Here is a 110,200-nt window from a genome sequence, read left to right as displayed (position 1 = left end):
GCGACCCGCATCTCAAGAACCGTTTCGTGATGGCGCCGGCAGCCCACTTCCGAGCGCATGTCCGATATCGCGGTCGAAAGCTGTGCCCAGTCGATCGGGTAGAAGAAGCGGTGCTCGGGCCGGATCGACCTGGTGGCGCACTGTGCCACCTGCTGTGAAGAACGCGTAGCGGTAGCTGCTCCCTTTCGCGATCTGGGACCTACGCCTGCCTATCGGCCACTGGGATACTGAGCGTTCAGATACCTGCGTACCAAGCGTAGCCCTGGTCCTCCCAGTACCCGCCCTTGCCCTGGCCGATATGCGCAAAGCTCTCGACCACCTCGATGCGCATCACGTACTTGGCCTGCTTGTAGCCGAGGTTGCGTTCCAGCCGCAGCCGCAGCGGTGCGCCGTTGGCGACCGGCAGTGCCTGCCCGTTCAACTCGTAGGCCAGGATCGTCTGCGGGTGAAAGGCGTCCACGAGGTCGATGGTCTCGTAGAAACGCACTGGCTCGGATGCGCCGGCCGCGCTGTCGTCGTCAGCTTGTTGGCCGCCCGCGTCCCGCTTGCTCTCGCCACCGCCCGACTGCTTCGTCATGGCCGGATTGGCATTACCGGCAGGTGCATCGCCCTGCTCGGTGTCGTCTCCTGCGTCTGCGTCATCCTCGCCCTGATCCATGGTGTCGGCGCAGTGAAACACGACGTAGCGCGCCTGCGGCTTCAGCATCGCGCGATCGAGGAGTTCGGAGAGCGGGACCCCGGTCCACTTTCCGATGGCGCTCCAGCCCTCGACGCAATCGTGCCGGGTGATCTGCGTGCGGGACGGCAGCTTGCGCAGCTCCGCCAGGGACAACTTGAACGGCTTCTCGACGAGCCCGCCGACCTCCAGCCGGTAGTCCACGAACTGCCGCTTCTCCAGCGCCTTGTAGGCCTTATCCGGTGGATCCTCGGTGCCGTTCGGCTTGAACCAAGGCGAGATGTCGGCCTCGGCGTACTCGGGCGCAAGCGTCCGCTCGGTTAGGAGCAGCCGCTGCACGAACAGGTTCGCGTCCTCGCCGGTCTTGAGCGTTCGCCGGAACCACTCGGCCTCGCCGAGCCTGTCGCAGCCGCCGAGCATCGCGGTGCCGGCCGCGGCGGTGGCGCCGAGCAGAAGGAAACGTCGGCTGGGCTGCCGGATCATGCGGCACCTCCCGTCCCGTCCGCGGTCTGCGCGGGCTCGACCTTACGCTCGATCACGAACCATCCGGTGAGCATGCCGCGCATGTTGTTCCAGAAGCCCGACAGTACGACGAGGGCGACATGGACGACGACGAACAGAACCAAGAGGGCCGCCACGACGAAGTGGATCGTCCGGGCCGACTGCCGCCCGTCGAACAGCGTCAGCAGGAACGGGAAGGCCGCGTCCATCGCTGGCGACATCGCGAGGCCGGCCAGCACCTGCACGGGCAGCAGCACGAACAGCACCAGGGCGTAGGTGAGCTTCTGGATGATGTTGTAGCGCTTAGCCTCATCGCCTTGCGGGAAGCGGAGCGTCAGGTGCTCCCACACGGAGGCGCCGAAATGCCGGACTTGGTCGCGCTGGGGCAGAACCCGGAACCGAAGCTGCCCGCTGAGCAGGCCATACAGCAGGTAGAGGGCGCCGTTCAGGACGAAGGCCCAGGCAAAGAAGAAGTGCCAGCTGCGGCCGCCCGTGAGGTCCTGGTCGCCCGGCAGCGTGAGCCATGAGGGGAAGCCGCGATCTGCCGGCTCGCCGTCAGCTCCGGCCGAGGAGCCGAGCCAGCCGGTCGTGTCGAGGCTGTGGCCTAGCACGGTCGTGATGCCCCTTGGCGGATCATCTTCGGTTGAATTCATCGACAGCAGCGGCGCGTCGAAGGTCGAGGCCTTGCCCCAGTAGAGGGCGGGATGGGCGTTGAAGATCTGCAGGCCGCTCATCAGCAGGACGAGCAGCGCTGCGGCGTTGATCCAATGGGTCGCTCGGATAATGAGGGGATGCCGGAACATCCAGCGCCGATGCTCGACCTCGCCCGTGTCGGGGGCAGAACGCGTTAGGTAGGTGCGGGGCACGATGGCGGTGTATCCTGGGCAACGGGGGGCGCGGCGACCGACCCGTGGGTCGAGCCGCCGCGTTCGGGATGGCCGCTTACATGCGGTTCATCATACGGCGGCGCATCATCCGCTTCCGCATCATGCGCTTCTTCATCATCATACGGTCGCCGTGCATCATGCGAACCGGGGTGACGCCAGATTGGCTAGCCTGAAGGCCGCTGACGGACATCGGGGCAGCTGACACCGAACCAGCACCGAGAGCGAAGCCGCCGAGCAGGGCGGCAGCGGCAAGCGCGAACGTCGTCTTCTTCATGCGAGATCTCCTTCTGGGTACGGACGGTCGCCCGCATGGCTCATGAAATCCCACAACTCTCGACTAAGTTCCTGCATAAGAACGTGCTTTGCGGTAATCCATCAAATGATAGATAGGCAAAACGTGCTGTTACCGCTGTACGAACGAGAGAGTTTCACACGCCGACCGATTTTTCACATCACGTTGCAAACTCGGAACTTGGGGCGATTTCTAAATTAATTTATAACTTATGTTATTGGCCAGCTTGACTGGAGCATTGCAGCCTCTCGTCGGCGCCACGATGTCGCCGAAATTGGGAGATGCTCGTGATCCGCTCAGCTCAACCAGAATGCGCTATCGAGCAGGAGGCTACTGCGCGATCACGCCGCGGGCTCCTCAAGGCGGCCAGTGTCTTTGTCGCCTCGACAGCCTTCCTGGAACTGAACCTCGCCGAAGCCTTCGCTCAGCGTGGCGCCACGCTCGCTGGCGGCACAGTCGATCTCGGCCAAGGTGACTTTGCCGTCCTGAACTACGCCTACGCCCTGGAGCAGCTGGAGGCTGCGTTCTACACCCAGGTGCTGCAGCAGCCCTATCGCGGCTTCAACGCTGCCGACGAGCAGAGCCTCACTGGGATCCAGAGCCACGAGGTCGCCCACCGCGAGTTCTTCCGCTCCGCGCTCGGCGGCAACGCAATCCCCGACCTGCAGGTCGACTTCGGCCAGGTCAACTTCGCCAGCCGCCAGAGCGTGCTCGGCACCGCTCGCACCTTCGAGGACCTCGGCGTCGCCGCCTACAACGGCGCCGGTCAGCTCCTGCGCAACCCGGACTTCCTGGCCAAGGCTGGCTCGATCGTCTCGGTCGAGGCGCGCCATGCCGCCACGATCCACGACATGCTCAACCCCTACAGCGCGGCGTTCGCCGGCAGCGACATCGTCGATGGCAACGGCCTCGATCGTGCGCTCGTGCCCTCGCAGGTGTTGCCTAAGGTGGTGCCGTTCGTCCTCACCCCGGTCAGCGCGAGCCAGCTGCCGTGATCGCCCAGCCGATGCTCGCCCCTGCCACAGAGGACGCCGCCATGACCGCATCCATGCCTGCCTCTCCCACGCTGATCGAGACCCTCGACCCCGATCTCACCGCCCGTATGACCTCGCGCCGAGGCTTGTTTACCCGCGCCGCCGGTACGCTCGGGGCGCTCGCCAGCACACCGACCGTGTTGGCGGTAGCCTCCACCGAGGTGTTCGCGCAGGGGCTGCCGGGACAGGTGGTGGACGTGCTCCGGTTCGCCCTGACCCTGGAGTACCTGGAGGCAGAGTTCTACCGCACGGCGCTGGCCACGCCCCGCCTGATCCCGGCGCGCTATCGGGCCGTGTTCACGCAGCTCGCCCGCCATGAGGCCGAGCACGTGCGCCTGCTGCAGGGCGCACTCGGCGGTGCCGTGATCCCGCCGCCGGCCTTCGATTTCACGGGCAAGGGTAAGTACCCCGACGTGTTTGCGAACTTCGACACGTTCACCACGCTGTCGAGCACGTTCGAGGATCTCGGGGTGGCGGCGTACAAGGGGCAGGCCGGCAACCTGCAGGGCACGCCGGTGCTGACGACGGCTTTGCAGATCCACTCCGTAGAGGCGCGGCACGCCGCTGAGGTGCGGCGGGTGCGTGGCTTCGTCGGCTGGGACGGCGCCTTCGATGCGCCCCTGACCAAGGCGGCGGTGTTGGCTGCAGCCACGCCCTTCCTAGCCGGCGGTGCCTGAGCGGTATGAGAGTTACGAAATGAGGGTACGGCGGGGCGCCCGGTGCCCCGCCGCTCCTTCAGTGCGTGTGGTGTGATACCTCTGCAGCTGCCGTGCGCCCTTCCGTATCGCTACTGTCGACTGCCGCATGCTGCCGCGGATCTACTGTGAGCGTGCTGACGGCGTCAGCCAGCGCGAGCATCAGGACCTCTTTGCTCGGTCCGCTTCCTCGGCTGCCACTGGACTTGCTCCGCAAAAGCGGAGCAAGTCCAAAGCCGTTTTGTCGGCAAATCTGACGGCCTCCTACCGACCCGATTCTACCGCCAGGACCGTTGACAGCCCCCCGTAAAGCGGCCGTACGTTTGCCATTCGGCAAATTTGGTTCGGGGTGGAAACCGCACCCTGCTATTTCGCCCTAAAGCGAGCGCGGAGTGCAGCGTCCCAATAAGGCAAGCAAGGTGGAACGGCGCAGCTGGAACGCAGCCGTGTTGATCGCATACGCAGAACGTAGGGACCAGCCGCGACCATCAATTGCTCCGGAGGTTCGATAGGTATTCCTCTGAGGCAGCGGTACCGGCAAGGCGGCGCACGCGTGCGATTACTCGGCAGGACGCCTCCGGTGCGCCTTTTCGTTCCGCAGCCATTTCCAGTTCGAGCAGGCGGTTGAACAGGAGCGCGTCCTGCCTGCTCGATGGCGTAGGCACGTCCTCCGATAGGACGATGATCAGCCGCCGCTTAAACGGACATGACAGCGAGGGCGACCAACTCGGCATCCGAGTGCGTCCGATGCGTGCGACTAGTTCGGGGCGTTCGTCGTCAGGCGCATGGTGGCGATCATCACGTGCCGACCCTCTTCGTCGTAGGCGATCGCTCGGAATTCATCATGGCTGCCATGGCTGCCCTCATCGTGCATGACGGTCGCAAGGGACTGGCGCAGGACCATCGCAAGCTCTTCCGGGCCGGACAGGACCAAACCCTGCTCGTCGTGCGCCTTGAAACCGTTCGAAGTGTCGATGAAGTAGCGCGGCATGCCATCCTCCGTCCTGCCGTGCGGGATCCTGCCTCAGTCGCCATCAGCGGAGCGTCTGCGAGGCGGATCGAGCCTGTTCCGCAGCGGCGTTCTCGCTTTTGCCGACAACTGTCGCACCCACGACGACTGTTAGGGAAAGCAGCGCCACTGCGAGCACCGGCGTCAGATCTGGAGCATACTCACGCCACGTGTGGATAGCGGCGCAGCCGAAGGTGAACGAGCCCGCCAGCAGGATTGCGAACGCATGCCCTGTCACGTCGCACGCCCCGTCAGGCCCAAAGCAAGGTGCTAAGCAGGAGTGTGACCTGCAACGCGAGCATGACACCGATCAAGAGCTTTGCTTCGCGCTCGGCGAGCATTCGATCCTGCCGCTCACCCTCCGTCATCGCCGGCCCATACTTGATCGACCCGCGCTCTCGCTGGTCCGGTGTAGGCCAGAACGAGCAGGCCTGCGGGGTCGAACACGGTAGCGAGGCGTTGTCGACCGGATCGATGTGCGTCCACCTCGTAGGTGGCGATCGTCACAGCCTCGATCTCGCTGTTCGCCTCGTACAGAGCGACTTTCCCACACGGCGAACCTGCCTCGCCAATCTTCTCCACCCTGACGCTGTAAGCCATCGCATCCCTCTCGAAAGAAATGCGTTCGACCCGCAACCCGAATACCGGATGATACTTCGTCGAACCGAGGGTACCTGCGCCGACCGATCGGAGGGAGTAGGGTCGGCGCAGGTCGCGTCAACACCGACGGTAATCGGGGAAGACACATCACAGTTGCACGGAAGGGGGGAGGCAACTTTCACATAGGTTTGAATGATGTCAAGGTTTTGAACTACACAGCGTCGCCACCTATGCCTCAAGGTCGAAAACTGATCTATATGAGTTTTTTGCAATAATGTTTCGATTACAGCATAGCCATCCTTGATGGAGCAGCCGATGCCGAACCTGCTCGCGCGTAAGCTTCAGCGCTATGTCCGTCTCTCGGACGGCGATCAGATCTGGTTGAGCGAGATCGTCGGATCCGTCCGTCAGATCGCGGCGCGGACCGACCTCATCCACGAGGGCGACGACCCACGCACCATCAACGTCATCCTGGAGGGTTGGGCCTGCCGCTACCGCCAGCTCGTGGATGGCCGTCGCCAGATCGTCGGGCTCCTCCTGCCGGGCGATCCGTGTGATCCGCACGTCTTCCTTCTGGATCGGATGGACCACACGCTCGGCGCGATCACCCCCGTCTCGCTCGGGCAGATCTCCGGCGCGGCGCTCCAAGCGATCACCGCCCGAAGCCCGGGTCTGGATATCGCCTTCCACCGCGAGGCGCTGGCCACCGCGGCGGTCCAGCGCGAATGGACGGTCAGCCTCGGCTGCCGCACCGGCATCGAGCGGCTCGCCCACCTGTTCTGCGAGCTGCACGCCCGGCTGGCGGCGATCGGTCTCACGGACGGCAACACCTGCCCGATGCCGATCACCCAGAGCGATCTCGGCGACGCCATGGGCCAGACCAGCGTGCACATCAACCGCACGCTTCAGGAGATGCGCTCCATGGGCTTGATCACCCTGCGCAGCCGGCGCCTGACCATCCACGATCCGGAGGCTCTCGCCCGGCTCGGGCAGTTCGACCCCGCCTACCTGCACCTCACGGTGGACGATGATCGTCCCGTCCTAGGTCGCCCGTGAACCGCGTACCCCCGGCGCCACTTGGCCATGATACCCGACATCTGTGGAGGATCGGCATGACGGATCCCGGTGACATGGCCGAGCAGCTCGCCGCCGTGCGCGCCGACAACGCGCGCCTGCGCCGGCTGCTCAACGAGGCCGGCATGCCCGACAGTCTGCGCCACGGCGTTCGCAACACGACGGCGATGCTGCGCACGATCGTGCGTCGCTCGGCCGAACACGCCGGGGATGTCGAGGCCTACGCCGCCCACCTCGACGGCCGTCTGAACACCCTGATGCGCGTGCAAGCCACGACGGACGCGTTCGGCGAGGCGGATCTGCACACGCTGATCTCGGACGAGCTGATGGCTCACCTCGTGCGCGAGGGCGAGCGGGCCACGATCACCGGTCCGCGGGTGCGGCTCAGGCCCAAGGCCGCGATGGTCCTGGCGCTGGCGCTGCACGAGCTGACCAGCAACGGGATCGAGCACGGCTCTCTCGCGCTCGCGCCCGGCCGCGTGACGGTGTCGTGGCAGATCGAACAGAGCGATCCCGAGCCGGTGCTCGCGCTGATCTGGAAGGAAGCGGGCGGTAGCGAGGTGACAAAGCCTACCCACCGCGGTTTCGGCACGGCCCTGCTGGAGGATATGCTCGCCTACGAGCTCGAAGCACAGTCGGACCTCACCCACGAGCCGGACGGACTGCGATGCGCCCTGTCCATCCCGTTGGCGGCGCGGATCGGACGCTCGGTCGACGGGGAGGCGATACAAGCCGCGGACGATGATCGCGAATAGCGGCGCCCTGGAAAGCCCCATCCTCTCGATCCCGCCATCGAGGCAGGTGCGACGCGCGCAAACCCACGGAAGGCAATCATGATGAACCGGGATATCATCGTCATCGGTGGCTCCTCGGGCGCGACCGCACCGCTCAAGGTGATCCTCGCCGCCTTGCCGGCAAATCTGCCGGCGGCCGTCTTCATCGTCGTGCACATCCCGGCCCGCAGCCTCGGCCTGCTCGCCACCATCACGGCCGCGGCCGCATCGTTGCCGGTCCACGCCGCCCGGGATGGCATGGCGATCGCGCCCGGCAACATCTACCTCGGGGTGCCCGATCACCATCTGATCATACGCGACGGACAGATGCGGCTCGGCCGCGGTCCCCGTGAGAACATGGCCCGCCCGTCGATCGACCCGCTGTTCCGCTCCGCCGCAGCGGCCTACGGCTCCCGGGTCGTCGGCGTGTTGCTCAGCGGCCTGCTCAACGACGGCGCCGCCGGGCTGGAGGCGATCAAGCGCTGCGGCGGCGTCGCGATCGTGCAGGACCCGGCGGACGCGATCGCCGACGAGATGCCGCTGAGCGGGATGGCGGCGGTCACCGTCGACCTCGCCGTGCCGAGCGCGCGGCTCGGCGACATCCTGTCCGATCTCGTGCGCGAGCCGGCCGGACCGCGCCTACCGGTACCGCCCGAGATCCGCCTGGAGATCGACATCGCCGCCGGCGAGCGCATTGACAGCGAGGTGCTGCGCCGGATCGCCGATCCGGCGCCACTGACCTGCCCGCACTGCAGCGGCGTCCTGTCCACGATGCGCGATGCCAAGCCGCTGCGCTACCGCTGCCAGGTCGGCCACGCCTTCACGGCCGAGGTCGTCGCCAAGCAGCAGGAGAACGCCGTCGACGAGGCGCTGCGCGTGGCGTTGCGCATCATCGAGGAGCGTGCCGAGCTCGTCGCCCGCATGGCGCGGGACGGGCGAAGCTCCGGACGTCCGGCGGTGGCGGAGATGTACGACGAGCGCGCGGCCGAGTACCGGGAGTACGCCGAGACGATCCGACGGGCGGTCCTGCTCACTCTGCCCGAGCCCGAACCGTCCGGGAGCGAAGGGGCACAGGAGGAGTAGGACGCTGTGTACCCGCCACGCCGCAACCGAGCCGTGGTACGAGCGCCCGAGACTTCCTGCACGGGGTGCGTGGGGCGGCATCGCCGTCGCCGCGGCGCCTCGCATCATGGCGACCCAGCATGCCTCCAGTCGATGTGAGTTCGTCGAGGACGAGCGCCTTCGTAGCCCTGAGTGCGTCGGCCGCGAGCACCGCGTCGCTGCAGCACGTCCTCACCCGCCTGCCGCGCCTGGACGGCGTGGCGGTGATCGTCGCCTTGCAGCACAGGGACGCCCTCGACGAGAAGGGGTTTCGACATGCCTTGATGGCGATCGGCCTTGAGCTGGCGGATGTCCGGGACGACGCCCTGATCGAGGGCGGGCGCACCTACCTGATCGCCGCCGACCTCGTCGTCGGCGTCGAGAACGGACGCTTCCGCACCCGGCTCGCGGATGAAGTCGGGGGTAAAGGTCTGATCGACAGTTTCCTGGTGTCGCTCGCCCGCGACGAGGACGGGCGCAGCATCGCGGTCGCGCTGGCGGGCACGGACGGGGACGGCACGCTCGGCTTCAAGGCGATCAAGGAGGCCGGCGGCCTCACGCTCGCCGAGGAGACACCCGAGGCCGCGGCCGGCGAGCTCGCTTTCAGCGAGACCCCGGCGGCGCTCGCCGACGCCGTCCTCTCCCTCGACGAGCTGGTGGAACGCGTGGCCGCCGCCGCCCGTCAACTCGACGCTCAGGGCGTCGCCGCTCCCGCCGCATCCAAGGCCGCGCTTACGGCGATCGCAGGGGTGCTGCGCAACAGGACCGGCCACGACTTCCACGGCTACAAGTCCGGAACCTTCCTGCGCCGAGTCCAGCGCCGGATGCAGGTCCTCTCGCTGGCGAACATCGACGACTATATCGAGGTCCTGCGCACCCAGCCGGGGGAGGCGCAGGAGCTGTTCAACGATCTCCTGATCGGCGTCACGCAGTTCTTCCGCGACCCGAAGGAGTTCGAGATCCTCGAACGCGAGGTGATCCCGAGGCTGTTCGCCGACAAAGGGCGGGACGACCACATCCGGGTCTGGGTGATCGGCTGCTCGACCGGCGAGGAGGCCTACTCGCTGGCGATCCTGCTGCGCGAGCACATGGCCATGCTCGACCACGTACCCCAAGTCCAGATCTTCGCGACCGACCTCGACGGCCGGGCACTGGCTTCGGCGCGGGCCGCGCGCTTCGCCAGCACGATCAGCGAGACCATGTCGCCCGAGCGGTTGGCGCGCTGGTTCGTGAAGGAGGGCAACACCTACTGCCTCGCGAAGGAGCTGCGCGAGATGTGCATCTTCTCGCAGCACTCGATCATCAAGGACCCGCCGTTCTCGCGGCTCGACCTGATCTCGTGCCGCAACCTGCTGATCTACCTCGACGCCGATCTGCAGGGCCGGGTCATCCCGCTGTTCCACTTCGCGCTCAAGCCGGACGGGACCCTGTTCCTCGGCAACTCGGAGAACGTCTCGCGCCACACCGACCTGTTCGCGGCGATCGACAGCCGCTCACGCATCTTCCGGCGCCGGGAGACCGGCACGCGCGTCCTGCCGGACTTCCCGTTCTCGACGCCGGACCGTCGGATCGGAGCGCCGGTCGCCGTCGAGGAGCGAACTCGACCGATCGCCGCGACGCTGACCCGGCGTGCCGAGCGGTTGGCGGAGCGCTACGCGCCCGCCTACGTCATCACCGACGCCTCGTACACCGTCCTGCACTTCTCCGGTCGGACCGGGCGCTACATCGACCCGGCTGGCGGCGTCGCCAGCCTGAACCTGTTGCAGCTCGCCCATCCCGACCTGCGGCTCGACCTGCGGGCGGCACTGACCAAGGCCGACGAGACCGGCGAGACAGTGCAGGTCGACGGCCTGCAGATCGGCCAGAACGGCGGGCGCCACGCGGTCGACCTCGTGGTCGAGCCCATGCGGGACGATCCGGACGCGCGAAGCTACTTCGTGTTGTTCAAGGACGGTGGTCCGGCGATGGCTACCGATGGCGACGCCGCCATCGATGCCACGGGCGAGCTCGAGCGCACCCGCCGCCTCGAGGCCGAGCTCGGGATCACGCGCGAGCGCCTACAGGCCACCATCGAGGAACTCGAGAGCACCAACGAGGAGCTGAAATCCTCGAACGAGGAGTATCAGTCGCTCAACGAGGAGCTGCAATCGACCAACGAGGAGCTGCAGACCTCGAAGGAGGAGCAGCAATCCATCAATGAGGAGCTGACCACGGTCAACGGCGAGCTCGGCCACAGGGTACAGGAGTTGGGCCGGCTCAACAGCGACCTGAAGAACTTCCTGGAGAGCACACAGATCGCGACGGTCTTCCTCGACAACGAGCTACGGATCACCAACCACACGCCCGCCGTCACCGAGATCTTCCACCTGATCGAGACCGACGCGGGCCGGCCGATCGGCCACATCAAGTCGCGCATCGCGTACGACGAGCTGCAGGACGATGCGCGGCGCGTGCTACGCACCCTGAGCGTGGTCGAACGCGAGATCACCAACTCGACGACGGGGGCACAATACCTCGTCCGGGTCCTGCCCTATCGCAGCGTCGACAACTTCATCGCCGGGGTCGTGCTCACGTTCGTCGACATCACCGAGCGCAAGCGCGCCGAGGAGCGTCAGGTTGCGAGCGAACGCCGGCTGCTCGCCCTGGTCGAGGGCATCCCGCAACTGGTCTGGCGGGCGGCCGAGGACGGGCAGTGGACCTGGGTGAGCCCGCAATGGTCCGCCTATACCGGCCAGACCGAGGCGCAGAGCCGGAACCATGGCTGGCTCGATGCCATGCATCCGGATGACCGGGCGGCGGCCGTTGAGGCTTGGCGCACGGCCACGCGGACCGGCCTCCTGCAGATGGAAGGACGCCTGCGCGGTGCCGCCAGTGGCGGCTATCGCTGGTTCCAAATGCGCGCGATGCCGGTGCGCGGCGAGCGCGGGGAGGTGGTCGAGTGGCTCGGCACCTCGACCGACATCGACGATCTGCGCCGGATGCAGGAGCAGCAACGTGTCCTGGTCGCCGAGCTGCAGCACCGCACGCGCAACCTGCTCGGCGTGGTCCACTCGATCGCGCAGCAGACCGTGGCGGCGAGCGACACACTGGAGGCGTTCAGGTCGGCGTTCAACGAGCGGTTGGGCGCCCTCTCGCGCGTGCAGGGCCTGCTATCGCGCGCGGAGGAGGAGCCGATCACGCTGGGAACGCTGATCCGAAGCGAGCTCGACGCGCTCGCCGCCGCGGATCTACAGGAGCGCGTCGTGCTGACCGGCCCCGACGTCCGCATCCGCAAGGCGACGGTGCAGACGTTCGCGCTGGCCCTGCACGAGCTGGCCACCAACGCCCGCAAGTACGGTGCGCTGTCGAATTCGCACGGCCAGCTCAACGTGACTTGGTGGACGCACGAGCCCGACGGGCAGGGTCCTCGGCTCACGCTGGAATGGGTCGAGACCGGCATCGACCGGCAGCACGGATCGGCCGGCGCGGCCCTGAGGAACGGCTACGGTCGCGAGCTGATCGAGAACGCGCTGCCGTACGCGCTCGACGCCACGACGCACTACGAACTCGGCGAGGCCGAGGTGCGTTGTCTGATCGAGCTGCCGTTGGCCTAAGGCTTCATCCAGGAGGACGGTCGGGGATGAGTACATCGAGCCGTGGACCGGACGCGCTGCCGGGGCGAAAGGTGCTCCTGGTCGAGGACGACTACTTCATCGCCGATGAGATGCGACGGACGTTGGTGAGAAGCGGCGTCGAAGTCCTCGGTCCCGTGGCGAGCGTCGCCAGAGCCCTGACGTTAATCGAAGCCAACGCGGAGATCGACGCGGCGGTGCTCGACGTCAATTTGCGTGACGTGATGGTGTTTCCGGTGGCGGATGCTTTGGCGACGCGCGACGTGCCGTTTATCTTCGCCACTGGCTACGAGGGCACGGTGATCCCCCCGCGCTACGGACACATCCAGCGCTGCGAAAAGCCGGTGGAGATGGACACGCTCACACGGGCACTGGCGATGGAAATCAGCCGCCACTGAGCAACATCAAATAGATATGACCGAGCGAGCTCGCAACGTAAGATGGCTCTCGCGACGCGCCCGGATCGCCTGCGAATTTATAAGACAGATCAGGCGTAGCTTCAGAAGCTCGTGAGGCGCACCGTGGGACGAGTTCGTCTCAACATAACCTGTTGAATTTAACGGACACACTTTGACATAGCCGCTTCTGGACCCAGAGGGGCTTTCGAACCATCCGGAGCAAGAGGCGGACGCTGCCAAGCATTACTTTCTATCTTTATCATCCAAAAGGTCCCGCAGACGTTCTGCCTCGGCGGATAGGACTGCGACAGAGCGCCGATGCTCCTCAGGGTTACGGACCGCGCCGAATGCGCTCAGGAGCGCTGCGACAGCCTTCTGCATCGCCTCGTTGTCGGAGGGTGATGATCCTGCCTGATCGTAAAAGCAGGCGACGGGTACGCCGAGTTCAGCGGCGATCAGCTGGACGATGCGGATGGCGGATGTCTCGCGTTCCATTACATACCTCTGCCGTCGCCGCACCGTGCTGGCCCTAATTCATGATGACGCCCGCAGCTTTGGGGCCGACCTGCGTGGCGAGATGTCGGCCAATCATCATGAGAGCGTTGGCGAACAACGTCCTTTTGTCATCGTCGCCCAAGGCGCTTGCAGTTCTGAAGGCCGTGATCAAGTCGTCGATCGTCTCTTCGAGATCGCTTTCGCAGCGCCCAAGTACATCCAACGCCTTGATCAAAGCGTCAACTGGCTCGCCTTCGCAGCCGTTCTGTTCGGCCGATCCTGTGCGCAGCGAGGCGAGGTGTTGATGCACGGCCCTGAGCGTCGCTTGCGTATGATTGAATACTTCCTTCATCTCTCGGCATGTCACTGCAAGGTGTTGCTGTATCGCGAAACTGGCTGCCCGTAACTCGCGGGCACGGGCCGTGGTCGCTTCGACCGACGCTTGGAGCTGAGTGAAACTGGTTTCCGTCTTGATCATAGCACAACCCTCGCATGCTTACATGCAACCCGAGGGATGGATCGTCAAACCAGATCATCGTGCCCCGACCCTCTCCGAGGCAAATGGCCAATGTCTGGCTATCACTCATGACCCCGTTGCGCACGCATACGGGTCAAGGGCTTGTCTCCATGCGTTCGGCGCAATGGCATCATCGGTCCAATAGGCCCTGCTCTAGCAGAACGATCCAAGCCACGAATGACGATTGTCCCAAAGAATGGTCTCTCGATTTTGGAACGCAAAATCGCGAACGTCCGAGATCCTTCTGGAACTTGGCGGGACGGCCGCGGGGCAGACACGGTGAAGGACTGTCCGGCCATGGCAGCGGCCGCTTACGTACCATTAGCTCGTCCCCTAAGAGCCCGTCCGGTAAGGGTCTGAGGCGGGGTTGAGTGGCCGGGATGGCGATGATTCCAGGAGGGTGCTGAAGCCTGACCTGGAAGCGCCATGTGGACCCCGACCACCCGGCGGCAGCATAGCCGCGTGGGCCTTCGCTATGAAACCGACCTTACCGACGCCGAGTGGGCGGTGATCGAGCCACTGATGCCGAGGCCAGCGCCCTGTGGCCGGCCTCCGCTCTGGACGACACGGGAGGTCCTGAACGCCATCTTCTACGTTCTGAGGGGTGGGATCTCCTGGCGGTTGATACCCAAGGATCTACCGCCGCGCTCGACCACGTTCGGCTACTTCAGCCGCTGGCGCGACACAGGGCTGTTTGGCCGGATCAACCACCACCTGGTCATGGCCGATCGCGAGCGAGTCGGACGGGAAGCCTCACCGTCTGCCGCGGTCCTCGACAGCCAAAGCATCAAGACGACGGAGAGCGGCGGCCCGCGCGGCTACGATGCCGGCAAGAGGGTCAAGGGGCGCAAGCGCCAAGCGCTGGTCGACATGGACGGGCGCGCGCTCGTCCTCGATCCTCAGCCTGCCGACGTACAGGACCGCGACGGAGCCGTGCCGGTGCTGCGCCTGTCGCGTCGGACCTTCCCGTTCATCGCCAAAGCCTTCGCCGATGCAGGCTATGCCGGCAACAGACCGGCGACCGCCACGATCATCACGGTCGAGATCGTGCGCAAGCCGCCCCATCAAGTCGGCTTTGCCGTGCATCCACGCCGCTGGGTGGTCGAACGCTTCTTCGCCTGGATCAGCCGCAATCGCCGCCTCTGGAAGGACCCAGAGGCGACTATCGCCTCGGCCAGAGCATTCCTCTACGCGGCAGCCGTCATGATCCTCGTCAGGCGACTGGCCCGCTCAGCCTGACTTCTCGGACGGACTCTAAGACGCCCTCCGAACGTAGATGGTAGCGTCCGCTTGCGGAAAATCTTAACAGACCACTGAATGGCCGGGTTGGGCGCAGAGCCGAACGGCGGCTTTTGCGCTCATCGACAATCCAGCGTGGCGTAGTCTGGCCGAAAGCTGCCGGTCCGCTTCGGAGACGGCCGGCTGGAAAAGCGGAAGGCCTTGTACCGACCCTACCCAGACATTCGGACCGCCGTCGGCGCTTCTCCAAAGCGGTCGTTCATAGGCCCTGAGGCAATCCAGTTCGGGTTGGCTAACAGATCCGGACTTTCAACCCGAAAGCGAGCGCTCCACCTCGGGCCCCTGTGAATGCTGAGGCAGCAAGCAAGCCTGATTTGGCGAGCGTCTGCGCATGATGCATCGTGGCCGCTCCTGTCGCCATTGGTCACGACGCATATGACGGACAAGGTTCGTATCGCTCTCGACGCCATGGGCGGCGATCATGGCGTCAGCGTTATCATTCCGGGTGCGGCGCTTGCGCTCGCGCGAAATCCCAACCTCTCGTTCTTACTCGTCGGCGACGAGGCACGCATTCGACCACTGTTGGAGGATCACCCACGCCTTTCTGCTGCCTCCGAGATCCTCCACACCGATGTGGCGATCAATATGGGAGACAAGCCCAGCACTGCATTGCGCCGGGGGCGGGGGAAATCCTCAATGTGGCTTGCCCTCGATGCCGCGAAGTCACGTAGAGCCGATGCCGCTGTCTCAGCCGGTAACACAGGCGCGCTGATGGCGATGTCGCGTTTTTGCGTCCGCATGATGGATGGCGTGGACCGACCAGCACTCGCGGTGCTCTGGCCGACGCTGCGTGGCACGAGCATTGTGCTCGACGCTGGTGCAACGATCGGCGCTGACGCACGCCAGCTCGTTGGTTTCGCTGTCATGGGGGCTGCAATGGCCCGTATCGTGTTCAACGTCGACCGCCCGAGGGTCGGACTGCTCTACACTGATGCCGAAGAAGTAGATGCTGCCGCGATCGCGGAGGACGCTGCTCGGTTGTTGCGAAAATCTGATCTCCCTGATCTCGATTTTCGCGGGTTCATCGCAGGCAATGAACTCGGCGGTGGCCAAGTGGATGTCATTGTGACGGAGGGGTTCACCGGGAACGTTGCCCTTAAGACAGCCGAAGGGACAGCCCGCCAGATCGCCCAGACCCTAAGATCTGCCATGAGACAGGATCTGCGGTCGAAGATCGGTTACGTTCTAGCGCGGCGTGCTTTCGGATCGATGCGGGAGAAGATGGACCCCAACAGGGCAAATGGGGCCGTCTTCCTTGGCCTTGATGGCATTGTGATCAAGAGCCACGGTGACACCAACGCGGAGGGGTTTGCTTCGGCAGTGAAGCTCGGTCACGACATGGCTCGAAGTGATGTCATGGCGAGGATCCAAGAGGGCTTTACGCACGTCAGTGCGCCACTGGCTGAGTAACTTACGTCAGCTTTGATGCCTCGGTAACCGGAAGCGGACCGGCGAAAACCCACCCCGAGCCGCCGTTCGGCTCCCGACCCAACTCAGCCGCCTAGACAGCCGTCCGCGCTTCTCAGAAGCGGTCATAGACCGGACACTAATCATCCTGTGATTTGATGCGCTTCCGCATCTCCACATTCTCAACAATGCTTCCGCACTCCATGCCGGGATATGTGCGCACCTCTTTCCAACCGTAACGTGCGTAGAAACCGCGTGCTCGGGTATTGAATCCACGCACCTCCAAACGCACGACTGGATGAGCGCGCGCGACCTGCTGTTCGGCCGCGATGAGCAGCTTCGAGCCAGCACCTACATTCCAATAGGCGGGATCGACGTGCAGGTCGGTGATCTGATCGTCTCCGACTTGCATCATCCCAACTGAAGTAGCCCCCAAAATGACCGGACAGGGGCTCACGCTTATGGAAGTGTGTGCCTATGACCGACCGTATGGTGAGTTCTAACGACCCGCCCCGCGCCGAACGCGTCGAGGTGATCACCTCCGTCCAGCGGCGTCGGCATTGGACCACGCAGGAGAAGGTGCGCCTCGTCGAGGAGACCTATCTGCCCGGTCAATCCGTCTCGCTCGTCGCCCGCCGCCACGGGCTGAACGCCAACCAGCTGTTCACGTGGCGTCGGCTGATGGAGCGCGGCGCGTTCACGGCCGCCGGTGCCGGTGAAGAGGTGGTGCCAGCCTCCGAGCTGCGGGCTGCGCGAGCCACAGATCCGCGAACTGCAGCGGCTCCTGGGCAAGAAGACGCTCGAGACCGAGATCCTGCGCGAGGCGATGGAGCGGGTCGCCGCCCCCAAAAAGTTGCCCTCGCGCGTGACCTCGTGGCCGGGGGACGGCCGGTGAGCGCTGTGGCCGCAGCTTTGAGCGTGTCGCGCCCGCACCTCGCCTCGTCCAGGCAGGCCTCCCCCGCCTGGAAGCCCAGGGGCCGACGCGGCCGTCCGCCTGCACCCGACGCCGCGTTACTCGGCGCGATCCAGGCGCTCATCGCCGATCTGCCGACCTACGGCTATCGGCGCGTCCATGCCCTTCTGCGCCGGCAGGCCGAGCGGGATGGGCGGCCTGCGCCGAACGCCAAGCGGGTCTACCGGGTCATGAAGGTGCACGGCCTCCTGCTGCAGCGACATGTGGGCGGAGCCGAGACGCGCCGTCACGAGGGCAAGGTGGCGGTGGCCACGCGCAATACACGCTGGTGCTCGGACGGGCTGGAGATCGCGGCAGAGAACGGTGAGCGTGTGCGGGTCGCCTTCGCGCTCGACTGCTGCGATCGGGAAGCGATGAGCTACGTGGCGACCACGGCGGGCATCACGGGCGAGGACGTCCGCGACCTGATGGTGGCGGCCGTCGAGCATCGCTTCGGGGCGGTCAACCAGCTACCGAGCCTGATCGAGTGGCTGACTGACAACGGCAGTTGCTACGTCGCCCGCGACACGCGCCGCTTCGCCCGCGAACTCGGCTTGATACCGAAGACGACGCCGCTGGAGAGCCCGCAGAGCAACGGCATGGCCGAGGCGTTCGTGCGAACCTTGAAACGCGACTACGTGCGTGTCTCGGTGCTACCGGATGCCGAGAGCGTGCTGCGCCAGCTCCCCGTTTGGCTGGCGCACTATAACGACCTTCATCCTCATCGCGCGCTCGGCTACCGCTCGCCGCGCGAGTTCATCACCCGATCAACCCAGGAGACCCTGTCCGGTCTTTAGGGGGCAACAACACCAACCAGCACGTCACCACGGACGGCAACGGTGAAGCTTCGCCACTCATTCTCGGCCTGCAACCGCGCTGGGTCGACAGCGGCGAAGGCTTGCACCGCCTCGAATGGAAGCTCGGGGGCCCAGGTGACAAGCCACGAGCGCCGCAGAAGACGAACGAGCGCAGGCACGTCCCTCTCTTCCGCCGGACGAAGAGTGATGGTCTCAGTCACCACTTGCGGTCCCTGAAGCAGCTTGCAGTGCGCATAGCCTCACCCGAGCACGGCGATCATTCAAGCTCACCGCCAAAGGCCTGAAAGGGTCACGAACGGGAAAGGAAGAGATGTCCGCTTCAGCTTATTGCCGCTCGGAAGCGGACCGTCTCAAACCCACCCATCTGAGACGTTCGCCGGGGTGCTCGCCGACGGCCGACGATGGCCGAAAGCCGCTGTTCTGCTTTCGATTGCGCGATGCAGGAAACCGGATGTCACAGCATACTCGCCCCTAGCGTCGGAAAGCCACGTTTTGCCGACGTTTGAATAGCCGACGCGGTTTTCTGACGGGCTTGCAGCCATTTTGGCGGCCCAACATGCGTGCCCAGCGATCGTCGGAAAAACGATCGTTTTGCCGACATTCAAGCTGATAGGACAGACGTCACATTCGATATAGCAAAGCCGCCATTTGAATTCGGTGTCCGACACGAGCCGCCGCCAGCTCTACGAAGGTGCTCAGCACTCGTATGGATTTACCCCACACGCAAGTGACACTTCGCTTGTTACCGATGGACCGAGCATAAAAATAACTAATCCCGATCTATAGACTACAAATAGGCGGATGCAAAAGTCACGCGGGAGAAAATCACACGCGCCCGACTGTTATCACAGTACATCGTGCGATGACGTCGTATGCTGCAGTCCTTGCACTGGGCGTTTCCTCCCTAGACTCGGTCCGCTCTTCGGGGCGGCTGCTATTTCTATGCTGCTTTACCAACTCTCGAAAATTTAGGCTGGTTGCTCGGCTAACCCATGCATCGGCTTGTGAACCTTCTATGAGCGCGGCTGTTGATGATAGGACTGAGCGTGGATGGCTTCACCGCTTGTGTCGGGCTCGACGGTGGGGGGCTTCCTGGCGCGCACCGTCGAGTTCTCGGATTTTGGGCACTCTGCCTCAATCTAAAGGGAAGTTTTGAGCGGGGCGGGGCAGTCTTCTTCGGGGACGACCTTAAGCAGGTGCTCACGCACTACCTCCGCGCTGAACGGCTTGGGGATGAATGTTGCCCCCTCCGGTAGATCTCCAGGTTGCGGATGCATCTCGCCGGAAGCGACCACGATCGCGATATGCGGCCAGCAAACAGCAACCTCACGTGCCAAGGCGAACCCGTCGCGCCGACCGCCGGGCATCTGCACGTCGGTGAAAAGCACCTGGACATTGGGGTGATGCTGCTTGAGCATGCTCAGAGCATGGTCGCCATGGTATGCCTCGATCGGTGTGTAGCCTGCATCCTCTAGGATGTCGGCCGCGTTCAGACGGATCATGGCATTGTCATCGGCGACGACGGCAAGCGGGCGGGGGGATCGGGTTTCGGTTGTCATGGCCCCACCCAATGCATCGCACGGTGGTACAGTTTCATGGCCACGGCCTATTGCCCTATCACGCCAGCGTGACTGTGAAGGAAGCAGCATGCACGACGATGCCTTGGAACTCAGACGCCTCTTGTTGAACGAGGCCGTCGGGCGCGAGGTGCACGCTGACGAACTGGCAGAACTTGCGTTCCAAGTCCCCGAGATGGTCCATCCTCCGACCTTGCGTGTGATGGCACATAGCCAACGCATTCGCGCTCTGGAGCTACGCAGTCAGGCTGCGGCTCTCGCAGAGCGATACGGTCTCACCCGCCACACAGGTGCGTGATCCCCACCCCTGCGACAGACAGGTCGCTTGTCGCACAAGTTGGCACACGTCATGAGCAAGCATGGCCGTGCGCAAGTCCGTCTCGATCTCCCTCAGCCCGGAGCTGCACGCGGTCGCGGAGCGGATGCTCGCCTCTGGCCGCTACGGCAACTTCAGCGAAGTGGTCCGCGCCGCGCTCCGTCTGCTCGATGAACGTGAGCGAGCGTTCCAGACCCACAACGACATCCACCACGTCGGTTCATCGGCGCCGGCCGGACTAGAAGGCTGAGCCCCGCGTGTCGCCGTTTGCCAATTTCGATTGGAGCACAACCCCGCTGGGACCGCGCGATGCGTGGTCGCCTGCGCTCAGCACCATCTACGACATGATGATGTCGGCGCACGTCGCCATGTGTGCTACCTGGGGTCCGGAAGGCACGTTCCTCTATAATGCCGCTTACGCGCCATTCCTGGGCGGACGGCATCCGGCCCTCGGGCGGCCGATGCGCGAAGCTTGGCCAGAGATCTGGAACGAGCTTGAGCCGCTAATCGCGCGCGCCATGGCGGGCGAGCGGGTCCAGTTCTCCAACTATCACTTGGTGATGACCCGTAACGGGCAGCCAGAGGATACTTGGTGGGACTCTCGTACAGTGCATTGCGCGAGGGCAGTGAGGTAAAGGGCTTTCTCAACGTTGCCACCGAGGCCACGCACCACGTCCTAGGCGATCAGCGTCGGGACATGGATGAGGTCGCCCTGCGTGCCGAAAACACTGTGCTGGCCCGGACCGTCACCAACCGCACCGAGGAGCGCGATGTAGCGCGCGCGGGCGAGATAAGTGCGCTGGCGGATGCCGAGCGGATCCAGCTCGCTCTGGCGGCCGGAGCGATCCTGGGCACTTGGACCTGGGACATACCCACCGACTGTTTTACTGTAGACGAGGCATTCGCAGCCAACTTCGGTCTCGACCCGGCACTCGGACGGCAGGGCATCCCGCTCGCTCAGATCGTCGCCACTGTGCACACTGACGATCAGCCCGCGCTCGCGAACGCGATAGACGAGGCGGTAGCCCGCGGGGGGCGCTACGCCCACGAGTACCGGGTTCGCCGCCAGGACGGACTGTACCACTGGGTAGAGGCCAACGGCCACGTCGAGCACGGCCCGGACGGGACACCCTTGCGTTTCCCTGGCGTGCTCATCGACGTGGAGGAGCGTCGGGCCCTGACCGAAGAGCGGGATCGAGCGGTGACCGAGCTGCGCCTGATCGCCGACGCCTTGCCGCTCCTGGTTGCGTTCGTCGATCGAACTCTGACCTACCAGTTCGCCAACGCCGCTTACCAAGAGTGGTTTGGCCTGTCGCCGCGGGAGGTGGTCGGTCGGACCATCCCGGAGATCGCCGGGGAGGCTGGCTACGCTGTGCGCCGTACCGCAATCGAGCGAGCGCTGACGGGCGAGCCGGTGCGGATGGATCTGGACTGGCCCTGGCAGGACGGACGACGCCGGATCGCCGACATTCGCTACCTGCCCCGACATGACGCTCGCGGCGCTGTGGATGGCTTCTACATCTTCGTCCAGGACGTGACGGTGCTGCGCGACGCCGCCGCCGTGCTCAGCACCCGCAACGCGACGCTCGAAGGCGAGGCGATCGAACGGATGGCCGAGCTGCGGCTCTACCGCGACATCGTGCTCTCCGACGCCGCGCCGATCCTGGCCTTCGACCGGGACCACCGCCTGATAGGCTTCAACCAGGCGCACGCCGACGAGTTCTCGCGCCTGATGGGCCATCGCCAGATGATCGGCGAGGTCCTGCCCGACCTGTTTCCGCCGGCTCAGGCGGAGCTGTTGCGCGGGCTGATGGACCGCGCACTGACGGGCGAGCGGTTCGTGGTGACCGAGGAGTTCGGCGACCCTGAGCGGGGTGTGCCGACCTGGGAGATCACCTACACGCCCCTGCGCGATGCGACCGGCACGATCGTCGGCGCCTTCCATCACGCCCGCGATATCTCCGAGCGGACACGGATCGAGCGGGAGCGCGATCGCCTGGAGGAGCAGTTGCGCCAGTCGCAGAAGATGGAGGCGGTCGGCCAGCTTACTGGCGGCCTCGCGCACGACTTCAACAACCTGTTGGCCGGCATCTCCGGCTCGCTGGAGCTGATGAACACCCGGATCAATCAGGGTCGGCTCAAGGACGTCGAGAAGTACATGATCGCCGCGCAAGGAGCCGCCAAACGCGCCGCCGCGCTGACCCATCGCCTGCTCGCGTTCTCGCGTCGGCAGACGCTTCAGCCCAGAGCCACCAACGTCAACACCCTGGTCAGCGGCATGCTCGACCTGATCCAACGCACGGTCGGGCCGAGCGTGCAGGTCGAAACCGTGGCGATGGCCGGGTTGTGGCCGGCTCTGGTCGATGCGTCCCAGCTGGAGAACGCCCTGCTGAACCTGTGCATCAACGCCCGCGATGCCATGCCGGGCGGCGGCAAAATTACGATCGAGACCGGCAACCGCTGGATCGACCGGCATGGAGCCAAACAGCACGACATGCCGGAGGGGCAGTATCTCTCACTGTGCGTTTCCGACACCGGCACTGGCATGCCGCCGGAGGTGATCGCCAAGGCGTTCGATCCGTTCTTCACGACCAAGCCGATCGGCGAGGGCACGGGACTCGGGTTGAGCATGATCTACGGCTTCGCCAAGCAGTCCGGCGGTCAGGCACGCATCTACTCCGAGGTCGGTGAGGGCACGATGGTCTGCCTTTATCTGCCGCGTCACAGGGGCGAGGCGGAGCACGACGAGGTGCTACCGGAAGCGGCGTTGCTGCCGGTCGCGGAAGCCGGGGAAACCGTGCTGATCGTAGACGATGAGCCGACGGTGCGCATGTTGGTAGCCGACGTGCTGGGCGATCTCGGCTACACGGCGATCGAGGCGGCGGACGGGGTCGGCGGCCTCAAGGTGCTGCAATCCAATGCGCGGATCGACCTGCTCGTCAGTGATGTCGGCCTGCCCGGCGGCATGAACGGCCGACAGATGGCTGACGCGGCGCGCGTCGGCCGGCCGGATCTGAAAGTGCTGTTCATCACCGGCTTTGCCGAGAACGCGCTGCTCAACAATGGCCAGCTTGAACCCGGCATGTCGGTGCTGACGAAGCCGTTCGCCGTGGACACGCTGGCGGCACGGATCCGCGAGCTGATCACCAAATAGCTCTCGTTCTAGGAAAGAACTGATGCCACGCGCGTCCTGCCGAAGCCCTGATCGCTGCCGTGCCGCTGGCCGGGGCGGTCCCTGCCGTGTGTGCGACGCCGAAGCTATTGCCCAACGGGCGGTGGCGTTGCGCGAGCGCATGGCGGCCAATGGATCTGAGGGACGTCCACTATATGCTCGGCGTTCGCCCCTCCCAGGAGACGCCCGTCATGAGTAGCGCCCCGAATGGTTCGGTCATCCAGAGACAATCGCCTCGTCCTGATCTGCTCGCCTTCGAGATCAAGGATAAAGTAACGAAGGACGACATCGAGTGGATGTCCGCCATCACCGACGAGGCGATGAAGACCCACAACAAGATCGACATGCTCATCATCATGTCGAACTATGAAGGGACGGAATTAGCCGCTAGCTTCGATAGCTACGCCAACAGCGTGAAGGCGCGCTCAGTCGCTCACATCAACCGCTACGTAGTAGTCGGCGCCCCATGCTGGCCAAGGCGATGATCAACTTATCCGGACTCGCGCTACCAGTGGAAACTAAGACGTTCGACCTAGAGGAGGAGGATGCTGCATGGAATTACCTGGCGCAAAAGCCCTCCGCGGCCATTTAGCCTGCGCATTGTACTCAATTTCTCATAAGGATTTTAGCGGCGTGCCAGGGACAGATAGATATTATCGCCGTCCGCCGCGTCCTACTACCGGCCACCGTTGCGACGCTGCTTCATTAGATTCACGCCGTACGGCCGCAGCGGGTTTGCCAGCAGCCTTATACAGCGTCTATCTGCAGTTCATAAGATGAAGTGTGAACTGTTAGCTAAGCAATCTAGAAATGCGCTTCAAGCCGCAACTGAATAAAATGGGCCGCCTCTTCTTTCAAAAAGGTGGCCCACTCAGATTTCTATCCAGCGCACGTCACCGCATGCGACCTCTTAATTTACGTAGAGAGGTCCGGTTGCGTGCGGGCTAACTTCAGACGCTCAGTCGATGACCTCCACGATGCGGTGTCCGCCATCCACCAGCACCGGGCGGTCGTTCACCACGGTGTAGCGGTAGCCGGGCTGCACGCGGTACTCGCTCGGCACGTCGTAGTAGGTGACCCCCGACGCCGGCAGGGCGGTGCCGACGGCGACCCGGCCGTCGTAGTCGTACGACCGGACATTGCGCTCGCGGACGTAGCTGCGGAAGCGCGGCGCCATATCGACGCCGAGGATGCCGCCCACCGTGCCGGTGGCCGCGCCGACCGCGCCGCCAACGATCCCACCGATCGGGCCGGCCGCCGCGTTGCCCGCGGCCGCGCCGCGCTCAGCACCCGGGATCGTGCCCTGGGCCTGAGCCGTCAGGGGCAGCGACAGGGCGAGCACGGAAGCGGCGATGAAGGCCTTCATGGTCATGCGATGCGTCTCCAAATCCGGACAGCTCGCCGCCCATTCTGCGGTCAAGCTTCAGCCGATAACGCGTCGAAGGCTCGAAGGATGCGCCGGCGATGCCAGCAGGCACGATCAGCCTGGGTCTTGGGTTCGTCAGCCGGCCGTCACCTGAGCTGACGCGGCCTTATGTCGGAACAGACCTCGGATCGCACGGACGGGCAGCAGGAGCAGGTTGATCAAGCCGCCGACCGCGACGACGAGCAGGGCGATCAGGACGGCTGCGGCGCACTTGAACACGAGAGGATACTCCCGGCGGCAGGATACTCGGCGGCCGTCCTCACCACTGCGCTTCAGCTGGCGCGCCGATCGCGGCAGGACTGTGGTGGGGATACTCGAGTTGTATGCGACCGTCTCGATGACGGGCATGCTCCCTGCCCGTAAGCCGGCACCATGCCGAAGCCCGCCAAACGCCGCGCCTTCCTCGTGTCCGAGCTCTCAAAACGCGACGTGGTGCGCGTGTACGCTGTACTGGCGGTCACGGCGGACGAGGCGTTAGAGGCTGTCGCGCTGCAGGCCGCACCCGATGCGGAGGTCGAGATCGTCGGCGGCCTATCACGCGACTTGGTGAAGCGGTTACGGCTCGAGCCGGGTGAGGTGCGGCAGGTGTAGCCCGCCGGATGCTTTCGATCCGGCGCGGCGGAAACCGCCAGCTCTGGCGCCACGCCAAAGGTATTGGACCTGAGCTTCGCGAGCTTCTACGAGCGAGACGCCATGTCTCAGCACCTCGTCAGACGCGCCAACGTCCTGATCCTCGCCGTCCTGCTTGCCATCCTGGTGCTGGTCGCGGGCGTGACCTGGGAGCGTCTCAACGCCGCCCGCGAGGCCCGCGAGTGGACGCAACACAGCTTCCAGGTGCTCGGCACCTTGAAGGACCTCGCCATCGCCTTGCGTGACGCCGAGACCGGCCAGCGCGGCTACCTACTCACCGGCAAGCCCGATTATCTCGCCCCCTATGACGCCGCCCGCGACCGGGTCGGGCTGCTGCAGTCGGAGCTGCTCAAGCTCACCGCCGACAACCCGGCCCAGCAGGAGCGGCTGCGCGGCCTCGCCCCAGTCGTCCAGCACAAGCTCGAGGAACTAGCCCAGACGGTCGAGCTGCGCCGCACCGTCGGGTTCGAGGCCGCGGTGCGGATCGTCAACACCGACATCGGTCGCGCCTATATGAAGGAAGCCGAGGCGGTCCTCGTGGCGATGCTCGCCGAGGAACACGGGCTGCTCGACGCCCGGGTCGCGGCCAACGACGCCCGCGCCGCCTGGGTGCGCTGGATGGCCGTCGGCGGCTCCGCGCTGGCCGTGCTGATCCTGCTCCTAGCCGCCCGGCTGCTGAACCAGGCGTGGTCGCGCTCCCACCGGGTCGAGGCCGAGCAGCGCACCTTGGCGCTGCGGCTGCGCGCCTCGCTCGACAGCCTCAGCCAGGGCGTGGCGGTGTTCGGCGCCGACCGGACGCTGACCAATTGGAACCACTGCTTCCAGGTGCTGCTCGACCTGCCCAAGGCGCTGCTACGGCCCAGCACGGCTTACGCCGCCTTGGCCGAGCATACAGCGGAGCCGGGTCGTCCCGCGCTGGAGAGCGCGGATCAGGTCCGTCACGGGCGCAGCGCGCACGGCGAGCCGGTCGTGTACGAGCGTCGGCGTGACGACGGCCACCATCTGGAGCTGCGGCGTACGCCGATGCCGGACGGCGGCTTCGTCGTGACCGTGACCGATATGACCAAACGGGCCCAGGCTGAGGGTGTCCTGCGCGAGGCGCAGAAGATGCAGGCGATCGGCCAGCTCACCGGCGGCATCGCCCACGACTTCAACAACCTGCTCCAGGTGGTGCTCGGGAACCTGGAGTTCGTACGGGCGAAGCTCGGCGGCGCAGATGCCAAGCTGCACACCCGGATCGAGCGCGCCGCCTGGGCGGCGCAGCGCGGAGCGACGCTAACGAGCCAGCTCCTGGCGTTCGCGCGCAAGCAGCCGTTGGCGCCCGCCGCCATCGATCTCGCCGCCGCGATGCCGGATCTGATCCCGCTGCTCCGGCGCACGCTCGGCGAGCATATCGAAGTACGCTACGTAGAGAGCGCCGGGTTGTGGCCGGCCATGGCCGATCCGGCGCAGCTGGAGAGCGCGGTGCTCAATCTCGCCCTCAACGCCCGCGACGCCATGCCGGGCGGCGGCCGGCTGACGATCGAGCTCGGCAACAAGGTCCTCGACGAGGCGTATGCCCGTGAACACGCCGAGGTGACGGCCGGCGATTACGCGATGGTGGCGGTCTCCGACACCGGCCACGGCATGACCCCGGAGGTGGTGGCGCGGGTGTTCGAACCGTTCTTCACAACCAAGCCGGATGGCAAGGGCACCGGGCTCGGCCTCGCGATGGTGTTCGGGTTCGTCAAGCAATCGGGCGGGCACGTGAAGATCTACTCCGAGCCCGGCGAGGGATCGACGGTGAAGATCTACCTGCCGCGCGCAGCTCTCGCTGCGGTCGCCCCCGGTCAGCGCGCGAGTGTGCCGGTGGAGCTACCGCGCGGGGACGCGACGGTGCTGGTGGTCGAGGACGAGGCGGCGGTGCGCGAGATCGCCTGTGCGATCCTGTCCGACCTCGGCTATCGGGTTCTGGAGGCCGCCGACGGCGCGGAGGGGCTGCGGGTGTTCGGCGATCACGCCGCCGGGATCGACCTGCTACTCACCGACGTGGTGCTGCCGGGTGAGATCCGCGGCCGCGAGCTCGCCGAGCGCATCCGTGCGATCCGCCCGGAGGTGGGGGTGGTGTTCATGTCGGGCTACACCGAGAACAGCATCGTCCACCACGGCCGGCTCGATGAGGGCGTGCGCCTGATCGGCAAGCCGTTCCGGCGCGAGCAGCTCGCCGTCAAGGTCGCTGAGGCGCTGCGCGATGGCCGGAGCTCGGACACGCCACCGGACGGCAACGTCGTGGCGCTGAAGCCGCACCGCGAGGTGTGACCATCCGGACGACGCTGACGTCGAGGGATCTCGGCCGGCGCAGATGGTTCCAACCCCGAGGGGTCAGTACCGCCGCGGCGGCGGCCCATCTTCCTCGAACTCGCGACGCCGCCGCTCACGGCGGATGTCGTCGCGGATCGCGTCGCGGCGCTCCTCGCGCAGCTCTTCCCGGCGCTCCTCGCGGCGGATCGCGTCGATCTCGCGCTCGCGCGGTGTGCGTGGGTCGAGCCGCACGCCGCCCGGGCCGATGTCGATCGACTGCGCCAGCACCGCGGGTGTGGCGGCGAGCAGGCTGACGGCGACGAGGCCGCCGGTGATCAGCGTCTTCATGATGTTCTTCCCTCTCGTGTCGATCGATGGCGTCGCGGCGACCGAAGCGTCAGCCCTCGCGGCCGCGGCCGAGGCCCAAGCCGTGCAGCAACTCGCCGATCGGGTCGGACGGCTTCGCCGCCGCGCGGCGTGCCGCGTCATCCAGGAGGATCGGAGTGGCGGCCTCGCGCGCTAGTGCGACCTGACGCACCCGTACGCTGCGGTGCGCCAACTTGCGCCGGCGTCCGCCTTCCGCCTGCCGGGAAGTAGGCGGTGCGACGAGCTCGCGCCGCAACGGTGCCACCATGATCGCCTCCGGCGGCGGAGTGACCGTCACGCGCGGCGCGAGCAGCGCCGCGGTATCGATGACTGGCGCGGCTTCAGCGCTGCGCTGCATCGGGGTCGGCGGATCAACCCAGGCGACCGTAGTAGCTGTCATCTCGGTCGTCACGGTGGCCGCTCGAGACCGCCGCGGCTGCTCCTCGAAGTTGCCCGGGTGCAGGACGTGCGCGGCGACGATCAAGCCGAGGACGGCGGCGCCGGTGGTCGCGAGGGTGGAAGGGTAGCGTTCCATGATCGCCGAACGGAGCTGCCGGGCACGTCGTTCCAGCTGATCGAACGATCTCGGCGCGGTGTGTTCCCGGGAACACAGTGGTGATCGACGATGCCAGACCGAAGTGAGCGTTGATCAACACGCGGTTACTCAAATCCGGCGGCCTGCGGCTTCAGAAGAATTGCAGGGCTTTTAGGGCTCGACGGACGAGCGTCTCAGCGCACGGTTTGGCGATGAACTGGGCGCAGGATGGCAGCCGCGCCACCTCGTCGGGGAGACAGGCAGAGCAGACGATGATCCGCGTCCGGGGCCAGCGCGCGGCGCAGGTATGTGCGAGGGCGCAGCCGTCCATCCGGCCCGGCATATGGATGTCGGTGTAGAGCAGCGCTGCCCCCGCATGCGCCTCCAGATACTGCAGCGCCGCCGCGGCATGACCGGCTTCCAGCACCTCGAAGCCGAGCGCCTCGAGCAGGTCGGCGGCCTCCATGCGGATGAGGATCTCATCTTCGGCGAGGACGGCAAGCGGGCGCGGCATCATGGATATATAAGCGCGCCGCTTAACACAGGTTGCCCAACGCCCGGTTGTATCTTGCGGGTTTACGTCAGGCGGTCAGCATCCGGATCCCGCCGTTCGTCGCTCGTTTTGATGGAGGGTGTGATTACCGGGGGGTGCCGGGAACGAACGAGCGAGCTCAGCGCTTTCAGGCCGCCCACCTCGGGCTGAAGGATCTTCTCGATGCGCCGTCTCGTCCTGGCTGCCCTCACCGCCACCGTTCTCGCCAGCCCCGTTCTGGCCGAGGATGCCAAGCCCGCGGCTCCGCCCGCGCAGGTCAAGTTCGCGGCCCTGCCCGACGACACCGTGCTCAGCTACAACCTGAAGAACCTCACGCTGGTCGATGGCCAGAACAGCACTGTCGCCGAGATCAAGGACCTCGCCCTCTCGAACGGTCGGCTCGTCGGCTACATCGTCTCGGTCGGCGGCTTCCTCGGCATGGGCGAGCGCTACGTCGCGATCGACCCGGCCTCGGTGGCGCTGACCTACGACACCGATGCGAAGAAGTGGAAGGCCTCAGTCAACGCCAACAAGGACCAGCTCAAGGCGGCACCCGAGTTCAAGTACGAGGGCAAGTACAAGAACTGAGCCGCAGGTCGGGGGAGCGCGCGGCTCCCCCGATGCGCTCACATGATCGTGCCCGGCCCGACCGGATCACCGGGCACGACATCCGGTCCGGCCGGATCGCCCGGTACCGGGTCGGGCGTCGGCTCGGGACCCGGCATCGGCGGCACATCGCCGGGCATGGGCTCGGCCGGCGGTTCGCCGGGCGTGGGCAGGTCGGGTCCACCGGGTGTCGGCATGCCGGGATCGGCCATGGGCGTGTCCTCCGCGCGAGATGATCGTATCGCTCTCAGCAACGCGCGCGCTCCTCGCCGAGGTTCCTCAACAGTGCCGTTGGTGTGTGACAGATCCGGGCAACCGGAGTTGCGGGATGACAGTTGATCGAGCTGAAGCCCGCGCATCGCCGCCCCCGGATCCAGCACCATGCCGACCCAGCTGCACGAGCAGACCCACATCGACATCTTCGACCGCGATGCCCGCCAGGCGTGGGCGCTACGCTTCGGCGTCACCGAGGAGCGCCTGCGCAAGGCCGTGCGCATGGTCGGCTCGCGCATCACCAGTATCGCCGCCTACCTCGACCAGCCCCTCCGCTGAGCGGCACGTGAGCACGCAGATGCTCTGAGCCGATCATGCCGGACCCGGAGCGCACGACCGTGCTGATCGCCGAGGATGAGCCGCTCGCCCGGATGGCGGCGGTGCAGGCCCTCTCGGCGGCCGGGCTCGACGTCGTGCAGGCCTGCGACGCCACCGAGGCGCTCGCCATCCTCGCTGAGCATTCGGGCGTGCACGTGCTCGTCACCGACATCGTCATGCCGTCCGGGACTGTGAACGGCTATCAGCTCACCGCGATGATCGCGGCGCGCTGGCCGCAGATCCGCGTCCTGATCGTCTCGGGTACGGATCGGCCACAACCCAGCGAGCTGCCGCTCGGCGTCGGCTTCCTGGCCAAGCCGTGGACGGGGCCGGACCTGATCGCTGCCGTGCGGGCGCTCGCCGCACAGCAGGGCAACGACGTCTGAGGCCGCCGAAGGATGCGTCCTCCGCATCGCTCGGATAGCCGGGAGAATGTCCCGTGATCGAGCAGGTCGCGGCGGAGATCTACGCTGTCACACGCCGGATCGCGGTCCGCGCCGGGACCGTCTGCAGCAGCGCCGCCTTGTTCACGAGCAGCGCCGCGGCGATCTCGGCGAGTGCGGCGTGCTCGACCTCGGCGATGCCGTCGTGGTCGGCCACGTCCGCCGCCACCAGGAACACGCCCTCGCGCTGCTCGCCGGCCCGACCGGCGATCGCTGCGACCCGACGCAGGTTGTCCGTCCGTCCAGCCCGGGTGCGTGCCCGGCCGATCGCCTCGTACAGCGCCTCCTCGAGCATCAGGACGTCGTAGCCCTTCTCCAGGATCGGGCTGGCCAGCACGCCGGTCAGCGCGGTCTCGAACTCCGCGCCCGCGACCTCGCCGTCGGCAACGATGACGTTGGCCGCCGCCGAGACGCCGGCCTGCATCAGCGCTTCGTCGCCAGCGTAGGCGGTGACCGTCTGGCGGAAGCGTGTGAGGAGCTGAGTGAGGTTCATGGCGAGTGGCCGAAACGGAGAAATCGGTATCAGGCGAATGCGTGGGCCGCGCCGCGCGATCCGCCGAGGCTGATCTGCCGGCGACCGCCACCAGCATGCATGCCGTGGCTCGGCGCCGCGTAGGGCCGGCGGGACAGGGCATAGAGCTGATCGCCGACGATGCCGGCCTCTCGGTGTAGGCTCGTCCCCTCGCAGGTCGCGGCAACCCGCACACCGATCTCGTGGGTGTGGCTGCGGCCATAGAACCAGACGGCGAGCCGCGCCCGGGCCGCCTCCGGGATGCCATCGAGCAACCCCGCGAGCCTATCGAGCTCTGCCCGAGCGATGCGGGCCGCGAGTTCGAGCGATACCGGGCAGTCGCTGGCGAAGTCGGCGGCGGTGATCGACCGAACCTGGTTCACGGGCTCACCTTCCGAGCTGACCTGATCCGGGTGTCGATCGCTTTGGTTAACGGAGCGTCTACGGCGCGCGCTGGATAAGGCTCACCGACACCACGGTGCTGCCCCGCACCAGCGCAGCCGCTGGATCGAGCCGGTCGTGATCGGCTCGCGGACGAGCTGACGGGCGGCCGTCTCCGTCGTCGGTCGGTTCGCCTCGATCAGGCGGCCCCCAGCGAGACAGCACAGCGCGAGCGCGCAAGCCCAGACGACGGCACGAAGGGTACGGGTGGTGCGCTTCGACATACGCGCGAGCGTGCGAGGGCAGGGTTAGTGATCCCTTGCGAGCGAGCCACCATGGGATGCAACTTGAAGCTTTATTTTATCGTCCCTCAACCACAGTCCGAACTCGCTCAAGTTACTGACCGATCGGTAGGCATTGCGGCTCTACGACGTAGGCTGACGACCAAACGGCGTCGTCGCGACCGAGCCGACCATGATCCGCGTCCTAACCTGCGTCGCGCAGCAGCACGACCTGCGCCTCGTCGCACTCTCCGCACTCATCTGCGCGCTCGGGTGCTTCGCTACCGCCAACCTGATGGCACGCGCCGAGGTCAGCGGACGTCCGCTTCTGCGTGCCCTGATGCCGGCCGCGATCATCTTCGGCGGCAGCATCTGGTCGCTGCACTTCGTCGCCATGCTGGCGTTCCGACCCGGGGCGCAGGTCGCCTACGACCTCGATCTCACCGCCGGCTCGATCGTCGTGGCCATCGTCGGCTCCTTGGCCGCTCTGTGCCTGGGGCGGCGGTTGTCCTCTACACCGCTCGGCATCACGCTGGCCGGCACCGTGCTCGGGTTGGCGATCACCGGCATGCACTACCTCGGCGTCGGCGCGATGGCCGCCTCCAGCCTCGTGCTGTTCGACCCCGCCTACGTCGTCGCCTCGATCCTGGTCAGCGTCGCATTCTCAACCGTCGCTTTAGCAAGGGCCGGGGCACTCGCGAGGCTCGGCCGCCGCATCGAGGTCACCGGCTGGCTCGCGCTCGCGATCTGCGGCCTGCACTTCACCGGCATGACCGCGGTCACGGTCGCGCCGATCATGCTACGGGAGGGCGAAAGCTACGTGCTCGGCTCGACCCCGTTGGCCTTGGCGGTCGCCGCCGTCAGCCTCGCCATCCTAATCGCCGGTCTCGTCGCCCTAGCGCTGCAGCAACACCTCTCACAACGTGATCGAGGTGAGCTCAGCCGCATGCGCCTGCTCAGCAACCTCGCGCACGAGGTGCTGTTCATCCATCGCGACGGCCAGGTGCTCGAGGTCAACGACGCCGGCACCCGCCTGTTCGCGATGTCCTCCGACGAAATCATCGGCCGGCCGGTGCTCGACCTGTTCTCGCAGGCCGACACACCAGCGCTGCTGCGGCGCACGCGCTGCCGCTCCGAGGATCTGCGGCCGGAGGAGTTTGAGATCCGCACCGCCGCCGGCACGCTCGTGCCGGTCGAGCTGTCCTGCCGGACGATCGAGTTCGGCGGCAAGCCGGCCACTGCCGTCGCCTTGCGTGACCTCACCGACCGCAAACGCGACGAGGCGCGCATTCGCCATCTCGCCCTGCACGACGCCCTAACCAACCTGCCCAACCGCTACCTGCTGGAACAGCGCCTCGGCCCGGCGCTCGACGCCGCAGCCCTGGATGGGACCGGCGTCGCGGTGATCTACCTCGACCTCGATCGGTTCAAGGCGGTCAACGACCTACACGGCCATGCTGCTGGCGACGCCCTCCTGGTCCAAGTGGCCAAGCGCATGCTCACCGAGCTGCGTCCGACCGACACCCTCGCCCGGGTCGGAGGCGATGAGTTCGTGGCGGTACTCACCGGCGCACGCGCACCGCAGCGGGTCGCAGAGATCGCCGGCCGCTTGGTCGACGGTCTAAGGCGCCCGTTCCGGATCGACGACCACCGAGTTGAGATCGGCGCCTCGGCAGGCGTGGCCTTCTACCCTGGAGACGGCAGCACGGCCGAGACCTTGCTGCGCGCTGCTGACACCGCCTTGTACCGCGTCAAGGACGAAGGCCGAGGCGCGGTGCGCTTCTTCGAGGCGGCGATGGACGCTGAGCTGCAAGCACGTCAGCGGCTTGAACACGAGCTCGGCGGCGCGATCGCCCGCGACGAGCTGCGGCTGTTCTACCAGCCGATTGTCAACGGCCGCACCGGCGAGATTGAGACCTTTGAGGCGCTGATCCGCTGGCAGCACCCTGAGCGCGGCTTCGTCTCGCCGGCCGAGTTCATCCCGGTTGCGGAGCAGACCGAGCTGATCGGGCGGATCGGCGCGTGGGTGATCGACACCGCCTGCGCGGCTTCGGCGGCCTGGCCGCAGCCGTGGCGGGTGTCGGTCAACGTCTCGCCGATCCAGTTCCGGCAGTCCGACGTCCCAGCGCTGGTCGCGGCGGCGCTGGCGCGGCACGGCCTCGAACCGTCGCGGCTTGTGATCGAGATCACCGAGAGCGTGTTCATCCAGGACGCGTCTACGGCGGTCGCGGTCCTGACGCGGTTGCGCGAGCTGGGCGTGCGCCTGGCGCTCGACGACTTCGGCACCGGGTACTCGTCGCTGAGCTACCTGCAGCAGTTCCGGTTCGACAAGCTCAAGGTCGATCAGTCGTTCGTGCGCCGGCTGGGTCATGACGCCGACACGCTGGCGATCGTGCGGGCTATCGTAAACCTCGGGCACAACCTCGGCCTGCACGTCACGGTCGAGGGGGTCGAGACCACCGAGCAGCTGGCGATCCTACGCGAGCTACGCTGCGAACAGATGCAGGGCTACCTGTTCGCGCGCCCGGCGCCGATGCTGGGGGTGTCGGAGCTAGAGCTGGCTCGGTTACGAGCGCTGTTCGCGACGCCCGCGATGAAGGCGCACGCGTGAGCCTGCCGGCGCACATCACTCGGTCTGTGGGTTCAGTCCGGAGGTCGTTCGCATGGCGGCATGCGCCCTGTTCTCTCTCGTGAGCGAACGTGCAAACGCGAGCACCCGTCCTCGAGCCTCAGCCTCTTCAATGGCGAGATAGGACTGCACGAGGCCATACACGGCCGAAGCCTCCTCTCGCCACGGTTCGGCCGTGTCGCGGATCAGGTGCGGCTCGTAGAACTCGGTGACGGGGACATCGAGCTCGTCCGCGATGCGGGCGAGCAGACGGGACGCGAGGTCGGGAGCCTGCCGATGACGGCTGTCGGACATCACGCATTCCTGGGCAGCGCACGGAGCGCCGTCGATCTTCGATCGCAACCTGGGCGAGAATGCGCTCAGCACGACGATCGCCCCGCGCATCCCTCCGCCGGTGATTGCGGAGGCTCATCGAGCCACCTCGAATGGGACACTTCCGGCCGTCTGTGAGCGGTGCCGCTTGATCCGGGTGTTCCCGCTGGAACAACTTTCAGGTGCAAATCCACTCTGCCCGGGAGCCACATGTGGTCGCTTCACCCTCTGCCAACAACGCATCGATCATCGAGCTGGTGACCACTATCGTCGTCGCCTACGTGGCAAACAATGCCATGCCGGCCTCCGAGCTACCGGCGCTGATCACCCGGGTACACGGCGCGATTGTCGCGCTTACCTCCGGTACCCCAGCCAGGGAGCTGGACACTGTCTCGCGCACTGCCGCCTACAGGCCCGGCACCGCCCAGATCCGCAAGTCGGTCCGCCCCGACGGGATCGTCAGCTTCATCGACGGCAAGACCTACAAGACGCTCAAGCGCCACCTGACCAGCCACGGCCTCGACCCGCACAGCTACCGCGAGCGCTACGGCCTGCCGGCCGACTACCCGATGGTCGCCTCGAATTACGCTGAGAGACGATCGGCGCTCGCCAGGGAAATTGGCCTGGGCCGGCTCGGGGCCATAGCCGAGCGTCAGGGCCGCCACGCTGCCTGATCGACGTCCCTTCGCGGACGAATTCGATCCCGTCGATGAGTTCTTTCGAGCAGCAACGGCAAATCCTCCTTAGCAATCTGGCGGCGCACGCCGCCCCTGCGCGAAGGCGGCTGTGCCTGTCGCTGGCCGATGCCTCACGCTTGGCCGGCCTCACCCCGGAACTCCTCACCGCCGTCGAGCGCGGCGCGGGCTGCACGCTATGCCTGGGGTCGTTGCAGCACCTCACCGCGTTCCTCGGCCTCACCGGGTGCGGCCTGCCGCGTCCCAAGCCTGCCGGGATGCAGTAGCCTCGGCTCAAAATTGTGTGTGTCAGAAACTTCGGCCGAGGCCGCCGCGTACGCGCACCGATGCGTAGCGTTGTTCAACCCCAACTAGAGCCGTTCCCGGTCAGGTAGCGACAGCCAAGTCGTCCTCGTAGCCAGCTGCGGCGAGGTAGTTGCGGCACTCCTGCGGAGTGAAGCGCGTGAAGGCCTGGCGGATCGCCGGCCAGAGATCCGGGATCGTGCGAGCGGCCGCGCTGCGCAACAGCGCCTTCAGCTTTGCGAAGGCCTGCTCAATCGGGTTGAAATCAGGGCTGTATGACGGGAGGTAGAGCAGCCGCGCTCCTGCGGCCTCGATCGCCTCACGCACGCCAGCGACCTTGTGGGCTGGCAGGTTGTCCATGACGACGATGTCGCCCGGGTGCAGCACCGGGATCAGGGTCTCGGTGACGTAGCTGCAGAAGCGCCTGCCGTTCGTAGGACCGTCCAGCAGCGCGGTCGCGCACAGCCCGCTGGTGCGCAGGGCAGCGGTGACGGTAGTGGTTTTGTAGTGACCCTGCGGGGCTGCGAGCCGGCAGCGCTCGCCGCGTGGTGCCCAACCATAGCGCCGCGCCATGTTGGTGGCCGCCGCCGTCTCGTCCAGGAACACCAGCCGGTCCGGGTCGAGCTCGGGCTGTGCCTCGAACCACGCCTCGCGGGCCGCTCTTACGTCGGCACGCTCCTGCTCAGCTGCGTACGTCGCCCCTTTTCCAGCTGATCCCGTGGCGGGCAAAGAAGCGCGACAGGCCGCTCGTGCTGGTCTGGACGCCCTGCTCAGCCAACCGGTCGCGCAGCTCGCGTAAGAAGAGGCGAGGCTCCTGCTCGGAAGTCATCAGGATCAGCCCAGCATGCGCCTCGATGCGCTTCGAGGTGTGATCACCGCCCATCGGCTTGGGCGCGACATGGCCCTCTTGGTGTGAGCGCTGCGACCAGCGGCTGGCGCTCGAGACACTGACCCCAAAGCGAGCCGCGGCTCGGTGGCACGAGGCACCTGCCGCCACGGCAGCCACGACACGCTCGCGTAAGTCGACGGACAGAGGTGAAGGCATCAGCATGCTCCTTCACCCGTCAACCCGCCACCCGCTAATCCGTCGCAATCAGCCCGGGACCGGCTCTAGCTGCACCTCGACTGTGAAGGCGCGCACCGCGATGCCAACGCGTGAGGCGCTCGCCTGGATAACAGGACGACACGGAGGTTCGCGGAACGGTCGGCCGACGCAGCCAGTTCGAGCTTCAAGGCACGTCGCGTCTGCGTGTCGATGACAACCGGGATATCTCGATGGCTACAGGCACCGTGAAGTGGTTCAACGAGACCAAGGGCTACGGCTTCATCCAGCCTGACAGCGGCGGCGGCAAGGACGTGTTCGTCCACATCTCGGCGGTCGAACGCGCCGGTTTGCGCAACCTCATCGAGGGTTAGAAGATCACCTACGACGTCGAGGCTGACCGGCGCAGCGGCAAGGAGAGCGCCGCGAACCTGAAGGCGGTTTAAGGTCTTAGCTGGCTTGCTCCCGCACGCGATGACGCCGCCTTGGCTGTGGCGTCATCGCATAGGCCCTGGCATAGGGTATCGATGGCCGACGAAGTCCCGCACCCCTACTCCATCGAGGTCTCGCCCCTCGCCAAGCCGGAGGGCCACTTCCAATGGGCGATCCGCAGGAGCGGCACGCTGATCGAGCGCTCCGACCGCCCATACCGCAGCGAGGCCAGGGCGCATGAGAGCGCAATGGAAGCCGTGGAGCGGATGGTGAAGCCGGGAGCTGACAGCGGGCGTCGCTAAAGCGCTTCGACACAGCGTAAGCTGTCCGCCGCATGCACCCCAACCCCGACCTGTGAAGTTCGGGACCCTACAGCCTATCCATGAAGCCCATGACCTACACCGTCGAGCAACTGGCGCCCGGCAGCTACGACGTGCTTCGTGACGGCGTCGTGATCGCGAGCCTCGTGCGGAACGTGCATCGCAGTGGGCCGGCCGACACATGGTCGGCTGAACTGCTCGACGAGATGCCGGCGATCAAGCGACCGGCGCCGTTCACGAACCAGCGGCACGTCTTCAAATCGCGTCCAGCCGCGCTGGAGTGGCTCAGCATTCAAGAGCCTGATGCGACTGCCGAGCCGACTGGATGAACGCGATCAGGGGGCGGCTACTGGCTCTCGGAGCCGCTATCGTCTTCGTCGGCGCGACCAAGGCCTTAGAAACTGCGGGCGTGGAGGATGCTTTGGGAGACTGCCTGACTGCAGCCGCCGTTGCGACCCTTCTGACCTGGGCGACCTCGTCGTGACCGTCGGCCCGGAGTTCATCCCTGAGAACGACGGTGGGGCCGGGATCCGGTTCCGGAAGCGGAAGAGATGACACGCCTCAGCGCGCACAAGCCGCCAGAGCAGCGTCTTGAACGTGGGATATCGCGCTGGCTCGTGTTCGTGATCGCCACCGTCGCCTTGAGCACTCCGATCGCGGGAATGCTTCTGATGGTGTGGCCGGTCCTGCTTCAGCGGACGAGCCTCGTCGTCGACGGCATTGAGCTAATCTGCTTGGCAGTCGCCACCGTCCTGATCGGCAGCGTCATAGGCTCCTATATCCAGCGAGATCGGGGCTAGCGCCTGTGAACCGGCCCAACGCCGCTCAGGTGCGGGTGCTCTTGTTCCTCTCGCTGTTACCCACCGGACAGCTTGTTGAGCTTGCCCAGTTCGAGCAGACACGGCGGCTCCGGGTCGGTGATGACGTGTTCGTTCCGTCGCTGGTGACGCGTGGCTGGGCGGAGATGGGGCCTGGGTCGCGATGGAACGTGTGCATCACGAAAGCGGGGCGTCTCGTTCTCACCGACCCGGGGTACGACGGGGCTGGGATCCGGTTTCGGGATCTGAAGGGATAAAACCGGCGCTAGGTTTGTTAGGCGTCAACGAACCGCTTTGGTCAGGGACCAGGAATGCGCAGCCTCATCCTCGCCTTCAGCCTCATCGCGATCACGGCACCCGCTTCAGCGCAGGTGCCCGAACGCGGAAACGCGGACCTGCAGACCTATTGTGCGGGTGACGCTCTTGCATTCTGCGCCGGCATAGATCCGAACAGCCCGCAGATGGACGCTTGTTTCGAGAAGAACATGAGCCGAATGTCCCCAAACTGCCGTCGCGCCATCGATGCCTACAAGAGCGCCGGCGGGAAGTAGCAAGTCTACCATTCGGGCACGGCCCGAAAGCCGCGAAGGGGACGAACCTCGGCTCCGGAAGCGGAAGGGATAGAACACCGAACCAAGCCGTTAGCGCATCGACGAACTCCTCCACGCGGTCTCCAAAATGCGCAGCATCATCCTCGCTCTGGGCTTTATCGTCGTAGCGGCTCCCGTTCTCGCGGCTCCTGATGCATCTGCTTCAAAGCGGGGCAACAAGGATCTGAAGACCTATTGCTCCGGCGATGCAGTCACTTTCTGCAGCGGCAATGATCCGGACAGCCCGGAGATGGACGCCTGCTTTAAAAAAAACATGGACAAAATCTCGGAGAACTGCCGGCGCGCGATCACGGCCTACAAGAGTGGCGGCGGCAAGTAGCATCGTCACGGTGTTTGAGCCGACGCCTCGAAACTGGTGCCCGTACAACTAGTTGGGCAATCAACTGTGTCGGGTGCTACCGCGTCGTACTACTTGGCTCGGATGTGCTCGACCGAGGATCATCTCTCCTTGGTCGGGATTTTATGTCTATTCAGCAACAACTCGATACAAATCTGCGACCTATTGCGCTTCCCCTTATAGGATCCGCCATGCAGCCGGCCGAGTTCATGGATCAGACTTCATGGATAGGAGATGATCCTGATGAAACGTCTTGCTCTTACCTCAACGGCATTGCTGGCCGCCCTCGCCTTCGTGCCGGCCGGCGCTGATGCGCGTGGCTTTGGCGGCGGTGGCTTCCGCGGCGGCGGGTTTGGTGGTGGCTTCCGCGGCGGCGGGTTTGGTGGTGGCTTCCGTGGCGCTGGTTTCCGCGGTGGTTACGGTGGGTTCCGTGGTGGGTATGGCCGCTACGGCTATGGCTATGGCCGTGGGTACGGTTACGGTGGCCTCGGGCTAGGTCTCGGCTTGGCCACGGGTGCGGCCGTTGGGTATGGCCTCGCCGGCGGCTATGGGTATCCCTACGGCGGCTATGGCTATGGGTATGGTGGTCCTTACGGGGGGTACGCTCCGGTGGGCTACTACGGTGGCCCATACGGCTACTACCGCCGCCCGTATGGCTATGGGTACTACGGCTACTGAGCCCGACACACGGGCGACATACACACGCCCGTAACTGCGATCCTGGCACCATGCCTGTGAGCCACGTTGCGTACCGGCCCACGCTGGTGAGATCGGACGCTCCCCCGCCCTGTGATCAGGGCGGGGCCGAGCCTAGTCGTTTTTCCGCCAGATCTCCTCGGCGAGCAGCGTTGCGAACGACACCCAGACGACCAGCGGGACGCCGAGCTGTCCGGCGGTCTTGTCAACTTGACTAGCCGCCGCCACGTAGCCGACCGCGCTCGCGCCCAGCGCGGCCGAGGCGACGGCGCCCCATCCCGTCGAGCGATGACCGAAGAACACCTCGCTCCACCCGGCGATGCCGACCTGATTGGCTGCCCAGAACGCCAAGGCCGTCGTCCGCTCGGGCGACCCTTTGGCGCGCAGAAGTCGGTAGCCGCCGTAGGCGAGTGACGCTTGGATGCTGGTCCAGGCGATCGGGTAGACCGGCGACGGCGGCGTGTAGTCCGGCTTCGCGAGGTGGCGATACCAGCGTCTCGTCCGCGGGTGTTCGGGGGTGGGGCTCGCGCGTCTTCCGATCAGTAGAGCCGCCGAGACTGCGCCGACTGCGAGCCCCGCAGCCAAGAGCGGAGAGAGCCGTTCCGTTCGGGCTCCAGACGCCATGATGGTCTCTCCTTCACAATTAGGGCGAGGGCCTGCCGAGGGGTGGCGTTCGTGGGCCAAGTTAGCGGTCATGTCATCGCCTGCGGGTGCAGCGATGAGATGCCCCTGTAGTCCTTGCGGGTGATAGGACAGCCCGGATGCGAGCGCTGATGCTGTAGACGGAAACCGCCTTCACGCGTGTAGCTGCCGGTGACGAAGACCCGGCCGTGGCAGGCCGGACAACGCTGGAGCGCCGTCGCGTAGGTGCTCTTGGCCTCCCGCAGGCTGATGACGCGCCACTCCGCGCCGACCTTGGCCTCGCAGGTCCGGGGCGGAAGCCTGTACATGACGGTCGATGGCGCGCCAGACAATCAATCCCCCTTGAACACCGTCTCGGGCCCAGCGGTCGGCCCGGCTTGGTGCAACCGCCAGAAAGCGTCTGCGATCCGATCGGGAGCGAACGGAGTATCCTCCTGTACCTGGCTGCCTCTGAACCTTCGACGGCCGCTCTCGTTGTGAAGGTGACTGAGCGTGGATGGCTTCACTGCTTGTGTCGGGCTCGGCGGTGTGGGCTCCCTGGCGCGCACCGCCGAGCTCTCTGATCTCGGATGCGGCAATTGGCTCGATGGCCACCGTAGTTCCACACCGGGCGATTTTCAGTTGTGCGCTATCTTTCTCCTCCGGAGGGTTCTACGGTTCGCACATCGCCGGACGTATACCCCCTGGGCTCCGACGACTGAGAGACCTCCGCGCTCCCGCCTGCAACGCACAGGCGACCTCATGTCGACGACCATCGAGCTGCCGACCGACGCTTCCCCCGGACCTCGCTCATACCGGGCATTCTTGCTCGGCTGTGACGGGGGGGGTACGTCGCGCCCAAGTGATTGAGGCTGCGACCGACGACGAAGCTCAGTTCCTCGCCGCGCGCATCGCCAACGCCTTCGGCATCGATCTGTGGGAGCGTGCTCGGCACCTTGCCAGCTTCCCGCCCTTCGGCATGGCTGGCGCTGAGGGATAGGTTTCGCCTGGCGTCAGCGAGGCTTTGACGGGTATGCCAGTTAGGCTCATGATGAGTTGTCTCGACGAGAGACACCATCGGCTTGGCTGGACAAGATCGCCCCCGATCTTGCTGGCCCAGCTGTTGGACCTCGGCGCTCGGTGCCGCGAGCAGGTTGGATGCCGGCGCTAGTGAAGCTTTGTCGAGCTTGGCCGTTGTGAGAGCGACAAGGCGTGGATCGCTTCATTGGGGGCAAATCAGCGCAAGGTCAGGTCTCGTACAAACGACCAAGCCGACGATGCGGCATCTGATCGGTATAGTACTATAGGCCGACGGCCAGTCTCATCTCACATTTTGAATGGGAAGCGTGTCGCGTACTCTTCATGCAGTGCAGCAAGCTGCATTCGCAGTTTGATAGACTTGACGCGCCAGTGCAGGGCCGTGTCGCGAATAGACTCAGATCCGGGCCGACCGGACAGTGCCTTCGCTCCTTGTACCAGCTCATTCGCCAAAGCCTCGGCGTAGATGATGTCGTCGCTGACGACGTCCATCAGATCGAGCATGGCTTTCTGGACAGGATCGGTGCTCATGCCGCTCAGGCCTTGGTTCCGAACCTACATGGGGTCCGATGGGGACCGGACGTTAGAGACGTCTGTGTGAGTAGCCCAACCCGTGAAATGCTCAAGCGGCCCGCAGCCAGGAACCCTGCACCGCACCAACGGTTGTCGCATTGCAGCAAAGCGATAGCGCCAGCGTCGCTGCGCTGTAGCCCTTCACTGGGCGTTTCCTCCCTAGACTTGGGCCACTCCTTCGGGGGTGGCCTTCTTTCTATCGTGTCATCCGCACTTCGATGCGCCGTACCTGAACACGGTTTCACTGACTGCCTCGTGCAGTTGGGATGCCAAGGGCGTCTAGAGCGTCGGCGACCTCCTGATACGAAGCGGCACCAGCCGCGCGAGCCTGGACGATGGCCGGCAGGATGGCCGCAGCGAAGGCGTCAGCTTGGACGCAGCGGGCCTCGCCACCCATCGCACTGGCAATGGCCCTGTTCGCCTTGGGCGTGTTCATCAGGTGGCTCGCGCCTCAATCCGCTGAACCTGAGACAGCCCTCCCCCCCTACCTGTTCCAGCGCCGCAACACGTTGTCATGCGGGCCGACATCAACCGCCACATACAGGTCGTCGGCTTCCTTCCGCAGGAGGATGCGGTCGCCGCGGTTCGGGTTGGTCAGGTAGTAGCCGGGCCGCCCTCCTTCGAACGCACGAAAGCGTAGGCTGGGCAGGCTGGAAACCTGTTGGAGACTGAGGATCAGGTGCGTGGGCCGCCCCACACCCTAGTAGCCAATTTTCTGACCTGTTCCATGCAACCGTCGACGTTCATCGCTATTTTGCCTTCAGGAGTTAACACAGGTCAGTCAGGGCCGTGCCGAGCGGGTGGGGGCCCATCCGAGCGGACGGAAGAGGTATGCAGCAGATTAGCTATTGTCACCTCGTCTCTTCGCGGGCGCTCAGTAATCCCCTTCTTCAGGCCGTCGCCCACGGTCTCGCGCAGTTGATGCCCGTGAGTGAGTGCGAGACTTGGCCACAGCCGCTACTTGAACTGCTAGCCCATCTCGAAAATCCGCCTACCGAGACAATCGCGACGGCACCCCTCGTGGTCGTCGTGGGCCGATGCCCCACCATGACGGAGCAGGCCGCAACGCTTCTGCGTGCCAGCGCGCTGGAAGTGATCTGCTGCGACCGCGGCGAGCAGGCGGTGTCCGTGCTCAAGCAGCGCGGTGGCGAGGTGGCGTTGGTGGTCGCCGATCAGCACCTCGATGGGACGATGGATGGTTTTGGTCTGGCGCAGGCGCTCGGTCTGCTGTGGCCCGGCATTCCGGTCATTCTCGCCACAGAACAACTCGATCAGAAGCCGCTACCCATCGCAGTGACGAAGCTCGACAAGCCGTGGCTACCATTAGCGCTGCTGGTCGAGACGCACCTTGCACTCACAACGCCACCATCCCTCGCGCATTGACCATTCTCAATCCGTGCGATGGCTGGCTCTCTCGCGCCGGCGCAGTGCTAGGAGAAGGTCAATATGCTCAGTGGGCAGCGGCTCGCTGAGAATGCCGGCATAGGCTTTTCGCACCCCTGAATGGATGCCAGCCCGGGTACCAGTGTGAATATCGCTGAGCTGTTGCGGGTTGGTTTTGGCCACCGGAGCGCTCCTGTTTGACACAGGTTGTTTTCAGAAGTTGTAGTTAACGACACCTTAACAGCCTCGGCGTGCATCACACTCGCCGCTCCGGCGCGGTCCGCTCCAGGGTCCGGATATCCGACCGAGCATGATGAGCCCGGTCAACATCGGGCGAACGCATCGGGCGCGCGTCTGACGGTCCGGTTCTGCAAGGATGGTCAGCGTGAACTCAGATGGCCCAGAACGACTGGGCTACGCGACGAGCCGGGACCAGCCAACCGGCTGCATCCCGGCCTTAGGATTAGCGCCTACTTCCCGTGCTGCTCGGAGTGGTGCTTGCTGGCCTCGGAAGCGTGATGCGTCGCGTGCTGCGTGTGGCCATGCGCAGTGTGGGCGTGATGCGCCGCCTTCTCGTGGTTGCCGCTCTCGTGGTGCTTGGCAGCTTCACGATGGTGACGCGCAGCGTGCTCGTGGTGATCGGCAGCGCTCGTATGGTGCTCGGCATCCTTGTGCTTGGTGGCCATGGCTTGTCTTCCTCGGGTTCTCGTTCAGTCCCCCGTCTCAAAGCGGGGGCAACGAGCACAACATCCGGCAACATGCCGAGAGCCGAGTGCATCGCGGGCTTGTGAACGCCCTGAAGCATGCGAACGGCAAGGATTAGCTAACTCGCTGCATACCAACCAGCGCGGCGGAGCGCTCCTGGCATTGATCGTTCGGGTCGACCTGCGCACCGGCAAGGCGCAGGTCAGTCCGATCGTTGCCGAAGCGCCTGCGGGCCGGAACCCGAAACCTGGTATGTCGACATTGCAAGGCCGAAACTAATCGGCCTCCAGGGCGCCGCCGAGCCGGCTGACGCTGCCGCCTGGAGCCTCGCCGGACGGGGCGATAGCGATCGCGGTTGAGCCGCTTGGTAGCTCGTCAACCGGGCAGCCGACCCGGTCGGTGGTTTACATGGGCAAACTCATCCCCGAATAAAGCCGAGCAGCGCGGCTGGTGCCGCGCCACCGAAGTGCAGTGCCTTCAAACACCTCCGGCCAGGAAGGGCGCGGCCGCAGCTAGCACCGCGGCCTTGGTCAGCGGTGCATCGAAAGCGCCGTCCCAGCCGACGAAGCCGCGCACCCGCCGTACTTCAGCGGCGTGCCGCGCCTCGACCGAGTGGATCTGCAGCGCCGTCGTCAGCACCGGCGTGCCCTGCAGGTTGCCGGCCTGACCCTTATACGCCGCCACCCCGAGATCCTCGAACGTGCTCGACAGCGTCGTGAACGTGTCGAAGTTGGCGAACACGTCCGGGTACTTGCCCTTGCCCGTGAAATCGAAGGCCGGCGGCGGAATGGCGGCACTGCCGAGCGCCCCTTGCAATAGGCGCACGTGCTCGGCCTCATGCCGTGCGAGCTGCGTGAACACAGCTCGGTAGCGCGCCGGGATCAGATGCGGCGTAGCCAGCGCCGTACGGTAGAACTCTGCCTCCAGGTACTCCAGGGTCAGGGCGAACCGGAGCACGTCTACCACCTGACCCGGCAAGGCCTGCGCGAACGCCTCGGTGGAAGCTACCGCCAACACCGTCGGTGCGCTGGCGAGCACTCCGAGCGTGCCGGCGGCGCGGGTGAACAGGCCCCGGCGTGATGTCATCCGGGCGGTGAGATCAGGGTCGAGGGTCTCGATCACGGTGGGAGCGACGGGTATGGCTGGGGCGATCGATGCGGTCATAACGGCGTCCTCGGTGCTGGGGGCGAGCGTGGGCGGGGCGATCACGGCAGTTGGCTCGCGCTGACCGGGGTGAGGACGAAAGGCACTACCCTGGGCAGCACCTGCGAGGGCACCAGCGCGCGGTCGAGGCCGTTGCCGTCCACGATATCGTTGCCGGCGAATGCCGCGCTGTAAGGATTGAGCATGTCGCGGATCGTGGCGGCGTGGCGCGCCTCGACCGAGACGATCGAGCCTGCCTTGGCCAGGAAGTCCGGGTTGCGCAGGAGCTGACCGGCGCCATTATAGGCGGCCACCCCGAGGTCCTCGAAGGTGCGGGCGGTGCCGAGCACGCTCTGGCGGCTGGCGAAATTGACCCGGCCGAAGTCGACCTGCAGGTCCGGGATGGCATTGCCCCCGAGTGCGGAGCGGAAGAACTCGCGGTGGGCGACCTCGTGCTGCTGGATCCCAGTAAGGCTCTGCTCGTCGGAGGGATTGAAGCCGCGGTAGGGCTGCTGCAGCACTTGGGTGTAGAAGGCGGCCTCCAACTGCTCCAAGGCGTAGGCGTAGTTCAGCACGGCGAAATCGCCCTGGCCGAGGTCGACCGTGCCCCCGGCGAGCGTGGCGCCACGCTGGGCGAAGGCTTCCGCGAGGTTTAGCTCCAGGAAGGCCGTCGAGGCGGCGAGGATGCCGACCGTCTTAAGTAGCCCACCGCGAGCGCGCTACGGCCTCATAGTCAGTATCGTATTCTGGTTGAGCCGAGCGGATCACGAGCACCTCCCAATTTCGGCGACATCGTGCCGCCGCGAAAGAGGCTGCGATGCGCCGGCCAAGCTCGCCAATAATGTAGATTAGAAAGCGGTCGGGAAATCGTTCTAGGCTCGAAAATAATCGCATGATGTAAGAAAATTGATTGGCACATGAAATTTTCTGGCACAGTCATCCGTAGCAGCAGGTTTGTCGAACCCATCATTTGATGGGTTCCGGATGAGACTCGTTCTTACTCAGGAACTTAGGCGAGCGTTGTAGGCTTACATGATCCATGCGGGCGATCAGTCCGTGTTCTGAAGGAGATCTCGCATGAAGAAGATGACGTTCGCACTTGCCGCCGCCACCCTGCTTGGCGGCGTCGCCCTCGGTGCTGGTTCGGTGTCAGCTGCCCCGATGTCCGTCAACAGCTTACAGGCTGATCAGTCTGGCATCACGCAGGTGCAGATGATGCGCGGCGATCGCATGATGATGAAGAAGCGCATGATGCGGAAGCGGATGATGCGCCGCCGCATGATGCACCGCATGTAAGCGGTCGCCTGGAGCGCGGCGGAGCGGCTGTGCAGTCGGCCGCCGCGCTGTCTGTGCATCCCATGGAAACTCGCTTCTTGCCCCGCACTTACCTGAAGCGCTCTGCGCCGGACCTCGGTGAAGTCGTGCGGCGGCGCTGGATGTTCCGGCACCCCGCCGTGATCCGGGTGACCCACTGGATCAACGCACTCTGCCTGCTCGTCCTGCTGATGAGTGGCCTGCAGATCTTCAACGCCCACCCAGCCCTGTACTGGGGCAAGGCCTCGACCTTCGACACACCGCTGCTGGCCATGTCCTCAACCGTGGACGACCCGCCGAAGGGAACGGCCACAGTGCTGGGCCGCACCTTCGACACCACCGGCTATCTTGGATCCTCGCCCGGTACCGATGGCGAGCCCGCGGACCGCGGCTTCCCATCGTGGCTGACCCTGCCGAGTGATCAGGACCTCACTGGTGGCCGGAGCTGGCACTTCTTCTTCGCTTGGGCCTTCGTCCTGAACGGGGTCCTGTACCTGCTCTACGGTCTGCTGAGCGGGCAACTGCGCTTCCGCGTCGTTCCGCAGCGCGACCAGGTCCGGCACTTCGGCGCCTCGGTGTGGGAGCATCTGACACTGCGCTTCCCGCAAGGGGATGAAGCCAAACGCTACAACGTCATCCAGAAGCTCACCTACGCCGCGGTGTTGTTCGTGCTGCTGCCGGTGCAGGTGCTGGCTGGGCTGGCGATGTCGCCGGCCATGGACGCGGCCTTCCCGTTCCTGCTGACCCTGTTTGACGGGCGGCAATCGGCGCGCACGGTGCACTTCGTCGTCGCCGGCCTGCTCGTTCTATTCGTGGTCGTCCACGTCGCGTTCGTAGTGCTGTCCGGGTTCTGGAACAACATGCGCGGCATGCTCACCGGCTGGTTCGTAATTGAGCGCAAGGTCGAGTCAGTATCCGATCCTGAGAACGTGGGAGGGATGCCATGACGGGGCCGCCCAACCGACGCACGCTGTTGCTCGGCGCCACCGCCATGGCTAGCACCGCGCTGCTCGGCGGCTGCGATCGGCTCGGCGAGGTCAAGTGGTTCCGGCGCACGCTCAAGACCGGCGAGGACGCGAACCTGTTCGTGCAGCGGCTGCTCCTGACCGAGCGGTCGTTGGCCCCCGAGTATGCCGAGCCCGACATCTCGCCTTGGTTCAAGCCGAACGGCACCGAGGATCCGCCGGACAAGGCCTACAAGGCGCTGGCGAAGCACAAATTCGTACACTACCGGCTGGAGGTCGGTGGGCTGGTTGAGAAGCCGTTCAGGCTGTCCCTGGCGGAGCTGCGCGAGTTGCCGTCGCGCACCCAGATCACCCGGCACGACTGCGTCGAGGGGTGGAGCGCTATCGGCAAGTGGACCGGGGTGCCGCTATCAGACCTCCTCAACCGCGCGGTGCTGAAGCCGCAGGCGCGCTACGTCGTGTTTCACTGCGCCGACACCATGGACCAGGGCGAGGACGATGCCGCGGGTGCAGAGGCCGATACCGAGCAGGGCAACGCACCTGCCGGCAATGCCAATCCGGCCATGACGAAGCAGTCGGGTGGCGGCGAGAGCAAGCGTGACGCAGGCGGCCAGCAGGCAAACGACGATAGCGCGGCCAGCGCATCCGAACCGGTGCGCTTCTATGAGAGCATCGACCTCGTGGACGCCTTCCACCCCCAGACGATCCTGGCCTACGAGCTGAACGGGCAGGTGCTGCCGGTTGCCAACGGCGCACCGTTGCGGCTGCGGCTGGAGCGCAACCTCGGCTACAAGCAGGCCAAGTACGTAATGCGCATCGAGGTTGTCGAGACCTTCGTGCACATCGGCCAGGGCAAGGGCGGGTACTGGGAAGACCAGGGCTATGCCTGGTATGCTGGTATCTAGATAATTTGGCTAGCAGAACTTAAATTATAATATGCCATAACTTTCCCTTATGCGAACGGTCGACAGTCGGCATTAGCATCTGCTTACGGGACACAGTCGCAGATAGCTGAATGGCCGGGGGTGAGCGCCGAGCCGAACGTCAGATTTCAGCCGTAGAATGCGGGGTAAACAATCCACGATTTTAGGCATCCGTAAGTCCACCTTCCCCATATTCGCAAGCTTGTCCTCAACGTCTCATCTCACGATCACGGACGGGCTGCGAACTGGTGCTGATCCTGCGCTCTACTTCGAAGGGACGCGGGTGAGCTCCTCGACAACATGATTAAGGTCCAGGCCGATAATCGCAGCCAGATCGAGCAACTCGATCAGATCAACCCGTCGTTCGCCGCTCTCGATGTTCGACACGAATGGCTGGTGTCGCCCGAGCCGGCCTGCCACCTCCGCCTGGGTCAGGCCTGCCGCCTCCCGCGCACGTACGACGAGCTCGATCAGACGCGCGTGCCGAGCTGAACCGAGTGTGCGCGCCATGCCGGGCCGTGCGGGTAAGAACCGCCAGCTCGACTAGAACCGATATTCGAATATCCAAAAGTCGGATATTTTGCTGGACTGCGACCGCCTACCGGAGCCACACGAGTCACCGAGGCGCACGCCGGTCAGGCGGCTCGCCCGGGCACGCGACGGAAGGGCAGCTATGAGGATGCGGAGCAGGCACACCGGCGTACAGCTCGCGACAGCTCTCACTCTGGCTTCGCTTGCCCCATCGGATGCCCGGGCAGGACAGAGCTTCGTCCAGACCTACATCGACGCGCAGGGTGGCTGCGCCAGTGCGGCCGGTCCCCTGGCGTTCGTCCTGGCCGGGGGCGGCCTCCAGGCGCCGTTCGGCAAGCTCGCCGGCGACTGGACGGACACGGATCTCGCCGCCCTCCCCGCCATCTTGTCCGCGTGCGAGCGGACGGCGGCCCGGGTGAACCCATATCTCGCCGCCGAGGTCAGGGGCCAAGCACGAGAGCTCGAGACGCGCGTGCCGCAGATCGTGGCGGCCGCGCGCGCCGAGCGGGCGCGGCAGGCGGCTCAGCTCCAAGCCCGGCGGGACCTAGCGCAGGCGCGGATCGAGGCGGCACGCCGGCAGGCGGACCTACCCGCCGCCGGCCCCGAGGACGACGTCCGACGCCTGGAGGCAGAGGCCGGACGTGCAGAAGCGCAGGCGCGGGCCGCGGCGGGGTACCGTGATCGTGCCTTGCGTGAAGCGGCCGAACAACGACCGCCGGCCCCGATGCCTCCACGTGAGATGAGCCAGAACGAGCCCGGCGACGGTGAGAGCCGGCCGGCGACCGGTCCTACGACGACCTTCGCCTTCGACGCGCCGAGCTTCCGTCGGATGTACGACACGCGCCTGCGCGGTGATGGTGACGGCGGCATCGAGGACTGCGCCGAGCAAGGCATGAACTACGTTTGCCGGTTCGACGACGCCCCGTTCCGCAAGTCGGTCGAGGCGTTCCGCAAGCTTGACCTCGTGCGCGGTTCGTTCAGCTCGAAGCTCGGGCTGTCGGTGGTCAGAGGAGCCGGCAAGGCATCGAGCATCGTGCTCACCGGCGACCGGGCGGACCCGATGAACCTGTTTGGCTTCGTCGGCAAAGTGGCCAGCCTGATCAAAACACTCGAGCCGGGGATCGCGGAGGGAGCGGTGCAGGATCTGCTGAGCGCGGGGCTTGGCCTGATGAGCGGCGACGCCGATCCTATTATCGGCGCCGAGCGGACGGTGGTGCGGGGTGCGTACGTCACCCGGTGCAGATCCGCCCCATCGCACGAGAGCACGGCCATGACGTGCACGTTCGAGCCACGCGCATAGCAACTGTGACGCGACCGTCTACTTCTGATCCCAAGATCTCGATCGTCCTGAGCTCATACGGTGGCGTCTGCTCAACAGCTCAAGCGCCACTTACCGCAGTGGGTCGGCTGCTCAGTCCCGGATCACCTCCCGCCGCGTGATGTTACGACGTACGGTTCCGCGGCCGCGGGCGCTCCGCTGCGTGAGATAGTTCAACGCCTGCGAGGTCGCGTCGACCTGATCATCGTGGGCGCCGTACGGGAATGCCAGCAATTCCCGCCGGTAGCCTTCAAACCACTCGAAGTTCCGTGCCACGTGCACGCGGCCGGCCTCGAATGCCGGCGCGTGCGCCTCCAGCCGCGCAGTTTTCTCACCGCGTGGGCGGATCAGCCGCGGCCGAAGGTCGGTGGTCCGCTGGATCTCTTGGACCAGGGTGCGGCCGAGTTCGGTGTCCTCCACCAGCGTCACGTGCGGATCCCATGCCTTCGTATATTGAAGGATCAGCCGCCGCAGCTCGGGAGCCTCCAGCCGGACCCGGACGAGGTCGAGCAGGTAAGCGTGCATGCCCACCGCCCCCCACAGCTGGCCGACCGACCAGCTGCTCGTCTCGGTGACTGTGGAGGCCAAATCCCAGCTCGCGACCAAGTGCTCCAGGTCGGAGGGCTCCTCGTTGAAGTACCGCAGCCAGTCGTCGTGGATGATGTTGCCGCCGGGCGGTATCGGTTCCTGGCCGTACTGCGCGGCGAAGTTGCTCGAGCCGAGATCCGCCCGCAGTCGCTCGAGCACATCGAGCGGCTCGCGATCGGGCAGGAGGACCTCCCCCGCCCTGCGGTGGTGCACGTCGTCCTCGCCCGGCCCGATCCGGTAGGCGGCATCCTCCGGTGCGATCGCCGGGATCACCAGCATCGCCCAGCCACGTCGGCGCATCATGCCGTGTCCTCGCGGGTGAGGTGACCGACGAGATCGTCCTCGTGAAGGCGCTGCCCCACCACGACGATCGCCCCAGTGCGCTTGTCGTTCAGGCGGCTCGGGAACTTGGTGTCCCATAGACCGAGTTCACGTCGCCTGATCGTCTCCGACAGAGCCGCCTGCGGGTTCATGGCGTCGTCGGCGATGATCAGGTCGGCGCCACGTCCGAACACCGACCCGGCGAGCGGAACGCCGAAGCGATAGCCTCCAGCGGTCGTGACCGTCTCGGTGGCGCGGTCGCCGCCGCGCGCGATTCGAAACGCCGGGAACGCGTCGCGGTACCACTCGCTGGCCACGACCGCGCGGAAGGAGGCGGCGAGCGAGCGCACGAGGCTGTCCTCGCTCGACACGCAGATGACGCGCCGCCGGGGATCGTGGCCGAGCCGCCAGGCGGCAAAGCCGATCGAGGTCATGATCGATTTGCCCGAGCGCGGCGGCACCGCGATCACCAGACGCGTCTCCCGCCCGTCGTGGACACGGGCGAGGGCCTCGGCCATCGCGTCGAGGTGCCAGCTCGGCGCGAACGGGATACCGGGGTTCAGCGTCAGGAACACCCGGTGGATGAACACCATGTAGTCGGTACGCACGAGGTGATCGATCATCCGGGGGGTGATCATGACCCACCCCCACGCAGCTTGCGCGCCTGCTGCTGGACGAACGCCTCCAGCACCTCGCGCTCCTCGTGCGACAAGTCCGAGGCAGCCTGTTCGTCGTCGACCGGAGCCTCCGGGTGCAGCTTGTGCAGCAGACGGATCGCCGCGACCTGGCCCTGGGCGGAGTTGACGAACAGGAAGTGGTCGAGCGCTTCGCGCCGGGTCACCGTGGCGGCGGTGCCGTTGAGTGAGAGCGTGACCTCCTCGTCGAGGAAGTCGACCGCTGGCTTGGGTCGACCGTTGCGGCCGTAGGGATTGCGCACCTCCCCCGGCTTGATGCGGGTGTCTCGACCCGGGCGGCGGAGCGGCGCGCTCATCGCTCAGCCTCCGCGTCCCCGCGCCGCGTATCGTCGTCGACACCAGACCCAGCCCGCTCGGCCGCCGTCTCGGCGAAGGTGCGTCCGGTCTCGGCGTGGCGCGCCGGCTCGCCGGTGAGCTTCTCCAGCCGGCGGACGCCGAGATCGACGTAGGCGGGATCGACCTCGATGCCGATTCCAATACGTTTGACCTTGTGTGCGGCGACCAGCGTCGTCGCCGAACCGGCGCAGGGGTCGAGGACGATATCGCCGCGCAGGGTGACGTCGAGGATCGCATCTTGGATCATCGCGACGCTCTTCGGCGTCGGGTGGTCGCCGTGGTCCTTGTCCCTCCCGCGCCCGAAGGCATTCGCCCCGGCGTAGCCCCACACGTTCGAGCGCCAGCGCCCGTTGGCGCCGAGCTGAACGTTGTTGATGTGCGGCGCGAGGCCATTCTTCCAGGCCAAGATCAGCTCGTGCTGCGAGCGCCACAGCGAACCCTGCCCCGCCTGATGCTTATGCCAGACGATCAGGTTCTTGAGCTCGGCGTAAACGCTGCGACCGGCGCCCAGGAGCTCTTCGATGTGCGCCCAGTCTATGAAGACGAGATGGATTGATCCATCGAGGGAGAACGCCGCGAGGTTCTCGAAAATCATCTTCAGGAACCGGGTGAACTCGGCCGGCGTCATCTCGCCCGAGGCCATCGCGAACTCACGCAGGGCGCGCTTGGTCACGTGACCGGCAATTTTGACGTTGTAAGGTACGTCCGCGACGATCATCCGGGCTCGGCGCGCGCCGAGCAGCCGGGCGTAGACGTCGCGCTCGCGCGCGTCCCCGCAGGCGAGCGCATGTCCGTTCTTGAACAGCCAGATATCCCCCCGCACCGAGATCGTCGGCCCATTCCCATCCGAGGGTGGGAGGGCGTCGGCCTCGTCCGCCGCGTCATCTTTCACATCCGGGTGCAGGAGCACGTCGATCTCGACCGTCGGGATGGCTGTATTCACCAGCAGATCGACATTGACCTCAGCGATGTAGGCAACTTCGTACCGGAGCGCGTCGGCGTTCCAGCTCGACATCTCCTGGATCTTGTTGAGGCTGATCCGGAGCGCGGCGACCTGCACGGGATCGAGGTCGTCGACGACGGTGACCGGCACGTGCTCGAAGCCGAGCGCCTTCAGCGCGCGGTGGAGTGCATGACCGCCGATGATCGTACCGTCACCCGAGACGAGGATCGGGGCGACGGGGCCGTTGAACGCCAGGATGTTGCGCTGCAGATTCTGCTGCTGGTCTTTATGGTAAGTCCGCAGCTCGCGCGCGTACGGCTTAACTTGGTCAATCGGCCAGTACTGCGTCTGCAGCGTTCTGAACTGCGGGGGCGAACTCGCATCCGGGGCCGCACCGACATGAGCGCCGGGCGGAGACGAGCGGGTGCGTTTCCTCGGGACAAGGGGGTTTGGGAGAGCCATGATGTTCCACAGGGGTTACCCCGGTGGAACTCGGCACACGCGCCGAGCAGGCGACGTTCATATCCAAGCTCCCAGCGGGGCTTGTTCGCGCACGGTGACCGCAGAGATCACGCGTAGGCCGTTTGCACCTGGCGGCTCGCGCCGCGGCTCAGGAAGCTCGGGCCATCCGGTAGCCGCATCGCGCAAGCCCGGAAGCACATCAATACTTATCTATTATCGATCTCATAATCAACAGTGTCGGAGCTGAGCGTAGTTGCACGGCGGATCAGTCCTGAACCGACGACTGCGGACGACGTCACGCCGCGTCCGTTGGCGGGAGCACACGCCTCCGGAACAGCTTCCGCTGCCAGCGTCCCCGGTCCCAGTAACGGACATTGATGCGCCGCACGCCATCGCCACCGACCCGCGCTTGTCCGCGCAGGACGAATTGGCCGTTAGACCGGACCTCGATCCGCGGTCGATTGTCCGACCGCCCTCCGATCTCGACGTCCACGTCGCCGATCCGAAACCCGGTCCAGTGACCAGGTTCGCCGCTGGGCCGCGGCCTCCCCTCCCGTCGCGCCAGGTCGGCGATCCGGCGGGCGATGACCGGTGCAGCGGTGTCTTTGTCACCGGACAGGGCTGAGGTGACATCCGGTAGCGTCCGGCGGGTCGCCGTATGGCCGAGATAGCTGCGGCCGAGGATGGTCGGACGTCGGGTCATCGCTGCGGCCTCCTCATGAGCGTAGAAGCATCACCCGCGCCGCGTGGATGTCAAGCGTCACCCGGTGCGTGCTCGTCGGCTCGGCGCCATCCTCGGTCTGCCATCGCGATTGATTGAGGACGTCTGGTTTGGACGGCCCATTTCGCGGTGCGGGATGGGCCGTTTCGTGCCGCAGGATGGGCCTTCTTGAGTCCATTTCCCGCGGCAGCAAAGCCAGTCGATTTGGAGACCGGTTCGCACCTGACTGCCCGCACCACCAGGCTTTCCTGGTGACAAGTCAGCATCCCGGCGCCGCGGCGATAACGCTGTTGCGGTCGGGACTTAGCGGCGGTTCGCGGAGACATCCTCCCGCGCCACCGGCCCGATCCCGAATGCCGAGCCGCTCGCGGCCCGTGACCGCGCCTGCCACCACGTCCGGATCCGAGCTGTCGGGGATTGCCGCGCCGCGCACGGGGGCGCCACGGCGGCGCTCGCCCGCGCCGCGGCGGCGCGCGTCCCGGACGGCGCCGATTCGTCGGGGTGCGGAACCCGGCGGTCGAAGGCCGCGTCCGGGCCGGCCGAGATCCCGCAGCCGGTCCTGCAACCATCGCGGCGCAACAGGGTTCGGTCCCGATTGGCGGCGGACGGAGGTCGGGTGGCGTCCTGGATCGAACAGGCAGTCTGGTGGCAGGTCTTTCCCCTCCGCTTCGTCGGGGCTCCTGACCAGGCCGACGCGGCCGCGCCGGTCACGCACCGCCTCGCCCACCTGCACGGCTGGCTCGACTACGCGGTCGAGCTCGGCGCGTCCGGGCTGGCGCTGGGGCCGATCTTCGCCGCCTCTACGCACGGCTACGACACGGTCGACCATTTCCGCATCGATCCGCGGCTGGGCGACGAGGCCGATTTCGACGCGCTGATCGCGGCGGCCCGTGCCCGCGGCCTCCGGGTCCTGCTCGACGGCGTCTTCAACCATGTCGGGCGGGCGCATCCGGCCTTCCAGGACGTCCTGCGGCACGGGCCCGAATCCGGACAGGCCGGCTGGTTCAGGCTGTCCTGGCCGCGGGGCTCCGGTCCGGGCATCGAGCCGGACTACGCCTGCTTCGAGGGGCACCGGCAGCTCGTCACGCTCAACCACGACGACCCGCGCGTCGCCGACCACGTCGCCGCCGTCATGGGCCACTGGCTCGCCCGGGGTGCCGACGGCTGGCGGCTGGACGCGGCCTACGCGGTGCCGCCGCGCTTCTGGGCGCGGGTGCTGCGGCAGGTCCGCCTCGCGCATCCGGAGGCCTACATCGTCGGCGAGGTGATCCACGGCGACTACGCCCGAATCGTCCAGGACACCGGCATGGACGCGGTGACCCAGTACGAGCTGTGGAAGGCGATCTGGAGCGCCCTCAACGACCGCAACCTGTTCGAGCTGGCCCACGCCCTGGACCGGCACAACGCCTATCTCGACAGGTTCGCGCCCCTGACCTTCGTGGGCAACCACGACGTGACGCGGATCGCGAGCCGCCTCACCGACGAGCGCCACCTGCCGCACGCGCTGGCGCTCCTGCTGACCTGCGGCGGGACGCCCTCGATCTACGCCGGCGACGAGCAGGCCTTCCGCGGCGTGAAGGAGGAGCGGGTCGGCGGCGACGACGCCATCCGGCCGGCCTTCCCGCCGACGCCCGCGGATCTCGCCCCGTACGGCTGGCCGATCTACCGGCTGCACCAGGACCTGATCGCCCTCCGGCGGCGCCAGGCCGGGCTGCACCGCGCGCGGGCGCGGGCGCTGCACCTCGCCAACGCGCAGATCGTGCTCGCGCTGGGCGACGGGAGCGCGCGGGTGCTGACCGCCCTGAACCTCGCCGACGCGGCCGCGACGCTGCCGGTGCCGGAGGCCCGGGCAATCGAGGCCGGCGGCGGCGATCTCGCCGAGGCCGGCGGCCCCGGCGCCCGCGTGACTCTCCCGGCCCACGGCTGGGCCATCCTGACCGTGTGATCGTCGCGCGTGCCGGCCGCCGACCGCGCCCCTAGCTGGTGCGGCGGGCCGTCCAGCGGCCCGCGCAGGCGCCGAGCCCCGAGAGCGTCCAGCGGCCGGTCCCGGCCGACCCGCGCAGGCGGCCCGAGACCGAGACGCTGGCGAGCCCCTTGCGGATCGTGCCGGTGATCCGGCCATCGGCTCCGGCCCGTCCGGACGCGTCGACGCCGTTGTCGCCGGCGTCGTCCACGTTCCCGTCCCGGATGACGATGGGATAGCTGTAAGGGCCCGTGCACCCCCCGCTCTCCGCGGTGGCGATGACCGACCAGGACCCGTCGAACCGGTTGGCGGCGGCTGCCGTCGCGGTGCAGACCGTGAGGACCAGGGCGGGCGCGAGCAGTGCAGCGCGAAATCGTGTCATCGTCTCCTCTGCGGTGATCTCGGATCTCGGGTGGGAATCATCCGCGCCGGGCAGCCCCGTCGCGCGGCCAGGCGCGCCGGCGGACCGTCGAACGGTGGGCGAACGGTGGGGTCGCCCGAGGGCGCGTCGGGACCCGGGGCACGGGCCAGGGATGGAAGGGCAACGGGCCGGACGCGCGCCCGGAGCGGCGCGGGCGCCCGGCCTCGCGGCCGTGCCGGACAAGAGGGCCATCCGCCCGGCACAACCTCGAAAAGCGGCGAGGAACCCGGAGGCACCCGAGGGCGCACGGCGCGTTCCACATCCGCGATATGGAGCCTAACACCTTCATGTGAATGAGAGATTTTTACCAGTACGCCGCGTTTCTCGCCCGGCATTGCGCGGCGCCGAGGGCCCGGCGCATCTCAGCACGCCACCTCAGGACACACGCCGCCCCGCGACGCGCCCTTCGGCCGGCCCGGCGCGGAGCGCCGGCCGACCTATCCCCGGATCCGCCGCCGCGAGGCGGTGCGCGACGCGGCCGTTGACGGGGCGGCTACGCAGGATCGCGACGAGCCACGCGGGCATCCCGGTGCCGCTCCGGAACTCCGCCCGGCGCTCCCAGGCCTTCAGGAGGGTCAGCCGGACGAGGTCGTCCCCCTGGACGTCGCCCGCGATGGCGTCACAGGTCAGCGACAGCGCGCTGCGGCGCAGCTCCGGCACAGCGTCGATCAGCGCCGTCCCGAAGCCGGCCGGGACCTGCCCCTCGGCCTCCGCGGCGTCGGCGGCCTCCGACAGGCGGCCGAGCAGGCGCCTTAAACGCGAGGCCGTATCGAATTCTGCAACTTCTGAAGAAAGTTCTCGCAGACTGCCCTCGGATCGCGCACCCGATCCGGAGATGACGGCCACGTGTTCCGCGGGCGTCCGCAATGGTCGGTCAATATCCTGCGCGTTCGTCATGGCCACGTCTGCTGGGAAGGGCGCCGAGATCGCGCGGGAGCGGCGTCGCGGCGGTATGAGCATTAATCTTTGGCTCAAAACGCCCGCGTCAATGATGCGCGTATACCAGGAAAATAACGTAGATGAGGGAACCGGCTTGTGCGCAACCCGTTTGTGCCCCGCTGCCGACAGGGCAGTGAGCGGGTGACGGGGGGCAGAAGCTGTGACGGCGGGGGTCGACAGGCATGAGCTCCGGCAGATCATCGCCGGCCTGAGCGAGGGCGTGATCCTGGTCGAGCCCGACCAGACCATCACGTACGCCAACGAGGCCGCCCTGGCGATGCACGGCGCCGAGAGCCTCGACGAGCTCGGCCCCACCGTCGACGCCTACCGCGACCGCTTCTGCCTGCGCTACCGCAACCACATCACGCCAAACCAGTACCCGATCGAGCGCGTGATCGCGGGCGAGCGCTTCCACGACGTCGTGGTCGAGGTGCGGCGGGCCGACAAGCCCGACATGGACTTCGTCCACTCGCTGCGCAGCCTGGTGGCCACCGACCGCGACGGCAATCCGAGCTGCCTCGCGCTGATCCTCAAGGACGTGTCCGACCAGTTCGAGGCCGAGGAGCGGTTCGAGCGCACCTTCAACGCCAACCCGGCCCCGGCCGTGATCACGCGGCTGTCCGACCTGCGCCACGTCAAGGTCAACCACGGCTTCCTGGAGATGACCGGCTACACCCGCGACGCCGTGATCGGCCGCAGCGCCTACGAGGTCGACGTCCTGGCCGGCGCCCGCAACCGCGACCTCGCCGTCGCGCGGCTCAACGAGGGCGCCACGATCCCGCAGATGGAGGCCTGCCTCGACCTGCCCGACGGCGGGAGCCGGTTCGTGATCGTCGCCGGCCAGCCGATCGCGATGGGCGACGAGCCGTGCATGCTGTTCACCTTCGCCGACCTGGAGCTGCGCCGGAAGGCCGAGGCCGCGCTGCGCCAGAGCGAGGAGCGCTTCGCCAAGGCGTTCCGGATGACGCCGGTGCCGACCGTGCTGGTGCGGGCCGACGACGGTCAGGTCACGGGCGTGAACGAGGCGTTCGGCCGGGTCTTCGGCCTGGGCGAGGACCGCGTCGTCGGCCGCTCGCTGGAGGAGGCCGGCCTGTGGGTCGCCGACACGCAGCGCCTGCAGGTCGAGGCCGCGCTGGCGCGGCAGGGCTACGTGCTGGGCGTCGAGGTGTGCCTGCGCCACGAGAGCGGCGCGAGCCTCGACTGCATGGTCTCGGCCGAGCGGGTCGAGATCAACGAGACGGCCTTCGTTCTGCTGGTCCTGCAGGACATCACCGAGCGCAAGCACACGGAGCGGGAGCTGTTCGACGCGATCGAGACGGTGATGGCCGACACGTCGTGGTTCAGCCGCGGGCTGATCGAGAAGCTGGCGAACCTGCGCCGTCCCGGCCGGGAGGCGGGCGACGCGGCGGCGCCGAACCTGACGGTGCGCGAGCGCCAGATCCTCAACCTGATCTGCTCGGGGCTCAGCGACGACGCGATCGCGCGCAAGCTCGGGCTGTCGCGCAACACGGTACGCAATCACGGCGCCGCGCTCTACCGCAAGATCGGCATCCACAAGCGCAGCGAGGCAGTCGTCTGGGGACGCGAGAACGGATTTCCGCTGAGCATATCTGACGGATAAATACCGCCATACTGGTATAACCCAACCATTGATCGGGCTCGCCCGACGCACATCTTCCGATCGGCCAGGGTTTTCTCACGCATGACGAGGCGCCCGTGACCGAAGACAGGAAGACACCGTCCGCCGAGCATCTCAAGGGCTCGGTGAAGGAGGCCATCGGCAAGCTGACCGGCGACGCCCGGACGGAGACCGAGGGCCGACGCCAGAAGCGCGACGAGCCCGGATCGAAGGCCCCTGGACCCGGGTCCAGGGGCTCCGACCCGCGCTGACGGCTCTCGCCCGGCGCCTCACGGTGAGGCGCCCCCCACCACGAACGCGATCGCGGAGGCGATCGCAGACGCGACGACGGAGGAGAACGACATGGTCGATACCAATCGCATCACGGGCGCGGCCCGGGAACTCGGCGGCAAGGTGCAGGGCGCGTTCGGCGACCTGACCGGCTCGCGGCGGGACTCGGTCGAGGGCCGCGCCCGCGAGGCCGCCGGACAGGCCGAGACCCTCTACGGGCAGGCCAAGGACACCGTGCGCGACGCGGCCGACCACGTCGCCGACCACGTCACCGACGCCGCCCGCGACCTCGGCGGCCGGGTTCGCGACGCCGTCGACGATCTCGGGGCCGACGACGTCGAGGCCCGCGCCCGCCGCGCCCAGGGCGCCGCGCAGGACCAGTACGCCCGCGCCGAGCGCGGTGTCCGCCACGCGGCCGAGGAGGCGTACGACTACGCCGAGGACGCCTACGCGCGCGGCAGCCACGCCCTGCGCCGCGGCACCCGCGAGGTCGGCCAGCAGGTCGCCGAGTACCCGCTGGCCGCCCTGCTCATCGCCGGCATCGCGGGCTTCGGCCTCGGCCTGCTCGTCAGCGCCCGCCGCGACTGAGCCGCGTCCCGGCCGCCCCTGGGCCGTCCGGGCCGGCTGTCCCACGAATTTCTGCGATCCACCACCGGAGTGACAGCGTGACCACCATTCAGACCGTTGCAACGCCCCTCGCGCCGGACGCGCACGCCGACACGCGCGCCGTCCTGCTCAACCAAGTCTCCTGGGGCGCCATCTTCGCCGGCGCCGTGACCGCGCTGGTCACCCAGGTGATCATCAACCTCGTCGGCGTCGGCGTCGGGCTGGCCTCGGTCGGCACGACCGCCGCCGACAACCCCTCCGCCTCCACCGTCTCGATGGGCGCGGGCGCGTGGTTCGTCGCCTCCGGCCTCGTCGCCTCGCTGACCGGCGGCCTCATCGCCGGGCGGCTCTCGGGCAAGGCCCTGCCGGGCGCGGCCGCCCTGCACGGGCTGGTCTCGTGGGCGGTGACGACCCTGGTGGTGCTCTACCTGCTGACCTCGGCCGCCAGCGGCCTGGTCGGCGGCACGCTCGGCACGGTCTCGAGCGCGCTCGGCGGCGCCGGCAACCTCGTCGGCGGCACGGTGCAGACCGCCGCCCAGGCGGCGGCGCCGTCGCTGTCGAAGATCTCGAACCCGCTGGACGGCATCGAGGACAAGGTCCGCCAGCAGGCCGCCGGCCAGGACCCGCAGGCGGCCAAGGACGCGGCCGTGGCGGCGGTGAGGGCCGTCCTGACCGGTGACCCGGCCCAGAAGGAGCAGGCCAAGACCCGCGCCGCCGACGCCCTGGCCAAGGCGCAGAGCATCACGCCGGATCAGGCCAAGGCGCAGATCGACGACTACCAGAAGCAGTACGAGCAGGCGGTGGCCAGCGCCAAGCAGAAGGCCGAGGCGGCCGCGGTGACGGCGAAGTCGGCGGCCACGCAGGGCGCGTTCTACGCCGCTCTGGCGCTGATCCTGGGTGCGCTGGCGGCGTATGTCGGCGGCCGGCTGGGCGCGCCCAAGCCCGCGACCCTGCTCGGCGCCTACGAGACCCGGCGCGTCTGACACCGCCCTCTGACACCTTCACCGGCCTCCGCGCGGAATGCGGGGGCCACCACCGGCCGGGGAGACCGGCCTCACCAGCGAAGCAGGAGCACACGCGATGAGCAGCACGACCGACAAGATCAAGGGCCTGGCCAACGAGGCGGTGGGCAACGTCAAGCAGGCGGCCGGCAAGGCGACGGGCAACGACAAGCTGGTGGCCGAGGGCAAGGCGCAGGAGCTGAAGGGTGAGGCGCAGAAGACCGTCGGCGACGTCAAGGACGGCGCCAAGTCCATCGCCGACAAGATCACCGGAAAGCACTGAGTCCGTCCCGCGGCGCCGGCACCCCGGCGCCGCCGCCCCCCGAGGCGGGGGCTCCATCCTCACGACAACAGGAGAGCTGCATGAACCGCGACCAGATCCGCGGCGCGTCCCGCCACCTCAAGGGCCGCGCCCAGACCGCCCTGGGCGGCCTGACCGGTGACCCGGCCCGCCAGGTGCGCGGCGCCGTCAACCAGGTGGCCGGCGGGGCGCAGTACGCCTACGGCCACGCCCGCGACCGGGCCGAGGACCTCGCGGAGGACGGCCGCCATCTGGCCGAGGCCGCCCGGAGACGGGCCGATCACCTGATCGACGAGGGCCGCGACCGCGCCCGGGACGTGCGCCGCCGCGGCGCGGATTACGGCCGGCAGGCGATCCGCACGGCCGACGCCAACCGCACCAACACCCTGCTGGGTCTGGCCGCCCTCGCCTTCGCGGCGGGCTGGCTCGCCCGCCGCGCCCGCTGACGGAGGCCCCACCGATGCTGCGCAAGCTCCTGACGGCCTTCATCGTGCCGAAGCTCATCGCCTATCTCGGGCGCCGCTACGACCGGCGCCGGGGCACCGGCCGCCCCTACTGAGGTCGGGATCGGCAGCCCGGGATCGGCAGCCCGGGATCGGCAGCCCGGGATCGCTTGCCCGGGATCGCTAGCCCGGGGCCTTCCAGATGCCGGCGGCGATCCGCGTCGTCTCGACGAGCGCGGCGTGGAGCGCCGCGTCCCCGTCGCACCGGCCGGCGCGGATCGCCGCGACCAGATCGGCCGGCGATTCGGCGCCGCCCAGCGCCCGCTCCCAGGCCCCGGCCGCCGCGCCCGCCTGCGCGATCTCCCGCATGACCACGCCCATCGCGTTGGCGGCCATCAGCAGGACGTAGCGCTGGCGCCCCGACAGGGCCGGCGCGACCTCGTCGAGGAGGCTCTGCCGGGCGACCGACAGGAGGGCGGCGCCCGCGGGCGCGTCCGGGAAGGATTCGCTCATCGGGCTCCCCACCGCTCGGGCGCGGTCTCGCGCAGGATCGCGGCCTCGAGTTCGGGCACCATCCGGCCGGTCAGCGCCAGCTCCAGCGACGTCTCCTGACCGGAGACGTGGCGGTGGCCCTGCTCCAGGGCGATCACCGCCCAGCGCAGATGCGCCATGACCTCCCAGTAGTGCACCGCCTCCGGGTCGATCGCGCGCCCGCTCTCGGCCTCGTAGCCGCGGTAGAAGGCGGCCCGCGGGGCGATGCCTCCGGCCTCCAGGTCGGGCCGGCCGAACCGCCAGCAGGCGGCGCAGAACCAGCCGATATCCTGGACCGGGTCGCCCCAGCCGGCGAATTCCCAGTCGAGGATCGCCGTCAGGCCTTCGGCATCGACCATGTAGTTGCCGGTGCGGAAGTCGCGGTGGACCAGGACCGGCTGGGGACAGGGCGGCGCGCGGAGCTCGGCCCAGCGCAGGCCCCATTCGAGGGCCGGGCGCGCGGCGCCGATCCCGTCGAGACTCGCCCGGAGCGCGCGGATCTCGGCCAGGGCCGGCTCGGGCTCGGGCGCGCCGAGGAAGGCGAGGTCGCCCGCCGGGACGGCTCCCGGGCCGTCCGCCCGCAGGATGCCGTGCGTCCGGGCGAGCTCGCGGCCGAGCTGCTCGGCGAGCGCCGCGCGGTCGCCGCCCAGGCTCGTGTCCTTGACCACCCGCGGCCCCAGCCCGATCCCGGCGACGAGGCCCATCAGCGCGAAGGGCGCCCCGACCACCCCCGGATCCGCGCAGAAGCCGACCGGCTCCGGCACCCGCACGCCGGCCGCGAAGGCGGCGCGCAGGATCCGGAACTCCTCCGCCCGCGAGCGGCTCGACGCGATGGTGGCGGCCGCGTCCTTGCGCAGGACGAAGCCCCGGGGCGCGCCGTCGACCCGGCAGGACAGCATCCAGTTCTCCTGGATCGAGCCGCCGGTCAGCGGCCGCGCGTCGTCGAGCGCGACCGTCCCGGCCTCCAGGGTCCGACCGATCCAGGCGCAGAGCGCCGTCCTCTGATCCGCGTCCAGCATGGCGCCTCAGACCCGCGTCACGGGACGCGCTCGAGGGCCATGGCGATCCCCTGGCCGCCGCCGATGCACATGGTGACGAGCCCGTAGCGGCCGCCGGTCCGGGCCAGCTCGTAGAGGGCCTTCACGGTGATGATCGCCCCCGTGGCGCCGATCGGGTGGCCGAGGGCGATGGCGCCGCCGTTCGGGTTGACCCTGTCGGGGTCGAGGTCGAGTTCGCGGGAGACCGCGCAGGCCTGCGCCGCGAAGGCCTCGTTCGACTCGACGACGTCGAAATCCGCCGCCCGCAGGCCGGTCCGCTCCAGCAGACGCCGCACCGCCGGCACCGGGCCCATGCCCATCTCGGACGGGTCCACGCCGGCGTGGGCGTAGCCGACGATCCGGGCGAGGGGCGTCGCGCCGTCGCGCGCGGCCCGCGCGGCGCTCGACAGGACGAGGGCCGCGGCGCCGTCGTTCAGCCCCGAGGCGTTGCCGGCCGTGACGCTGCCGGTCTTGGAGAAGGCCGGACGGAGCTTGGCCAGGTCCTCGGCGCTCGTGGCCTTCGGGTGCTCGTCGGTGTCGAAGGCCACCGTCTCGCGCCGGCGCTGGACCTCGATCGGCAGGATCTGCTCCCGGAACCGGCCCTCGCGGATCGCCCGCGCGGCGCGGGCCTGGCTCTCGGCCGCGAAGGCGTCCTGCGCGTCGCGGGGGACGGCGTAGCGCGCGGCCACGTTCTCGGCGGTGACGCCCATGTGGCCGTTGCCGAACGGGTCGGTCAGCGCGCCGAGCATGTAGTCGACCAGCACGGCGTCGCCCATGCGCGACCCGGTCCGCCCGGTGGTCAGGAGGTGGGGCGCGCGGCTCATGCTCTCGGCGCCGCCGGCCACCGCCGTCTCGGCGTCGCCGAGCAGGATGGACTGCGCGGCCGAGACGATCGCCTGCAGGCCGCTGCCGCAGAGGCGGTTGACCGTCATGGCCGGCACCTCCTCGGGAATCCCGCCCTCCATGGCGGCGACGCGGGCGATGTAGGCGTCCCGGGGCTCGGTCGGGATGACGTTGCCGAGGACCACGTGGCCGACCGCCTCGGGCGCGGTCCCGGCGCGGCGCAGCGCCTCCGCGACGCAGCGGGCGGCGAGGACGGAGGGCGGCGTGCCGGCCAGCGCGCCGCCGAACGTGCCGATCGCGGTGCGCACCGCGCCTGTGATCACGACCTCGGTCATACTCTCGGCTTCCTCTCGGCTTCCCTGTCTGACTCGGCCTGCCGGCGCGCCCCACGCGGCGGACGGACGGTGTTGGCCCCGCTCAGGCCCGACCCTCAGGCCCCGACGCCCCACGACCAGAAGGCGTCGCCCTCGGCCTCGAGGTTGCGGTTCAGGACCATCTTGTGGACCTCGTCGGCCCCGTCCACGAGGCGGGCCTGCCGGGCGTAGCGGTAGATCCACTCGAGGGGGGTGTCGGTGGAGTAGCCCCGCGCGCCGTTGATCTGGATCGCCGTGTCGGCGGCCGCGTGCAGGAGGTTGGCCACGTGCACCTTGGCCATCGACACCTCCTTGCGGGCGAAGCTGCCCTGGTCGAGGGCCCAGGCGGCCTTCATCACCAGGAGGCGCCCGATCTCGATCCGCATGGCGAGGTCGCCGAGCATCAGCTGGATGCTCTCCCGGTCGGCCAGCCGGATCCCGAAGCCGTGCCGCTCGGCCGCGTAGGCCCGGGCGATCTCGACGCAGCGCTTCGACAGGCCGAGCCAGCGCATGCAGTGGGTCAGCCGCGCCGGCCCGAGACGGATCTGGGTGAGCTTCAGGCCGTCGCCCTCGGTCATCAGGACGTTCTCGGCCGGGATCTCCAGGCCCTCGAACAGCAGCTCGCAGTGGCCGCCGTGCTCCTCCGGCCCCATGATCGGGATGCGGCGCAGGATCCGCCAGCCGGGCTGGTCCCTGTGGAACAGGAAGGCGGTCAGCCCTTTCCGCGCGTCGTCGGAGGTGCGCGCCATCAGGATGAAGTGCTCGGCCTCCTCGGCCCCGGTGATGTACCACTTGCGGCCGGTGACCACGTAGCCGTCGCCCCGCCGCTCGGCCCGGGTCTGGATCATGCCGGGATCGGAGCCGCCGCCGGGATGCGGCTCGGTCATGGCGAAGGCCGAGCGGACCCGCCCGTCCACGATCGGCGCGAGCCAGCGCGCCTTCTGGTCCGGGGTCGCGACCTTCTCCAGCACCATCATGTTGCCGTCGTCGGGCGCGGCCGAGTTGAACACGACCGGCCCGAAGATCGAGCGGTTCATGGCCTCGTAGCAGGCCGCCATGCCGACCTTGTCGAGCCCGGCGCCGCCGGTCTCGGGCCGCAGCTGCAGGCACCACAGGCCCTCTGCGCGGGCGAGGCCGCGCAGCCGGGCCAGCTCGGCGAGGCTGATGTTGCCGTGGCCGTCATAGGCGGCCGGATCGGCCTCCAGCGGCAGGATGTGCGCGTCCACGAAGGCCGCGATCCGGGCGCGGTAATCCTCGACGCGCGGGGAGATGGTGAAATCCACGGGCCCACCTCCTGGGTCGGTGCCGACGACGAAAATCGAGCGAGCGCTCGCTTTTTATCGCCTGGATTCGCGCCTGGCAACGGGCTAGACCGCGGGAGCCGCTCCCGGTCGTGGCCACGGCGGGCTGGCGCGACGACGGAGCGACGATGGATCGATGAGCCCCGCAGACGCTCCTCCGGCCAACCCGCCGGTGAACCTCGCGGCGCACCTTCCGGCGCCCCCTCCGGCGAAGGACGCCTACGCGACCGAGGCGATCTGCGCGCGGATCCTGGCGCGGCACCGGGACCGGATCAGCGTCCGGAAGGACCACGTCGCCGTCGCCAACCTCGCGCGGATCATCGAGGCGGTGCTGAAGCTGTCGAGCCGGCAGGGCTTCCACGAGACGAGCCTGCGCGACCTCGCCCGGGCCTCGGGGCTCAGCATGGGCGGGCTCTACTCGTACTTCGACAACAAGAACACGCTGCTGGTGATGATCCTCACCGAGGTGGCCGAGACGGCCGAGGCGGTCCTGCGGCAGGCCCCGGCGGGGCTCGCGGCGGATCCGGCCGCGCACCTGCGCTGGCTGATCGAGACCCATATCCGCCTGACCGAGGCGATGCAGCCCTGGTTCGTCTTCGCCTTCATGGAGGCGAAGGGATTCCCGGCCCCCGCCCGGACGATGGCGACGGAGAGCGAGGCCGCCACGGAGCGCATCTTCGCCGAGGTCCTCGCCCGCGGCGCGGCGGCGGGCGTCTTCGCGGTCGCCGACGTCGATCTCACCGCGGCGCTGATCAAGCCGCTCCTGCAGGACTGGTACGTGAAGCGGGCCAAGCACCGGAAGCGCGGGATCCCGATCCAGCGCTACATCGCGGGCGTGACCGCGTTCGTCGAGAGGGCCATCGCGGCGGGCTGACCGGGCGCGGCGCCGGCGAACAACCCCTGGTCGAGGCCGCCGCGCGCCCTTATGCCGGGCCCCGGGGGCATTCCGGAGCGCGGGGAGCATGGCCGGACCGATCAGGCGCCGCGCGGACGGGCCAGGGGCCGCCGGGGTCGACGATCCGCTGAGCGGCCTCGCGCCGCTGCTGCGGGTGCGGCCGCACCTGGACGACGTCTGCCGCTTCGGCGGCGCCTGGGCCGCCCCGCACGCGCCCGAGCCGACGCGGCAGGCCTATTTCCACCTCGTGACGCGCGGCCGCGCCACGCTGCGGCGGCCCGGGGGCGCGCCCCTGCAGGTCGCGGCCGGGGACATCCTGCTCCTGCCGCGCGGCGACGCGCACCTGTTCCACGGCGCGGGGCCGCCGCCGTCGGCGCCCCTGCCCGTCGCGGTCCGCCACGCGCACGATCTGCGGTTCAAGACCACCGTCGGGGCCGAGCCGGACGTGGAGCTGATCTGCGGCCGCCTGGCCTTCGAGGCGGCGCCCCAGACCCTGATCGTGACCGCCCTGCCGGACCTCCTCGTCCTGAGCGTCGGCGCCGAGCCCCTCGCCACCCGCTTCGCGCCGCTGCTGGCGGGCATCCGCGAGGAGCTGAACGACCTCCGCGCCGGGTCGGTCGCGGTCGCCGAGAACCTCGCGAGCGCGCTGTTCATGATGATGCTCCGCGCGCATCTCGAGGCGTCGGCCCCGGCCGAGGGCCTGCTGCGCCTCCTGGGGCAGCCGCTCACCGCCCGGGCGGTGCTCGCGATGGTGCGCGACCCGGTGCATCCCTGGACGCTGGACGAACTGGCCGCGACGGCCGCCGCCTCGCGGGCGAGCCTCGTGCGCGCCTTCCGCGGCGCCGCGGGCGTCGCGCCGCTGGAATTCCTCACCGACCTGCGGCTCGGGCTCGCCCATCATCGCCTGCGCACCGAGACGGTCCCGCTGGACCGTCTCGCCGCGGAGGTCGGCTACCAGTCCGCGCCCGCCCTCAGCCGGGCGTTCCTGCGCAAGTACGGGATCCGCCCCGGACAGGCGCGGCAGGCCGAGGCGCCCCCGCAGGCGGTTTGATCCGCGCGGTCATCGGCCTGCGCCGCGCGGTCATCGAGGGCGCGGCCGGCCCCGACTACCTTCCTCGTCATCACGAAGGAGGTCGTCATGCACATGATCGATTGGAACACGTACCGCCAGCAGGTCACCGCCGGCGTCGGACATTTCGCCAAGCTCAGCCCCGACACGGTGCGGGGCTACGGCACCCTCAGCGCGGCGGGCCAGAAGACCGGCCAGCTCGACGCCAAGACCCGCGAGCTGATCGCGGTGGCGGTGGCGATCTCCCTGCGCTGCGACGGCTGTATCACGGTCCACACCGACGCCGCCCGCAAGCTCGGCGCCACCGAGGCCGAGCTGGCCGAGGCCCTCGGGGTCGCCACCAGCCTCAATGCCGGTGCCGCGGTCGTCTACGCGACCCGCGCGCTCGACGCCTTCGCGGCCTCCGCCGAGGCGTAGCCCCCTCCTCCCATCCGATTGAGCAAGGAATCGTGCCATGAACACGCAGGTTCGCCGCGTCCTCGGCCTCGTCTCCGGGCCGGGCTCGAACCGCCTCGGCCTCCAGGCCATGCGGGTCGCCATCGCGGTCATCTTCCTCTGGATCGGCGCGCTCAAGTTCGTGCCCTACGAGGCCGACAGCATCACGCCCTTCGTCGCCAACAGCCCGGTGATGGCGTTCTTCTACGCCCATCCCGACCAGTACGCCCAGCACCTCACCCACGAGGGCGAGCTCAACCTCGCCGCCCGCGCCTGGCAGACGGCCAACCACACCTACGCGTTCTCCCGCGGGCTCGGCACGGTTGAGCTGCTGATCGGCCTGCTCGTCCTGGTCGGCCTGGCGTCGCGGCGGCTGGGCCTCGCCGGGGCGGTGCTGGCCTTCCTCACCCCGGTGGTGACCCTGTCGTTCCTCGTGACCACCCCCGAGGCCTGGGTGGCGGCGCTCGGCGACGCCGAGCACGGCTTCCCCTACCTCTCGGGCGCCGGGCGCCTCGTCCTCAAGGACGTCACCCTCATGGCCGGCGCCTGGCTCGTCCTCGCCGACAGCGCCCGCGCCGTCCTCGAGCGGGAAGCCCGGGCGCCGAACGCCCCCGCCCGCCTCGACCTCGCGGCAAGCCGCTAGGAGGCCGCTAGGTGACCGGGGCGCCGCCCGCGGGCAGCGCCCCGATCAGGCCCCCCAGGCCGCCGATGTCGTCGAGGACGGCGTCGGCGGCGTCGGCGTCCTCGGGGCGGCCGTACCCGTAGCGGGCCAGGATGGCGGCGGTGCCGGCGGCGCGGGCGGCCGCGATGTCGTGGTGCATGTCGCCGACCATGACGGCCCGCCCGGGCTCGACACGCAGGCGGCGCAGGGCCTCACGCAGCGGCGCGGGATCGGGCTTGCGCTCGGGCAGCGTGTCGCCGCCCACGACCGTGTCGATCAGCGGCGCCAGCCCCACGGAGTCGAGGATCAGGCCGGTGGCGCGGGCCGGCTTGTTGGTGACGATCGCCAGCGCGTAGCCCGCCGCCCGGAGGTCGCGGACCGCCGCGGCGGCGCCGGGGAACAGGGCGGTGCCGGCGGCCGCGAGCGGTTCGTACACGGCCAGGAAGGCCGGCAGCAGCGCCGGTGCCCGCTCCGGATCGCCGCCCGAGGCCCGCAGGGCGCGCCGCAGCAGCGCCACCGCGCCGTCGCCCACCATGGTCCGCATCGCGGCGGCCCCGACCGGCGGCAGGCCCTCGCGCGCCAGGGTGGCGTTCAGGGCCGTCCGGAGATCGGCGAGGCTGTCGACGAGGGTGCCGTCGAGGTCGAGGAGAACGGCGTCGAAGCGCGACGGGGGCGCGGGCACGGTGTTACTCCGCGTCGCGGGCGACAAGCGGCGGGACGCCGACGCCTCGATCTCCGGGACGGGCGGTTCCTAGCGGGTCCGGCGCGACCGGGCCAGGGTGGGCCGCCCCGGACGCCGCTCAGCCGAGGCCGTAGCGTGCGGCCGGCGCGCTGCGGGAGAGGTTCGGGCCGAGGCGCAGGCGGGCGGCCTCGAAGGCCGTCCAATCGTCGATCTCGGGCAGGGACGGGATCGTGACCGGCTCGCCCGCGTCGAGCCCCGCGAGGGCCGCGGCCACGAGATCCCGCGCCTCCATGATCATCGCGGCGGGGATCCGGTCGAGATCGGCGCCCGCCCGCGCGAACAGCTCGGTGCGGGTGATGCCCGGCAGCACCGCCTGCAGGCGCACGCCCCGGGGCGCGAGCTCGGAGGCGAGCCCCTGGGTGAGCGCCAGCACGTAGGCCTTGCTGGCCGCGTAGACCGCGTTGAAGCGCTCGGGCAGCAGGGCGACCACCGACGACACGTTCACGATCGTGCCGCCGCCGCGCTCCGCGAAGGCGGAGGCCGCGGCCAGCGTCAGGTGCTGCAGCGCCGTCACGTTGAGGGCGACCATGGGGTCGTAGCCCGCCGCCGGCCCGGGGAGGACAGGCCCCATCGGCCCGAGGCCGGCGCAGTTCACCAGGAGGCGCAGCGCCGGGTCGGCGGCGAGGCGCGCGCCGACCGCGGCGACGTCCGCCGGCCGGGTCAGGTCGGCCTGCAGGACCTCCACCGCCACGCCCGCCGCCCCGCCGAGGCGCGCGGCGAGGGCCGCCAGCCGGGCCGCGTCGCGGGCTACGAGGACGAGGTCGTGCCCCCGCGCCGCCAGCTGCGCGGCGTACTCCGCGCCGATCCCCGAGGACGCGCCCGTCACCAGGGCCTTCCCGTGAGCCTGTGTCATCGTGGTTGTCCCGTCCCGTCGTCGGTTGTCGGGCGCTCAGGCGGCGCCGAGCTTGGTGTTGGTCATCGGCAGGGCGCGGACCCGCTGGCCGGTCAGCGCCGCGACGGCGTTGAGGATCGCGGGCGGCACGCCCGGCAGCCCCGGCTCGCCGACGCCGCCCATCGGCGCGCCGCTCTCGACGATGCGCACGTGCACGGCCGGCATGTGCTCCCGGCGCAGGATCGGGTAGGTGTCGTAGTTCTGCGACTGGCGCACGCCGTCCCGGTAGACGATCTGCTCGAACAGGACCGAGGACAGGCCCAGCGCGGCCGCCGACTCGACCTGCGCCTTGACGATCGCCGGGTTGACGATGCTGCCCGGGTCGAACGCGATCCAGAGGTTGTGCACGCGCGCCTCGCCGCCCTCGACGGAGACCTCCGCGACGGTGGCGGTCTCCGACCCGAAGGGCGAGGCCATCGCGACGCCGCGGGCGTGCAGGCCGCCCTCGGCCCGGTAGGGGCCGCGCCGCCAGCCGCCCGACATCTCGGCCACCGCCGCCAGCAGGGCGCGGTGGCGGGCGCTGTCCTTGAGGAGCGCCATGCGCAGCGCGAAGGGATCCTGCCCGCCGGCCTGCGCGACCTCGTCGAGGAAGCTCTCGTAGAACGCGTCGTTCATCGAGTGGCCGACGGAGCGCCAGAACGCGATGTTCACGGGATGGGCGACCTTCGTGAAGGTCATGCGCCGGTTCGGCACCGCGTAGGGCTTCTCGACGATGCCCTCGACCGCGGACGGGTCGACCGGCGTCCGCATCATCATGCTGAAGTAGCGGCCGATCGGCCCCTCGCCGACCGTGCGCACCGTGAGGGCGGTCGGCCGGCCCGCCGCGTCGAGGGCCGCCCGGAACCGGCTGAAGCTCAGGGGCCGGACCGCGTCGCGGGCGAACTCCTCCTCGCGCGACCACAGCACCTTCACGGGCCGGCCGGTCGCCTTGGCGAGCAGGATCGCCTGCGGGAACGGGTTGCCGGCCTCGTAGGTGAAGTGCCGGCCGAAGAAGCCGCCGAGCATCGGCGAGTGGATGCGGACCTTGGCCGGCTCCAGCCCGGCGACCTTGGCCGACACCGCCTGGAACACCTCCGGCATCTGGTTCGGCAGCCAGACGTCGAGGGTGCCGTCTCCGTTGAACCGCGCGATCGCCGAGGGCGGCTCGAGCTGGGCATGGGCGAGGTAGGGCGCCTCGTAATCCGCCTCGACCACCTTCGCGGCTTTCGCGAAGGCACCTTCCACGTCGCCCTCGGCCTCGGCGACGTGGCCCGGATCCGCCGAGGCCTTCAGCGCGGCGAGCATGCCGGCGGAGGAGAAATCGGCCGCCACCGTGTCGAGGCCGCTGGCCTTGCCGGCCGACCAGCCCACCTGCAGCGCCTCGACGGCCTTGCGGGCGCGCCACCAGCTGTCGGCCGTGACCGCCACGGCCCCCGGCAGGCGGTGCACCGCGTGCACGCCCGGCATCGCCCCGACCTCGGCCTCGTTCTTCAGGCTCTCCGGCTCGGTCCCGAGCCGCGGCGCGTGCTGCACGGCGGCGTAGAGCATGCCGTCGACCTTCTGGTCGATCGCGTAGATCGCCCGGCCGGTCGACTTGTCCCGCACGTCGATCCGCGGGACCGGCTGGCGGATGTAGCGGAAGGTCCGGGGGTCGCGCAGCGGCACGGATTCGTTCGGCTTCAGCGCCAGCGCGTCGGATGCCAGGGCGCCGTAGGGGAGCGCCGTGTTCGAGGCCGCGTGCAGCACGACCCCGTCCCGGGTGGTGAGTTCGCCCTCCTGGACCTTGAGCCGGGCCGCGGCGGCGCGGATCATCAGGTCCCGGGCGGTGGCCCCGAGGCGCCGCATGACGTCGTAGCTCGACCGGGTCGAGAAGCTGCCGCCGGTCATGCGGATGCCGTTCACGACGGCGTAGTCGGGACCGGGCGGCGCGCACTCCACCACGAAGCGGGACGGCGGCACGTCGAGCTCCTCGCCGACGATCTGCGCCAGGCCGGTGGCGATGCCCTGGCCGCCCTCCACGAAGGGGCTCAGCAGCTTGACGGTCCCGTCCGGGTGGATCTCCAGGAAGGCGGCGACCCGGGTGCCGGGCTTGGGCGCGAGCGCGCCCGCGCCCTCCGCGGGGCCCTGCGCCTCCGCGCGGGCGGCGCGGACCGGCAGGACGGCGCTCAGCACCAGGGCGCCGCCGGCCGCCGCGAGGACGCCGCGGCGGGAGGGAGCCGGCCGGCGCGCCGGGTCGTCGGAGACGGGATCGACGCGGGACAGGCCGTGCCGGGCGAGATCGCGGAACTGGTCCATGGCGGCCTCCTCAGGCGGCGGCCTGCCGCACGGCGGCGGCGATGGCGTTGTAGGTCCCGCACCGGCACAGGTTGGTCATCGCCTCGGCGATCTCGGCATCGGTGGGCCTGGGCGTCTGCTTGAGGAGGGCCGTGGCGGCCATGACCTGGCCGGACTGGCAGTAGCCGCACTGGGGCACCTGCACCGAGACCCAGGCCTCGACGACCTTCCGGCCGACGGCGTCCTGCTCGATCGCCTCGATGGTGGTGACGGCCTGGCCGCCGACGCTCTCCAGCGGCACCTGGCAGGAGCGCGTCGCCTGCCCGTCGAGGAGCACCGTGCAGGCCCCGCACTGGGCAATCCCGCAGCCGTACTTGGTGCCGGTCATCCCGAGCGTGTCGCGCAGGACGAAGAGGAGCGGCGTGTCGGGCTCGGCCTCGACCGCGTGCGGCCGGCCGTTGATCGTCAGGTTCACCATGGCCGCGTACCTCCGAGGATCGGCTGAGCCCCCGGCCATGCTTACGGTCGCCGCGGAGGTCGGCCTACGCCATAAAAGCCACGTTTCGGGCCATGCCCGGCCATGCCCGGCCATGTCTCGGCGCGGCTCAGGCGACCGCCAGGGGCCCGGCCGCGCGGCGGATCACCCGCGGCACCGCGCCGTGGACCCGGAGGAACGCGCGGCGCATCCGCTCGCGGTTGGCGAAGCCGGCCTCCCGGGCGATCGCCTCGATGGGCAGCCGGCTCTCCTCCAGCATCAGCTTGGCGGCCTCGACGCGGATCGTCTCGATGGCCTTGGCGGGCGAGATCCCGGTCTCGGACCGGAACAGCCGGGTGAACTGGCGCGGGCTGAGGCAGGCCACGGCGGCGAGGTCCTCGGTGGTGAGCGGCAGCCGCAGGTTCCGGCGCGCGTGGGCGAGGACGCTCTGGATCCGGTCGGTGGGCGCATCCACCTCGAGCAGCGCCGAGTGCTGCGCCTGACCGCCGGCCCGGCGGCGCTCCATCACCAGCCCGCGGGCGACGCGGGTGGCGATGTCGCGGCCGAGATCGCGCTCCACCATGGCGACCGCGAGGTCGATCGCCGCCGACATGCCCGCCGAGGTCCAGATGTTGTCGTCGGCGATGTAGATCTTGTCGATGTCGAGCCGGGTCTCGGGATAGCGCGCGCGGAACTGGGACGCGTGGTTCCAGTGGGTCGTGGCGCGGCGCCCGTCGAGCAGGCCGGCATCGGCCAGGACGAACGCCCCCATGCACAGCCCCGCGACCCGGCGCGTCGCCCGGGCCGCCGCCCGGAGGTAGCGGGCGAGGCCCGGCGTCGTCTCCGGGAGCCCGATCCCGGCCGCGACCAGGATCGTGTCGAAGGCGTCGGGCGCGCCGAGGGGCTCGGTGGCGATGTCCGGCCCCAGCCCCGCGCGCACCCGGCCGCCCTGCTCGGCGAGCAGGCGGACGTCGTAGACCGGCGCGCCCGCGTACTTGTTGGCCAGCACGAACGGCGAGGTCACCGCCAGCGCCATGAAATCGAAATCGGGACAGACCACGAGGCCGATCCGCCGCACGACAGCCATGGACCACCGCTCTGCTTCGCCGGCGGCCAACATCAGGCCACAGCCGGACCGGCACAAGAGTCGTGGCCGGAAAGGAGGCATCCGCGTCCGGAACCGACCCCGGAGCCGATCCCGGAACTGATCCCAGAGCCGACCCCTTGCCCGGCCCCGGGCGTCCTAGCGCGGCTTGGCGTCGGCCGGGGTGTGGTCGGTGCAGGTGACGGGCTTGCCGGACCCGTCGGTCCACGTGACCGACTGCCCCTTGCCCCGGAGCTCGTGCGTGGCGTCGGCGTAGCGGTATCCCGACCCGCTCATCTGCACGGGCAGGGTGACGGCGGCGCCGTTCGCCGGCCGGACCACCGCCTTGTCGGGCCCCGCCGCGTTCACGAACGTGACGGCCAGCGCCTGTCCGTTCGAACAGGCGAAGGTCACGTCGATCGTCCCGGCCTGCCCGGGCCAGGCGGCCATGGACAGCCCGCCGACGAGGATCGCCAGCCCCACTGCCTGGTCACGGGTTCTCATCGGTCTCCCTCCAGCCTCTCGGCCGCAGCCGCGTCGCGGCGGCGATCATCGCCGGGATGGGTCGGGCGGGCAATCGGCGGACAGCCGGCGGGTTCTCGGCAGCCCGCCGGGACGACGGGCGCGGGCCGGAGTGGCATCGGGCGGGGCCCGTGCGGGAAGAGGCGATGAAGACTTAAAATGAAACCACAGCAACCGAGGCAAGACAATTCGGATCGTGATCCAGTCAATATAGGGCGAATGCCGCCGAGAATCCCATCCATCGTGCGCGCATCTTCAGCAGATCACCGCGAAAGGGTTCCCGTGAGCGCGCAGCCGCGCACCGAACGATTATCGTCCTCTGCCGCCGCTTAAATATCTCCTTAATGAAAGAAAAATAGTAATACCGAAATTGCGCAGCCGCAGCTCCGATGAACCGCTCCCAACATCCGCTCTCGTTACTGATCGCGTCGTTGACCCCATCCGCCCGCGGCCTGACCGCCACGCGTCAGCTCGCGGAGCTGCAGAAGCAGGTCCCGACGCTCTACGGGCTTCTCTCGGTCAATGCCGGCGCGCTCGCCGTGACGCATTACGGCCTGGCGCCCGCATCCCTGACGCTCGGCATCCCGGCCGCCGTGATCGCGCTGTGCGTGGTGCGGGCGGCGCACTGGCTGCGCCTGCGGCCCGAGACGTTCAGCGAGGCGCGGGCGGCCCGCCACCTGCGGTTGACCACGGCGCTCACGGTCTTCTTCTCGGTCGCCTTCGTGATCTGGGCGATGGTCCTGAACCGGTACGGCGGCCCCTACGAGCAGGGCCACGTGGCGATCTTCGTGGCCGTTACGGTGATCGCCTGCATCTTCTGCCTGACGCACTTGCCGGTCGCGGCCTTCCTGGTGACCGGCATCGTCATGAGCGTGTTCCTGTTCTGCTGCGTGACCAGCGGGAACAACGTCTTCCTGGCCATCGCCGCCAACACGGCCTTCGTGACGGCGGTGATGGTCCGCATCCTCAACACCAACTACCGGGCCTTCGTCGACCTCGTCGCGTCCCAGGCCGTGGCGAGCCGGCTGTCGGAGGAGAACGCGCGCCTCGCCCAGACCGACAGCCTCACCGGACTGCCCAACCGGCGCTACTTCTTCCAGAAGCTCGACGAGGCGAACCGGTCGTCCGCGGGCACCGAGACGCCCTTCGCCCTGGCGATCTTCGACCTCGACCGCTTCAAGCCGATCAACGACACCTACGGGCACAACGTCGGCGACCGGGTCCTGGCGGAGGCCGGCCGGCGCCTCGCGGGCTTCGCGGGCGCCGACGTGGTGGTGACGCGGCTGGGGGGCGACGAGTTCGGCGTGCTCCTGCGCGCGCCGGATTCGGCCGCGGCGGCGCTCGCCTTCTGCGACGGCGTCTGCACGGCGCTGCAGCGGCCGATCCGGATCGGCGACATCCGGGTCGTCACCGGCTGCTCGGGCGGGCTCGCACTGCCCTGCCGGATCCCGCGCGACGCCGACGCCCTGTTCGACCGCGCCGACTACGCGCTGTACCACTCCAAGGAGCAGCGGCGCGGCGCGACCACCCTGTTCTCGCAGGAGCACAAGGACGCGATCCGCGCCGAGCAGGCGGTGGAGACGGCCCTGCGGACGGCGGACCTCGCCACCGAGATGGTGCTGCACTACCAGCCGGTCCTCGACCTCGCCACGGGCCGGACCGCCTTCGTGGAGGGTCTGGCGCGCTGGACGAGCCCGACGCTGGGCCGCGTCGCGCCGGACCGGTTCATCGCGGCGGCCGAGCGCTGCGGCATGATCCACACGGTGACGCTCCTGCTCCTGCGCAAGGCGCTCGCCGACGGCGCGCGGCTGCCGCCCGGGACCGGCCTGTCCTTCAACCTCTCCGCCCACGACCTCGCCTCGCCGGAGACCGTCCTGGCGATCCTGGCGGCGGTGCGGGGCAGCGGCCTCGACCCGCGCCGCCTGACGCTCGAGCTGACCGAGACCGCCCTGATGCGCGACTTCGATCACGCAAAGGCGGCCATCACCACCCTGCGCAGCCTCGGCATCGAGATCGCCCTCGACGATTTCGGGACCGGCTATTCCAGCCTGGGCTACGTCCACCGCCTGCCGCTGGACAAGATCAAGATCGACCGCAGCTTCATGGCCGACATCGACACGGACCGGGGCTGCAGCCTCGTCTCCACGATCCTCGACCTGTGCCGCAACCTCGGCCTCGACGGGATCGTCGAGGGGATCGAGACGCAGGCCCAGCTGGACGTGGCGCGGCGGCACGGCAGCCGCTACGCCCAGGGCTACCACATCGGCCGTCCGATGCCCCTCGCCGACCTGCTGGCGCGGCTGGCGGGCGAGGCCGAAGCAGAGGCCGGCGCGGAGCGCCGCAGGGCCTGAGGCGGCCCGGCGCGGGCGCGGGCCGCCGCGGCCTCAGGCGCGCCGGAGGTTCCAGAGGATCGGGAAGCCCGGGAGGCGGCCGGTGAGGTTGCGCCGGTAGGAGGTCATCGAGCGGTAGGAGCCGACCGGCACGAACACCACCTCCTCGAGGGCGATCCGCTGCATGTCGGCGCAGATCGCCCGGCGCGCCTCCGCGTCGGAGGCCGCGAACCACGCGGTCCGCAGCGCCTCCAGCCGCGGCACCGACGGCCAGCCGAACCACGCGTTCGGCCCATTGGCCCGGAGCGGCTGGAGGGCGGCGGGGTCGGCGTTGTCGAAGGACGAGAAGGTCGTGAGCAGCACCGACCATCCGCCCTTCTCGACGGGCTCGCGGGAGACGCGCCGCTGGATCACCGTGCCCCAGTCGCTCAGGGCCAGGTCGACGTTGAAGCCGATCCGGGGGAGCAGGTCGGCCGCGACCTGGGTCAGCGCCGCGGGCGCCAGGAGGTCGGTGGGTCCGATCAGCCGGATCTTGGCCCCGTCGTGACCCGAGGCCCTGAGCGCCGCCCGGGCCGCCTCCAGGCTGCGCGGCCCGGTGAGGGCCTCCAGGCCGACCTGGCTCGCCATCGGCGTGCCCGGCGTGAAGATCCCGCAGCGGTCGTCGTAGGTGGCCGGGTCGTCGCCGACGATCGCCGCCATGAAGTCGCTCTGGACGATCGCCGGCAGCACCGCCCGGCGCACCGCGACGTCGTCGAAGGGCGGCTGCAGGTGGTTCATCCGCAGGATCGCCGGGTTGGTGAGCCGGTCCAGGCCCTCCACCACGATGTCGCGGTTGCGGGCGAGCAGCTGCTGGAGCTCGGGCGGCGGCTGCTCGTACCAGTCGATCTCGCCGTTCTGCAGGGCCGCCGCCGCGGTGGCGCCGTCGGCGATGATCCGCCACTCGATCCGGTCGAAATGGGCGACCTTGCCGCCGGCCGTCAGGCTCGGCGTGCCGGGCGCCGGCACGTAGCCGGGGTGGCGCTCGTAGACCATCAGGCTGCCCGAGTTGAACTCGTCGGCCTTCCAGCGGAACGGCCCGGAGCCGGTGGCGTCGGTGATCTGCTTGTACGGGTCGGTCTGGGCGACCCGCTCGGGCATGACGAAGGCCGGCTGGCTGACGCTCGCCAGCGCCTGCGGCAGGAGCGGGAACGGCGCCTTCAGGCGGAACACGATGTCGGTGTCGCCGTCGTGGGCGAGCTCGTCGGTGGCGGCCATCAGGGTCTGGCCGAAGCCGTTGCGCGCCGCCCAGCGCCGGATGCTGGCCACGCAGTCCCGCGCCAGGACCGGCGTCCCGTCGTGGAAGCGCAGGCCCGCCCGCAGGGGGATCGTCACCCGGCGCCCGTCCTGCTCGACCTTGAGGCCGGCCGCCATCTGCGGCTGCGGCCGCAGGTCGGCGTCGAGGCCGAACAGCGTGTCGTAGATCACGTAGGCGTGGTTGCGGGTGACGATCGCCGTCGTCCAGATCGGGTCGATGGAGGTGACGTTCGCCTGGGGGACCATGCGCAGGACCCGGGCGTCCTGCGCCCGCCCGACGGAGGGGGCCGCCAGGGCCGCGGCCCCCGCGGCCAGGAAGGTGCGTCGCCTCATCGTCACTCCCCGAACGGTGGATTCCGGCGTCGCAAGCGCCGGACCAGGGGCGTCCCGCCTCAGCTCAGCGGGACGGCGAAGCCCCGCTGCACGGCGGGGCGCGCCATCATCCGGTCGTACCAGCGCCGGACCTGCGGGTAGTCGGCGAGGTCGACCTGATGGCGCTCGTGGCGCCACGCCCAGCCGAGGATCGCGAAATCCGCCACCGAGAGCGGTCCCGCGACGTACGCGACCTGCGCGAGGCGCCGGTCCAGCACGCCGTAGAGCCGGTGCGTCTCCTTGCTGTAGCGGGCGAGCCCGTAGGCGCGGTCGGCCTCCGCGACGGTCAGGAAGTGGTGGACCTGGCCGGGCATCGGCCCGAAGCCGCCCATCTGCCACATCAGCCATTCCAGGGCGGCGACGCGCTGCCGCCGGTCCTCGGGCAGGAAGCGGCCGGTCTTCTCGGCGAGGTAGAGCAGGATCGCCCCGGACTCGAACACCGGGATCGGGGACCCGTCCGGCCCGTCCGGGTCGACGATGGCGGGAATGCGGTTGTTCGGGCTGATCGCCAGGAAGTCCGGCGCGTGCTGCGCGCCCTGGGTGATGTCGACCGGGATGACCCGGTAGGGCAGCGCCATCTCCTCCAGCGCCACGCTGATCTTCCGGCCGTTGGGGGTGTTCCAGGCGTAGAGATCGATCATCGCGGGCGCCTCCGCTGTGCGGAGGGAAGCTAGGGCCGGCCGGGGGATCCGGCAATTCGGCCGGCGCTCAGGCCGCGACCGCGGCCGCCCCGGGCTCCGGCAGGCCCAGATGCCGGTAGGCGTGCCGGGTGAGGACGCGGCCGCGGGGGGTACGCTGCACGAAGCCGCGCTGGATCAGGTAGGGCTCGATGATGTCCTCGATCGCGTCCCGCGGCTCCGACAGCGCCGCCCCGATCGTCTCGATGCCCACAGGCCCGCCCCCGAACGAGCGCGCGATCAGGCTCAGGTACTTGCGGTCCATCACGTCGAGACCCGCCCCGTCCACGTCGAGCAGCTGCAGCGCCCGGTCGGCGATCGCCCGCGTCACCGTCTCGGCCTCCGCCACGATCGCGAAGTCCCGCACCCGCCGCAGAAGCCGCCCCGCGATCCGCGGCGTGCCCCGCGCCCGCCGGGCGATCTCGTTGGCGCCCTCCGCCGACATGCCGAGGCCCAGCACCCGCGCGCCGCGCGCCACGATCTGCTCCAGCTCGTCGATCTCGTAGAACTCCAGGCGGATCGGGATCCCGAACCGGTCGCGCAGCGGCGTCGTCAGCAGGCCGGCGCGCGTCGTGGCGCCGACCAGCGTGAACTTCGGCAGCTCGATCTTGACCGAGCGCGCCGCCGGGCCCTCGCCGATGATCAGGTCGAGCTGGTAATCCTCCATGGCCGGGTAGAGGATCTCCTCGACCGCCGGGTTGAGCCGGTGGATCTCGTCGATGAACAGGACGTCGCGCTCCTCCAGGTTGGTGAGCTGGGCGGCCAGATCCCCGGCCTTGGCGATCACCGGCCCGGAGGTCGAGCGGAAGTTCACGCCGAGCTCGCGCGCCACGATCTGCGCGAGCGTGGTCTTGCCCAGGCCCGGCGGGCCGACGAACAGCACGTGGTCGAGCGCCTGCCCGGTCTTCCTCGCCGCCTCGATGAACACCTGCATGTTCGCCCGCGCCGCACGCTGACCGATGAACTCGGACAGACTCAGAGGACGGATCGTCTGGTCCGCCGCGGCGGTCACCCCCGCGCCCGGGACCGGCCCCGGCCTGACCGTCTTGATCGGCGCCGCCATTCAGGCCGCCCTGGCGCGACCCGACGCCTTCTCGAAGGGCTGCACGAAGGGCTGCACCAGGACCCGCCGGCCCGAGAGGTCGTGCACGCTCACCCGCCACTCGGCCCAGTCGGTGCGGTTGGCCAGCGACTGCCGCACGTCGGAGGCGACCTTCCGGGCCCGGTCGACGAGGCGCGCCGTCGCGCGGACCTCGGTGCCGCGGGCGTCGAACACGCATTCGAGGCCGTTGGTGCAGTGGAACCGGTACTTGGCCATCCCTCGCTCCTCCTCGGCCGCCCCGCGCGGCGCTCACCCTGTGTTCACTATATGTTCTCAAATCGCCGGGATCCAGCCCCGGCGAAGCGTCGCAGGCGTCGTCGCAGGCGTCGTCGCAGGCGTCTCCGGGACGGCCCGCGCGCCGGACTCGCGGCTGCGGCCGATGGGGTCGTCCCGGAACACCGCGCCCCCCGCGGGCTTACCGGGCGAGACGCTTCACCGCCGGACCGGGATCCCACCATGCGCGCCACGCTCCTCGCCCTCCTGCTGGCCGTCGGCCTGGGCACGCCGGGCCGCGCCGCCGAGGCGCCGGCCGGGTCCGACGCCCTCAAGCCGATGGTGGAATCGAACGACCTCGTCTTCAACGGTATCACCCGCTCCTCGGACGGCCGGCTGTTCTCGCCGTTCCAGCGGCAGAGCAAGGACACGGGGCTCGAGCTCGGGGAGTGGCGGGACGGCAAGGCGGTCCCGTTCCCCGACGCGGCCTGGAACGCCTGGAAGACGGGCGACGACCCGGCCAGGGCCTTCGTGGCGGTCAACGCCATCCGGATCGGCCCGGACGGGGACCTCTGGGTGGTCGACAAGGGCGCGCCCGGCATGGGCGCGGCGCCGCTGCCGGGCGGCCCGAAGCTCGTGCAGATCGACCTCGCCACGAACGCCGTGCGCAGGGTCTACCCGCTGCAGGCGGCGACCACCGAGAAGAGCTTCATCGACGACTTCCGCTTCAACGGCGGACACATCTACCTGACGGATGCCGGCCAGCCCGGGCTGATCGTCCTCGACCGCGAGACCGGCGGCCTGCGGCGGGTGCTCGACGGCCACTGGTCGACCATCGCGCAGCGCCCGCTGACCGGCCAGGGCCGGGTGCTCCGGGACGACAAGGACAAGCTGCTCTTCATCCACGCCGACCAGCTGGAAGTCTCACCGGACGGCAAGACCTTCTACTACCAAGCGTGCACCGGGCCGCTCTACAGCATCGAGACCCGGTACCTCGACGACGCCGCCGTGAGCGACGCCGAGCGCGCCCGGCACGTGAAGCTCCACGCCGCCACCGTGGCGACGGGCGGCACCGCCATCGACGCGGCGGGCACCATCTACGCGAGCGACACGGACGGCCTGCGGATCCTCAAGATCGCGCCGGACGGGACGATGAGCACGCTGGTGCAGGACCCGCGGCTCGTCTGGGTCGACGCGATGTGGATCGACGAGCAGGGCGGCCTGTGGATCCCGGCGGCGCAGATGAACCGCACGCCGGCCATGAGCGGCGGCGCGGCCTCGGCGGTCAAGTTCCCGACGACGATCTACCGGATGCAGATCGACGCCAAGCCGCTGCGCAACTGAGGCCGGATCCGCTCGGTTTCGGGCGCGGCGGTGCGTTCGGCGCGCGGCGCCTGACGGCGAACCCGGATCCCGGGTTACAAGTTGGATCGAGGCGGGTGCCGGGTCCGTGAACCCGGCACGAGGATAGGATGGACCGACCATGCGCAGGATGCAGTCGTCGCGGCGGGCCGGCGCCTTCCTGGCTGCCGGCCTGATCGTCGCGTTCGCCCCGCCGGCGCGGGCCGACGCCGCCCTGGTCCTGCGGGAGACTCGGCTGCACACGCCGCCGGACTCGCACGAGCCGCAGCGGGCGATGGTCAACCTGCGCAACACCGGCCAGGACCTGGCGACGAACGTGACCGTCCTGTGCACCTTCACCGGGGCCGGCGGGGCGGTGCTCGACACGCAGCAGGCCTCGGTGCCGGAGGTCGTGGGCCTCGCCGACGTGCAGGCCGAGACGATCTACTACGGCTGGCCCCGCGCGAGCAGCGCCACCTGCCGCCTCGCCGAGCCGTAGCCGGCGCCCCCGCGGAGACGTGCGCCCTCCCCCGGGGCCGCCCGGGCGACGGGGCGGCCTCGCGCGGATCGTCGCCCGCGGCCGCTCGCCCGCCGATCTCGCCGTCGCCGGGCCGGCCGACGCAGCCTTGGCGGTTCCCGCGCGTTATGGTCCGTTCCCGTGGCGTCCCAGGTCCGTTTCCGGCAGAAGGCGCGCACGACCCGCCACTCTGTCGCAGCGCCAGCCCCGTGCCCGTATCACCCGCCCTCCCGGCCCCGGCGATCCGCCCCGCCCGCCCCGCGCGGCCGGCGGCGGACTCGGTCGCGACGCGCGGACGCTGAGCGTGGACGAGACGGGGACCGAGGCGCTCCTGCGGCGCGCCCGCGCGCTGGAAGAGGAAGCCGCCGGCCTCCGGGCGCGGGCGGCCGCGACCGCCGCGCAGGGGGACGCCCGGCCGCTCCCTCAGCCCCCCGCGAACCCGGACAGGGCCGGCCTGGCCCTCCGGGAGGCCGAGGCGCGCCTGCTGCGGGCGCAGGAGGCGGGCGGGATCGGCCTGTTCACCGTGGGGGTCGCGGACGGGCTCCTGCACCCGACCCCGCAATTCTGCCGGCTCTACGGCCTGCCGGAGCGCGACACCTACCCGGCCGAGCTGGTCGAGGCGCTGATCCTGCCGGAGGACCAGCCCCTCGTCTCGACGGCGGCGAGCCGGCGCAGCGGCGACGCCCCGCGAGACGTCGTCTACCGGATCCGGCGCCCGGATACCGGCGAGATCCGCTGGATCGCCCGGCAGGGGGAGATCGAGCGCGACGCCGCGGGGCGGCCGGTGCGGTTCTCCGGGGTGGCGCGCGACATCACCGAGCAGCGGGCGGCCCGCGACGCCCTGCGCGCCGGCGAGGAGCGCTACCGGACCCTGTTCGAGGCCATCGACGACGGCTTCTGCATCATCGAGTTCTTCGACGGCCCGCACGGCCCGCTGAGCGACTACGTCCACGTCGAGGCCAATCCCGGCTACGAGCGCCACACCGGCATCGCCGGCATCGTCGGGCGGACGCTGCGCGACCTCGTGTCGGCCGAGGACGCGGAGGCCTGGCTCGAGCTCTACGGCGGCGTGCTCCGCACCGGTGTCCCGATCCGGTTCGAGCGCTTCTTCGCCCAGGCCGACCGCTTCATCGATGTCTCGGCCGCCCGGATCGGGCCGGCGAGCCGGCGCCAGGTCTCGGTGCTGTTCCGGGACATCACGGCGCGCCGGCAGGCGGAGGACGCCCTGCGCGCCAGCGAGGCGCTCGCCCGGACCAACATCGAGCGCGTGCAGCTCGCCCTCGCGGCCGGCGCCATCATCGGCACCTGGCACTGGGACCTGCCGAGCGACCGGTTCACGGTCGACGAGGGCTTCGCCCGCAGCTTCGGCCTCGACCCGGCGCTCGGCCGGGACGGCATCCCGCTCGCCCAGATCGTCGCGACCGTGCATCCGGACGACCAGCCCGGGCTGGCGGCCGCCATCAACGAGGCCGTCGCCCGGGGCGGCGCCTACGCGCACCAGTACCGGGTCCGCCGGGCGGACGGGCGCTACTACTGGCTGGAGGCCAACGGCCGCGTCGACCACGCGCCCGACGGCACGCCCCTGAGCTTCCCCGGGGTCCTGATCGACGTGGACGAGCGCCGCGCCGTCGAGGCGGAGCGGGACCGCGTCGCCGCGGCGCTGCGCAGCCTCAACGAGACCCTGGAGCAGCGGGTCGCCGAGCGCTCCGCCGAGCTGATGCGCGCCGAGGAGGCCCTGCGGCAGTCGCAGAAGATGGAGGCGGTCGGCCAGCTCACCGGCGGGCTCGCCCACGACTTCAACAACATGCTGGCCGGGATCGTCGGCTCGCTGGAGCTGATGCAGACCCGGATGCTGCAGGGCCGGGTCGGCGACCTCGACCGCTACATCGGCGCGGCGCAGGGCGCGGCCAAGCGCGCCGCCGCCCTGACCCACCGCCTGCTGGCCTTCTCGCGCCGCCAGACCCTCGACCCGAAGCCGACGGACGCGAACCGCCTGGTCGAGGGCATGATGGAGCTCGTCCGCCGCACGGTCGGCCCCGCGGTGGCGATCGAGTCGGTGGGGGCCGGCGGCCTGTGGCCGACGCTGGTCGACCCGAGCCAGCTCGAGAACGCGCTGCTCAACCTGTGCATCAACGCCCGGGACGCGATGCCGGCGGGCGGGCGCATCGTCATCGAGACCGCCAACCGCTGGCTCGACCACCGGGCCGCCCAGGAGCGCGAGCTGGAGCCGGGGCAGTACGTGACGCTCTGCGTCTCGGACAACGGCACCGGCATGACCCCCGACGTGGTCGCCAAGGCCTTCGACCCGTTCTTCACCACCAAGCCGATCGGCGAGGGCACCGGCCTCGGCCTCTCGATGATCTACGGATTCGCCAAGCAGTCCGGCGGGCAGGTCCGGATCTACTCGGAGGTCGGCCAGGGCACGATGGTGTGCCTCTACCTGCCCCGCCATCTCGGCGAGGCGGAGGCCGAGGTCAGCCTGCCGGACCTCGCCCACGCGCCCCGCGCCGAGCAGGGCGAGACGGTCCTGGTGGTGGACGACGAGCCGACCGTGCGGATGCTGGTGACCGAGGTGCTGGAGGATCTCGGCTACGCGGCGATCGAGGCGGCGGACGGCGCCTCGGGGCTGAAGGTGCTCCAGTCGGACGTGCGCATCGACATGCTGATCACCGATGTCGGACTGCCCGGCGGCATGAACGGCCGCCAGATGGCCGATGCCGGCCGCCAGCACCGCCCCGACCTGAAGGTCCTGTTCATCACCGGCTACGCCGAGAACGCCGCCCTCAACCACGGCCATCTCGGTCCCGGCATGCAGGTGATGACGAAGCCCTTCGCCCTGGAGGCGCTCGCCACCCGCATCCGCGGCATCATCGGCGGCGAGGGCTGAGGTCCGGAGGCCCGGGCGGGCGGCGCTTCCCGGACACACGGCGTCGCAGGCCCGCGCGGAACGGGTTCGCCGGGCCGGGCGTCATTGCCATACCGCGGCGGCGCGCCCATGAGGGTGTCCTCGCGGGTGTCCTCGCGGGCGTCCTCGGCGCGGTGCCCGCCGGGCGGGCGGCCCCGGGAACGGACCCGCAGGACCGCGCCGAACGGAGGCGACAGGGAACCGACCGTGGACAGCCAGACAATCCCGGACGAACTCAGGGCCTTCTTCGAGAAATCCCACATCGCCGTGGCGCTGGCCGCCGCGACCGACGACAACGTCCTGCTCCTGGTGAACGAGCGGTTCCACCAGCTCACCGGCTACACGGGCGCGGAGGTCGTCGGGCGCAATTGCCGCCTCCTCCAGCGCGACGCCGAGAATCGGGAGGCGCGGGCCAAGATCCACGCCTTCCTGGAGAACGACCGGCAGGACACGGTGCGCACGCCGATCGTGAATTTCCGCAAGGACGGGAAGCCCTTCGTCAATCTGCTGTACATGTCCAAACTGAAGGCGCTCTCGGGCGAGGTGCGCTTTCTTTTCGCATCCCAATTCGATGTCAGCCGCTCGCAACCCGAGTTGCTTTCCGCCTACGATACCGAACTCGGCCGGACCCTGTCCCGGCTGACCCCGACGCTTGCGGAGAGTGGGCTCGTCATCGAGGGCTCGCTGATGACGATCGCCAACACGGTCGCCACGGTCGCGCAGGCCAAGCTCACCCTCGCGGATCTCGATGCACCAGGATTTCCTTAGCGCCCCCGGAGGCGAGGCCTCGGAGGTCCTGGACGGCGCCGGGACGGTGACCGCCCCGCCCTTCGCCGGGCCCGTCGTGGGCATCGGTGCCTCGGCGGGGGGGCTCGAGGCCCTGCGGGAGATGCTGGCGCGCGCCCGGCCGCCGACCGGCATGGCCTTCGTCATCGTCCAGCACCTCGACCCCAACCACGAGAGCATGCTGGCGCAGCTCCTCGACCGGCAGACCGAGCTGGAGGTGCTCCAGTGCGAGGGCGGGGAGCGGATCGCGGGCGACAAGGTCTACATCATCCCGCCGGGACGCGGCCTCGTCATCCAGAACGGCGTCCTCGAACTGACCCACTTCGTCCAGCCGCGGGGCCTGCGCCGGCCCATCGACGACTTCTTCCTGTCGCTCGCGGTCGACCAGCAGGCCAACGCCGCCTGCGTGATCCTGTCGGGCACGGGGGCCGACGGCACGACCGGCCTGCGGGCGATCAAGGAGCACGGCGGCGTCTGCGTGGTGCAGCAGCCCGACACCGCCCGCTACGACGGCATGCCGCTCTCGGCGGTCGGGACCAGCCTCGTCGACTTCGTGCGGCCGCCGGGCGAGATCGTGGACTGCCTCACGAGCTTCTTCCGCCGCCGGGGCACCGACGGCGTCGGCGACGAGGCCCGCCGCGTCGCGGACCACATCGACGACCTCTGCCGGGTCATCCGCGCGGCGGTGGGCCACGACTTCTCCGGCTACAAGCGGACCACCCTGGTCCGGCGGGTCGAGCGGCGCATGCACGTGCTCGGGCTCGAGTCCGGCCGGGCCTATCTGGGCCGCGTCCGGGCCGACAAGACCGAGTGCGAGGCGCTGTTCCGCGACCTCCTCATCAACGTCACCCGCTTCTTCCGCGACGCCGAGATGTTCGAGCTCCTCCGGGAGCGGGTGGTGGAGCCCCTGCTGCGCACCCGCGACCCCGAGGAGGACATCCGGGTCTGGATCCCGGGCTGCTCCAGCGGCGAGGAGGCCTACAGCATCGCCATGCTGTTCGCCGACGCCGCCCGCCGCCTCGGCGTGCCGCTGGCGGTCCAGATCTTCGCCACCGACATCGACGAGCGCATGCTCCAGATCGCCCGGGAGGCGACCTACCCGGCCGCCGCGCTCGCCGACATCCCGGCCCATCTGCGGGAGCGCTACGTCGTCCTCCACGCCGAGCGCTTCACCGTCGCGGCCGAGATCCGCGACCTGATCCGCTTCTCCAGCCACAGCCTGGTCAAGGACCCGCCCTTCTCGCGGGTCGACCTCCTGTCCTGCCGCAACCTGCTGATCTACTTCGACGAGCGCCTCCAGCAATCGGTGGTGCCGCTGTTCCACTACGCGGTCCGGCCGGGGGGCTACCTGTTCCTCGGCCCCTCGGAGAGCGTCAGCCGGTTCGAGCACCTCTTCCCCGTCATCGACCAGCACGCCCGCCTGTTCGAGCGGCCGCCGGGCGCTCCGCAATACCCGATCGACCTGCCCGGGAGCGCGCGCCGGGGCGAGGTCCGGCGCGGCGGCCGCGAGGAGCGCCGCGGCGAGCCCTCGATCGCCGACGAGACCGTGGCGGTGCGCCGCGTCATCGAGCGCTACGCCCCGCCCAGCATGGTGCTCAACGAGGATGGCGGCATCATCGCCGCCTACGGGCGCCTGAGCCGCTACTTCGACTTCCCGGTGACCCGGACCGGCGGCACCAGCGCGATCACCCTCGCGCGCCCGGGCCTGCGCGACGTCATCGGCCCGCTGCTCCGCCAGACCCGCGACGCGCGCAAGCGCGTGGTCGTCCGCGACGTGGAGATCCGCTCGGAATACGGCGTCCAGCCGGTGGAGCTGATCTGCGACCCCCTGCCCGACGGCTCGATGCTCCTGGTCCTGCGCGACACCGGCGCCTTCCGGGCGGCGGACGACCTCGACCTGATCGAGATGGATGCCGGCGGCGACCACGTCGAGGCGCTGGAAGAGGAGCTGCTGCGCACGCGCTACAAGCTGCGCTCGGCGGTCGAGGAGCTGGAGACGACGAACGAGGAGCTGAAGAGCTCCAACGAAGAGATGATGTCGATGAACGAGGAGCTCCAGTCGACGAACGAGGAGCTGTCCACGGTCAACGACGAGCTGAAGACCAAGGTCGAGCAGCTCACCGTCGCCAACGCCGACCTGCGCAACTTCTTCGAATCCACCGACCTCGCCGTCGTGGTGCTCGACCGCGAGCTGAGGGTGCGCAGCTTCACCACGGCGGCCACCGCGATCTTCCCGCTGCAGCCCGGCGATCGCGGCCGCCCCCTCGCCGACGTGTCGAGCCGGCTCGCCGGGCACGAGTACCTGCACGACGCCCAGGAGGTCTGCGCCGGCGGCTCGGTGATCCAGCGGCGCGTCGCCACCCGGGACGGGGAGCGCACGCTCTCGCTGCGGGTGCTGCCCTACCGCCTGCAGAACGGCAGCGTCGACGGCGCCACCCTGGTGCTCACCGACATCACCGAGGCGCTGTCGCTGGAGCGCCAGCTCGCCGCGGAGCGCGAGCGGCTGGAGCTGGCCGTGAAGGCCGGGGGCATCGGCGTCTGGGAGTACAGCCCCGATGCCGGGACCGTCGTGGTCGACAGCACGGCCGGCACGATGTTCGGCCTCGCTCCCGACACCCCGCACCCGACCGCGTCCCTGGCGGCCAGCGTGCTGCCCGAGGACCGTCCCGGCTTCGAGGCGGCGCTGGCCCAGGCGGCGCACGGCCTGGACGAGTTCGAGGCGCGCATCCGCGTGCGCGCCGCCGACCACGCGCCGCGGCACATCCGGAGCTACGGGCGCCTGACCCGGAGCGGCGACCGGAAGCGGATCGTCGGCGTCTGCATCGACGTGTCGCCCGAATACGCGCTCGCCGAGACCCGCGACCTGATGCTGCGGGAGATGAACCACCGGGTGAAGAACCTGTTCGCGATCATCGGCGGCATGATCTCGGCGGGCGCCCGCACGCACCGGGAGATCGGCGTCTTCGCCACCGACATGCGCGACCGCATCTCGGCCCTCGGGCGGGCGCATTCCCTGGCCGATCCCTCCGACGGCCAGGGCATGAGCGACCTCGCGGGCCTGATCGGCGCGACCCTGCGCCCGTACCGCGACCACGTCCCCACGGTGATCGAGGGTCCCCTCGTGGCGATCAACTGGCGGCACGTGTCGTCGCTGGCGATGATCCTGCACGAGTGGGCGACGAACTCGGTGAAGTACGGCGCGCTCGGGTCCGACGACGGCGCGCTGTCCGTCACCTGGGAGCGGCAGGCCGACGGGCTCGTCCTGGACTGGTGCGAGCGCGTGGCCCGCGTGGCCGAGCCGCGGCCGGGCCGGGGCTTCGGCACCCTGCTGGTGGAGATGTCCCTGCGCCAGCTCGAGGCGCGCGTGACGCGCAGCCACGACGCGTCCGCCTACCGGATCACCCTGCACCTGCCGGAACTGGTGCTCACGCGGGGGTGAGACGGGGGCCGATCCCGCCGCGACCGGCTGCGCGCTCGCGGCGGGCCGTTGGGTCCACCCATCCGTGTCGGCAGCGGCTTCAGGACCGGCCGCGGGTCCCCTCTCCCGGGCGGGAGAGGGACAGGGTGAGGGATGCGGCCTCACCGAGAAAGTCTCGACTTCGGCTGAACGGCGACGGGGCGCTCGATCCTGCTACTTCTCGTCCCTCACCCCGGCCCTCTCCCGCTCGGGAGAGGGGGTCCGTCGCGCCCCGTCTCCAGCGCCCGTGCCCGCGCGAGACGCGCGATCTCGTCTCCTCGTCCGGCACGGCCCGCCTCACGCGTGACGGCCCGCCCGGCGATGCCGGACGGGCCGTCCTGCCTGGCGGAGCGCCGGGATCCCGGCGCCCCTCCGATCAGTCGATGACCTCGACGATGCGGTGGCCGCGATCGACCAGGACGGGCTGCTCGTTCACGATGGTGTAGCGGTAGCCCGGACGCACCCGGTAGTCGGTGGGCACGTCGTAGTAGGTGACGCTGTCCTCCGGCAGCACGGTGCCGACCCGGACCGGACCGCCCCAGCTGTAGGAGCGCACGCCGCGGTCGCGGACGTAGCTGCGGAACCGCGGGCGGTCGTCGACGCCCAGGATGCCGCCCACCGTGCCGGTGGCCGCGCCGACCGCGCCGCCGACGATGCCGCCGACCGGTCCGGCCGCGGCCGATCCGGCCTCGGCGCCCTCGGCCGCGCCCCGCAGGGTGCCCTGCGCCTGGGCGGCCACCGGGAGGGCGAGGAGGCCGGCGGTCGCCAGTGACAGAAGAAGCTTGCTCATCATGCTGAGATCTCCAGGGTCGTCAGATCGCTTCTGGCCGCCGAGGATCAGTTGCAGCCTTCCTTGTGGACGGTCTTGGAGTTGCCCATGCCGTCCTCCTTGTGGACGGTCTTGGAGCCGCAATCGACGCTGCCGGTGGTGACCTCGCGCTTCTCGACGACGGTGTCGCGGTGGTCGACGACGGCGGGCCCGTCGCGGCGGATGACCGTGGTCTCCTCGGCGCTCGCCGCGCCGCACAGGGCCGCGAACAGGGCACCCGAGAGAATAATGGTCCGCATTGGTAGCCTCCTGACTTCAATCGAACCCAGCAACGGCGACGACGGAAAAAGGGTTCCACGCGCATCGATCGGTAGATCGCGCGGATATTCGCGATGAGTCGCGGTATTGATTGCGTACAATCGACCGTCCCCGTCCCGCTCAGCTGTTCGGGACGGGAGCGACGCCTCAGGCGGCCAGGGGCGGCACCCGGGACCACCAGTCGTGCGCCCGCTCGTACTGGTGGGCGACGCGCAGGATCTCGGCCTCGGCGAAGGGCCGGGCGGCGATCTGGAGGCTGATCGGCAGGCCGCGCCGGTCGAAGCCGCAGGGCAGCGCGATGGCCGGCAGGCCCGCGAGGTTGAACGGGTAGGTCAGGCGCCAGGAGGCCGCCAGCACGCTCTCCGCGCGCCCGCCGAGCGACACCGCGGACTCGTCCGTCCGCCACGCGGTCAGCGGCGAGGCCGGGCCGACGATCACGTCGGCCTCGGCCAGGACGGCGGCCATCTCGTCCATGATCAGGGCCCGCACCTGCTCGGCGCGCAGGTAGTCCGGCCCGGTCACGAGCCGGCCCATCTCCACGAGGTCGCGGACGTCGGCGGCGAAGCCCGCCACGTGGCCCCGGGCGAGGCTGCGGTCGTGGTAGGCGGTCGAGGAGGCGAGCTCGATGGCGTAGATGGCGCCGAGGCCGTGGCGCAGGGACGGCACCGCGACGTCGCGCACCGCGCAGCCCCGGTCTTCGAGGAAGCGGAGCGCCGCCTCGACGGCGGCGGCGACGTCGTCGTCGACCGCGTCGAAGAAGTGGTTGCGGATCACCGCGACCCGCAGGCCCCGGATCGGCCGGTCCAGCCCGGCCGTGTAGTCGGGGACCGGCGCCGCGCTGGCGGCGGGATCGCCGGCATCCGGCCCGGCGAGCGCCTGCAGCATCAGGGCGGCATCGGCGACCGTCAGGGTCAGCGGCCCGGCATGGTCGAGGGACCAGGAATGCGGCACGATCCCCGACCGGCCGACCCGGCCGTAGGTCGGCTTGAGGCCGACGACCCCGCACAGGGCGGCCGGGATCCGGATCGAGCCGCCCGTGTCCGAGCCGAGCGCGGCCGGGCAGAGGCGGGCCGCGACCGCCGCGCCCGAGCCGCCGCTGGAGCCGCCGGGCACCCGGTCGGGGTCCCAGGGGTTGCGGGTCGGCGGCGTGACCATGCCCCAGGCGAATTCGTGCATCCGCGTCTTGCCGAGGATCACCGCGCCGGCCGCCCGCAGCCGCGCCACGGCGTGGCTGTCGGCCGCCGGGAAGGTCAGGGCCTCCACCGCCGTGCCGGCCCGGGTCGACATGTCGGCCGTGGTGTAGTTGTCCTTGACGGCGATCGGAATGCCGTGCAGCGGGCCGCGCGGACCCGTCCGGGCGATCTCGGCATCGGCCGCGCGCGCGGCGTCGAGGGCCGCGGGCGAGAGGTGGACGAAGCTGTTCAGGGCGCCGTCGAGGCGCGCGATCCGGTCGAGGCTGGCGCCGACGAGCTCGGCGCTCGACAGCTCCCGCGCCGCGATCCGGCGCGCGAGCTCGGTGATCGGGGCTTGCCAGAGGGCGTCAGTCGCGGCGGTCGTCATGGGGCACCCGGCGGTACGGCAAGGTCGGATCGAAGACGACCGGCGGATGGATGTCCGCGAGGTCGAGGTCGCGGAGCCGCGCGATCTCGGCGAGCACCGGCGCGAACTGCGCCAGCAGGTGCGCGACCCGCCGGGGCTCCTGGCGCAGGCCGACGACGTCGCGCAGGAGGTCCGGCGCATCGACGGTCGCCGCGCCCGGCCGCTCGGCGGGGCCCCTCAGGAGCATCGCCACGACGTCGTCCGGCAGGGCACCGGCCGGGCCGTCCTTCCGGGGCATGCCGGCCACGAACGGCACGAGCTGCCGACGGGCGACCGCGAGGACGCGGCGCAGCTCGGCGACGGGCTCGGCGTGCTCGTCGACCCGCAGGTCGAGGAGCGGGTAATCCTCGCCGGCGACGATCTTGAGCGCCGCCGACTGCTTGCCGCGCCGGTCGCCGCCGGCCGCGTCGCCGGCCTCCAGGGCGCGCGTCAGCCGCTCGTCCAGATCCTGGGCGGCGCTCCCCGCGAAGGCCTCCGCCATGGCGTCGATCACGCCCGGCCCGGCGAGCATGTTGCCCTGGACGGCGTAGCCGATCCCGGTGCGGTGGCCGGCCGCCGCCGTGCAGCCGGCGCCGGTCCAGGCGGCGGCCCGCCCGTGCCCGTCGACGAGGCCGAGCTGGCGCAGGTCCGGCCGGTCGTCGGTGGCGAGGGCCGCCGCCAGCGCCGCGTCGGGATCCTGCCCGCCGGCCAGCCCGTCGAGGATGCGGGCGGCGAGGTAGGGATTCACCCAGGACTGGGTGGTGACGGCCCCGATCCCGGCCCTGAGGAACGGGCACAGCCCGCCCACCGCCGGGACGGCGCTCGCCACCGCGACGCCGAGCTGGCCGGTCCGCGGGCAGCGGGCGGCGATCGAGAAGGTGTTGAGTTCTCTCATGCGCTTACGGCTCTCGGTTCGGAGCGATCTCGCCGTCCTTGCGAGCGGAGCGAAGCAACCCAGACTGCGGCACGCTCGGAGATGTCACGCTGCCCTGGGTCGCGTCGCTGCGCTCGCGATGACGGCCTGGGGATCAGCACCGGAACGGCCTCACACCGCCAGATGGTCGATGACGCGCGCCCGCGCGTCCGGCGCCTGCGCCGGACCGCTGTCGACGATCTCGCCGAGCTTCAGGACGGCGTAGCGGTCGGCGAGCGCCAGCGCGAAGGCGACGTGCTGCTCCACCACCAGCATGGACACGCCCGCGGCCCGCTCGGCCTGGAGCACGCCGCGCAGGCGCTCGACCATGGAGGGCTGCACGCCCTCGGAGATCTCGTCGATCAGCAGGAGGCGCGGCCGCAGCATCAGGGCGCGCCCGAGGATCAGCATCTTCTGCTCACCGCCCGAGAGGGTGCCGGCCCGCTGGGCCAGCCGGTCCTTCAGGAACGGGAAGTGGCCGAACAGCCGCTCCAGCGCCGCGGGCAGCATCCGGTCGGAGGGCACCGCGAGGCGCAGGTTGTCGCGGATCGACAGGTCCTGGAACAGGGGCTGCTCCTGCGGCGCGTAGCCGACGCCGAGCGCGTTGAGCTTGGCCGGCGTGAGGCCGGCCAGCGCTTGGCCCCCGACCGTGATGGCGCCGCCGCGCAGGGCCACCATGCCCAGGACGGTCTTGAGCAGCGTGGTCTTGCCCATGCCGTTCTTGCCGAGCAGCGCCACGATCTCCCCCGCTCCGACCGAGAGGGACACGTCCTTGACGATGGCGACGGCGCCGTAGCCGCTCGACACGCCGTCGAGGGCGAGGGCGTCCCCCGCCGGCGCAGCCTGCCGCGCTGCCTGCCGTGCTGCCTCAACCATGGCCGCCTCCCGAATAGATGGTCCGGACCAGCTCCGAGCCGACGACCGCCTCCACGGTGCCGTCGAGGACGAGCCGGCCCTGGTGCAGCACCACGATCCGCGACGAGATCTCGCGCACGAAGTCGAGGTCGTGCTCGACCAGCACGGCGGCGATCCGGCCCTCGGCGGTGAGCGCCTTGAGGACGGTGCCGATGGTGGTGCGCTCGGCCTTGGTCAGGCCGGCGGTGGGCTCGTCGAGCAGGATCAGCCGCGGCTCCAGCGCCACCACCATGGCGAGTTCCAGCGCCTGCTTCTGCCCGTGGGACAGGAGGCGCGTCGGCTGCGTCAGCTGGCGGTCGAGGCCGGTCATGCGCAGGACGTCGAGGGCCGGCTGCGGCAGGCCCAGCGTCTCGGCCCGCCCGACCGGGCTCAGGCCATCGTGGGACGCCCGGGCGAGGCGGAGGCAGTCGGCCACCGACAGGCTCTCGAACACGCTCGCCACTTGGAACTTGCGCCCGACGCCGAGGCCGACGATCCGGTTCGGCGTCAGCCCGGTGATCGGCGTGCCGCCGACGGCGATCGCGCCCTTGAACGGTTCGGTGCCGTCGCTGAGGCAGCGCATCAGCGTGGTCTTGCCGGCGCCGTTGGGCCCGACGAGGCTGACGAGCTCGCCCGCCCGGATCTCCAGGTCGATGCCCTCCAGAACCGTCAGGGCGCCGTAGGCCTTGGCGAGGTTCTCGACCTTGAGGATGGGGGTCGCGGCGGCGGTCTGCTCCGCGGCGGCCACCCGCGCGACGAGGCGCGGCGGCGCCGGCTGCCGCCGGCCCACCGGCAGCGCCCGCCAGAGGCGGCCGACGAGGTCGGCGAGGCCGCCCGGCAGCAGGATGATGATGGCCACGAAGGCCGTCCCCAGGAGGAGCTGCCAGAGGAACGGCAGATCGCCTGAGAGGTTCGCCGCGAGGTAGTCGATCGCGACGGTGCCGAGCACCGGGCCGAGCAGGGTGCCGCGGCCGCCCAGCGCCACCCAGATCACCAGCTCGGTGCCGAACAGGAAGCCGGCATTCTCGGGCGCGACCACGCCGGAGGCGTTGGCGAACAGGAAGCCCGCGAGCCCCGCGACGGCGGCGAGCGACGCGGTCAGCCGGATTTGCAGGCGCCGCGGGTTGAGGCCGAGATAGGCGCAGCGCGCCTCGTTGTCCCGGAGCGCCACGAGGGCGCGGCCGGCATCGGCCCGGACCAGGATCCAGGCCGCCAGCGTGACCACGACCAGGAACAGCGCCGCGAGGCGGAAAAAGCCCTCGGTCTCGAAGGGCAGCACGTCGAAGCCGACGAGCCCGCTGCTGGAGCCGGTCCATTCCCCGCCCGCGTAGATGAGCTGCACCACGACGATCGGGACGACCAGCGAGATCACCGAGGCGTAGAGCGGGGTCGAGCGGTGGTAGAAGGACAGCCAGCCGACCGCGAGGCCGAGCAGCGCCGGCACCGCGAGCGCCGCCGCGACCGCCGCGGCGATCCCCAGCGGCGTCGCCCCGTAGGCGGCCAGGATCATCGCGGTGGCGTAGGCGCCGATGCCGAAGAACGCCGCCTGCCCGAAGGTCAGGATCCCCGCGAAGCCCCAGAGCAGGTCCACCGTGACGGCCAGCACCGCGTAGATCATCGAGCGGGTCAGGACGTTGACCGCGAAGGTGTCGAGGACGAGCGGCGCGATCCAGAGGGCCAGCGCCGCCAGGGCCGCGACCACGAAGGGCGCGGCGCGGGACAGGCGGCGTCCGCGGGGCGCCGCGGCGGCGCGCTCGGCAACGGGCAGGGTCTCAAGCACGGGAGAAACCTTTCGGGCTGATCCGCAGCACGAGGGCGGCGAGCACCGCGACGGCGATGCTGCCCAGGATCGGGCTCACGAAGGTGCTGATCAGGACCTGTGCGGCCCCGAAGACGAGGCAGGCCGCCGCGAGCGCCAGGTACGAGGCGTCGGCGACCATCACCAGCATGAAGGCGCCGATCAGCCAGGAGACGCCCATGTTCGGGTCGACGCTGGTGAGCGGCGTCAGCAGGACGCCCGCGAGGCCCGCGAAGCCGGCGCCGAGCATGAACACGACGAGGCGCACGCGCCCCGTGTCGATGCCGAGGCTGCGCGCCAGGGTCTCGTTCATGATTACCGCCCGGGCCGAGAGGCCGAGCCGGGTCCGCTCGATGGTGAGCGCGAACAGCGTGCCGATCGCCAGCGCGATGCCGAGCGCCACGAGGCGGTAGGCCGAGTAGTCGACGCCAAGGATCTCGACGGTGCCGGCGTAGAGGTTCGGGGTGAGCTGGACGTCCCGGCCGAAGGCCAGGGTGATGAGCTGCCCGGCCACGATGCCGAGCCCCCAGGTGGCGAGGATCGCGTCCAGCGGCCGCCGGTAGAGCGGGCGGATGATGAAGTGCTCGGCGAGTCCGCCCAGAACCGCCCCGACCGCGAAGGCGAGCGGCAGGGCCGCCCACGGGTTGAGCCCGAGTTTGGCGGTCACCACCGCGCAGTAGGCGCCGACCGTCAGCCACGCCCCGTGGGCGAAGTTGATGATCTTGAGCACGCCGAAGATCGCCAGGAGGCCGATCGAGACGATGAACAGGATCGCCGCCGTGGTCAGGATGTCGAGGGTGAGCAGCATCGGGGTTTCCGGATGAAGGGTCGCCGTCGCGCGGCGGAACAGCCATCGGCAGGGGCGACGCGGTCTCAGGATCGTACGCCGGTCCCCTCTCCCGTTCGGGAGAGGGGACCGGGTGAGGGGTGCGGCCTCTCCGAGAAAGTCTCGACCTCGACCGCGCGGCGACGGCGCGCGCGATCCTGGAACGTCCGGTCCCTCACCCCAACCCTCTCCCGCACGGGAGAGGGGGTGCGTCGCCTATGCGGCGAAGAACGAGCCGCGCGCTCGTCGCCTCACTGCAGCTTCGGGCACTGCTCGCCGGGATCGACGTCCTTGAAGGTGCCGGCGACCTTCACGGTGCCGTCCTTCTGAATCTGGCCGAGATACATGGTCAGCGGCGCGTGGTGCTGCTTGCTCATGGTGATCGTGCCCCGCGGCCCGGTGAAGCTCACGGTCGGGAGCGCCTCCAGCACCTTGGCGGTCTCGGTCCCGCCCGCCTTCTCGACGGCGGCCTTGTAGAGGTAGATCGCCTCGTATTCCGGCACCGACAGGTCGTTCGGCGTGCGCAGCTCCGCGCCGAACTTCTTCTGCATCGCCGCCAGGAAGGCCTTGTTCTCGGCGCTGTCGATCCCGGTGACGTAGGAGGCCGAGAGGTAGACGCCCTCGGCGTCCGCGCCCATGCTCTTGGCGGTGCCCTCGTCGAGCGCGAGGTTGGCGAAGGGCAGCGTCACGCCCGCGCCGCGCAATTGCTTGGTCAGCGTCACGTTCGGCGCGCCGCCCGCCGTCGAGGTGATCAGCGCGTCGGGCTTGGCCTCCCTCAGCTTGGAGATGATCGCCGTCCAGTCGCTGCCGTCCATCGGCAGGTATTCCTCGCCGATGACCTTGCCGTCGGTCTTCTCGACGTAGCTCTTGGCGAAGCCCAGCATGCCGCGGCCGAAGGCGTAGTCGCTCCCGATCAGGAAGTAGGTCTTGGCGCCCTTCGCCTTGAAGGCGTCCACCACCGGCGGCACCTGCTGCTCGGGCACCCAGGCGTTCACGAACAGGTTCTTGTTGCAGGAATGGCCCTCGTAGAACGAGGTGTAGATGTACGGCACCTTCCCCTTGGTGACGGCGGGCAGGCCGGCGTTGCGGGCCGCGCTCGTCTCCATGGAGATCAGGACGTCGACCTTCTTCTGGTAGATCAGGCTGTCGAAGGCCTTCTGGGCGCCGGCCGCCCCGGAGGCGTCGTCGGCCACCTCCAGGACGAGCTTGCGGCCGAGCACGCCGCCCTTGGCGTTGATCTCCTCCACGGCGAGCTCGGCCGCCTGCACCACCGAGGGCGCGACGACGCTGTTGGCCCCCGACAGGCCGACGGGCACGCCGATGACGATCGGCTTGGGATCGGCGGCCTGCGCGGCCGTGGCGGCGAGGGCGAGCGCCGTGGCGCCGACGAGGGACCATTTCACCATGGGCGAACTCCTTGTGACGGACAGGGGGACGGACAGGGGACGGACGGGGGCGGAAACGGATCTCGGCTCAGCCGTAGAGGTCGGTGCGGCGGTCGCGCAGGAGCGAGTTGAACCGGTTCAGGTCCTTGCGGCCGGCCTCGGCGAGGTCGACCGTCGCCGAGAGGGTCTCGGTCCGGTCGCGGCTCGCCGGGCCGGCGAGCGGCCAGCCTTTGGGGCCGATGATCAGGCTCTGGCCCTCGAAGGGCTGGCCGCGCTCGATTCCGACCCGGTCGGCGCAGGCGATGAAGATCCCGTTCGTGTGGGCGGCGGCCCGGTGCAGGGTGTTGGCCATGGCGGCCTCGCCCTCGGGCTGGTCGGGCATCGGCACCCAGTTGGTCGGGATGCAGACGATCTCGGCGCCGGCGAGCGCCAGCTGCCGGAAGGTCTCGGGGAACCAGCCGTCGTAGCAGATCGCGACGCCGACCTTGCCGAGCGCGGTGTCGAAGACCGGGAAGCCGCGATCGCCCCTGGCGAAGAACACGTTCTCCTGGTCCCAGAGATGCGCCTTGCGGTAGGTGCCGATGTAGCCCTCCGGCCCGACGATGACGGCGGCGTTGTAGAGGGTCTCGCCCGCGGATTCGGCGATCCCCGCCACGATGTGGACGCCGAGCTCCGCGGCGAGCGCCGCCCAGGCCCGGGTCGTCGGGCCGTCCGGCACCGGCTCGGCCAGCGCGGCGGCCTCCGCGGCGGATTCGAACACGTAGCCGGTGCTGGCGAGTTCCGGCAGGACGATCAGCCGGCTGCCCTCGGCGGCGGCGGCGCGGACGAGGTCCGACGCGCGCGCCATATTCGCCGCGACCGCGCCGAACTGCGGCTCGAACTGGATGCACGACACCCGTATCGGCGGGCGCGCGGGACCGTTCGCCTGGATCATGAGAGCTCCGAAACGCAAAAAGCCCCTGGGCGCGGACACAAACATCCGCGAACCAGAGGCTTCAAAGCCGTGATGTCGTGCAGCACTGCTGCTGCGGGGCAACCTTGCCCGGTTAGACTACGATACGCACCCCGAAACAGACCGCAAGACCATAAATGCGGCAGGCTGCTGCGATCAGGACTTTTCCGCCAACGCGATGCGCAGGCCGAGGCCGCTCATCGCCTCGTGCGCCGAGACCACGCCCTCGGCCACGCTCGCCATCGGCACGCGGGCGGCGGTGGCCCGGTCCCGGAGCATCTTGTAGGCGGCGTCCTCGTCGATCCCATTCAGGTCCACGAGCAGCCGGACCGCCTTCTCGACGGTGCGGCGACCCTTCATGGTCTCCTCCAGCCGGTTGATCTTGCTGGTGAGCCGGCCCTCGTAGCCGCGCCGGTAGCGGGCCAGGGCGAACTGGGTCAGCACGCCCCGCGGGTGGAGCGGCTTGTTGAGCACGCCGTGGGCGTTGACGTCGGCGATCGCCTTCAGGGAGGTCGGGCTCTCGTAGGCCACGATGGCGATGACCGCTGGCTCGATCGCCTCGATCGACGGCAGCAGGTGCATCACCTGGGCGTCGTCGAGCTGGATGAACAGCGTGTCGATGTCGGCCGGCAGGGCGGCGGGCGGCGGCCACGCCAGGGAGACCGCGCAGCCGAGGCGGCGGAGCTGCTCGAGCAGCGCGGCGGCCTCCTCGTCCCGGGGATGGACGACGAGGGCGCGGGCGCGCCGCAGGTCGTCCAGGATCTTGCGGGCGGGGGCGGTCACGCGGCGAGCCCCTCCTCCAGCCAGTTCGTCTCGAACCGGGACCACGCGAGGTACGGGTCGGGCCGCACCGGCCGCCGCGCCCGCCAGACCACGTCGAACTGCCCGTCCGCGCGGGCGACGCCGATGCCGGGGGTGAGCCAGATGTGGCGCGTCTCGCCGTCGAAGGCGAGTTCGCCCTCCGGCGCCGCGAGCCGCTGCCGCAGGGCCGCCGCGCCGAGGCGCTCGGCGTCGAGGGTGCCGGCCTCCGCGAGCGCCCGGGCGAAGAGGTGGACCTGCGCGTAGGCGGTCTCCGACCACATGCTGGTGGGGCGCTCGGCCCCGAACCGGCCCTGGAAGGCGGCGACGAAGCGCCGGTTCTCCTCGCCGGGCAGCGCGCCGAAATACGGCGCCGCCAGGACGTGGCCGGTGCAGTGCGCGGGGCCGATCGCGCGGATCTGGCCCTCCGCCAGGGTCAGGCTCGCGATCGGGCAGCGGGCGCGGTCGATGCCGGACTCGGCGTAGGCGCGGTAGAGCCGCTCGGCGCCGCGCCCCACCACCGTGGAGAAGACCGCGTCCGGGGCGGCGTCGCGGATCGCCGCGATCATGGCGGCGTGGGCCGCGTCGTCCGCGTCGAGGGCCGCGTACAGCTCGCCCGCGATGGTCCCGCCCTTCGCCTCGATCAGGTCGCGCATGACCCGGTTCGATTCCCGCGGGTAGATGTAGTCGGAGCCGATCAGGAAGATCCGGTCGCCGTGCTCCTGCAGCAGGTAGTCGGCCAGGGCGAAGACGTTCTGGTTGAGGGTCGCCCCGGTGTAGATGATGTTCTCCGAGTACTCGAAGCCCTCGTAGATCGACGGGTACCAGAGCAGGCCGTTGTGCCGCTCGACGGTGGAGAGCACCGATTTCCGGCTCGCCGAGAGCGAGCAGCCGAACACCACCTCGACCCCGTCCTCGGCGAGCATCCGCCGGGCCAGGGTGCGGTAGGCGTCGTTGTCGCCGGCGGGGTCGTAGCAGACGGGCTCGATCGGGCGCCCGAGCACGCCGCCGGCCCGGTTGATCTCCTCGATCGCCAGGGCGGTGCCGAGGAAGTGCTCGGTCTCGGTGATGCCGCTCACCCCGCTGCGGGAGAACAGGACGCCGACCCGCCACGTCGCTTCATCCTTGGCCGCCATGGTCCCCCCGGGCTCGGCGCAGGCACCCGGAGGGCTGCGCGCCCCGCTGTCCTAGCCGAGGGAGGACCCGCCGCGAAAGCCGTTCCCCGCGCCGTCGTCCCGGGGCGCCGGGGGCGGACCCGGGACGGAGCGGCTCCGGGGCGGCCCTAGCGCCGCTCCGCGCGGGCGAGGCGCGTGACCAGGATCCCGAGCCCGATCGCCGCGCCGGTCAGCGCGAGCTTCGCCGCCAGCCCGGACCGGTTGTGGGCCAGCTCGGCCCGGGCGCCCATCTCGGCCGGGACGTTGGGGACGCGGCCCCGCGCGAGGTCGTCGACCACGCCCTCGACCACGTTCACCCGGTCGGCGGCCATCAGCATCAGCCAGTGCGCCCACTGGGACTCGCTGTAGCGGAACGCCTGCCGGCGGATGACGCCGCTCACGCCGCGCGGCGGGACCGACGTGCCGACGACCGCCGGGCGGGCGTTGTACTCGATCGAGGTGAGGACCTCGACGCGCGCCCGCTGCTGCGGCGGCCGCGTCCAGTTCATGCCCCGGCTGTCGTCGCGCGCGATGTCGCGCATCGGGTAGGTCGGATCGTTCTGCGGATCCGCGTCGACGCCCCAGCCCGGGACCGTCGACGGATCGATCGGACGGTTTCTCATCGCCCCCTCCTCACGCGCGTGCCGTCGGGGGGACCAGGACCGGCTTGATGCAGCCGTCGAGCTTGGCCGAGAAGAGGTGGTAGGCATCCGCGGCCTCCTCGAGGGGCACCTTGTGGGTGATCAGTTCCTTGGGGTTCAGGCGGCCCGCCTCGATATGGGCGATCAGCTTCGGCAGCAGGCGCTTCACCGAGGCCTGGTTGGCCCGGATGGTGATGCCCTTGTTCAGGACGTTGCCGATCGGGATCAGGTTGCCGGTCGGCCCGTAGACCCCGACGATCGAGACGATCCCGCCCTTCTTGACCGAGTTGATCGCCCAGTGGAGCGCCACCGCCGAGCCGCCCTCGAGCTTCAGCTTGGTCCCCATCAGGGTGTGCAGGGCGCTCCCCGCCGCGTCGCCGCCGACCGCGTCGATGCAGACGTCGGCCCCGAGGGAATCGGTGGTCTTCTTCAGGAAGACCACGGGATCCCCGATCGAGCGGAAATTGTAGACCTCGGCGGGACAGTACCGCCGCGCGAAGTCGAGCCGGTACTCGACGTGGTCGATGACGATCACCCGCCCGGCCCCGAACAGCCACGCGCAGCGCGCCGCCATGATGCCGACCGGCCCGGCGCCGAAGACCACGACGGTGTCGCCGCGCTGGATCCCGCCCATCTCGGCCGCCTGATAGCCGGTCGGCACGACGTCGGTGAGCAGCACCGCGTCGTCGAGGTCCATCGTCTCGGGGATCTTGCACGGGCCGACATCGGCGTAGGGCACCCGGACGTACTCGGCCTGGCCGCCGTCGTAGCCGCCGGCGGTGTGCGAGTATCCGTAGATGCCGCCGACCGCGGTCGCCTGCGCGTTCGCCTCGTGGCAGTTCCCGAACAGCCCCTGCTTGCAGAAGTGGCAGCGGCCGCAGGCGATGTTGAACGGGACCAGCACGTGGTCGCCGACGGCGAGGTTGCGCACGCCGGAGCCGACCTCCTCAACAACGCCCGTGAACTCGTGGCCGAACGTCATGCCGACGCGCGTATCCGGCACCATTCCATGGTACAGGTGAAGATCAGAGCCGCAGACGCAGGTCCGCGTAACCCGGATGACCGCATCCTCAACATGCTCGCACACGGGGATCGGCTTGCGATCGACGCGCACGCGGTACGGTCCGCGGTAGTTCATCGCCAGCATGCTGGGGCTCCCTCGTCCACGACCGGGGAACCGCAGGCGGATGCCCAAGTTCCCGGCGGCCGCGGCGGGCGGCCGCCCTCATCCGGCGGCCGGCCCTGCCTTCCGCGCCGGGCGGCTCACGAACCGGGAGCCGGCGAGCAGGAAGCGCCAGGGCGTCTCGGCGCCGCGGGTGATGCCGATGCGCCGGTCGCTGACCACGTCGACGGTCTCCTCGACGCCCCCGGAATCGCCCGCGGCGCGGGGCTCGAACCGGAACGGCGCCCGCGCGAGGGGCGCCCCGTCCAGCGCGTCGGTGACGCCGAGGGCCTGGCAGAGCCGGCCCGGGCCGGCGCAGAGGAGGCGCGGATCCTCCAGGCCGCGGCGCGCCCGCATGGCGGGAAGCCCCTCGGTCGGCGCGAGCGCCCGGAGCAGCACGGCGCTGCCGGGCTCGCAGACGAGGTTCAGGCACCAGTGCATCCCGTAGGAGCGGTACACGTAGGCGTGGGCCGGCGGCCCGAACATGCTGGCGTTGCGCCGGGTCGGGCCGCGGAAGCTGTGGGAGGCCGGATCGGTGCTGTCGTAGGCCTCCGTCTCGACGATGATCCCGCCGGCCGCGCCGACGAACAGACGGGCGCCGATCAGGTCGGAGGCCACCGCGGCGGCGCTGCGGGCGAAGAAGGTGTCCAGCATCGGGTCTCCGGCGCGGGCGGCCCGCGCGTTCCTCATCGCCGAGATCCTGCGGATCGCGGGCGATTAGAAATAAATCGGACGCAGCGGAAGTCTTGCTGGTACGAGGGGCCCGTAAATGGTGGGCCCAAAACCGATCCCCTCGGACCTCCAGCATGGTGCGCACAGCCTCAATCGCGACGCTCCGGTCCGCCGAGTCGGGCGCGCAACCCCGGTCGGCCCCGCGCGCCGCGCGGCTCCGCCTGAACCTGCGGCGCCTCCGGCTGGCCAGCGGCCTGATCCTGTTCGGCTACGTGCTGACCCACCTGCTGAACCACGCCCTGGGCAACGTCTCCCTCGACGCCATGGAGGACGGCCTCGACCTCGTCACGGCCGTCTGGCTCAACCCCGTCGGCCTGACGGCGCTCTACGGCGCCCTGCTGATCCACCTGCTGCTCGGGCTCCAGGCCCTCTACGCGGCCCGCTTCTTCCACTGGCGGCCGTCCGAGACCCTGCAGATGGTCTCGGGCCTGCTGATCCCGCCGCTGCTCATCGGCCACATCGTCGGGACCCGGGTCTCCTTCGTCACCGAGGGGCTCGACAAGGGCTACGCGCAGGAACTCTACGCCTTCTGGATCGCCTCGCCGACCCTCGGCCTGATGCAGGTCACGGTCCTGGTCGTCGCCTGGATCCACGGCTGCATGGGCCTGTATTTCTGGCTGCGGCTGAAGCCCGGCTTCGACCGCATGGCGCCCTGGCTGCTGGCGCTCGCGGTGCTGGTGCCGGTCCTGTCGCTGCTGGGCTTCGCGCAGGGCGGCCGGATGATCCTGACCCTGGCGCAGGATCCGGCGTGGCGCGCCGCGGCGCTCCGGCCGGTCCATGTCGGTCTGCCCGACCAGGTGGCGCGGCTCGCCGCGATCCGGGACGGGCTGCTCGGGACCTACGCGGGCCTCGTGGCGGCGGTGATCGCGGCCCGCGGCGCGCGGACGCTCGCCGAGATCAAGCGCGGCACGATCCGGCTCAGCTACCCCGACGGGCGGGTGGTGCGGGTGCCTCGCGGCACGAGCGTCCTGGAGGCGAGCCGGCGCAACCGGATCCCCCATGCCAGCGTCTGCGGCGGCCGCGGCCGGTGCTCGACCTGCCGGATCCGGGTGACGGACGGCAGCGACGGCGCGCCGGCGCCCGGCCGCACGGAGCGGGCGGTGCTGGAGCGCATCGCGGCCGGCCCGGGGGTCCGCCTCGCCTGCCAGTTCCGGCCGGAGACCGACATGGCCGTGGTGCCGCTGCTGCCGCCGCAGCCGCGCATGCGCCAGGCCGACCTGCTCGACCGGGCGCAGTCCGGCGAGGAGCGCTTCATCGTGGCGATGTTCGTCGACCTGCGCGGCTCGACGCGGCTCGCCGAGGAGCGCCTGCCCTACGACACGGTGTTCATCATCAACCGCTTCCTGGGCGCGGTCGGCGACGCCGTCCGCGAGGCCGGCGGCTCGACCAACCAGTTCCTCGGCGACGGCCTGCTGGCCCTGTTCGGCCTGGAGACGGAAGCCGAGGCGGCCGCCCGGGAGGCCCTGAAGGCGATCGACCTCATCGCCGAATCGGTCGACACCCTGAACGGGCTCCTGGCGGCCGACCTGGAGCACACCCTCCGGTACGGGATCGGCGTGCATGCCGGCCCGGCGATCGTCGGCGAGATGGGCGACGCCACCGACGCCCGGTTCACGGCGCTCGGCGACACCGTCAACGTCGCGGCCCGGCTCCAGGGCCTGACCAAGGTCCTCGGCTGCGTGGCGGTGGTGTCGGAGGCGGTCTACGCGGCGGCCCGCGTGGCGCCGGCGGAGATCCGGGACGTGGCGGTGGACGGCCGGTCCGAGGCCGTCAGGGTCAGTGCCATCGGAAACGCCTGACGCAAACGTCTTCGCGAGCGGGGCGAAGCCACCCAGGGTGGCGTCGCGCTGCCGAGAAGTCCCGCTGCCCTGGGCCGCTTCGCTGCGCTCGCGATGACGGGTGATCCGAGCGGACGGCGCGCCTCAGGCCCGCTGCCGGTGCGCCGTCCCGAGATGCGGCGCCAGGGCCAGCATCAGCGGCACCACGGCGAGCGCCGTCCCGGCCGCCGCGACCGCGGCCCAGTGCGGGCCGGCCGCGTCGCCGAGCCGTCCGTAGAGCAGCGGCGCCGCCAGCGCGCTGCCGCCGAGCGTCCAGGTGTAGAACACCGCGAAGGCCCGCTCGACGCGGTCCCCCGGTGCCAGTTCCGGGACCGTTCCGTAGAGCACCGACGAGGTGCCGTTCAGCATCACGCCGAGCAGCGGCAGGAGGATCAGCCCGGGGGCCAGCGGCAGGACGATCACCGCCAGGATCGCCAGCGCCGTCCCGGTCTCGGTGAGGATCACGGTCCGGGTCACGCCGAGGTTTTCCCCGAGGCGCCCGCAGACCGCCTTGCCGAGCGCGCCGCCGACGAAGACCAGCGACAGGGCGAGGCCCACCGTGGTCAGGGCCGCGCCCTTCTCCTGCAGCAGGAACGGCAGGTAGAGCAGGAAGGCCGGCCGCGCGGCGTTGTCGAGCATGCCGATCGCGACGAGCAGCCGGAAGCCCGTGCCGCTCCCCGGCCCGGTCGCGGACCGGTGGGGTACCGGCCTCGCCGGCGCGCCGCCGCTGCGTGACTCCGGCTCACGCGGCAGGAGGCGCGCGACCGCGAGCGCGACCGCGATCCCGACGCCGGCGATCACCCAGAGCGCGTGCCGCCAGCCCGTCAGGGTCAGCAGCAGGCCGACCAGGGGCGGGACCGCCGCCTTCCCGAGATCGCCGGTGAAATTGTAGGTGCCGAGGGGTCCCCGGGCGCCGGGTCCGTAGGCCCGGGCGATCACCGCCGAGGCCAGCGGATGCTGGGTGCTGCTGCCGGCGCCGCCGAGCAGGAGGCCGATCCCGAGCCCGACGAGGCCGCCCGAGGCGCCGGCGATCGCGTAGCCGGCCGCGCTGAGCACTGTGCCGAGCACCAGGACGGTGCGGGCGCCCCACGCCTGGGCGAGGCGGCTCGCCGGCATCTGCAGCGCCGCCAGCGCCCCGTTGTAGAGCGAGCGCAGGAAGGCCAGGGCCACGTAGTCGAGGCCGAACTCCGCCTGCCAGACCGGCAGCAGCACGTAGATCAGGTCCGTGTAGCCGTCGTGCAGGGCGTGGTTCACGCCGGTGGCGACCAGCGTGCGCCGGGCGTCCGGCGGGGACGCGGTTCGGGCGGACGCGCTCTCGGAAGACGCGGTCAGATCGGACGCGACGGACATCCAGCCATCCTTCGTGGTGCCGCGCCAGGATGGCGCCCTGGCCCGGAGCTGACAAACGACTTATGCTGACGCTCGCGTGAGGAAACCTGACCCGTGCACCGTCGCCTGCCGCCGCTCAACGCCGTGAAAGCCTTCGAGGCGGCCGCGCGGCACGGGAGCTTCAGCCGGGCGGCGGACGAGCTGCGGGTCACCCACGGGGCGATCAGCCGGCACGTCCAGACGCTGGAGGGCTGGCTCGGGCTGCCGCTGTTCGAGCGCCACAACCGGCGCGTGGTCCTGACCGAGGCCGGCACGGCCTACGCCACCGAGATCGGCGCGGCCCTCGACCGCATCGCCCTGGCCACGGCGCGCCAAGCTGAGCGCGGCCGGCCGCGCCTGCTGCACGTGAACGCGCTGGCGACCTTCACCCTGCGCTGGCTGATCCCGCGCCTGTCGGGCTTCCAGCGGGCCAATCCGTCCGTCGAGGTGCGGCTGACGACCTCGAACGTGCTCCTCGCCAGCGTGGCGGAGCCGTTCGACGTGGCGATCCGGGGCGGGCCGGACAGCCGGCCGGGCCACCGCGCGGAGCCGTTCCTGTCCGAGCGGCGCATCCCGGTCTGCAGCCCGGACCTGCTGCGGCGGCTGCCCCTCCGGGTGCCGGAGGATCTCCGGCAGCACACGCTGCTGCACGCCGCGACGCTGCCGCGGGTCTGGCCGGACTGGCTGCGCGCGGCGGGCGTCCCGGACCTGGCGCCGCAGGCCACGGTGACGCTGGAGCACTTCTACCTGACCCTCCAGGCCGCCCTCGACGGGCTCGGCGTCGCCATGGGGCCCGAGCGGCTGATCGCCGACGACGTCGCCGCCGGCCGCCTGACCCTGCCCTTCGCGGGCCCCGCCCTGCCGGCGCGGAGCTACTACACCTACGTCCCGGAGCCCCGGGCGGAGGATCCGGCGGTGCGGGCCTTCTGCGGCTGGCTCGCCGAGGCGGCCCGGCAGCCGTAACGCTCCGTCATCGCGAGCGCAGCGAACTGGATTGCTTCGCTGCGCTCGCAGAGACGGCGGAGGCGCGCATCGGGGATGGCGTGCCGCCTCCGCCCGGCGCATGGATCGGATCCGGAACGCCCCCGACTGCGTCCGGGTTGGCGTGAGACGCTTCTGCCGAAGGTGACCGCATGGCGCGCAAGCGTCTCCGCCCGACGATCGAGAGCCTGATCGAATCCGTAGGCCGCCTCGGCCTGTCCCCGGACGCGGTCGATCTCGACCGGCTGCTCACCCATCTCGAGCTGCCCGATCACGGCGCCGAGGTCGAGGACGAGCGCGTCGCCCGGGCGCTCCGGGAGATGCGGGCCGCCCGGGCCTTCGCGGAGACCGGCATCCCGGCGATCCGGAAGGCGATCCCGGCCCTCCGGGCCGTGGTCACCAAGGACCACCGCATCACTTGGCTGATCCGGACCGAGATCCCGCTCCTCGACAACGGCCGCCTGGACCTGCGGCTCGACATGGCCCCCGAGCCGGAGGCGGCCGAGATCCTCGCCCGCATGGCCGCCCGGAACGACCCGGCCCACCGCCTGGAGGCCCTGCGCGAGGCCGTGGCGCGGACCGCGCTCCAGGCCACCCGCGCCCTGCACAAGCCGGTCGACAAGCTGCGGGCGCAGCTCCTCGTCGACCTGCGCGAGGTCGGGGCGGACGCCGCCGCCTACATCGCCCACATGGACCGCTCGCTCCGGTCCCGGGTCTTCACCTACGGCCCGAAGCTCGCCCGCGGCCTCAACGACACGCTCACGCCGGTGCGCCGGCACGCCAAGGCGGTGGCGCGCGAGGGATCCCGCCTGCGCCGCCTGCGCGATCAGGTCGGCTTCGGCGCCTATATCGAGCGCTTCACCGCCGCCCGGCGCCTCAACCGGACGATCCTGTTCCACATGGGGCCGACCAATTCCGGCAAGACCTACGCGGCGCTCCAGCACCTGACGGCGGCCGAGACCGGGGCCTACCTCGCGCCGCTCCGGCTCCTGGCGCTGGAGAACTACGAGACCCTGCGCGAGCGGGGGCTGCGCGCCGGCATGATCACCGGCGAGGAGGTGCTGGGCGAGGCCAACCCGACCCACACCGCCCGGACCATCGAGACCGCCGACCTGACCCGGCCGATCGACGTCGCGGTGATCGACGAGATCCAGATGCTGTCGGACCCCGACCGCGGCTGGGCCTGGACCAACGCGCTGTTCGGCGTCGCCGCCAAGACCGTGATCGTCTGCGGCTCCGACGACGCGCTGTCGTATGTGCGCCGTGCCGCCGAGGCCGCCAACGAGTCGCTGGAGGTGATCCCCTTCACCCGCAAGTCGCCGCTCCTGCTGCTGGAGGAGCCGGTGCCGTTGGAGAAGGTCGAGGCCGGCGACGCGGTCGTGGCCTTCTCCCGCCGGGCCGTGCACGAGAACCGCGAGGTCCTCGTCGCCCGCGGCCACCGGGTCGCGACGATCTACGGCGCCCTGTCGCCGGAGGTCCGCCGGGCCGAGGCCGCCCGTTTCCGCTCCGGCGAGGCCAACGTGCTGGTCACCACCGACGCGATCGGCATGGGGCTCAACCTCGGTCCGCTGAAGCGGATCGTGTTCTCGGCGGTGCGCAAGTGGGACGGGACCGCCGAGCGGGCGCTGACCCATTCCGAGATCCGGCAGATCGCCGGCCGGGCCGGCCGCTACGGCCACCAGGACGTCGGCTACGTCGCGGCGACCGACCCGTACGGCGCCGAGCCGATCCGCACCGCCCTCTCGGGCGCCCCGACGGCGCCGGCGGCCGACACGCGCTTCTACGTCCGCCCGGATCTCGGGGCGATCCGCTCGGTGGCCGAGGAGATGCGCACGCACAGCCTGCACGAGGTGCTGACCCACTTCGCCCGGGCGACCTTCTACGCCGGCTCGCCGTTCCAGCCCT

General features: G+C 69.5%; 117 protein-coding genes and 1 pseudogene (1 of these 118 only partly in view). 54 read left to right on the top strand and 64 right to left on the bottom strand.

The annotated features are described in order from the left end of the window. Positions 1-235: 235 nt before the first annotated feature. The 3 genes from LOK46_RS24325 to LOK46_RS24315 form a co-directional block, all read right to left on the bottom strand. Positions 236-1,159 carry a molybdopterin-binding protein gene (locus LOK46_RS24325; protein WP_273560935.1) on the bottom strand — a complete coding sequence of 308 codons (924 nt, stop codon included), beginning with the start codon at positions 1,157-1,159 and terminating at the stop codon, positions 236-238. Next, the gene (locus LOK46_RS24320; protein ID WP_273560934.1) at positions 1,156-2,043 is read right to left on the bottom strand and encodes a cytochrome b/b6 domain-containing protein; all 888 of its coding nucleotides are present in this window, start codon (positions 2,041-2,043) and stop codon (positions 1,156-1,158) included. Before LOK46_RS24320 ends, LOK46_RS24325 begins: the two co-directional genes overlap by 4 nt. Before the next feature lie 76 nt (positions 2,044-2,119). Next, entirely contained in the window at positions 2,120-2,338 is a 219-nt protein-coding gene (locus LOK46_RS24315; protein WP_273560933.1) for a hypothetical protein, read from the bottom strand. A 299-nt stretch (positions 2,339-2,637) separates the two neighbouring features. On the opposite strand from LOK46_RS24315, the gene LOK46_RS24310 reads away from it, so the two are divergent. Both LOK46_RS24310 and LOK46_RS24305 read left to right on the top strand, forming a co-directional pair. Then, positions 2,638-3,351 carry a ferritin-like domain-containing protein gene (locus LOK46_RS24310; RefSeq protein ID WP_273560932.1) on the top strand — a complete coding sequence of 238 codons (714 nt, stop codon included), beginning with the start codon at positions 2,638-2,640 and terminating at the stop codon, positions 3,349-3,351. Positions 3,352-3,392: 41 nt separating this feature from the next. Then, a complete protein-coding gene (locus tag LOK46_RS24305; protein WP_273560931.1) occupies positions 3,393-4,067 on the top strand; it encodes a ferritin-like domain-containing protein in 675 nt (224 codons plus the stop codon). 775 nt (positions 4,068-4,842) lie between these two features. On the opposite strand, the gene LOK46_RS24300 is transcribed toward LOK46_RS24305, so the two are convergent. Both LOK46_RS24300 and LOK46_RS24295 read right to left on the bottom strand, forming a co-directional pair. Beyond that, entirely contained in the window at positions 4,843-5,076 is a 234-nt protein-coding gene (locus LOK46_RS24300) for a DUF6894 family protein (RefSeq protein WP_273560930.1), read from the bottom strand. A gap of 372 nt (positions 5,077-5,448) precedes the next feature. Then, positions 5,449-5,694, bottom strand: coding sequence for a hypothetical protein (locus LOK46_RS24295; RefSeq protein WP_273560929.1), 246 nt, complete (start codon positions 5,692-5,694; stop codon positions 5,449-5,451). 315 nt (positions 5,695-6,009) lie between these two features. On the opposite strand from LOK46_RS24295, the gene LOK46_RS24290 reads away from it, so the two are divergent. From LOK46_RS24290 to LOK46_RS24270, 5 genes are all read left to right on the top strand, one after another. Beyond that, the gene (locus LOK46_RS24290; protein ID WP_273560928.1) at positions 6,010-6,750 is read left to right on the top strand and encodes a Crp/Fnr family transcriptional regulator; all 741 of its coding nucleotides are present in this window, start codon (positions 6,010-6,012) and stop codon (positions 6,748-6,750) included. 56 nt (positions 6,751-6,806) lie between these two features. After that, on the top strand, positions 6,807-7,523 hold the full coding sequence (locus LOK46_RS24285; RefSeq protein WP_273560927.1) for an HWE histidine kinase domain-containing protein: 717 nt from the start codon (positions 6,807-6,809) through the stop codon (positions 7,521-7,523). Positions 7,524-7,601: 78 nt separating this feature from the next. Then, positions 7,602-8,624, top strand: coding sequence for a chemotaxis protein CheB (locus tag LOK46_RS24280; RefSeq protein WP_273560926.1), 1,023 nt, complete (start codon positions 7,602-7,604; stop codon positions 8,622-8,624). Between the two features lie 119 nt (positions 8,625-8,743). Further along, positions 8,744-12,235 (top strand): CheR family methyltransferase, encoded by a 3,492-nt coding sequence (locus LOK46_RS24275; protein WP_273564683.1) that lies wholly within the window; start codon positions 8,744-8,746, stop codon positions 12,233-12,235. Positions 12,236-12,261: 26 nt separating this feature from the next. After that, the gene (locus LOK46_RS24270; RefSeq protein WP_273560925.1) at positions 12,262-12,651 is read left to right on the top strand and encodes a response regulator; all 390 of its coding nucleotides are present in this window, start codon (positions 12,262-12,264) and stop codon (positions 12,649-12,651) included. A gap of 243 nt (positions 12,652-12,894) precedes the next feature. Here the strand turns inward: LOK46_RS24270 and LOK46_RS24265 are convergent, their stop codons facing one another. Next, positions 12,895-13,146 (bottom strand): hypothetical protein, encoded by a 252-nt coding sequence (locus tag LOK46_RS24265; RefSeq protein WP_273560924.1) that lies wholly within the window; start codon positions 13,144-13,146, stop codon positions 12,895-12,897. A 34-nt stretch (positions 13,147-13,180) separates the two neighbouring features. After that, on the bottom strand, positions 13,181-13,624 hold the full coding sequence (locus LOK46_RS24260; protein ID WP_273560923.1) for a hypothetical protein: 444 nt from the start codon (positions 13,622-13,624) through the stop codon (positions 13,181-13,183). Between the two features lie 465 nt (positions 13,625-14,089). Between LOK46_RS24260 and LOK46_RS24255 the strand changes: the two genes are divergently transcribed. Then, complete coding sequence (locus LOK46_RS24255; protein WP_043075003.1) at positions 14,090-14,902, top strand: IS5 family transposase; 813 nt, start codon at positions 14,090-14,092, stop codon at positions 14,900-14,902. Positions 14,903-15,337: 435 nt separating this feature from the next. After that, positions 15,338-16,372 (top strand): phosphate acyltransferase PlsX, encoded by a 1,035-nt coding sequence (gene plsX, locus LOK46_RS24250; RefSeq protein ID WP_273560922.1) that lies wholly within the window; start codon positions 15,338-15,340, stop codon positions 16,370-16,372. Between the two features lie 136 nt (positions 16,373-16,508). On the opposite strand, the gene LOK46_RS32970 is transcribed toward plsX, so the two are convergent. After that, positions 16,509-16,781, bottom strand: a complete 273-nt coding sequence (locus LOK46_RS32970) for a GNAT family N-acetyltransferase (protein WP_443192909.1) — start codon at positions 16,779-16,781, stop codon at positions 16,509-16,511. Positions 16,782-16,846: 65 nt separating this feature from the next. Between LOK46_RS32970 and LOK46_RS24240 the strand changes: the two genes are divergently transcribed. Further along, positions 16,847-18,118: an IS3 family transposase gene (locus tag LOK46_RS24240; RefSeq protein WP_273560920.1), complete on the top strand. Its 1,272-nt coding sequence runs from the start codon at positions 16,847-16,849 to the stop codon at positions 18,116-18,118. A 1,160-nt stretch (positions 18,119-19,278) separates the two neighbouring features. On the opposite strand, the gene LOK46_RS24235 is transcribed toward LOK46_RS24240, so the two are convergent. Together LOK46_RS24235 and LOK46_RS24230 are read right to left on the bottom strand one after the other, a co-directional pair. Beyond that, positions 19,279-19,698 (bottom strand): response regulator, encoded by a 420-nt coding sequence (locus LOK46_RS24235; protein ID WP_234741691.1) that lies wholly within the window; start codon positions 19,696-19,698, stop codon positions 19,279-19,281. A 58-nt stretch (positions 19,699-19,756) separates the two neighbouring features. Then, the gene (locus LOK46_RS24230; RefSeq protein ID WP_273560919.1) at positions 19,757-19,882 is read right to left on the bottom strand and encodes a hypothetical protein; all 126 of its coding nucleotides are present in this window, start codon (positions 19,880-19,882) and stop codon (positions 19,757-19,759) included. A gap of 193 nt (positions 19,883-20,075) precedes the next feature. On the opposite strand from LOK46_RS24230, the gene LOK46_RS24225 reads away from it, so the two are divergent. The 4 genes from LOK46_RS24225 to LOK46_RS24215 all read left to right on the top strand — a co-directional run bounded on the left by LOK46_RS24225 (position 20,076) and on the right by LOK46_RS24215 (position 23,689). Continuing rightward, complete coding sequence (locus LOK46_RS24225; protein WP_273560918.1) at positions 20,076-20,282, top strand: type II toxin-antitoxin system ParD family antitoxin; 207 nt, start codon at positions 20,076-20,078, stop codon at positions 20,280-20,282. Positions 20,283-20,376: 94 nt separating this feature from the next. Next, positions 20,377-20,667 carry a PAS domain-containing protein gene (locus LOK46_RS32965; RefSeq protein WP_443192908.1) on the top strand — a complete coding sequence of 97 codons (291 nt, stop codon included), beginning with the start codon at positions 20,377-20,379 and terminating at the stop codon, positions 20,665-20,667. After that, positions 20,625-23,186: a PAS domain-containing protein gene (locus LOK46_RS24220; RefSeq protein WP_273560917.1), complete on the top strand. Its 2,562-nt coding sequence runs from the start codon at positions 20,625-20,627 to the stop codon at positions 23,184-23,186. The genes LOK46_RS32965 and LOK46_RS24220 overlap by 43 nt, the downstream gene beginning before the upstream one ends. A gap of 209 nt (positions 23,187-23,395) precedes the next feature. Then, entirely contained in the window at positions 23,396-23,689 is a 294-nt protein-coding gene (locus LOK46_RS24215) for an STAS/SEC14 domain-containing protein (protein ID WP_273560916.1), read from the top strand. A 473-nt stretch (positions 23,690-24,162) separates the two neighbouring features. Here the strand turns inward: LOK46_RS24215 and LOK46_RS24210 are convergent, their stop codons facing one another. After that, positions 24,163-24,576 carry a DUF1236 domain-containing protein gene (locus LOK46_RS24210; protein ID WP_273560915.1) on the bottom strand — a complete coding sequence of 138 codons (414 nt, stop codon included), beginning with the start codon at positions 24,574-24,576 and terminating at the stop codon, positions 24,163-24,165. Between the two features lie 129 nt (positions 24,577-24,705). Further along, positions 24,706-24,978: a hypothetical protein gene (locus tag LOK46_RS24205; RefSeq protein WP_273560914.1), complete on the bottom strand. Its 273-nt coding sequence runs from the start codon at positions 24,976-24,978 to the stop codon at positions 24,706-24,708. Between the two features lie 24 nt (positions 24,979-25,002). On the opposite strand from LOK46_RS24205, the gene LOK46_RS24200 reads away from it, so the two are divergent. Both LOK46_RS24200 and LOK46_RS24195 read left to right on the top strand, forming a co-directional pair. After that, entirely contained in the window at positions 25,003-25,221 is a 219-nt protein-coding gene (locus tag LOK46_RS24200; protein ID WP_273560913.1) for a hypothetical protein, read from the top strand. Positions 25,222-25,323: 102 nt separating this feature from the next. Next, the gene (locus LOK46_RS24195) at positions 25,324-27,558 is read left to right on the top strand and encodes a CHASE3 domain-containing protein (RefSeq protein WP_273560912.1); all 2,235 of its coding nucleotides are present in this window, start codon (positions 25,324-25,326) and stop codon (positions 27,556-27,558) included. 63 nt (positions 27,559-27,621) lie between these two features. Here LOK46_RS24195 and LOK46_RS24190 read toward each other — a convergent pair whose 3' ends face one another. From LOK46_RS24190 to LOK46_RS24180, 3 genes are all read right to left on the bottom strand, one after another. Then, a complete protein-coding gene (locus LOK46_RS24190) occupies positions 27,622-27,888 on the bottom strand; it encodes a hypothetical protein (protein WP_273560911.1) in 267 nt (88 codons plus the stop codon). A gap of 49 nt (positions 27,889-27,937) precedes the next feature. After that, positions 27,938-28,441: a hypothetical protein gene (locus tag LOK46_RS24185; protein ID WP_273560910.1), complete on the bottom strand. Its 504-nt coding sequence runs from the start codon at positions 28,439-28,441 to the stop codon at positions 27,938-27,940. Between the two features lie 151 nt (positions 28,442-28,592). Beyond that, positions 28,593-28,958 carry a response regulator gene (locus LOK46_RS24180; protein ID WP_273560909.1) on the bottom strand — a complete coding sequence of 122 codons (366 nt, stop codon included), beginning with the start codon at positions 28,956-28,958 and terminating at the stop codon, positions 28,593-28,595. 198 nt (positions 28,959-29,156) lie between these two features. On the opposite strand from LOK46_RS24180, the gene LOK46_RS24175 reads away from it, so the two are divergent. Continuing rightward, positions 29,157-29,561 carry a PRC-barrel domain-containing protein gene (locus LOK46_RS24175; RefSeq protein WP_273560908.1) on the top strand — a complete coding sequence of 135 codons (405 nt, stop codon included), beginning with the start codon at positions 29,157-29,159 and terminating at the stop codon, positions 29,559-29,561. A gap of 38 nt (positions 29,562-29,599) precedes the next feature. Here LOK46_RS24175 and LOK46_RS24170 read toward each other — a convergent pair whose 3' ends face one another. Beyond that, positions 29,600-29,791 (bottom strand): hypothetical protein, encoded by a 192-nt coding sequence (locus LOK46_RS24170; protein WP_234741674.1) that lies wholly within the window; start codon positions 29,789-29,791, stop codon positions 29,600-29,602. A 169-nt stretch (positions 29,792-29,960) separates the two neighbouring features. Between LOK46_RS24170 and LOK46_RS24165 the strand changes: the two genes are divergently transcribed. After that, the gene (locus LOK46_RS24165) at positions 29,961-30,131 is read left to right on the top strand and encodes a DUF3606 domain-containing protein (protein ID WP_273560907.1); all 171 of its coding nucleotides are present in this window, start codon (positions 29,961-29,963) and stop codon (positions 30,129-30,131) included. 59 nt (positions 30,132-30,190) lie between these two features. After that, a complete protein-coding gene (locus LOK46_RS24160) occupies positions 30,191-30,556 on the top strand; it encodes a response regulator (RefSeq protein ID WP_273560906.1) in 366 nt (121 codons plus the stop codon). Positions 30,557-30,635: 79 nt separating this feature from the next. On the opposite strand, the gene LOK46_RS24155 is transcribed toward LOK46_RS24160, so the two are convergent. Both LOK46_RS24155 and LOK46_RS24150 read right to left on the bottom strand, forming a co-directional pair. Continuing rightward, positions 30,636-31,106 (bottom strand): tellurite resistance TerB family protein, encoded by a 471-nt coding sequence (locus LOK46_RS24155; RefSeq protein ID WP_273560905.1) that lies wholly within the window; start codon positions 31,104-31,106, stop codon positions 30,636-30,638. Between the two features lie 29 nt (positions 31,107-31,135). After that, entirely contained in the window at positions 31,136-31,507 is a 372-nt protein-coding gene (locus LOK46_RS24150; RefSeq protein ID WP_273560904.1) for a hypothetical protein, read from the bottom strand. Positions 31,508-31,979: 472 nt separating this feature from the next. On the opposite strand from LOK46_RS24150, the gene LOK46_RS24145 reads away from it, so the two are divergent. Then, a complete protein-coding gene (locus tag LOK46_RS24145) occupies positions 31,980-34,397 on the top strand; it encodes an EAL domain-containing protein (RefSeq protein WP_273560903.1) in 2,418 nt (805 codons plus the stop codon). A 15-nt stretch (positions 34,398-34,412) separates the two neighbouring features. On the opposite strand, the gene LOK46_RS24140 is transcribed toward LOK46_RS24145, so the two are convergent. Beyond that, positions 34,413-34,799 carry a hypothetical protein gene (locus LOK46_RS24140; RefSeq protein ID WP_273560902.1) on the bottom strand — a complete coding sequence of 129 codons (387 nt, stop codon included), beginning with the start codon at positions 34,797-34,799 and terminating at the stop codon, positions 34,413-34,415. Positions 34,800-34,939: 140 nt separating this feature from the next. On the opposite strand from LOK46_RS24140, the gene LOK46_RS24135 reads away from it, so the two are divergent. After that, complete coding sequence (locus LOK46_RS24135) at positions 34,940-35,401, top strand: MucR family transcriptional regulator (protein WP_441007867.1); 462 nt, start codon at positions 34,940-34,942, stop codon at positions 35,399-35,401. 35 nt (positions 35,402-35,436) lie between these two features. Continuing rightward, positions 35,437-35,688: a hypothetical protein gene (locus LOK46_RS24130; protein WP_273560901.1), complete on the top strand. Its 252-nt coding sequence runs from the start codon at positions 35,437-35,439 to the stop codon at positions 35,686-35,688. A gap of 100 nt (positions 35,689-35,788) precedes the next feature. On the opposite strand, the gene LOK46_RS24125 is transcribed toward LOK46_RS24130, so the two are convergent. Then, a protein-coding gene (locus LOK46_RS24125) for an IS630 family transposase (RefSeq protein ID WP_273560449.1) occupies positions 35,789-36,749 on the bottom strand; the annotation gives its coding sequence in 2 pieces (ribosomal slippage) (positions 35,789-36,410 and positions 36,409-36,749; 963 coding nt in all). Between the two features lie 230 nt (positions 36,750-36,979). Between LOK46_RS24125 and LOK46_RS24120 the strand changes: the two are divergent. From LOK46_RS24120 to LOK46_RS24090, 7 genes and pseudogenes are all read left to right on the top strand, one after another. Continuing rightward, positions 36,980-37,192 (top strand): annotated as a pseudogene (locus LOK46_RS24120) (cold-shock protein). Between the two features lie 81 nt (positions 37,193-37,273). Beyond that, positions 37,274-37,480 carry a hypothetical protein gene (locus tag LOK46_RS24115; protein WP_273560900.1) on the top strand — a complete coding sequence of 69 codons (207 nt, stop codon included), beginning with the start codon at positions 37,274-37,276 and terminating at the stop codon, positions 37,478-37,480. A gap of 89 nt (positions 37,481-37,569) precedes the next feature. Beyond that, positions 37,570-37,827, top strand: coding sequence for a hypothetical protein (locus LOK46_RS24110; RefSeq protein ID WP_273560899.1), 258 nt, complete (start codon positions 37,570-37,572; stop codon positions 37,825-37,827). A 222-nt stretch (positions 37,828-38,049) separates the two neighbouring features. Beyond that, positions 38,050-38,298, top strand: coding sequence for a hypothetical protein (locus tag LOK46_RS24105; protein ID WP_273560898.1), 249 nt, complete (start codon positions 38,050-38,052; stop codon positions 38,296-38,298). A 329-nt stretch (positions 38,299-38,627) separates the two neighbouring features. Then, positions 38,628-38,867: a 3',5'-cyclic-nucleotide phosphodiesterase gene (locus LOK46_RS24100; protein ID WP_273560897.1), complete on the top strand. Its 240-nt coding sequence runs from the start codon at positions 38,628-38,630 to the stop codon at positions 38,865-38,867. 127 nt (positions 38,868-38,994) lie between these two features. Continuing rightward, positions 38,995-39,246 carry a 3',5'-cyclic-nucleotide phosphodiesterase gene (locus LOK46_RS24095; protein WP_273560896.1) on the top strand — a complete coding sequence of 84 codons (252 nt, stop codon included), beginning with the start codon at positions 38,995-38,997 and terminating at the stop codon, positions 39,244-39,246. A 252-nt stretch (positions 39,247-39,498) separates the two neighbouring features. Further along, positions 39,499-39,942: a hypothetical protein gene (locus tag LOK46_RS24090; RefSeq protein ID WP_273560895.1), complete on the top strand. Its 444-nt coding sequence runs from the start codon at positions 39,499-39,501 to the stop codon at positions 39,940-39,942. Positions 39,943-40,074: 132 nt separating this feature from the next. On the opposite strand, the gene LOK46_RS24085 is transcribed toward LOK46_RS24090, so the two are convergent. The 3 genes from LOK46_RS24085 to LOK46_RS24075 form a co-directional block, all read right to left on the bottom strand. Further along, a complete protein-coding gene (locus tag LOK46_RS24085; protein ID WP_273560894.1) occupies positions 40,075-40,584 on the bottom strand; it encodes a TspO/MBR family protein in 510 nt (169 codons plus the stop codon). 68 nt (positions 40,585-40,652) lie between these two features. Further along, positions 40,653-40,910: a hypothetical protein gene (locus LOK46_RS24080; RefSeq protein ID WP_273560893.1), complete on the bottom strand. Its 258-nt coding sequence runs from the start codon at positions 40,908-40,910 to the stop codon at positions 40,653-40,655. Positions 40,911-41,907: 997 nt separating this feature from the next. Continuing rightward, positions 41,908-42,150 (bottom strand): hypothetical protein, encoded by a 243-nt coding sequence (locus LOK46_RS24075; protein ID WP_273560892.1) that lies wholly within the window; start codon positions 42,148-42,150, stop codon positions 41,908-41,910. A 1,089-nt stretch (positions 42,151-43,239) separates the two neighbouring features. On the opposite strand from LOK46_RS24075, the gene LOK46_RS24070 reads away from it, so the two are divergent. Further along, positions 43,240-43,575: a response regulator gene (locus LOK46_RS24070; protein ID WP_273560891.1), complete on the top strand. Its 336-nt coding sequence runs from the start codon at positions 43,240-43,242 to the stop codon at positions 43,573-43,575. Positions 43,576-43,581: 6 nt separating this feature from the next. On the opposite strand, the gene LOK46_RS24065 is transcribed toward LOK46_RS24070, so the two are convergent. The 4 genes from LOK46_RS24065 to LOK46_RS24050 all read right to left on the bottom strand — a co-directional run bounded on the left by LOK46_RS24065 (position 43,582) and on the right by LOK46_RS24050 (position 45,998). After that, a complete protein-coding gene (locus LOK46_RS24065; RefSeq protein ID WP_273560890.1) occupies positions 43,582-43,758 on the bottom strand; it encodes a hypothetical protein in 177 nt (58 codons plus the stop codon). Between the two features lie 287 nt (positions 43,759-44,045). Continuing rightward, complete coding sequence (locus tag LOK46_RS24060) at positions 44,046-44,261, bottom strand: hypothetical protein (RefSeq protein WP_273560889.1); 216 nt, start codon at positions 44,259-44,261, stop codon at positions 44,046-44,048. A gap of 496 nt (positions 44,262-44,757) precedes the next feature. Next, on the bottom strand, positions 44,758-45,444 hold the full coding sequence (locus LOK46_RS24055) for a ferritin-like domain-containing protein (RefSeq protein ID WP_273560888.1): 687 nt from the start codon (positions 45,442-45,444) through the stop codon (positions 44,758-44,760). Positions 45,445-45,485: 41 nt separating this feature from the next. Then, positions 45,486-45,998, bottom strand: coding sequence for a ferritin-like domain-containing protein (locus LOK46_RS24050; RefSeq protein ID WP_273560887.1), 513 nt, complete (start codon positions 45,996-45,998; stop codon positions 45,486-45,488). Positions 45,999-46,500: 502 nt separating this feature from the next. Between LOK46_RS24050 and LOK46_RS24045 the strand changes: the two genes are divergently transcribed. The 3 genes from LOK46_RS24045 (at position 46,501) to LOK46_RS24035 (ending at position 48,607) form a co-directional block, all read left to right on the top strand. Then, positions 46,501-46,719, top strand: a complete 219-nt coding sequence (locus LOK46_RS24045; protein ID WP_273560886.1) for a hypothetical protein — start codon at positions 46,501-46,503, stop codon at positions 46,717-46,719. 62 nt (positions 46,720-46,781) lie between these two features. After that, positions 46,782-47,684 (top strand): cytochrome b/b6 domain-containing protein, encoded by a 903-nt coding sequence (locus LOK46_RS24040; RefSeq protein WP_273564681.1) that lies wholly within the window; start codon positions 46,782-46,784, stop codon positions 47,682-47,684. Beyond that, positions 47,681-48,607: a molybdopterin-binding protein gene (locus LOK46_RS24035; RefSeq protein WP_273560885.1), complete on the top strand. Its 927-nt coding sequence runs from the start codon at positions 47,681-47,683 to the stop codon at positions 48,605-48,607. Before LOK46_RS24040 ends, LOK46_RS24035 begins: the two co-directional genes overlap by 4 nt. A 282-nt stretch (positions 48,608-48,889) precedes the next feature. Here the strand turns inward: LOK46_RS24035 and LOK46_RS24030 are convergent, their stop codons facing one another. Further along, on the bottom strand, positions 48,890-49,135 hold the full coding sequence (locus tag LOK46_RS24030; RefSeq protein ID WP_273560884.1) for a helix-turn-helix domain-containing protein: 246 nt from the start codon (positions 49,133-49,135) through the stop codon (positions 48,890-48,892). Positions 49,136-49,298: 163 nt separating this feature from the next. Here LOK46_RS24030 and LOK46_RS24025 point away from each other — a divergent pair, with 163 nt between their 5' ends. Next, a complete protein-coding gene (locus tag LOK46_RS24025) occupies positions 49,299-50,456 on the top strand; it encodes a hypothetical protein (protein WP_273560883.1) in 1,158 nt (385 codons plus the stop codon). A 111-nt stretch (positions 50,457-50,567) separates the two neighbouring features. On the opposite strand, the gene terL is transcribed toward LOK46_RS24025, so the two are convergent. The 5 genes from terL to LOK46_RS24000 form a co-directional block, all read right to left on the bottom strand. Continuing rightward, the gene (terL, locus tag LOK46_RS24020) at positions 50,568-51,365 is read right to left on the bottom strand and encodes a phage terminase large subunit (protein WP_273560882.1); all 798 of its coding nucleotides are present in this window, start codon (positions 51,363-51,365) and stop codon (positions 50,568-50,570) included. Then, entirely contained in the window at positions 51,362-52,006 is a 645-nt protein-coding gene (locus tag LOK46_RS24015) for a hypothetical protein (RefSeq protein ID WP_273560881.1), read from the bottom strand. The genes terL and LOK46_RS24015 overlap by 4 nt, the downstream gene beginning before the upstream one ends. Positions 52,007-52,017: 11 nt before the next feature. Beyond that, positions 52,018-52,374, bottom strand: coding sequence for a hypothetical protein (locus LOK46_RS24010; RefSeq protein ID WP_273560880.1), 357 nt, complete (start codon positions 52,372-52,374; stop codon positions 52,018-52,020). Continuing rightward, a complete protein-coding gene (locus LOK46_RS24005) occupies positions 52,371-53,819 on the bottom strand; it encodes a DNA modification methylase (protein WP_273560879.1) in 1,449 nt (482 codons plus the stop codon). Before LOK46_RS24005 ends, LOK46_RS24010 begins: the two co-directional genes overlap by 4 nt. 295 nt (positions 53,820-54,114) lie before the next feature. Further along, on the bottom strand, positions 54,115-54,522 hold the full coding sequence (locus LOK46_RS24000; protein WP_273560878.1) for a hypothetical protein: 408 nt from the start codon (positions 54,520-54,522) through the stop codon (positions 54,115-54,117). 634 nt (positions 54,523-55,156) lie between these two features. Here LOK46_RS24000 and LOK46_RS23995 point away from each other — a divergent pair. Then, positions 55,157-56,485: an alpha-amylase family glycosyl hydrolase gene (locus tag LOK46_RS23995; protein ID WP_273560877.1), complete on the top strand. Its 1,329-nt coding sequence runs from the start codon at positions 55,157-55,159 to the stop codon at positions 56,483-56,485. 31 nt (positions 56,486-56,516) lie between these two features. Here LOK46_RS23995 and LOK46_RS23990 read toward each other — a convergent pair whose 3' ends face one another. Both LOK46_RS23990 and LOK46_RS23985 read right to left on the bottom strand, forming a co-directional pair. Continuing rightward, complete coding sequence (locus LOK46_RS23990; protein ID WP_273560876.1) at positions 56,517-56,885, bottom strand: hypothetical protein; 369 nt, start codon at positions 56,883-56,885, stop codon at positions 56,517-56,519. 414 nt (positions 56,886-57,299) lie between these two features. Further along, a complete protein-coding gene (locus LOK46_RS23985; protein ID WP_273560875.1) occupies positions 57,300-57,770 on the bottom strand; it encodes an RNA polymerase subunit sigma-70 in 471 nt (156 codons plus the stop codon). 253 nt (positions 57,771-58,023) lie between these two features. Between LOK46_RS23985 and LOK46_RS23980 the strand changes: the two genes are divergently transcribed. The 6 genes from LOK46_RS23980 (at position 58,024) to LOK46_RS23955 (ending at position 62,126) form a co-directional block, all read left to right on the top strand. Continuing rightward, positions 58,024-59,484, top strand: a complete 1,461-nt coding sequence (locus LOK46_RS23980; RefSeq protein ID WP_273560874.1) for a helix-turn-helix transcriptional regulator — start codon at positions 58,024-58,026, stop codon at positions 59,482-59,484. A 95-nt stretch (positions 59,485-59,579) separates the two neighbouring features. Continuing rightward, entirely contained in the window at positions 59,580-59,753 is a 174-nt protein-coding gene (locus tag LOK46_RS23975; RefSeq protein WP_273560873.1) for a CsbD family protein, read from the top strand. 91 nt (positions 59,754-59,844) lie between these two features. Further along, entirely contained in the window at positions 59,845-60,360 is a 516-nt protein-coding gene (locus tag LOK46_RS23970) for a CsbD family protein (RefSeq protein ID WP_273560872.1), read from the top strand. Positions 60,361-60,437: 77 nt separating this feature from the next. Beyond that, positions 60,438-61,361, top strand: a complete 924-nt coding sequence (locus LOK46_RS23965) for a PhnA-like protein (RefSeq protein WP_273560871.1) — start codon at positions 60,438-60,440, stop codon at positions 61,359-61,361. Positions 61,362-61,458: 97 nt separating this feature from the next. Beyond that, positions 61,459-61,662: a CsbD family protein gene (locus tag LOK46_RS23960; RefSeq protein WP_273560870.1), complete on the top strand. Its 204-nt coding sequence runs from the start codon at positions 61,459-61,461 to the stop codon at positions 61,660-61,662. An 80-nt stretch (positions 61,663-61,742) separates the two neighbouring features. Then, positions 61,743-62,126, top strand: coding sequence for a CsbD family protein (locus LOK46_RS23955; protein WP_273560869.1), 384 nt, complete (start codon positions 61,743-61,745; stop codon positions 62,124-62,126). A gap of 180 nt (positions 62,127-62,306) precedes the next feature. On the opposite strand, the gene LOK46_RS23950 is transcribed toward LOK46_RS23955, so the two are convergent. The 4 genes from LOK46_RS23950 to LOK46_RS23935 all read right to left on the bottom strand — a co-directional run bounded on the left by LOK46_RS23950 (position 62,307) and on the right by LOK46_RS23935 (position 66,170). Next, positions 62,307-62,636 (bottom strand): DUF6285 domain-containing protein, encoded by a 330-nt coding sequence (locus LOK46_RS23950; RefSeq protein WP_273560868.1) that lies wholly within the window; start codon positions 62,634-62,636, stop codon positions 62,307-62,309. Continuing rightward, positions 62,633-63,673 carry a phosphotransferase family protein gene (locus LOK46_RS23945; RefSeq protein ID WP_273560867.1) on the bottom strand — a complete coding sequence of 347 codons (1,041 nt, stop codon included), beginning with the start codon at positions 63,671-63,673 and terminating at the stop codon, positions 62,633-62,635. Before LOK46_RS23945 ends, LOK46_RS23950 begins: the two co-directional genes overlap by 4 nt. 17 nt (positions 63,674-63,690) lie before the next feature. Next, the gene (gene bktB / locus LOK46_RS23940; protein ID WP_273560866.1) at positions 63,691-64,869 is read right to left on the bottom strand and encodes a beta-ketothiolase BktB; all 1,179 of its coding nucleotides are present in this window, start codon (positions 64,867-64,869) and stop codon (positions 63,691-63,693) included. A gap of 95 nt (positions 64,870-64,964) precedes the next feature. Then, positions 64,965-66,170, bottom strand: a complete 1,206-nt coding sequence (locus LOK46_RS23935) for an acyl-CoA dehydrogenase family protein (protein ID WP_273560865.1) — start codon at positions 66,168-66,170, stop codon at positions 64,965-64,967. Between the two features lie 154 nt (positions 66,171-66,324). Between LOK46_RS23935 and LOK46_RS23930 the strand changes: the two genes are divergently transcribed. From LOK46_RS23930 to rclC, 4 genes are all read left to right on the top strand, one after another. Further along, complete coding sequence (locus tag LOK46_RS23930; RefSeq protein ID WP_273560864.1) at positions 66,325-67,062, top strand: TetR/AcrR family transcriptional regulator; 738 nt, start codon at positions 66,325-66,327, stop codon at positions 67,060-67,062. An 88-nt stretch (positions 67,063-67,150) separates the two neighbouring features. Continuing rightward, complete coding sequence (locus LOK46_RS23925) at positions 67,151-68,134, top strand: cupin domain-containing protein (RefSeq protein ID WP_273560863.1); 984 nt, start codon at positions 67,151-67,153, stop codon at positions 68,132-68,134. 87 nt (positions 68,135-68,221) lie between these two features. Continuing rightward, a complete protein-coding gene (locus tag LOK46_RS23920; RefSeq protein WP_273560862.1) occupies positions 68,222-68,569 on the top strand; it encodes a carboxymuconolactone decarboxylase family protein in 348 nt (115 codons plus the stop codon). A 37-nt stretch (positions 68,570-68,606) separates the two neighbouring features. Continuing rightward, positions 68,607-69,230, top strand: a complete 624-nt coding sequence (rclC, locus tag LOK46_RS23915; RefSeq protein WP_273560861.1) for a reactive chlorine resistance membrane protein RclC — start codon at positions 68,607-68,609, stop codon at positions 69,228-69,230. 7 nt (positions 69,231-69,237) lie between these two features. Here the strand turns inward: rclC and gph are convergent, their stop codons facing one another. From gph to LOK46_RS23885, 6 genes are all read right to left on the bottom strand, one after another. Further along, positions 69,238-69,930, bottom strand: coding sequence for a phosphoglycolate phosphatase (gph, locus tag LOK46_RS23910; protein WP_273560860.1), 693 nt, complete (start codon positions 69,928-69,930; stop codon positions 69,238-69,240). Between the two features lie 118 nt (positions 69,931-70,048). Next, a complete protein-coding gene (locus LOK46_RS23905; RefSeq protein WP_273560859.1) occupies positions 70,049-70,843 on the bottom strand; it encodes an SDR family NAD(P)-dependent oxidoreductase in 795 nt (264 codons plus the stop codon). A 36-nt stretch (positions 70,844-70,879) separates the two neighbouring features. Then, positions 70,880-73,156: a xanthine dehydrogenase family protein molybdopterin-binding subunit gene (locus LOK46_RS23900; RefSeq protein ID WP_273560858.1), complete on the bottom strand. Its 2,277-nt coding sequence runs from the start codon at positions 73,154-73,156 to the stop codon at positions 70,880-70,882. 10 nt (positions 73,157-73,166) lie between these two features. Further along, positions 73,167-73,613: a (2Fe-2S)-binding protein gene (locus tag LOK46_RS23895; protein WP_273560857.1), complete on the bottom strand. Its 447-nt coding sequence runs from the start codon at positions 73,611-73,613 to the stop codon at positions 73,167-73,169. A 127-nt stretch (positions 73,614-73,740) separates the two neighbouring features. Next, on the bottom strand, positions 73,741-74,697 hold the full coding sequence (locus LOK46_RS23890) for a GlxA family transcriptional regulator (protein ID WP_273560856.1): 957 nt from the start codon (positions 74,695-74,697) through the stop codon (positions 73,741-73,743). A gap of 156 nt (positions 74,698-74,853) precedes the next feature. Continuing rightward, a complete protein-coding gene (locus LOK46_RS23885) occupies positions 74,854-75,198 on the bottom strand; it encodes an MliC family protein (protein ID WP_273560855.1) in 345 nt (114 codons plus the stop codon). 407 nt (positions 75,199-75,605) lie between these two features. Between LOK46_RS23885 and LOK46_RS23880 the strand changes: the two genes are divergently transcribed. Continuing rightward, on the top strand, positions 75,606-77,567 hold the full coding sequence (locus LOK46_RS23880) for a putative bifunctional diguanylate cyclase/phosphodiesterase (RefSeq protein ID WP_273560854.1): 1,962 nt from the start codon (positions 75,606-75,608) through the stop codon (positions 77,565-77,567). A 33-nt stretch (positions 77,568-77,600) separates the two neighbouring features. Here the strand turns inward: LOK46_RS23880 and LOK46_RS23875 are convergent, their stop codons facing one another. From LOK46_RS23875 to LOK46_RS23860, 4 genes are all read right to left on the bottom strand, one after another. Next, on the bottom strand, positions 77,601-79,172 hold the full coding sequence (locus LOK46_RS23875) for an ABC transporter substrate-binding protein (RefSeq protein ID WP_273560853.1): 1,572 nt from the start codon (positions 79,170-79,172) through the stop codon (positions 77,601-77,603). 59 nt (positions 79,173-79,231) lie between these two features. Beyond that, positions 79,232-79,852, bottom strand: coding sequence for a glutathione S-transferase N-terminal domain-containing protein (locus LOK46_RS23870; RefSeq protein WP_273560852.1), 621 nt, complete (start codon positions 79,850-79,852; stop codon positions 79,232-79,234). 67 nt (positions 79,853-79,919) lie between these two features. Next, positions 79,920-80,951, bottom strand: coding sequence for a Holliday junction branch migration DNA helicase RuvB (ruvB, locus tag LOK46_RS23865; protein WP_273560851.1), 1,032 nt, complete (start codon positions 80,949-80,951; stop codon positions 79,920-79,922). After that, on the bottom strand, positions 80,952-81,206 hold the full coding sequence (locus tag LOK46_RS23860) for a DUF6894 family protein (RefSeq protein WP_012321355.1): 255 nt from the start codon (positions 81,204-81,206) through the stop codon (positions 80,952-80,954). Between the two features lie 240 nt (positions 81,207-81,446). Between LOK46_RS23860 and LOK46_RS23855 the strand changes: the two genes are divergently transcribed. From LOK46_RS23855 to LOK46_RS23835, 5 genes are all read left to right on the top strand, one after another. Beyond that, positions 81,447-82,547, top strand: coding sequence for an SMP-30/gluconolactonase/LRE family protein (locus LOK46_RS23855; RefSeq protein WP_273560850.1), 1,101 nt, complete (start codon positions 81,447-81,449; stop codon positions 82,545-82,547). 139 nt (positions 82,548-82,686) lie between these two features. Then, positions 82,687-83,043 (top strand): hypothetical protein, encoded by a 357-nt coding sequence (locus tag LOK46_RS23850; RefSeq protein WP_273560849.1) that lies wholly within the window; start codon positions 82,687-82,689, stop codon positions 83,041-83,043. 322 nt (positions 83,044-83,365) lie between these two features. Then, the gene (locus tag LOK46_RS23845; protein WP_273560848.1) at positions 83,366-85,948 is read left to right on the top strand and encodes a PAS domain-containing hybrid sensor histidine kinase/response regulator; all 2,583 of its coding nucleotides are present in this window, start codon (positions 83,366-83,368) and stop codon (positions 85,946-85,948) included. Between the two features lie 225 nt (positions 85,949-86,173). After that, on the top strand, positions 86,174-86,734 hold the full coding sequence (locus LOK46_RS23840; protein ID WP_273560847.1) for a PAS domain-containing protein: 561 nt from the start codon (positions 86,174-86,176) through the stop codon (positions 86,732-86,734). Continuing rightward, the gene (locus LOK46_RS23835; RefSeq protein ID WP_273560846.1) at positions 86,715-90,191 is read left to right on the top strand and encodes a CheR family methyltransferase; all 3,477 of its coding nucleotides are present in this window, start codon (positions 86,715-86,717) and stop codon (positions 90,189-90,191) included. The genes LOK46_RS23840 and LOK46_RS23835 overlap by 20 nt, the downstream gene beginning before the upstream one ends. Positions 90,192-90,585: 394 nt before the next feature. On the opposite strand, the gene LOK46_RS23830 is transcribed toward LOK46_RS23835, so the two are convergent. From LOK46_RS23830 to LOK46_RS23765, 14 genes are all read right to left on the bottom strand, one after another. Beyond that, complete coding sequence (locus LOK46_RS23830) at positions 90,586-91,002, bottom strand: DUF1236 domain-containing protein (protein WP_273560845.1); 417 nt, start codon at positions 91,000-91,002, stop codon at positions 90,586-90,588. A gap of 44 nt (positions 91,003-91,046) precedes the next feature. Beyond that, positions 91,047-91,277, bottom strand: coding sequence for a hypothetical protein (locus LOK46_RS23825; protein WP_020096055.1), 231 nt, complete (start codon positions 91,275-91,277; stop codon positions 91,047-91,049). A gap of 166 nt (positions 91,278-91,443) precedes the next feature. Beyond that, positions 91,444-92,856 carry an amidase gene (locus LOK46_RS23820; RefSeq protein ID WP_273560844.1) on the bottom strand — a complete coding sequence of 471 codons (1,413 nt, stop codon included), beginning with the start codon at positions 92,854-92,856 and terminating at the stop codon, positions 91,444-91,446. After that, a complete protein-coding gene (locus tag LOK46_RS23815; protein WP_273560843.1) occupies positions 92,837-93,769 on the bottom strand; it encodes a DUF1028 domain-containing protein in 933 nt (310 codons plus the stop codon). The genes LOK46_RS23820 and LOK46_RS23815 overlap by 20 nt, the downstream gene beginning before the upstream one ends. Positions 93,770-93,919: 150 nt before the next feature. After that, positions 93,920-94,663, bottom strand: a complete 744-nt coding sequence (locus LOK46_RS23810; protein ID WP_273560842.1) for an ABC transporter ATP-binding protein — start codon at positions 94,661-94,663, stop codon at positions 93,920-93,922. Further along, on the bottom strand, positions 94,656-96,461 hold the full coding sequence (locus LOK46_RS23805; protein WP_273560841.1) for a branched-chain amino acid ABC transporter ATP-binding protein/permease: 1,806 nt from the start codon (positions 96,459-96,461) through the stop codon (positions 94,656-94,658). Before LOK46_RS23805 ends, LOK46_RS23810 begins: the two co-directional genes overlap by 8 nt. Next, a complete protein-coding gene (locus LOK46_RS23800) occupies positions 96,454-97,287 on the bottom strand; it encodes a branched-chain amino acid ABC transporter permease (protein WP_273560840.1) in 834 nt (277 codons plus the stop codon). Before LOK46_RS23800 ends, LOK46_RS23805 begins: the two co-directional genes overlap by 8 nt. 269 nt (positions 97,288-97,556) lie before the next feature. Then, the gene (locus LOK46_RS23795) at positions 97,557-98,711 is read right to left on the bottom strand and encodes a substrate-binding protein (protein ID WP_273560839.1); all 1,155 of its coding nucleotides are present in this window, start codon (positions 98,709-98,711) and stop codon (positions 97,557-97,559) included. 67 nt (positions 98,712-98,778) lie between these two features. After that, positions 98,779-99,624 carry a nitrilase family protein gene (locus LOK46_RS23790; RefSeq protein ID WP_273560838.1) on the bottom strand — a complete coding sequence of 282 codons (846 nt, stop codon included), beginning with the start codon at positions 99,622-99,624 and terminating at the stop codon, positions 98,779-98,781. A gap of 174 nt (positions 99,625-99,798) precedes the next feature. Further along, positions 99,799-100,425: an ANTAR domain-containing response regulator gene (locus tag LOK46_RS23785; RefSeq protein ID WP_273560837.1), complete on the bottom strand. Its 627-nt coding sequence runs from the start codon at positions 100,423-100,425 to the stop codon at positions 99,799-99,801. Then, on the bottom strand, positions 100,422-101,576 hold the full coding sequence (locus tag LOK46_RS23780; protein WP_273560836.1) for a transporter substrate-binding domain-containing protein: 1,155 nt from the start codon (positions 101,574-101,576) through the stop codon (positions 100,422-100,424). Before LOK46_RS23780 ends, LOK46_RS23785 begins: the two co-directional genes overlap by 4 nt. 146 nt (positions 101,577-101,722) lie before the next feature. Beyond that, positions 101,723-102,217 (bottom strand): hypothetical protein, encoded by a 495-nt coding sequence (locus LOK46_RS23775; protein ID WP_273560835.1) that lies wholly within the window; start codon positions 102,215-102,217, stop codon positions 101,723-101,725. A gap of 10 nt (positions 102,218-102,227) precedes the next feature. After that, complete coding sequence (locus LOK46_RS23770; protein WP_234082917.1) at positions 102,228-103,373, bottom strand: zinc-dependent alcohol dehydrogenase; 1,146 nt, start codon at positions 103,371-103,373, stop codon at positions 102,228-102,230. A gap of 87 nt (positions 103,374-103,460) precedes the next feature. Further along, entirely contained in the window at positions 103,461-104,051 is a 591-nt protein-coding gene (locus LOK46_RS23765) for a DNA-3-methyladenine glycosylase (RefSeq protein ID WP_273564680.1), read from the bottom strand. A 152-nt stretch (positions 104,052-104,203) separates the two neighbouring features. Between LOK46_RS23765 and LOK46_RS23760 the strand changes: the two genes are divergently transcribed. Next, complete coding sequence (locus LOK46_RS23760) at positions 104,204-105,928, top strand: adenylate/guanylate cyclase domain-containing protein (RefSeq protein WP_273560834.1); 1,725 nt, start codon at positions 104,204-104,206, stop codon at positions 105,926-105,928. Positions 105,929-106,051: 123 nt separating this feature from the next. On the opposite strand, the gene LOK46_RS23755 is transcribed toward LOK46_RS23760, so the two are convergent. Next, positions 106,052-107,296: an MFS transporter gene (locus LOK46_RS23755; RefSeq protein WP_273560833.1), complete on the bottom strand. Its 1,245-nt coding sequence runs from the start codon at positions 107,294-107,296 to the stop codon at positions 106,052-106,054. A 93-nt stretch (positions 107,297-107,389) separates the two neighbouring features. Here LOK46_RS23755 and gcvA point away from each other — a divergent pair, with 93 nt between their 5' ends. Together gcvA and LOK46_RS23745 are read left to right on the top strand one after the other, a co-directional pair. Next, on the top strand, positions 107,390-108,277 hold the full coding sequence (gene gcvA, locus LOK46_RS23750; protein WP_273560832.1) for a transcriptional regulator GcvA: 888 nt from the start codon (positions 107,390-107,392) through the stop codon (positions 108,275-108,277). Positions 108,278-108,447: 170 nt separating this feature from the next. Continuing rightward, a protein-coding gene (locus LOK46_RS23745; RefSeq protein WP_273560831.1) for a helicase-related protein crosses the window boundary here: on the top strand, positions 108,448-110,200 show its 5' portion. The gene runs 392 nt beyond the window's last position; only the first 1,753 of its 2,145 coding nucleotides appear in the window; the start codon lies at positions 108,448-108,450; the stop codon falls past the right edge of the window.

The organism is Methylobacterium sp. NMS14P (genome assembly GCF_028583545.1).
In the GTDB taxonomy this organism is placed as follows: Bacteria; Pseudomonadota; Alphaproteobacteria; order Rhizobiales; family Beijerinckiaceae; genus Methylobacterium.
The sequence above is the reverse complement of the archived record's forward strand: the minus strand, read 5'-3'. Positions and strand labels throughout refer to the sequence as shown.

Coding starts and splice junctions, on each gene's coding strand:
- LOK46_RS24325 (WP_273560935.1), bottom strand. CDS start 1,159: ATGATCCGGCAGCCCAGCCGACGTTTCCTTCTGCTCGGCGCCACCGCC.
- LOK46_RS24315 (WP_273560933.1), bottom strand. CDS start 2,338: ATGAAGAAGACGACGTTCGCGCTTGCCGCTGCCGCCCTGCTCGGCGGC.
- LOK46_RS24310 (WP_273560932.1), top strand. CDS start 2,638: ATGCTCGTGATCCGCTCAGCTCAACCAGAATGCGCTATCGAGCAGGAG.
- LOK46_RS24305 (WP_273560931.1), top strand. CDS start 3,393: ATGACCGCATCCATGCCTGCCTCTCCCACGCTGATCGAGACCCTCGAC.
- LOK46_RS24300 (WP_273560930.1), bottom strand. CDS start 5,076: ATGCCGCGCTACTTCATCGACACTTCGAACGGTTTCAAGGCGCACGAC.
- LOK46_RS24295 (WP_273560929.1), bottom strand. CDS start 5,694: ATGGCTTACAGCGTCAGGGTGGAGAAGATTGGCGAGGCAGGTTCGCCG.
- LOK46_RS24290 (WP_273560928.1), top strand. CDS start 6,010: ATGCCGAACCTGCTCGCGCGTAAGCTTCAGCGCTATGTCCGTCTCTCG.
- LOK46_RS24285 (WP_273560927.1), top strand. CDS start 6,807: ATGACGGATCCCGGTGACATGGCCGAGCAGCTCGCCGCCGTGCGCGCC.
- LOK46_RS24280 (WP_273560926.1), top strand. CDS start 7,602: ATGATGAACCGGGATATCATCGTCATCGGTGGCTCCTCGGGCGCGACC.
- LOK46_RS24275 (WP_273564683.1), top strand. CDS start 8,744: ATGCCTCCAGTCGATGTGAGTTCGTCGAGGACGAGCGCCTTCGTAGCC.
- LOK46_RS24270 (WP_273560925.1), top strand. CDS start 12,262: ATGAGTACATCGAGCCGTGGACCGGACGCGCTGCCGGGGCGAAAGGTG.
- LOK46_RS24265 (WP_273560924.1), bottom strand. CDS start 13,146: ATGGAACGCGAGACATCCGCCATCCGCATCGTCCAGCTGATCGCCGCT.
- LOK46_RS24260 (WP_273560923.1), bottom strand. CDS start 13,624: ATGATCAAGACGGAAACCAGTTTCACTCAGCTCCAAGCGTCGGTCGAA.
- LOK46_RS24255 (WP_043075003.1), top strand. CDS start 14,090: ATGTGGACCCCGACCACCCGGCGGCAGCATAGCCGCGTGGGCCTTCGC.
- plsX (WP_273560922.1), top strand. CDS start 15,338: ATGACGGACAAGGTTCGTATCGCTCTCGACGCCATGGGCGGCGATCAT.
- LOK46_RS32970 (WP_443192909.1), bottom strand. CDS start 16,781: ATGCAAGTCGGAGACGATCAGATCACCGACCTGCACGTCGATCCCGCC.
- LOK46_RS24240 (WP_273560920.1), top strand. CDS start 16,847: ATGACCGACCGTATGGTGAGTTCTAACGACCCGCCCCGCGCCGAACGC.
- LOK46_RS24235 (WP_234741691.1), bottom strand. CDS start 19,698: ATGACAACCGAAACCCGATCCCCCCGCCCGCTTGCCGTCGTCGCCGAT.
- LOK46_RS24225 (WP_273560918.1), top strand. CDS start 20,076: ATGGCCGTGCGCAAGTCCGTCTCGATCTCCCTCAGCCCGGAGCTGCAC.
- LOK46_RS32965 (WP_443192908.1), top strand. CDS start 20,377: ATGATGATGTCGGCGCACGTCGCCATGTGTGCTACCTGGGGTCCGGAA.
- LOK46_RS24215 (WP_273560916.1), top strand. CDS start 23,396: ATGAGTAGCGCCCCGAATGGTTCGGTCATCCAGAGACAATCGCCTCGT.
- LOK46_RS24210 (WP_273560915.1), bottom strand. CDS start 24,576: ATGACCATGAAGGCCTTCATCGCCGCTTCCGTGCTCGCCCTGTCGCTG.
- LOK46_RS24205 (WP_273560914.1), bottom strand. CDS start 24,978: ATGCCCGTCATCGAGACGGTCGCATACAACTCGAGTATCCCCACCACA.
- LOK46_RS24200 (WP_273560913.1), top strand. CDS start 25,003: ATGCCGAAGCCCGCCAAACGCCGCGCCTTCCTCGTGTCCGAGCTCTCA.
- LOK46_RS24195 (WP_273560912.1), top strand. CDS start 25,324: ATGTCTCAGCACCTCGTCAGACGCGCCAACGTCCTGATCCTCGCCGTC.
- LOK46_RS24190 (WP_273560911.1), bottom strand. CDS start 27,888: ATGAAGACGCTGATCACCGGCGGCCTCGTCGCCGTCAGCCTGCTCGCC.
- LOK46_RS24185 (WP_273560910.1), bottom strand. CDS start 28,441: ATGGAACGCTACCCTTCCACCCTCGCGACCACCGGCGCCGCCGTCCTC.
- LOK46_RS24180 (WP_273560909.1), bottom strand. CDS start 28,958: ATGATGCCGCGCCCGCTTGCCGTCCTCGCCGAAGATGAGATCCTCATC.
- LOK46_RS24175 (WP_273560908.1), top strand. CDS start 29,157: ATGCGCCGTCTCGTCCTGGCTGCCCTCACCGCCACCGTTCTCGCCAGC.
- LOK46_RS24170 (WP_234741674.1), bottom strand. CDS start 29,791: ATGGCCGATCCCGGCATGCCGACACCCGGTGGACCCGACCTGCCCACG.
- LOK46_RS24165 (WP_273560907.1), top strand. CDS start 29,961: ATGCCGACCCAGCTGCACGAGCAGACCCACATCGACATCTTCGACCGC.
- LOK46_RS24155 (WP_273560905.1), bottom strand. CDS start 31,106: ATGAACCTCACTCAGCTCCTCACACGCTTCCGCCAGACGGTCACCGCC.
- LOK46_RS24145 (WP_273560903.1), top strand. CDS start 31,980: ATGATCCGCGTCCTAACCTGCGTCGCGCAGCAGCACGACCTGCGCCTC.
- LOK46_RS24140 (WP_273560902.1), bottom strand. CDS start 34,799: ATGCGCGGGGCGATCGTCGTGCTGAGCGCATTCTCGCCCAGGTTGCGA.
- LOK46_RS24130 (WP_273560901.1), top strand. CDS start 35,437: ATGAGTTCTTTCGAGCAGCAACGGCAAATCCTCCTTAGCAATCTGGCG.
- LOK46_RS24115 (WP_273560900.1), top strand. CDS start 37,274: ATGGCCGACGAAGTCCCGCACCCCTACTCCATCGAGGTCTCGCCCCTC.
- LOK46_RS24110 (WP_273560899.1), top strand. CDS start 37,570: ATGACCTACACCGTCGAGCAACTGGCGCCCGGCAGCTACGACGTGCTT.
- LOK46_RS24105 (WP_273560898.1), top strand. CDS start 38,050: ATGACACGCCTCAGCGCGCACAAGCCGCCAGAGCAGCGTCTTGAACGT.
- LOK46_RS24100 (WP_273560897.1), top strand. CDS start 38,628: ATGCGCAGCCTCATCCTCGCCTTCAGCCTCATCGCGATCACGGCACCC.
- LOK46_RS24095 (WP_273560896.1), top strand. CDS start 38,995: ATGCGCAGCATCATCCTCGCTCTGGGCTTTATCGTCGTAGCGGCTCCC.
- LOK46_RS24090 (WP_273560895.1), top strand. CDS start 39,499: ATGATCCTGATGAAACGTCTTGCTCTTACCTCAACGGCATTGCTGGCC.
- LOK46_RS24085 (WP_273560894.1), bottom strand. CDS start 40,584: ATGGCGTCTGGAGCCCGAACGGAACGGCTCTCTCCGCTCTTGGCTGCG.
- LOK46_RS24080 (WP_273560893.1), bottom strand. CDS start 40,910: ATGTACAGGCTTCCGCCCCGGACCTGCGAGGCCAAGGTCGGCGCGGAG.
- LOK46_RS24075 (WP_273560892.1), bottom strand. CDS start 42,150: ATGAGCACCGATCCTGTCCAGAAAGCCATGCTCGATCTGATGGACGTC.
- LOK46_RS24070 (WP_273560891.1), top strand. CDS start 43,240: ATGACGGAGCAGGCCGCAACGCTTCTGCGTGCCAGCGCGCTGGAAGTG.
- LOK46_RS24060 (WP_273560889.1), bottom strand. CDS start 44,261: ATGGCCACCAAGCACAAGGATGCCGAGCACCATACGAGCGCTGCCGAT.
- LOK46_RS24055 (WP_273560888.1), bottom strand. CDS start 45,444: ATGACCGCATCGATCGCCCCAGCCATACCCGTCGCTCCCACCGTGATC.
- LOK46_RS24045 (WP_273560886.1), top strand. CDS start 46,501: ATGAAGAAGATGACGTTCGCACTTGCCGCCGCCACCCTGCTTGGCGGC.
- LOK46_RS24040 (WP_273564681.1), top strand. CDS start 46,782: ATGGAAACTCGCTTCTTGCCCCGCACTTACCTGAAGCGCTCTGCGCCG.
- LOK46_RS24035 (WP_273560885.1), top strand. CDS start 47,681: ATGACGGGGCCGCCCAACCGACGCACGCTGTTGCTCGGCGCCACCGCC.
- LOK46_RS24030 (WP_273560884.1), bottom strand. CDS start 49,135: ATGGCGCGCACACTCGGTTCAGCTCGGCACGCGCGTCTGATCGAGCTC.
- LOK46_RS24025 (WP_273560883.1), top strand. CDS start 49,299: ATGAGGATGCGGAGCAGGCACACCGGCGTACAGCTCGCGACAGCTCTC.
- terL (WP_273560882.1), bottom strand. CDS start 51,365: ATGATGCGCCGACGTGGCTGGGCGATGCTGGTGATCCCGGCGATCGCA.
- LOK46_RS24015 (WP_273560881.1), bottom strand. CDS start 52,006: ATGATCGATCACCTCGTGCGTACCGACTACATGGTGTTCATCCACCGG.
- LOK46_RS24010 (WP_273560880.1), bottom strand. CDS start 52,374: ATGAGCGCGCCGCTCCGCCGCCCGGGTCGAGACACCCGCATCAAGCCG.
- LOK46_RS24005 (WP_273560879.1), bottom strand. CDS start 53,819: ATGGCTCTCCCAAACCCCCTTGTCCCGAGGAAACGCACCCGCTCGTCT.
- LOK46_RS24000 (WP_273560878.1), bottom strand. CDS start 54,522: ATGACCCGACGTCCGACCATCCTCGGCCGCAGCTATCTCGGCCATACG.
- LOK46_RS23990 (WP_273560876.1), bottom strand. CDS start 56,885: ATGACACGATTTCGCGCTGCACTGCTCGCGCCCGCCCTGGTCCTCACG.
- LOK46_RS23970 (WP_273560872.1), top strand. CDS start 59,845: ATGGTCGATACCAATCGCATCACGGGCGCGGCCCGGGAACTCGGCGGC.
- LOK46_RS23960 (WP_273560870.1), top strand. CDS start 61,459: ATGAGCAGCACGACCGACAAGATCAAGGGCCTGGCCAACGAGGCGGTG.
- LOK46_RS23955 (WP_273560869.1), top strand. CDS start 61,743: ATGAACCGCGACCAGATCCGCGGCGCGTCCCGCCACCTCAAGGGCCGC.
- LOK46_RS23950 (WP_273560868.1), bottom strand. CDS start 62,636: ATGAGCGAATCCTTCCCGGACGCGCCCGCGGGCGCCGCCCTCCTGTCG.
- LOK46_RS23945 (WP_273560867.1), bottom strand. CDS start 63,673: ATGCTGGACGCGGATCAGAGGACGGCGCTCTGCGCCTGGATCGGTCGG.
- bktB (WP_273560866.1), bottom strand. CDS start 64,869: ATGACCGAGGTCGTGATCACAGGCGCGGTGCGCACCGCGATCGGCACG.
- LOK46_RS23930 (WP_273560864.1), top strand. CDS start 66,325: ATGAGCCCCGCAGACGCTCCTCCGGCCAACCCGCCGGTGAACCTCGCG.
- LOK46_RS23925 (WP_273560863.1), top strand. CDS start 67,151: ATGGCCGGACCGATCAGGCGCCGCGCGGACGGGCCAGGGGCCGCCGGG.
- LOK46_RS23920 (WP_273560862.1), top strand. CDS start 68,222: ATGCACATGATCGATTGGAACACGTACCGCCAGCAGGTCACCGCCGGC.
- rclC (WP_273560861.1), top strand. CDS start 68,607: ATGAACACGCAGGTTCGCCGCGTCCTCGGCCTCGTCTCCGGGCCGGGC.
- LOK46_RS23905 (WP_273560859.1), bottom strand. CDS start 70,843: ATGACACAGGCTCACGGGAAGGCCCTGGTGACGGGCGCGTCCTCGGGG.
- LOK46_RS23900 (WP_273560858.1), bottom strand. CDS start 73,156: ATGGACCAGTTCCGCGATCTCGCCCGGCACGGCCTGTCCCGCGTCGAT.
- LOK46_RS23895 (WP_273560857.1), bottom strand. CDS start 73,613: ATGGTGAACCTGACGATCAACGGCCGGCCGCACGCGGTCGAGGCCGAG.
- LOK46_RS23890 (WP_273560856.1), bottom strand. CDS start 74,697: ATGGCTGTCGTGCGGCGGATCGGCCTCGTGGTCTGTCCCGATTTCGAT.
- LOK46_RS23885 (WP_273560855.1), bottom strand. CDS start 75,198: ATGAGAACCCGTGACCAGGCAGTGGGGCTGGCGATCCTCGTCGGCGGG.
- LOK46_RS23880 (WP_273560854.1), top strand. CDS start 75,606: ATGAACCGCTCCCAACATCCGCTCTCGTTACTGATCGCGTCGTTGACC.
- LOK46_RS23875 (WP_273560853.1), bottom strand. CDS start 79,172: ATGAGGCGACGCACCTTCCTGGCCGCGGGGGCCGCGGCCCTGGCGGCC.
- LOK46_RS23870 (WP_273560852.1), bottom strand. CDS start 79,852: ATGATCGATCTCTACGCCTGGAACACCCCCAACGGCCGGAAGATCAGC.
- ruvB (WP_273560851.1), bottom strand. CDS start 80,951: ATGGCGGCGCCGATCAAGACGGTCAGGCCGGGGCCGGTCCCGGGCGCG.
- LOK46_RS23860 (WP_012321355.1), bottom strand. CDS start 81,206: ATGGCCAAGTACCGGTTCCACTGCACCAACGGCCTCGAATGCGTGTTC.
- LOK46_RS23855 (WP_273560850.1), top strand. CDS start 81,447: ATGCGCGCCACGCTCCTCGCCCTCCTGCTGGCCGTCGGCCTGGGCACG.
- LOK46_RS23850 (WP_273560849.1), top strand. CDS start 82,687: ATGCGCAGGATGCAGTCGTCGCGGCGGGCCGGCGCCTTCCTGGCTGCC.
- LOK46_RS23835 (WP_273560846.1), top strand. CDS start 86,715: ATGCACCAGGATTTCCTTAGCGCCCCCGGAGGCGAGGCCTCGGAGGTC.
- LOK46_RS23830 (WP_273560845.1), bottom strand. CDS start 91,002: ATGATGAGCAAGCTTCTTCTGTCACTGGCGACCGCCGGCCTCCTCGCC.
- LOK46_RS23825 (WP_020096055.1), bottom strand. CDS start 91,277: ATGCGGACCATTATTCTCTCGGGTGCCCTGTTCGCGGCCCTGTGCGGC.
- LOK46_RS23820 (WP_273560844.1), bottom strand. CDS start 92,856: ATGACGACCGCCGCGACTGACGCCCTCTGGCAAGCCCCGATCACCGAG.
- LOK46_RS23815 (WP_273560843.1), bottom strand. CDS start 93,769: ATGAGAGAACTCAACACCTTCTCGATCGCCGCCCGCTGCCCGCGGACC.
- LOK46_RS23810 (WP_273560842.1), bottom strand. CDS start 94,663: ATGGTTGAGGCAGCACGGCAGGCAGCGCGGCAGGCTGCGCCGGCGGGG.
- LOK46_RS23800 (WP_273560840.1), bottom strand. CDS start 97,287: ATGCTGCTCACCCTCGACATCCTGACCACGGCGGCGATCCTGTTCATC.
- LOK46_RS23795 (WP_273560839.1), bottom strand. CDS start 98,711: ATGGTGAAATGGTCCCTCGTCGGCGCCACGGCGCTCGCCCTCGCCGCC.
- LOK46_RS23790 (WP_273560838.1), bottom strand. CDS start 99,624: ATGATCCAGGCGAACGGTCCCGCGCGCCCGCCGATACGGGTGTCGTGC.
- LOK46_RS23780 (WP_273560836.1), bottom strand. CDS start 101,576: ATGGCGGCCAAGGATGAAGCGACGTGGCGGGTCGGCGTCCTGTTCTCC.
- LOK46_RS23775 (WP_273560835.1), bottom strand. CDS start 102,217: ATGAGAAACCGTCCGATCGATCCGTCGACGGTCCCGGGCTGGGGCGTC.
- LOK46_RS23770 (WP_234082917.1), bottom strand. CDS start 103,373: ATGAACTACCGCGGACCGTACCGCGTGCGCGTCGATCGCAAGCCGATC.
- LOK46_RS23765 (WP_273564680.1), bottom strand. CDS start 104,051: ATGCTGGACACCTTCTTCGCCCGCAGCGCCGCCGCGGTGGCCTCCGAC.
- LOK46_RS23760 (WP_273560834.1), top strand. CDS start 104,204: ATGGTGCGCACAGCCTCAATCGCGACGCTCCGGTCCGCCGAGTCGGGC.
- LOK46_RS23755 (WP_273560833.1), bottom strand. CDS start 107,296: ATGTCCGTCGCGTCCGATCTGACCGCGTCTTCCGAGAGCGCGTCCGCC.